The 113843-nt window shown below is 70.3% G+C and carries 110 protein-coding genes and 1 pseudogene (2 of these 111 running past the window's edge); 72 read left to right on the top strand and 39 right to left on the bottom strand.

What is annotated here, in order from left to right; all coding sequences use genetic code 11:
- Positions 1-1097: the 5' portion of a DUF1588 domain-containing protein gene (locus IPH07_36105; protein MBK6922868.1), read on the bottom strand. 580 nt of this gene lie to the left of the window's left edge; only the first 1097 of its 1677 coding nucleotides appear in the window; it begins with the start codon at positions 1095-1097; its stop codon lies off the left edge, out of view.
- Positions 1098-1470: 373 nt separating this feature from the next.
- On the opposite strand from IPH07_36105, the gene IPH07_36110 reads away from it, so the two are divergent.
- The 5 genes from IPH07_36110 (at position 1471) to IPH07_36130 (ending at position 5062) form a co-directional block, all read left to right on the top strand.
- Positions 1471-2610, top strand: coding sequence for a DUF4215 domain-containing protein (locus IPH07_36110; GenBank protein MBK6922869.1), 1140 nt, complete (start codon positions 1471-1473; stop codon positions 2608-2610).
- Positions 2611-3089: 479 nt separating this feature from the next.
- Positions 3090-3542, top strand: coding sequence for a hypothetical protein (locus tag IPH07_36115; protein MBK6922870.1), 453 nt, complete (start codon positions 3090-3092; stop codon positions 3540-3542).
- A gap of 118 nt (positions 3543-3660) precedes the next feature.
- Complete coding sequence (locus IPH07_36120) at positions 3661-4158, top strand: hypothetical protein (GenBank protein MBK6922871.1); 498 nt, start codon at positions 3661-3663, stop codon at positions 4156-4158.
- Positions 4159-4163: 5 nt separating this feature from the next.
- Complete coding sequence (locus IPH07_36125; protein ID MBK6922872.1) at positions 4164-4595, top strand: hypothetical protein; 432 nt, start codon at positions 4164-4166, stop codon at positions 4593-4595.
- Positions 4596-4840: 245 nt separating this feature from the next.
- A complete protein-coding gene (locus IPH07_36130) occupies positions 4841-5062 on the top strand; it encodes an antitoxin family protein (GenBank protein ID MBK6922873.1) in 222 nt (73 codons plus the stop codon).
- Positions 5063-5194: 132 nt separating this feature from the next.
- Here the strand turns inward: IPH07_36130 and IPH07_36135 are convergent, their stop codons facing one another.
- Positions 5195-5341, bottom strand: coding sequence for a transposase (locus IPH07_36135; GenBank protein ID MBK6922874.1), 147 nt, complete (start codon positions 5339-5341; stop codon positions 5195-5197).
- Positions 5326-6072, bottom strand: coding sequence for a helix-turn-helix domain containing protein (locus IPH07_36140; protein ID MBK6922875.1), 747 nt, complete (start codon positions 6070-6072; stop codon positions 5326-5328). Before IPH07_36140 ends, IPH07_36135 begins: the two co-directional genes overlap by 16 nt.
- Positions 6073-6350: 278 nt before the next feature.
- Here IPH07_36140 and IPH07_36145 point away from each other — a divergent pair, with 278 nt between their 5' ends.
- From IPH07_36145 to IPH07_36190, 10 genes and pseudogenes are all read left to right on the top strand, one after another.
- Positions 6351-8423, top strand: coding sequence for a S9 family peptidase (locus tag IPH07_36145; GenBank protein MBK6922876.1), 2073 nt, complete (start codon positions 6351-6353; stop codon positions 8421-8423).
- A gap of 113 nt (positions 8424-8536) precedes the next feature.
- Positions 8537-9640, top strand: coding sequence for a DUF3626 domain-containing protein (locus IPH07_36150; GenBank protein MBK6922877.1), 1104 nt, complete (start codon positions 8537-8539; stop codon positions 9638-9640).
- A 118-nt stretch (positions 9641-9758) separates the two neighbouring features.
- A pseudogene (locus IPH07_36155) lies at positions 9759-10039 on the top strand (BrnT family toxin).
- Between the two features lie 112 nt (positions 10040-10151).
- Positions 10152-10436 carry a helix-turn-helix domain-containing protein gene (locus IPH07_36160; protein ID MBK6922878.1) on the top strand — a complete coding sequence of 95 codons (285 nt, stop codon included), beginning with the start codon at positions 10152-10154 and terminating at the stop codon, positions 10434-10436.
- A gap of 30 nt (positions 10437-10466) precedes the next feature.
- On the top strand, positions 10467-11042 hold the full coding sequence (locus IPH07_36165) for a hypothetical protein (protein ID MBK6922879.1): 576 nt from the start codon (positions 10467-10469) through the stop codon (positions 11040-11042).
- A 96-nt stretch (positions 11043-11138) separates the two neighbouring features.
- The gene (locus tag IPH07_36170; GenBank protein ID MBK6922880.1) at positions 11139-11603 is read left to right on the top strand and encodes a DUF4262 domain-containing protein; all 465 of its coding nucleotides are present in this window, start codon (positions 11139-11141) and stop codon (positions 11601-11603) included.
- A 530-nt stretch (positions 11604-12133) separates the two neighbouring features.
- The gene (locus IPH07_36175; GenBank protein MBK6922881.1) at positions 12134-12370 is read left to right on the top strand and encodes a BrnT family toxin; all 237 of its coding nucleotides are present in this window, start codon (positions 12134-12136) and stop codon (positions 12368-12370) included.
- Positions 12367-12657, top strand: coding sequence for a helix-turn-helix domain-containing protein (locus tag IPH07_36180; protein ID MBK6922882.1), 291 nt, complete (start codon positions 12367-12369; stop codon positions 12655-12657). Before IPH07_36175 ends, IPH07_36180 begins: the two co-directional genes overlap by 4 nt.
- A 112-nt stretch (positions 12658-12769) precedes the next feature.
- Positions 12770-13615, top strand: coding sequence for a hypothetical protein (locus IPH07_36185; protein ID MBK6922883.1), 846 nt, complete (start codon positions 12770-12772; stop codon positions 13613-13615).
- A gap of 498 nt (positions 13616-14113) precedes the next feature.
- Positions 14114-14683 carry a hypothetical protein gene (locus IPH07_36190; GenBank protein ID MBK6922884.1) on the top strand — a complete coding sequence of 190 codons (570 nt, stop codon included), beginning with the start codon at positions 14114-14116 and terminating at the stop codon, positions 14681-14683.
- 82 nt (positions 14684-14765) lie between these two features.
- Here the strand turns inward: IPH07_36190 and IPH07_36195 are convergent, their stop codons facing one another.
- Positions 14766-16208: a hypothetical protein gene (locus tag IPH07_36195; protein MBK6922885.1), complete on the bottom strand. Its 1443-nt coding sequence runs from the start codon at positions 16206-16208 to the stop codon at positions 14766-14768.
- A gap of 149 nt (positions 16209-16357) precedes the next feature.
- On the opposite strand from IPH07_36195, the gene IPH07_36200 reads away from it, so the two are divergent.
- The 4 genes from IPH07_36200 (at position 16358) to IPH07_36215 (ending at position 20195) form a co-directional block, all read left to right on the top strand.
- Entirely contained in the window at positions 16358-17059 is a 702-nt protein-coding gene (locus IPH07_36200) for an AraC family transcriptional regulator (protein ID MBK6922886.1), read from the top strand.
- Positions 17060-17099: 40 nt separating this feature from the next.
- Positions 17100-17510 carry a VOC family protein gene (locus IPH07_36205; protein MBK6922887.1) on the top strand — a complete coding sequence of 137 codons (411 nt, stop codon included), beginning with the start codon at positions 17100-17102 and terminating at the stop codon, positions 17508-17510.
- 209 nt (positions 17511-17719) lie between these two features.
- The gene (locus tag IPH07_36210) at positions 17720-19036 is read left to right on the top strand and encodes a cytochrome P450 (protein ID MBK6922888.1); all 1317 of its coding nucleotides are present in this window, start codon (positions 17720-17722) and stop codon (positions 19034-19036) included.
- 13 nt (positions 19037-19049) lie between these two features.
- A complete protein-coding gene (locus tag IPH07_36215) occupies positions 19050-20195 on the top strand; it encodes a sterol desaturase family protein (protein MBK6922889.1) in 1146 nt (381 codons plus the stop codon).
- Positions 20196-20497: 302 nt separating this feature from the next.
- On the opposite strand, the gene IPH07_36220 is transcribed toward IPH07_36215, so the two are convergent.
- Positions 20498-22018, bottom strand: a complete 1521-nt coding sequence (locus tag IPH07_36220; GenBank protein ID MBK6922890.1) for a hypothetical protein — start codon at positions 22016-22018, stop codon at positions 20498-20500.
- A 182-nt stretch (positions 22019-22200) separates the two neighbouring features.
- On the opposite strand from IPH07_36220, the gene pgm reads away from it, so the two are divergent.
- The 3 genes from pgm (at position 22201) to IPH07_36235 (ending at position 28304) form a co-directional block, all read left to right on the top strand.
- Positions 22201-23868, top strand: coding sequence for a phosphoglucomutase (alpha-D-glucose-1,6-bisphosphate-dependent) (gene pgm / locus IPH07_36225; protein ID MBK6922891.1), 1668 nt, complete (start codon positions 22201-22203; stop codon positions 23866-23868).
- Positions 23869-24009: 141 nt separating this feature from the next.
- Positions 24010-25467 (top strand): OmpA family protein, encoded by a 1458-nt coding sequence (locus tag IPH07_36230; protein MBK6922892.1) that lies wholly within the window; start codon positions 24010-24012, stop codon positions 25465-25467.
- A 74-nt stretch (positions 25468-25541) separates the two neighbouring features.
- Positions 25542-28304 (top strand): serine/threonine protein kinase, encoded by a 2763-nt coding sequence (locus IPH07_36235; protein MBK6922893.1) that lies wholly within the window; start codon positions 25542-25544, stop codon positions 28302-28304.
- Between the two features lie 69 nt (positions 28305-28373).
- Here the strand turns inward: IPH07_36235 and IPH07_36240 are convergent, their stop codons facing one another.
- From IPH07_36240 to IPH07_36265, 6 genes are all read right to left on the bottom strand, one after another.
- On the bottom strand, positions 28374-28994 hold the full coding sequence (locus tag IPH07_36240) for a TetR/AcrR family transcriptional regulator (protein ID MBK6922894.1): 621 nt from the start codon (positions 28992-28994) through the stop codon (positions 28374-28376).
- The gene (locus IPH07_36245) at positions 28994-30121 is read right to left on the bottom strand and encodes an ABC transporter permease (protein MBK6922895.1); all 1128 of its coding nucleotides are present in this window, start codon (positions 30119-30121) and stop codon (positions 28994-28996) included. Before IPH07_36245 ends, IPH07_36240 begins: the two co-directional genes overlap by 1 nt.
- On the bottom strand, positions 30118-31050 hold the full coding sequence (locus tag IPH07_36250; GenBank protein MBK6922896.1) for an ABC transporter ATP-binding protein: 933 nt from the start codon (positions 31048-31050) through the stop codon (positions 30118-30120). Before IPH07_36250 ends, IPH07_36245 begins: the two co-directional genes overlap by 4 nt.
- A complete protein-coding gene (locus IPH07_36255; GenBank protein MBK6922897.1) occupies positions 31047-32024 on the bottom strand; it encodes an HlyD family efflux transporter periplasmic adaptor subunit in 978 nt (325 codons plus the stop codon). Before IPH07_36255 ends, IPH07_36250 begins: the two co-directional genes overlap by 4 nt.
- A 99-nt stretch (positions 32025-32123) precedes the next feature.
- Entirely contained in the window at positions 32124-33407 is a 1284-nt protein-coding gene (locus tag IPH07_36260; GenBank protein ID MBK6922898.1) for an MFS transporter, read from the bottom strand.
- A 102-nt stretch (positions 33408-33509) separates the two neighbouring features.
- On the bottom strand, positions 33510-34382 hold the full coding sequence (locus IPH07_36265) for a hypothetical protein (protein MBK6922899.1): 873 nt from the start codon (positions 34380-34382) through the stop codon (positions 33510-33512).
- 103 nt (positions 34383-34485) lie between these two features.
- Here IPH07_36265 and IPH07_36270 point away from each other — a divergent pair, with 103 nt between their 5' ends.
- Together IPH07_36270 and IPH07_36275 are read left to right on the top strand one after the other, a co-directional pair.
- Positions 34486-35904: an alpha/beta hydrolase gene (locus IPH07_36270; GenBank protein MBK6922900.1), complete on the top strand. Its 1419-nt coding sequence runs from the start codon at positions 34486-34488 to the stop codon at positions 35902-35904.
- A gap of 116 nt (positions 35905-36020) precedes the next feature.
- On the top strand, positions 36021-36284 hold the full coding sequence (locus IPH07_36275; protein MBK6922901.1) for a hypothetical protein: 264 nt from the start codon (positions 36021-36023) through the stop codon (positions 36282-36284).
- Positions 36285-36396: 112 nt separating this feature from the next.
- Here the strand turns inward: IPH07_36275 and IPH07_36280 are convergent, their stop codons facing one another.
- Together IPH07_36280 and IPH07_36285 are read right to left on the bottom strand one after the other, a co-directional pair.
- Entirely contained in the window at positions 36397-37965 is a 1569-nt protein-coding gene (locus IPH07_36280) for a VWA domain-containing protein (GenBank protein ID MBK6922902.1), read from the bottom strand.
- Positions 37966-37994: 29 nt separating this feature from the next.
- Entirely contained in the window at positions 37995-39596 is a 1602-nt protein-coding gene (locus IPH07_36285) for a hypothetical protein (protein MBK6922903.1), read from the bottom strand.
- A 146-nt stretch (positions 39597-39742) separates the two neighbouring features.
- Between IPH07_36285 and IPH07_36290 the strand changes: the two genes are divergently transcribed.
- From IPH07_36290 to IPH07_36300, 3 genes are read left to right on the top strand one after another with little or no spacing between them, the layout of a single operon-like run.
- Positions 39743-40141: a hypothetical protein gene (locus IPH07_36290; protein ID MBK6922904.1), complete on the top strand. Its 399-nt coding sequence runs from the start codon at positions 39743-39745 to the stop codon at positions 40139-40141.
- Between the two features lie 57 nt (positions 40142-40198).
- On the top strand, positions 40199-40588 hold the full coding sequence (locus tag IPH07_36295) for a hypothetical protein (protein ID MBK6922905.1): 390 nt from the start codon (positions 40199-40201) through the stop codon (positions 40586-40588).
- On the top strand, positions 40585-41073 hold the full coding sequence (locus tag IPH07_36300) for a hypothetical protein (protein ID MBK6922906.1): 489 nt from the start codon (positions 40585-40587) through the stop codon (positions 41071-41073). Before IPH07_36295 ends, IPH07_36300 begins: the two co-directional genes overlap by 4 nt.
- Here IPH07_36300 and IPH07_36305 read toward each other — a convergent pair.
- Positions 41070-43862, bottom strand: coding sequence for a serine/threonine protein kinase (locus IPH07_36305; GenBank protein MBK6922907.1), 2793 nt, complete (start codon positions 43860-43862; stop codon positions 41070-41072). The two genes, IPH07_36300 and IPH07_36305, sit on opposite strands and share 4 nt — an antisense overlap.
- Positions 43863-43968: 106 nt before the next feature.
- On the opposite strand from IPH07_36305, the gene IPH07_36310 reads away from it, so the two are divergent.
- Together IPH07_36310 and IPH07_36315 are read left to right on the top strand one after the other, a co-directional pair.
- Positions 43969-44598, top strand: coding sequence for an RNA polymerase sigma factor (locus IPH07_36310; GenBank protein ID MBK6922908.1), 630 nt, complete (start codon positions 43969-43971; stop codon positions 44596-44598).
- Positions 44599-44694: 96 nt separating this feature from the next.
- Positions 44695-44898, top strand: coding sequence for a hypothetical protein (locus IPH07_36315; GenBank protein ID MBK6922909.1), 204 nt, complete (start codon positions 44695-44697; stop codon positions 44896-44898).
- 46 nt (positions 44899-44944) lie between these two features.
- Here the strand turns inward: IPH07_36315 and IPH07_36320 are convergent, their stop codons facing one another.
- Entirely contained in the window at positions 44945-45517 is a 573-nt protein-coding gene (locus tag IPH07_36320) for a TetR/AcrR family transcriptional regulator (GenBank protein MBK6922910.1), read from the bottom strand.
- Positions 45518-45780: 263 nt separating this feature from the next.
- On the opposite strand from IPH07_36320, the gene IPH07_36325 reads away from it, so the two are divergent.
- From IPH07_36325 to IPH07_36335, 3 genes are read left to right on the top strand one after another with little or no spacing between them, the layout of a single operon-like run.
- The gene (locus IPH07_36325) at positions 45781-46242 is read left to right on the top strand and encodes a YeeE/YedE family protein (GenBank protein ID MBK6922911.1); all 462 of its coding nucleotides are present in this window, start codon (positions 45781-45783) and stop codon (positions 46240-46242) included.
- Entirely contained in the window at positions 46239-46673 is a 435-nt protein-coding gene (locus IPH07_36330; protein ID MBK6922912.1) for a YeeE/YedE family protein, read from the top strand. Before IPH07_36325 ends, IPH07_36330 begins: the two co-directional genes overlap by 4 nt.
- A gap of 15 nt (positions 46674-46688) precedes the next feature.
- Complete coding sequence (locus tag IPH07_36335; protein ID MBK6922913.1) at positions 46689-47726, top strand: UDP-N-acetylmuramate dehydrogenase; 1038 nt, start codon at positions 46689-46691, stop codon at positions 47724-47726.
- 28 nt (positions 47727-47754) lie between these two features.
- Here IPH07_36335 and IPH07_36340 read toward each other — a convergent pair whose 3' ends face one another.
- The 7 genes from IPH07_36340 to IPH07_36370 form a co-directional block, all read right to left on the bottom strand.
- A complete protein-coding gene (locus tag IPH07_36340) occupies positions 47755-48969 on the bottom strand; it encodes an aminotransferase class I/II-fold pyridoxal phosphate-dependent enzyme (GenBank protein MBK6922914.1) in 1215 nt (404 codons plus the stop codon).
- A gap of 1 nt (position 48970) precedes the next feature.
- Complete coding sequence (locus tag IPH07_36345) at positions 48971-50128, bottom strand: serine/threonine protein kinase (protein MBK6922915.1); 1158 nt, start codon at positions 50126-50128, stop codon at positions 48971-48973.
- 40 nt (positions 50129-50168) lie between these two features.
- Positions 50169-50882: a single-stranded DNA-binding protein gene (locus tag IPH07_36350; GenBank protein ID MBK6922916.1), complete on the bottom strand. Its 714-nt coding sequence runs from the start codon at positions 50880-50882 to the stop codon at positions 50169-50171.
- Between the two features lie 98 nt (positions 50883-50980).
- On the bottom strand, positions 50981-52171 hold the full coding sequence (locus tag IPH07_36355; protein MBK6922917.1) for a VWA domain-containing protein: 1191 nt from the start codon (positions 52169-52171) through the stop codon (positions 50981-50983).
- A gap of 189 nt (positions 52172-52360) precedes the next feature.
- Positions 52361-53095: a 1-acyl-sn-glycerol-3-phosphate acyltransferase gene (locus tag IPH07_36360; protein ID MBK6922918.1), complete on the bottom strand. Its 735-nt coding sequence runs from the start codon at positions 53093-53095 to the stop codon at positions 52361-52363.
- A 64-nt stretch (positions 53096-53159) separates the two neighbouring features.
- Positions 53160-56324 (bottom strand): tetratricopeptide repeat protein, encoded by a 3165-nt coding sequence (locus IPH07_36365; protein MBK6922919.1) that lies wholly within the window; start codon positions 56322-56324, stop codon positions 53160-53162.
- An 8-nt stretch (positions 56325-56332) separates the two neighbouring features.
- Positions 56333-57175, bottom strand: a complete 843-nt coding sequence (locus IPH07_36370) for a hypothetical protein (GenBank protein ID MBK6922920.1) — start codon at positions 57173-57175, stop codon at positions 56333-56335.
- A gap of 79 nt (positions 57176-57254) precedes the next feature.
- On the opposite strand from IPH07_36370, the gene IPH07_36375 reads away from it, so the two are divergent.
- Entirely contained in the window at positions 57255-57908 is a 654-nt protein-coding gene (locus IPH07_36375; GenBank protein MBK6922921.1) for a sigma-70 family RNA polymerase sigma factor, read from the top strand.
- A gap of 51 nt (positions 57909-57959) precedes the next feature.
- On the opposite strand, the gene IPH07_36380 is transcribed toward IPH07_36375, so the two are convergent.
- Positions 57960-58904 (bottom strand): dienelactone hydrolase family protein, encoded by a 945-nt coding sequence (locus IPH07_36380; protein ID MBK6922922.1) that lies wholly within the window; start codon positions 58902-58904, stop codon positions 57960-57962.
- 310 nt (positions 58905-59214) lie between these two features.
- On the opposite strand from IPH07_36380, the gene IPH07_36385 reads away from it, so the two are divergent.
- Positions 59215-60483, top strand: a complete 1269-nt coding sequence (locus tag IPH07_36385) for a hypothetical protein (protein ID MBK6922923.1) — start codon at positions 59215-59217, stop codon at positions 60481-60483.
- A gap of 18 nt (positions 60484-60501) precedes the next feature.
- On the opposite strand, the gene IPH07_36390 is transcribed toward IPH07_36385, so the two are convergent.
- On the bottom strand, positions 60502-60909 hold the full coding sequence (locus IPH07_36390; GenBank protein MBK6922924.1) for a hypothetical protein: 408 nt from the start codon (positions 60907-60909) through the stop codon (positions 60502-60504).
- A 35-nt stretch (positions 60910-60944) separates the two neighbouring features.
- On the opposite strand from IPH07_36390, the gene IPH07_36395 reads away from it, so the two are divergent.
- On the top strand, positions 60945-61841 hold the full coding sequence (locus tag IPH07_36395) for a hypothetical protein (GenBank protein ID MBK6922925.1): 897 nt from the start codon (positions 60945-60947) through the stop codon (positions 61839-61841).
- A 10-nt stretch (positions 61842-61851) separates the two neighbouring features.
- On the opposite strand, the gene IPH07_36400 is transcribed toward IPH07_36395, so the two are convergent.
- Positions 61852-62403: an ATP-binding protein gene (locus tag IPH07_36400; GenBank protein MBK6922926.1), complete on the bottom strand. Its 552-nt coding sequence runs from the start codon at positions 62401-62403 to the stop codon at positions 61852-61854.
- Positions 62404-62534: 131 nt separating this feature from the next.
- Here IPH07_36400 and IPH07_36405 point away from each other — a divergent pair, with 131 nt between their 5' ends.
- Complete coding sequence (locus tag IPH07_36405; protein ID MBK6922927.1) at positions 62535-63353, top strand: 1-acyl-sn-glycerol-3-phosphate acyltransferase; 819 nt, start codon at positions 62535-62537, stop codon at positions 63351-63353.
- On the opposite strand, the gene IPH07_36410 is transcribed toward IPH07_36405, so the two are convergent.
- Positions 63322-64299, bottom strand: a complete 978-nt coding sequence (locus tag IPH07_36410; GenBank protein MBK6922928.1) for a ketoacyl-ACP synthase III — start codon at positions 64297-64299, stop codon at positions 63322-63324. The genes IPH07_36405 and IPH07_36410 overlap by 32 nt on opposite strands.
- A gap of 121 nt (positions 64300-64420) precedes the next feature.
- Here IPH07_36410 and IPH07_36415 point away from each other — a divergent pair, with 121 nt between their 5' ends.
- The 5 genes from IPH07_36415 (at position 64421) to IPH07_36435 (ending at position 68410) form a co-directional block, all read left to right on the top strand.
- Entirely contained in the window at positions 64421-64942 is a 522-nt protein-coding gene (locus tag IPH07_36415) for a hypothetical protein (GenBank protein MBK6922929.1), read from the top strand.
- Positions 64939-66459 (top strand): hypothetical protein, encoded by a 1521-nt coding sequence (locus tag IPH07_36420; GenBank protein ID MBK6922930.1) that lies wholly within the window; start codon positions 64939-64941, stop codon positions 66457-66459. The genes IPH07_36415 and IPH07_36420 overlap by 4 nt, the downstream gene beginning before the upstream one ends.
- A 71-nt stretch (positions 66460-66530) precedes the next feature.
- Positions 66531-66782: a hypothetical protein gene (locus IPH07_36425; GenBank protein ID MBK6922931.1), complete on the top strand. Its 252-nt coding sequence runs from the start codon at positions 66531-66533 to the stop codon at positions 66780-66782.
- Between the two features lie 54 nt (positions 66783-66836).
- Positions 66837-67304 (top strand): HAD hydrolase family protein, encoded by a 468-nt coding sequence (locus IPH07_36430; protein MBK6922932.1) that lies wholly within the window; start codon positions 66837-66839, stop codon positions 67302-67304.
- Positions 67301-68410, top strand: a complete 1110-nt coding sequence (locus IPH07_36435) for an anhydro-N-acetylmuramic acid kinase (GenBank protein ID MBK6922933.1) — start codon at positions 67301-67303, stop codon at positions 68408-68410. Before IPH07_36430 ends, IPH07_36435 begins: the two co-directional genes overlap by 4 nt.
- A 79-nt stretch (positions 68411-68489) precedes the next feature.
- Here the strand turns inward: IPH07_36435 and IPH07_36440 are convergent, their stop codons facing one another.
- The 3 genes from IPH07_36440 to IPH07_36450 are packed head-to-tail and all read right to left on the bottom strand — an operon-like array spanning position 68490 to position 69495.
- Positions 68490-68753, bottom strand: coding sequence for a zf-HC2 domain-containing protein (locus tag IPH07_36440; GenBank protein ID MBK6922934.1), 264 nt, complete (start codon positions 68751-68753; stop codon positions 68490-68492).
- A complete protein-coding gene (locus IPH07_36445; protein ID MBK6922935.1) occupies positions 68750-69319 on the bottom strand; it encodes a sigma-70 family RNA polymerase sigma factor in 570 nt (189 codons plus the stop codon). Before IPH07_36445 ends, IPH07_36440 begins: the two co-directional genes overlap by 4 nt.
- Complete coding sequence (locus tag IPH07_36450; protein MBK6922936.1) at positions 69286-69495, bottom strand: DUF2892 domain-containing protein; 210 nt, start codon at positions 69493-69495, stop codon at positions 69286-69288. The genes IPH07_36445 and IPH07_36450 overlap by 34 nt, the downstream gene beginning before the upstream one ends.
- Before the next feature lie 158 nt (positions 69496-69653).
- On the opposite strand from IPH07_36450, the gene IPH07_36455 reads away from it, so the two are divergent.
- The gene (locus tag IPH07_36455; GenBank protein MBK6922937.1) at positions 69654-69992 is read left to right on the top strand and encodes a winged helix-turn-helix transcriptional regulator; all 339 of its coding nucleotides are present in this window, start codon (positions 69654-69656) and stop codon (positions 69990-69992) included.
- On the top strand, positions 69989-70435 hold the full coding sequence (locus IPH07_36460) for an SRPBCC domain-containing protein (protein ID MBK6922938.1): 447 nt from the start codon (positions 69989-69991) through the stop codon (positions 70433-70435). The genes IPH07_36455 and IPH07_36460 overlap by 4 nt, the downstream gene beginning before the upstream one ends.
- A gap of 34 nt (positions 70436-70469) precedes the next feature.
- On the opposite strand, the gene IPH07_36465 is transcribed toward IPH07_36460, so the two are convergent.
- The 3 genes from IPH07_36465 to solA form a co-directional block, all read right to left on the bottom strand.
- Positions 70470-71711: a hypothetical protein gene (locus IPH07_36465; protein MBK6922939.1), complete on the bottom strand. Its 1242-nt coding sequence runs from the start codon at positions 71709-71711 to the stop codon at positions 70470-70472.
- Positions 71712-71819: 108 nt separating this feature from the next.
- Complete coding sequence (locus IPH07_36470) at positions 71820-72563, bottom strand: PilZ domain-containing protein (GenBank protein ID MBK6922940.1); 744 nt, start codon at positions 72561-72563, stop codon at positions 71820-71822.
- Between the two features lie 174 nt (positions 72564-72737).
- Positions 72738-73895 (bottom strand): N-methyl-L-tryptophan oxidase, encoded by a 1158-nt coding sequence (gene solA / locus IPH07_36475; protein MBK6922941.1) that lies wholly within the window; start codon positions 73893-73895, stop codon positions 72738-72740.
- Positions 73896-74045: 150 nt separating this feature from the next.
- Between solA and IPH07_36480 the strand changes: the two genes are divergently transcribed.
- The 6 genes from IPH07_36480 to IPH07_36505 all read left to right on the top strand — a co-directional run bounded on the left by IPH07_36480 (position 74046) and on the right by IPH07_36505 (position 77124).
- Positions 74046-74504: a phage holin family protein gene (locus IPH07_36480; protein MBK6922942.1), complete on the top strand. Its 459-nt coding sequence runs from the start codon at positions 74046-74048 to the stop codon at positions 74502-74504.
- Positions 74465-74725: a hypothetical protein gene (locus IPH07_36485; GenBank protein MBK6922943.1), complete on the top strand. Its 261-nt coding sequence runs from the start codon at positions 74465-74467 to the stop codon at positions 74723-74725. The genes IPH07_36480 and IPH07_36485 overlap by 40 nt, the downstream gene beginning before the upstream one ends.
- A gap of 149 nt (positions 74726-74874) precedes the next feature.
- Positions 74875-75177, top strand: coding sequence for a YtxH domain-containing protein (locus IPH07_36490; GenBank protein ID MBK6922944.1), 303 nt, complete (start codon positions 74875-74877; stop codon positions 75175-75177).
- Between the two features lie 11 nt (positions 75178-75188).
- Positions 75189-75392, top strand: coding sequence for a hypothetical protein (locus IPH07_36495; protein MBK6922945.1), 204 nt, complete (start codon positions 75189-75191; stop codon positions 75390-75392).
- A 13-nt stretch (positions 75393-75405) separates the two neighbouring features.
- Positions 75406-75747, top strand: coding sequence for a hypothetical protein (locus IPH07_36500; GenBank protein ID MBK6922946.1), 342 nt, complete (start codon positions 75406-75408; stop codon positions 75745-75747).
- 204 nt (positions 75748-75951) lie between these two features.
- Positions 75952-77124: a hypothetical protein gene (locus IPH07_36505; GenBank protein ID MBK6922947.1), complete on the top strand. Its 1173-nt coding sequence runs from the start codon at positions 75952-75954 to the stop codon at positions 77122-77124.
- Here IPH07_36505 and IPH07_36510 read toward each other — a convergent pair.
- Positions 77118-78674, bottom strand: coding sequence for a hypothetical protein (locus tag IPH07_36510; GenBank protein MBK6922948.1), 1557 nt, complete (start codon positions 78672-78674; stop codon positions 77118-77120). The genes IPH07_36505 and IPH07_36510 overlap by 7 nt on opposite strands.
- 190 nt (positions 78675-78864) lie before the next feature.
- On the opposite strand from IPH07_36510, the gene IPH07_36515 reads away from it, so the two are divergent.
- Positions 78865-80049 (top strand): hypothetical protein, encoded by a 1185-nt coding sequence (locus IPH07_36515; protein ID MBK6922949.1) that lies wholly within the window; start codon positions 78865-78867, stop codon positions 80047-80049.
- Between the two features lie 77 nt (positions 80050-80126).
- Here IPH07_36515 and IPH07_36520 read toward each other — a convergent pair whose 3' ends face one another.
- Positions 80127-80708, bottom strand: coding sequence for a Uma2 family endonuclease (locus IPH07_36520; protein ID MBK6922950.1), 582 nt, complete (start codon positions 80706-80708; stop codon positions 80127-80129).
- A 169-nt stretch (positions 80709-80877) separates the two neighbouring features.
- Here IPH07_36520 and IPH07_36525 point away from each other — a divergent pair, with 169 nt between their 5' ends.
- Positions 80878-83058 carry a tetratricopeptide repeat protein gene (locus tag IPH07_36525; GenBank protein ID MBK6922951.1) on the top strand — a complete coding sequence of 727 codons (2181 nt, stop codon included), beginning with the start codon at positions 80878-80880 and terminating at the stop codon, positions 83056-83058.
- A gap of 9 nt (positions 83059-83067) precedes the next feature.
- Here IPH07_36525 and IPH07_36530 read toward each other — a convergent pair whose 3' ends face one another.
- A complete protein-coding gene (locus IPH07_36530; protein MBK6922952.1) occupies positions 83068-83850 on the bottom strand; it encodes a DUF695 domain-containing protein in 783 nt (260 codons plus the stop codon).
- A gap of 118 nt (positions 83851-83968) precedes the next feature.
- Here IPH07_36530 and IPH07_36535 point away from each other — a divergent pair, with 118 nt between their 5' ends.
- The 5 genes from IPH07_36535 (at position 83969) to IPH07_36555 (ending at position 93034) form a co-directional block, all read left to right on the top strand.
- Positions 83969-84634, top strand: a complete 666-nt coding sequence (locus tag IPH07_36535) for an outer membrane lipoprotein carrier protein LolA (protein ID MBK6922953.1) — start codon at positions 83969-83971, stop codon at positions 84632-84634.
- A 103-nt stretch (positions 84635-84737) separates the two neighbouring features.
- Positions 84738-85511 (top strand): hypothetical protein, encoded by a 774-nt coding sequence (locus IPH07_36540; GenBank protein MBK6922954.1) that lies wholly within the window; start codon positions 84738-84740, stop codon positions 85509-85511.
- Between the two features lie 247 nt (positions 85512-85758).
- Entirely contained in the window at positions 85759-86826 is a 1068-nt protein-coding gene (locus IPH07_36545; GenBank protein ID MBK6922955.1) for an efflux RND transporter periplasmic adaptor subunit, read from the top strand.
- A gap of 5 nt (positions 86827-86831) precedes the next feature.
- Positions 86832-89975: an efflux RND transporter permease subunit gene (locus IPH07_36550; protein ID MBK6922956.1), complete on the top strand. Its 3144-nt coding sequence runs from the start codon at positions 86832-86834 to the stop codon at positions 89973-89975.
- The gene (locus tag IPH07_36555; GenBank protein ID MBK6922957.1) at positions 89972-93034 is read left to right on the top strand and encodes an efflux RND transporter permease subunit; all 3063 of its coding nucleotides are present in this window, start codon (positions 89972-89974) and stop codon (positions 93032-93034) included. The genes IPH07_36550 and IPH07_36555 overlap by 4 nt, the downstream gene beginning before the upstream one ends.
- A 46-nt stretch (positions 93035-93080) precedes the next feature.
- Here the strand turns inward: IPH07_36555 and IPH07_36560 are convergent, their stop codons facing one another.
- On the bottom strand, positions 93081-94274 hold the full coding sequence (locus IPH07_36560) for a hypothetical protein (protein ID MBK6922958.1): 1194 nt from the start codon (positions 94272-94274) through the stop codon (positions 93081-93083).
- 90 nt (positions 94275-94364) lie between these two features.
- Between IPH07_36560 and IPH07_36565 the strand changes: the two genes are divergently transcribed.
- The 3 genes from IPH07_36565 (at position 94365) to IPH07_36575 (ending at position 96300) form a co-directional block, all read left to right on the top strand.
- Entirely contained in the window at positions 94365-95591 is a 1227-nt protein-coding gene (locus IPH07_36565; protein MBK6922959.1) for a glycosyltransferase family 4 protein, read from the top strand.
- A gap of 41 nt (positions 95592-95632) precedes the next feature.
- A complete protein-coding gene (locus tag IPH07_36570; GenBank protein MBK6922960.1) occupies positions 95633-96028 on the top strand; it encodes a hypothetical protein in 396 nt (131 codons plus the stop codon).
- A 119-nt stretch (positions 96029-96147) separates the two neighbouring features.
- Positions 96148-96300, top strand: coding sequence for a hypothetical protein (locus IPH07_36575; protein ID MBK6922961.1), 153 nt, complete (start codon positions 96148-96150; stop codon positions 96298-96300).
- 438 nt (positions 96301-96738) lie between these two features.
- On the opposite strand, the gene IPH07_36580 is transcribed toward IPH07_36575, so the two are convergent.
- Complete coding sequence (locus tag IPH07_36580; protein ID MBK6922962.1) at positions 96739-97815, bottom strand: hypothetical protein; 1077 nt, start codon at positions 97813-97815, stop codon at positions 96739-96741.
- Between the two features lie 130 nt (positions 97816-97945).
- Between IPH07_36580 and IPH07_36585 the strand changes: the two genes are divergently transcribed.
- From IPH07_36585 to IPH07_36600, 4 genes are all read left to right on the top strand, one after another.
- Positions 97946-98980, top strand: a complete 1035-nt coding sequence (locus IPH07_36585; GenBank protein MBK6922963.1) for a hypothetical protein — start codon at positions 97946-97948, stop codon at positions 98978-98980.
- Positions 98981-99131: 151 nt separating this feature from the next.
- Positions 99132-101558 (top strand): phosphodiester glycosidase family protein, encoded by a 2427-nt coding sequence (locus IPH07_36590; protein MBK6922964.1) that lies wholly within the window; start codon positions 99132-99134, stop codon positions 101556-101558.
- An 84-nt stretch (positions 101559-101642) separates the two neighbouring features.
- Positions 101643-102524, top strand: coding sequence for a glycosyltransferase (locus tag IPH07_36595; protein ID MBK6922965.1), 882 nt, complete (start codon positions 101643-101645; stop codon positions 102522-102524).
- A gap of 14 nt (positions 102525-102538) precedes the next feature.
- Positions 102539-103303, top strand: a complete 765-nt coding sequence (locus tag IPH07_36600) for a WecB/TagA/CpsF family glycosyltransferase (GenBank protein ID MBK6922966.1) — start codon at positions 102539-102541, stop codon at positions 103301-103303.
- A 20-nt stretch (positions 103304-103323) separates the two neighbouring features.
- Here IPH07_36600 and IPH07_36605 read toward each other — a convergent pair whose 3' ends face one another.
- A complete protein-coding gene (locus IPH07_36605) occupies positions 103324-104259 on the bottom strand; it encodes a hypothetical protein (GenBank protein ID MBK6922967.1) in 936 nt (311 codons plus the stop codon).
- A gap of 80 nt (positions 104260-104339) precedes the next feature.
- Here IPH07_36605 and IPH07_36610 point away from each other — a divergent pair, with 80 nt between their 5' ends.
- Both IPH07_36610 and sthA read left to right on the top strand, forming a co-directional pair.
- Positions 104340-105149, top strand: coding sequence for an HDOD domain-containing protein (locus tag IPH07_36610; protein MBK6922968.1), 810 nt, complete (start codon positions 104340-104342; stop codon positions 105147-105149).
- Complete coding sequence (gene sthA / locus IPH07_36615) at positions 105146-106555, top strand: Si-specific NAD(P)(+) transhydrogenase (protein MBK6922969.1); 1410 nt, start codon at positions 105146-105148, stop codon at positions 106553-106555. The genes IPH07_36610 and sthA overlap by 4 nt, the downstream gene beginning before the upstream one ends.
- 16 nt (positions 106556-106571) lie before the next feature.
- Here the strand turns inward: sthA and IPH07_36620 are convergent, their stop codons facing one another.
- Complete coding sequence (locus IPH07_36620) at positions 106572-107018, bottom strand: hypothetical protein (GenBank protein ID MBK6922970.1); 447 nt, start codon at positions 107016-107018, stop codon at positions 106572-106574.
- Between the two features lie 197 nt (positions 107019-107215).
- Here IPH07_36620 and IPH07_36625 point away from each other — a divergent pair, with 197 nt between their 5' ends.
- The 7 genes from IPH07_36625 to IPH07_36655 all read left to right on the top strand — a co-directional run.
- On the top strand, positions 107216-108178 hold the full coding sequence (locus tag IPH07_36625) for a 50S ribosomal protein L11 methyltransferase (protein MBK6922971.1): 963 nt from the start codon (positions 107216-107218) through the stop codon (positions 108176-108178).
- Positions 108179-108310: 132 nt separating this feature from the next.
- On the top strand, positions 108311-108916 hold the full coding sequence (locus tag IPH07_36630) for a hypothetical protein (GenBank protein MBK6922972.1): 606 nt from the start codon (positions 108311-108313) through the stop codon (positions 108914-108916).
- Between the two features lie 95 nt (positions 108917-109011).
- Positions 109012-110688: a DUF1588 domain-containing protein gene (locus IPH07_36635; GenBank protein ID MBK6922973.1), complete on the top strand. Its 1677-nt coding sequence runs from the start codon at positions 109012-109014 to the stop codon at positions 110686-110688.
- A 40-nt stretch (positions 110689-110728) separates the two neighbouring features.
- Positions 110729-112129 carry a DUF1552 domain-containing protein gene (locus IPH07_36640; GenBank protein MBK6922974.1) on the top strand — a complete coding sequence of 467 codons (1401 nt, stop codon included), beginning with the start codon at positions 110729-110731 and terminating at the stop codon, positions 112127-112129.
- Between the two features lie 10 nt (positions 112130-112139).
- Complete coding sequence (locus IPH07_36645) at positions 112140-112679, top strand: hypothetical protein (GenBank protein MBK6922975.1); 540 nt, start codon at positions 112140-112142, stop codon at positions 112677-112679.
- A gap of 79 nt (positions 112680-112758) precedes the next feature.
- Entirely contained in the window at positions 112759-113397 is a 639-nt protein-coding gene (locus IPH07_36650; protein ID MBK6922976.1) for an RNA polymerase sigma factor, read from the top strand.
- Positions 113394-113843 carry the start of a hypothetical protein gene (locus tag IPH07_36655; GenBank protein ID MBK6922977.1) on the top strand. 537 nt of this gene lie beyond the right edge of the window, so 450 of the gene's 987 nt are visible here — the first part of the coding sequence; it begins with the start codon at positions 113394-113396; the stop codon falls past the right edge of the window. Before IPH07_36650 ends, IPH07_36655 begins: the two co-directional genes overlap by 4 nt.

Raw genomic sequence — 113843 nt, forward strand, 5'->3', positions numbered from 1 at the left:
ATGCGACCCGAGTCGCCGTAGGCCACCCAGCCCTCGCCACCTTGCGGGTGCGGCAGGCCGTAGTGATCGGCGAGTAGGTCGTTGATGAAGGTCTCCTGCGACGCGAAGAGGTCGAGCCAGGAGCTCTGCTCCTCGAAGATCACGCGCTCGACCAGCGCGGCGCTCTCGCGGCGCATCGCGTTGGTGAGATCCTGCGGGTGGGGCAGCTCGGCGTAGCCCATCCACAGCGAGTGGAAGCGATCGACGTGGGCGTGGGCGCGGGGGTCGTCGAGCAGCGCCAGCGCGCGGTCGCGGATGCCGTCGGCGCTGTCGAGCTCGCCGCCCGCGGCGGCGTCGAGCAGCGCATCGTCGGGCGTGGTGCCCATCAGGAAGAACGACATGCGCGCGGCGAGCTGGAACCGATCGAGCGCGAACGTGCCGGGTTGATCGGGCGCCTCGGTGCCGACCTCGACGCGATAGACGAACTCGGTGTCCTGCAGCAGCGCGCGCACGACCACCTCGACGCCGACGTAGAAGTCGCTGCCCTGGCTGGCGAAGTCGAGCCCGAGTGCGGTGAAGTCATCGATCTCGTCGGTCGCCAGCGGGCGCCGCAGCGCGAGCCGGCCGAAGTGCCCCACGAACTCGCGCATGCAGGTCTCGTCGGTGTCGCCGCTGGGCGTGCAGCCGACCACCGCGTCGCGCTTGCTGGTGTCGGCGATGAGCCGCTCGGCGGCCTCCTTGGCGAGCACCTCGATGCCGTTGACCAACGGCTGCGAGACCACCTGCGTGGTGTAGTCGTTGTCGAACGGCGTGCGCGGATCCTCGGGCAGCAGCTGCGAGGCCGGCCGCGAGGTGTCGAGCAGGATGTCGCGCACGACGTTGTCGAACTCGTAGCGCGTCAGTCGACGCAGGCCGACCCGCGCGATGCCGTCTTCGGGCGGCGGCGGCATCGTGCCGGTGTCGGCACCCGTGCTCGAGTCGGCGCCGGTCGCCGAGGTGCCGCCGGTGGTGGCCGCGTCGCTCGTCGAGCCATCGGCCACCGCCGCATCGCCGCCGCGGTGGCATGCCACCAGGCCCAGCGCCATCGCGATCGCGACCTGCGATCGAGTGGTTGTCATCCGCATCGGAACCCTCCGCATCGAGGCAATTGGTAACACGTCGACGCGCCGCAGATCAGTGCGTGGGCGTGGCACACCGATGTCACGTGCGGGTTTGCATCGCGTGGTTCACGGCGCCCGCGGAATTCGTCCGCCCGCAACGGGACGGGTCTGCGCAGGCGGAGATCGCGTCTCGTGAGCCCGAATCCACAAACACGGGGTTTGGGGCCGGGGCTCACCGACGCCGAACTCGCGAATGCGTCTTGGAGGGCTCGCGCGCAGGGTCGTGCGCAGCCCGTCCTGGCTCGCGTCGGCCGTGTGGACGCGAGCGATGGCGCGCCCGCGTCGTGCGGCCCTCGACGCGTGCCGGGGCGATGCCCGAGACTCGGAGCCGATGATCCTGCGCAGTGTCTTCGCGGTCGGACTCGGCTCGGCGTTCTTGCTCACGGGCTGCCCGCGCCCGCCCGAGGCGGTGGTGAGCGGCACGGACTCCGATTCGGGCACCAGCGGCGACACCCAAGGCAGCGCCAGCGCCACGATGACCGCCGGCAGCGACGGCACCGACAGCATGGGCTCGGCGAGCAACTCGAACTCGGGCGCGACGCAGACTGCGAGCGACTCCGCCGACGTGACCTCGGCCTCGGCCAGCGACTCCGACACCGTCGATCCGAACTGCGGCAACGGCATGCTCGACCCCGGCGAGGACTGCGACGACGGCAACGACGACGACACCGACGCGTGCGCGCAGTGCCACGACGCGGCGTGCGGCGACGGCTTCGTGCAGGCCGGCGTCGAGGGCTGCGACGACGGCAACGGCGTCGACGAGGACAGCTGCAAGGCCGACTGCACGCCCAACGTCTGCGGCGACGGCATCGAAGGTGGCGCCGGCGAGGACTGCGACGACGCCAACGACGTCGACACCGACGCCTGCACCAACGCGTGCACCACCGCGACCTGTGGCGACGGCGTGGCATGGGCCGGGCACGAGGCCTGCGACGACGGCAACGCCGTGGCCACCGACGCGTGCACCAACGACTGCACGGTCGCGGCCTGTGGCGACGGCGTGGTGTGGGCTGGCCACGAGGCCTGCGACGACGGCAACCAGAGCAACGAAGATCTCTGCACCGCCTCATGCGAGGACGCGGCCTGCGGCGACACGTTCATCCAGACCGGCGAGGACTGCGATGACGGCAACGACATCGCCAACGACGGCTGCAGCAGCGCCTGCGCCGACGAGCCCTACTGCTACACGTTCAATCCCCAGGTCGATTGCCCGAGCGGCTTGGACTTCTGGTGCAGCGAGGTGCCTGCCGATTGTGAGGACGGCAATCACGCCCTGACTGCGTGCGACGTCTGCATGGGCGGTGGCTGTGTGGTCGGCGAGGGTGCGTGCGACGACAGCACCGCGGCCGCGGTACCGGCCGCCATGTGCCCTGATGACTATTCGTTCGTGTACGGCACCGGCACCTGCGCCGCGGGGAATGTGGTCTACGAGTGCAACGGGGGTGGGATCTTCGGGTCTTGGTGTTTGTGATGCATGGATGAGCGTCGCGGCGCGCGGGCGGAGGCGAAGAAGGGGGGCATGTGGGTCACGTGGCGGTCGACGAAACGATGCCGTCCTTGGCGTCGTCGGCGTCGATGGGGGCTCGACGGGGTCGACGGTGACGGTCACGGTGCTGCGGCACGTGATGCTCGACGGGCTCGAGGGGCTTGGGGGCTTGGCGGGCTTGGGGGTTTAGGGGCGCAGCGGGGAGGAGCGCGAAGCGGAGCGGCGCGAGCGGTCCGACCCGCGCGGAGGAGCGGGGAGAGCTGAGCGGCTTGCTGGATAACGCGGATTCGCGAGGCGCTGCGGCATGGGGGAATCGCGTTTCGCGACAGGAGCTTGGCGGGAGGCCGTGCGGGGCGTCACGTGGTCATGCAGACCGGGATAGCTCGGCGGCGGGCGACAAACGCAGGTCTGCCGAATTAGAGTTGGGCGGACGTGGCGAAGGCTGCAGGGAACCGAGAGCGAGCATGTGCGCGCGCCACCACCTAAGCATCCTTCTCGCAGCCTGCGCCTGTCGGCCGGAAGCGGCGGAGGAGCCCGTCTTCGATCGCACCTTCGCCCCGCTCGACGTGGTGAAGCGCTGCAAGAACCGAACAGACCATAGCAGCTCAACAGAGGACCGTGAGATCGACGCACTCACGATCGCTTTGACCGACGGTGTCCACTATGTGAACCCGCCGACCATCGGCTGCGAGCTCAGAGCACAAGTTGAGGGCACGCGGCTGCGGTTCCGACCACAATCGTGCGCAAAGGGAGCCGGTGAACAAAGCGAGATCGAAGGTACTGCGCAGTTTGACGCAGAGGGTCTTCTTGAGATCCACCTCACTAGCGTCGAGTTCTGGCCGCCGTCGCCGGACCTCTGGCCGGATGGCCTCTGGTGGGACTGCGGGCATGACTACCTGCTCGAACCACTCGAGTAGTCGGCCACCGATGCGCCGGTGGGATCCGCCGTCCAACAAGCCGTTGCAGCTGACGCCTCACTCGAGCTACGCTCGAGCGGGGCGCAGCTGAACGCCTATTCGTTGGACGGACAAGTCCGTGAACCAGATAAAGACGCAAGCGGAGACCTGGCGGCGTCGACTTCGGGCTGACCTCGCGACCCCCGCAGAAGTGAAGACGTGGGCCGACGGCGTGATCGCTTCAATCGAGAATCCGGAGGTTTGGCTGATCGACGTCTCGATGGCGGCGAGCAAACCGGAACTCAACGAGGCTCTGCTCCGCGCTCCCGGCGAAGCGGATGCTCGTGAGGTCTTCTGCGGAATCATCGCGTCGCTCACGGACCTGCTCGCGTGCCGGCCCGACCTCGATTCCGAAATCGCCAGAGCCCTGTTCCAGATGTACATGGACGGGGATGTTCCGGCGAACGAGAAGCTCGGGGAAATGGCGAGCTTCTGGGATGACATCGATCTCGCGCGGGATGGGACCTACGGAGACGTCGACGAGCAGCGAGAGCGGATGCGAGCGTTCCTTGAGCGGTGGAGTCGACCGGGCTACGCGACGGAGCAGAGCGGCCGAGGCGACGGTCGCCAGGGTTAGCGGCGTTGCGCGGCGTCGCGGTTCCGGCAGCGTTCTGCGCCGGAGCGGTCCTTGCGATTTCATCCGCCGTGGTGGCAGAGCCGATTCCCAACCTCGATCCCGAAGCCGACTTCACCGGCGTGATCAGCGGGGAGAAGATGCACGCGAACTTCGCGAAGATCGAGGATCGCCTCACAGCGGCGGAACAGTCGAGGGCGGGGGAACCCGTGCTCGGCACCGCGGTGGCGTCGTGGATCAGCTACGCCACCGCGAGCACCGATCCCGAGGCCGTGGTCGACGAACTCGAGGTCGAGCTGGATACGACGGATCGGTCGGTCCGCGTCGCGCTGGCTGGAAGCGGCGGCAGCCCTTCCTCGACGGCGCGGCGAGCGGGACGGCTGTGGAGTTCACGTTCCGCCTTGAGCGCCGAACTGCTGGCGTGGACGTGGACTGGGTGACCGTCGAGGAGTTCTACTGGCGCTCGGACAGCTCGATCCTTCGCGTGCCACCAAGCACGGTCATGGCGTTCGACACACCGCCTGCGGGGACGACGACGTACCGCGTGCTCGGTTGGCCAGAGCCAAACGGGGGGAGCCCCGCCGTGTCGGTTGCTCGCGTGCGCCTCGTTGCGCAGGAACTCGCGGCCACTACAACTCCGTGACCCACCCGGCCACCGCTCTCGGCCTATGCTAGCCTTGCTCGGATGCCTCCGATCGAAGCGCACTACGAAAACGGCGTGCTTCGCCCGTCCGCGCCTCTCGCCTTGCGGCCAGGGGAGCGTGTGGCGGTCGTCGTGATGAGGCACCCCGACCCGAGCCGTTGGGATATGGCGCGCCTCGCCGCGGACGACGACGATGATGAGGCGCTCGCCAGCGCCGGGCTCGCGGACTGGGCCGACGCGCTCGACCGCGAGGACCGAGGGTGAAGCGCGGCGAGCTCTGGTGACCTGGCCGGACCCGAGGCGGAAGCACCCTGCGTTCGAGACTCGCCGGACCTCGCAGTGACCAGGATATTCGGGCGGCGCGATGCGCTTCGGGAACGGCCTCGTCGACGGCACTCAGATCGAGCCGGGCGTCGCGTCGCCGAGGGCCTCGTGCGGACGCTCGTCGTTGAAGCGACGTCGGAACGCGTCGAAGCGACGCTGCTGCGCGGCGTGGTTCGACGAGGGCGGACGCGCCGTCTCGCGCTTCAGCGTGCGGTGCATGCGTTCGTGCGCGCCGTTTTGTTGCGGACTCCCTGGTTGGATGCGCTGATGCGAGATGCCCATCCGCATCCACCACGTGTTGAGCTCGCACAAGCCGTGGATTCCGGTCGAGGCGAACGGCGGGCCGTTGTCCGAGCGAATCGCAGACGGCAGGCCGACCTGTCGAAAAGCCGCTCGAAGACCGGCTTCGCGCCCTCTGTGCGCACGTTCGGAACTCCGGTGACGCGCAGCAAGTACCGGCTGTGCAGGTCGACGATCGTCAGCGGGTTGCAGTACACGCCGTCGCACGTGCGGAACTGGCCCTTGAAGTCCGTCGTCCGCACCTCGTTGGGTTCGCTCGCGCGCGCCGGGCCGCTGCCCGGATGGTCCCACCGCGTGCGACGACGCCGAGGCTCCACGAGTCCGTTGCGCAGCAGAACCCCGTCGACAGTGCTGCGCGCCGGCCATACGATGCTCGGGTGCCGATCGGACAGCACACGCAAGAGCTTCCGCGCGCCCCAGCGCCTCGCCTTGCGCTCCGCCACGATCATCGCCTCGAGCTCGTCGGGCGTGCGGTGCGGACAGCTCTTCGGTGCCCGACTCCGCTCTTCGATCGCGGACTCCCCCTCCAAAGCAAAGCGGCGCACGAGCGCGTACCCAGTCTTCCGACTGATGCCGTAGCGCTTGCACAGCTCGACCATCGTCCCGTGGCCCGACGCGTGGTCGGCCAGGAATCGCCGGCGCTCGTTCATGGGGTTAGTCTCCGTCCATGCCATCGCGCTCGCCTTCGAGAACGATTCTGCACACGTGTCACCCATGTACCCGGACATCTGCTACCGATGTACCCGGGTTGTACCGATCCGCCGTCCAACAAGCCCTTGCAACGGACGGGTCCACGAGCTAGCGCTCGTGGCTCCCGCCGCTGAACGCCTTGTGTGTTGGACGGACACGCGTGACCACCCACGTCGATTCTCGTGGGCTGCTATCGTTGGCGCGCATGCGAGCTGTGGCGTGGAAGGGACTCTTCACGATGTTCGTCGCCGTCGGCTGCGTCGCCGAACACGAGCGCTCGCCTGAGTCGACCGCCCCCGCGGGAGCGGACGGAGCCGAGTCGCCGGCATCCGTCACCGTGGGTAACCCGCGCAGCGACCTCATCCCCCGAGCGGTGCTGTTCGGCAATCCCGAGCGCAGCGCGGCGCAGCTGAGCCCGGACGGCAAGTGGGTCTCCTGGCTCGCGCCGCGCGAGGGCGTGCTCAACGTGTGGGTCGCACCTGCCGGCGACCTCACGAAGGCGAAGCCGGTCACCGCCGCGAAGAAACAACCGGTCCTCGAATCGGAGTGGGCGTTCGACGGCAAGCACCTGCTGTACTGGCAAGACGAGGCCGGCGACGAGAACTTCCACGTCTACCGCGTCGCGGTAGAGACCGGTGAAGTCGTGGACCTGACTCCGATCGACGAGGTGAGCGCCGGGCAACTATGGCTCTCGCACCGCAAGCCGAACATGATCTTGGTCGAGCTCAACGACCGGGACAAGTCGATGTTCGACGTCCATGCGATCGACCTCGCGACGGGCGAAAGGCGGCTCGTAGCACGCAACGACCAGGAGTTCTCCCACTGGGTCTTCGACCACGACCTGAAGCTACGCTTCGGCCAGAAGATGACGCACGACGGCGCGCTGGTGTGGATGGTGAAACACGGCAGCGGCTGGCGGCACTATGACGAGACCCCGTTCGGAGACAGCAGCAGCTTCCTCGGCTTCGACGCCAGGGGTAGCGCCTTCTACACGTTGGACGACCGTGGGCGGGACACCGCGGCGCTGTTCGTGGTCGACGCCAAGACCAGGAAAAAGCGGCTCGTCCACGCGGACGCCCGAGCCGACCTCGGCGGCTGGCACCAAAACTGGATCGGCCCGAGCGTGCTGGTGCACCCCACCGAGATGAGGGTTCAGGCGATTGTGGTCGACTACGACAAGCCGCGGTGGGTCGTCCTCGACCCGCGCGTGGCGAAAGACTTCGATGCGCTCGCCGAGCTCGACGACGGCGTGCCCCGCATCACCTCGCGCACGCTCGACGACGAGACCTGGATCGTCGCCTTCGACGGCGACGTGCGGTCTCGGAGGTACTACCGCTGGGATCGGCGGACGCAAAAGGGCGAGCTGTTGTTCGTCGAACGACCCGAGCTCGACCGGCAGCCGCTCGTGCCGATGCACCCGGTGACGATCGAGTCGCGCGACGGGCTCCGGCTCGTGAGCTACTTGACCCTGCCGAAGCACGCGGACCGCGACGGCGATGGAACCGCCGAACTGCGCGTGCCGATGGTGCTGCTACCCCACGGCGGCCCGTGGTACCGCGATCGCTGGGGCTTCGACCGCCTCCACCAGCTCTTCGCCAACCGCGGGTACGCGGTGCTCTCGGTCAACTTCCGCGGCTCCAACGGCTTCGGCAAGGCGTTCACCAACGCGGGCGACAAGCAGTGGGGCAAGAAGATGCACGACGATCTGCTCGACGCTGTGAAGTGGGCGGTCGATCAAGGCGTCGCCGAGAAGGACAAGGTCTGCATCTCTGGCTACAGCTACGGCGGGTACGCGACGCTCATCGGTCTGACGCTCACCCCCGACGTGTTCGCCTGCGGTGTCGACATCGTCGGGCCTTCGAACCTCGTGACCGAGTTCGAGAGCCTCCCGCCGTACTGGCGGGAGGCCGCGATCACCTTCCTCAACAGGGTCGGGGACTGGAGCACGCCCGAGGGCACGCAGGCGCTCCTCGACGTCTCGCCGCTCACGCACGTCGCAACGATCACCAAGCCGCTCCTCATCGGCCACGGCGCCAACGACACGCGAGCGAAGAGATCCGAATCCGATCAGATCGTCGCCGCGATGAAAGCCAAGCACATCCCGGTCGGGTACATTGTGTTTACCGACGAGGGCCACTTCTTCAACCGCCCCGAGAACAACCGGGCGTTCTTTGCGCTGGCCGAGGCCTTCCTATCCGTCCATATCGGCGGCTGGTACCAGCCGATCGATGCCGCCGAGATCGCCGCATCGTCGATGGTGGTCGAGGCCGGAAGAGAGTGGCTACCAGGGTTGCCGGACCAGAGCAAGTGATGCCGCCCAACAAACCGTTGCAGCTGACGGTCCACCCGGGCTACGCTCGCGCGCACCGCAGCTGAACGCCTATTCGGTGGATGGCCGAACGACCCCGATAGGCGCGAACGCGAATGCCTCTGTCACCAGCCCTGCGAAGCGCCATCGAGCACGTCGCAGCGCAAGGCGGAGCACGCCGAGCCGAAGCCGTGGCGCAGCAGGATCACATCCGGCGCATGTGCGACATCTCGGCCGATGACCTCCGCGACGCGCTGCTCAGCATCACGCAGAACGCGCGGGTTGCTCTTCACTTCCATCCCGACCGTCCCGACGCCACAGGGCGAACGGTCGCCCAAGCGTTGCTGCGGGATGGCGTCTATCGCAGTCAGTTCGAAACGGGTCTATCGAACGGCGGGCTATCCGCCCACCCCGGCGGATCGCGGGATCGGTGCGAGCAGAGCCTCTTCGGTCGCGCCTACCATGCATCCGACACGACCAATGCCGAGCGACCGAAGTACGGCGCGCTCAGTCTCTTGCACCACGCGGATGGCCCGTCACCCCGGTTCGGCTCCTGCTACTTCGTGCTCGCTGCTGCTGTAGGACGGCGCTGCACGTTCACCTATCTGGATTCTCACGAAGGTGCAGTCGAGAGGGGGACCCTCGAGGAATTCGACGATGTATTTGCAGCGGTGCTGCGCAGTGCATTCTACCACGGCATTGGTCTGGGCGAGTCTGACCTGACTGTGCCGGGCCTGGTCCATCGCCTGCGATGCGACCTGTCGGCGCCTCTTTGCGATCTTGCGCATCTCCCCATCGCCAGGAACCTGAATCACTACGTCGAGGCTCAGGTCCACGGCGATGTGGTGCTGCATCAAGACGTCGACGCCCTCGTTGCCGACCCTTCGTTTCGAGAATCGGAAACAGGTCGCAACCTCACCGACCTCTGCAGGCGCAATGATGTGGCACTTCACTGGGACCCGGGATTCCTGCTAACCTCCGACAAGGTTCTTCGTGACTTTCGAGGCCCAACAATGCCTTCCCTCGCAGAACGAATCGCGCGAGCCGGCACCATCGACGCGAGTACGATCGGTGCTGCGGTCACCGACCTTCGAGCCAACCCCGGCAAGTGGAGTGATCGCGGGAGCCCCGACGACGTGTTGCAGGAACTGGAGCTACTCTGGCACGTGCTGCTGAAGTACGGCACGCAGCCCGCGGAGGAGCTTCACCAGAAGAAGTAGGACCCTGACACGGGGTCCTGTCGTCGAGGAAGTCCGGGCCGTTCGCGGCGAGCTCGCGAGGCTTCGCTGATCACCCGCAGAACCGCCGCTGCGGGCTACTCTGGCCGAGTTCTTGACCATGTATGGGCTACGGCCCATACTCCAGCATGGCGTGCCGACAGTCATCGAAGGAGACTTCGAGTGGGACTCCGGCAAGGCGGCGTCGAACCTCGAGAAGCACGGCGTCTCGTTCTTCGAGGCCGCGACCGTGTTCGCTGACCCGGTGGCCGTTTATCTCGACGACGGCTCCGGCACAGGGATCGTTTGCTGTACGTCGTTCACGTCGAGCGCGGCGATCGAGATCGAATCATCAGCGCGCGGCCGGCGACAGGCGGCGAGCGCGAAGTCTATGAAAGCGGGGAACATCGTGGCGCAAGCATCAAGAAAGCGGGTCGAGCCGGAGCCGGCAGAGGTGCGCGTCCTCGGCCGGGGACTCCGGGCGCGCCGAGGCGTACACCTCACGCTGCGAACGGTGCGCGAGGCGGTGGGGAAGACACAAGCCGATGTCGGGGAGGCCTCACGGATCGACCAAGGCGACATCTCTCGGCTCGAGACACGCGGCACCCTAGACGAGTGCCAGGTCGAAACGCTACGCAGGTACGTGGTCGCACTCGGAGGCGAGCTCGAGCTCGTCGCGGTGTTCGGCGACAAGAAGATCATTCTCACTGGCTCCTCCGCGCGCGACGTTGATCCGCCGTCCAACAAGCCCTTGCAACGGACGGGTCCACGAGCTAGCGCTCGTGGCTCCCGCCGCTGAACGCCTTGTGTGTTGGACGGACGACTAGGCATGGCACTGGTTCTCATCTTCGGACCCCCTGCTGTCGGTAAGATGGCGGTCGGCCTCGAGCTGGAGCGCCTAACTGGACTGCGACTGTTCCACAATCACATGGCCGTTGACCCGGTGCTGCAGCTCTTCCCTTTCGGCTCAGCGCCGTTCCAGCGCCTGGTTGGCGAGTTTCGGCATAGAGTCTTCGAGGAGGTCGCATCGAGCGACCTTCCGGGCCTCATCTTCACGTACGTGTGGGCGCTCGACGATCCAAAGGAGCGCGACGCCATCGATCGTCTCACCGGGATCTTTGGTGCGCGCGGCTCGCCCATCCATTACGTCGAGCTCGAGGCCGAACAGTCCGTACGTCTGCACCGAAACGAGACGCCTCTCAGGCTGCAGGAGAAGAAGTCGAAGCGTGATCTAGCACGCTCTCGGGCCCGGCTGCTCGCCGGAGACGCCAAGCATCAGCTCAACACGGCGGGGAACTTCTTCTACCCCGACGATCATCTGAAGATCGACAACACACTGCTTGAGCCGCCCGCGGTTGCCGAGCTGATCGTGCGGCACTTCAAAGTGAGCCGCTTGCGCGGATAGGCGCCGTCCAACGAGGCGTTGCAACGGACGAGTTCGAGCGCTACGCTCTCGAACTCGCCACTGAACGCCTAATCCGTTAGCCGGACAGACCACTTCATGGATGCCGCGGAGAAGAAGGCGCTCGAGGATATTGAACGCTTCGGTTGTCACGTGATCCACGTGCTACCGGAGGGCGACTTGCCGGGGTTCTCGTACTCGGTCGGCGTCCAGAAATCCGTGGGAGCGCCGGAAGTGATCGTCCTGGGGCTGGGCCGCGAGATAGCCCACTCCATCGTCAACGAGTACAACACCCGGGTCAGGGGAGGTGAGCGCTTCTTGCCGGGTCGGTTCTACGACGGATTTCTCGAGGGCTTTGAGGTGACCTTCGAGCGCGTCCATCGTGGGCACTACCGCGAGCACTTGGGCTGGGACCTGTGGTTGCACAAAGGGGACGCGTTCGATGCACTTCAGCTGGTCTACCCGACGACATCGGGAGTCTGGCCATGGGATCCGGTTGAGCCGAACTTGTTCCGCGCCAGGCAACCACTCCTAACCGCGAGCGGCGGTCGAGAGGCCGGCTAACAAGCCGATGCCGCTGACGGCTCACTCGAGATACGCTCGAGCGGGCCGCAGCTGAACGCCTATTCGTTGGGCAGCAGCGCGGAGGATCGTGGACGGCATGGACAGAGCAGGCGGCGTCGAAGCCCCGACACGAGCCGCGGCGCGCCGACGGGGCGGCGCTGCGGCGGTCGTCCTCCGAGTGCCTCCGAGCACGGTGCGTGCCATTCACGTCCCGCCCGCGGGGGCGACGACCTGCCGGGTGCTCGCTTGGGTCGAGGCCGGTCCCGGGGCTGCTGGAACGGATCTCGCGCGCGTCCGACTCGTGGCCCAAGAGCTAGCCGCGACGCCCGCCCGCTGACCGCCGCCGAACCGCGCCGATCGCCTGTCCTCCGGTCGGCGCCGGCCCGCGCTGTTGCCCTCTCCACGCTCCATCCGCCCGCCGTCCTGATTTCCTATCCGCCACTGACTTAGTCACTTAGTCAGCCAACGGCGTAGACTCGAGGCTCACCTGGGATGACGCCAAGAACCTCGCCAACCAGAAGAAGCACGGGATCTCGTTCGAGGAGGCCGCCAGGCTGTTCACGTCAGGCGTCGACGACCTCGAGATCTTCGACGACGGCCACTCCGACGAGGAGGAGCGGTTCATCGCGATCGGCCCGATCAAGCGCGGGGTTGTGCTCGTCATCTCCACGGATGTCGGCGATGACTTCCTCCGCATCATCAGCGCGCGCTTGGCGACCAAACGCGAGCGCGCGGCGTACGAGTCCTTCGCCAAGGAGACGCGATGACCGAGATCCCAGAACTAACCGACGAACAGCTCGCCCGCGCCATGCCGGCACGGGTGCGGCGGCGCCTGATCGCTGGAAAGTTCGAGACCGGAGAGGACATCGCCGCTCTGCGGCGCTTCGTCGGGCTGACGCAGACGCGGTTCGCTGCTGCCGTCGGCATCAGCGTGCACACGCTCCGCAATTGGGAACAGGGGCGCCGGCAGCCGGAGGGTCCTGCGATTGCACTCCTACGCATCGCCGCGCGGAACCCACGAATCATCCGCGAGAATCTCAACTCTGCGGCGTAGACCCGATGTCTGCTGCCCAACCTGCCGTTGCAACGCACGAGTTCCCGCGGCTTCGCCACCGGAACTCGCAGGTGAACGGTTATTCGTTAGACGGACCGGAGAAAATTCGTCCATGCACATGGTGCAGCAACCGTATCGCGACTTGTACCACAAGCTCCTCAGCTACGACGGGGGAGCGCTCTTCTCCGACGTCGTCGCGCCGTGGCTCGCGTCGGTGAAGGCTGAGAAGACCTGGCCAAGAGACGTCGCACGGCGGGCGTCGCCGGGGAACGAGCTCGCTCAGGAGGACAGTTGGCGGCTGTACGCCCTGTCGCGAATTATCGACCTGCTCTCGATCGGAGCGACCCGCCCTGAAAGCGGAAGTTGGCGGATCGCACCGTTGACGCGCGGGCAGTTCACGGAGGCGATGGAAGAGTTGGGCCTCGCGGCAGTCAGCGCGCCTTCATTTCACCCCTTCTTCCACGAGATAGATACGGTCGACGAGGCGCAGGATTCGAACGCACCAGCCGAGATCCGCGAAGAAGTCCTGCCCGGATATCGCATCGGGAAGCTCCTCGCCTGTCGCGCACGCTGTCGGATCGTCGTCGGCCGCGAGCAGATGAAGAAGGAGGTTGCAGACGCTAGTGTGCTGTACTGGGCGTTTGCGCGAAACAACCGACCCACTGCAGATCTCAGCGTCGGCTGGGGGAGCAACTCGCAGTGGCGCACCTCGTTCAGGCTCGATTACGAGGTCGACGGAACGTACTACTTCAACCATGGCGGGGAGCGAGCGCCGACCAACGGCGACGAGACGCTTGAGACGGACGAAATCCTCGAGCTGCTGCGGCACAGGTGCTTCGTCCGCTGCGCCAAGGACGGATCCGACTTGTGGCCGTACGCCTGGTGTGCGATCGAGCGGCCCAACAAGCCGTTGCAGCTGACGCCTCACTCGAGCTACGCTCGAGCAGGCCGCAGCTGAACGCCTACTCCGCTGGGCAGCAATGCGACGACGGCGGTTGGTCGGGGAGGGACGCGGGTGGGGGACCTTCGGTGATGCCGGCTAACCGCGCGCTCCGGCGGACGGCGCTTGCGCGCCGTCGCTGAGCGCGTGATCGTTGTACGGACGCCCGTGACCATTGAGCGCCGACGAAGCTGACGGCCGAGTGCGAGGCCTGCGAGCGCCCGCGAACTCGTCACGACATGGCAGCTTGACGCGGCCGCAGCTCAGCGCGAGGGTCGTCGTGGAGACGGTCGGACGCTCGGGACCGCCAAGGGTATGCCGAACGGGACCGCACTCATGTACGCAGTCGTCGCGGTCTTCGGTACCGCACTCGGGGGTCTGCTCGTTGCGGGCCTGATGCGGTCCCGGCTCGTCCCGGTCCTGCGAGCGCGGAAGGCTCGGAGGTTCGACTCGAGGGTTCGGGGTGCGCTTCGATCGCAGACCCCTGACGCCCTCGCCAAGGTGTTTCGCGCTGCGTTGGAGGACGCAGTCGATCCTATTCTTCATGCTCGGCATTGGACGGTGTTTGGCCGACTCTCGCGCAGATTCAGGGACGAAGCCGACCGGGTCGAACGCGGACTTCCGGAAGCGCGAGCTGCAGGCGAGGCGCTTGCTTCGGCACTCTACGGCGTCTTCCACCATGCCGAGAAGATGCTCGAGTCCGGACCCGCAGCACCAGGGCACCAGACTCTGGTCCGGCTCGAGCTCGACTTTCTCCTGCACCTCCTGCGGGACGGCGACGCAGCGGGAGCGGCGACGTGCGCTCATCAGGGGATATCCGCGACCAAGTCACCGACGCTCGCGCTGTGGACGCCAGTATGGCAGGCACACCTTCTGGCAGCGGAGGTCGCTGAAGGTCGACACACCTTCGACGAGATTGATGAGTGGATGCGCCGCGCCGACGACGCCATCTCCATCCTGCTCTTGTCGTGGTCCGCAAGTGCGCACGCGGCCGAGACTGGCGACGAAGAGCGCGGGCTCGCCTATCTCGCGACGTACAGAGGAGTCGGTCCCCATTGCCCTCCACCTCGCGTGCGGCCGCTGTGATGACGTTCCGCCACGCGGCTCCGAATGTTGCCGGCCGATCGCGTGGGCACAACTGGCAACCCTGGCCAGCCCTGGCCAGCCCTCACGGGCGCTCGATGTACTTCCAGATCCCGCTGCCGTAGGTCCCCGAGACGATCACGTACGCGAGCAGCGACGGATCGTAGGACACCGCCATGCCGAAGGGCGCACCGCCCTCGTGCATCTCGGCCGGGGTTTCGCAGTAGGCGACGTCCCAGGCCTCGGCGCCGATCGGTGCGTCGATCGGCGCGCGTGCGAGATCGGGATACGAGAGATAGCTGGTGTAGAGATAGCGCTCGGTCGCGGCGATGTTCGTCATGTTCGAGCCCTCGAACTGGTGCTCGCCGGCCCAGGAGCCCATCGTGAAGTGCTCCCAGGTCGCTCCGTCGTCGAGGCTGCGGGCGCCGTTGTTGTTGCCGGTGGCGAAGATCGTGCCGTCGGCGGTGATGACATTCTGGTGGCTGCCGTGGGCGTGCTCGAGGTCGTCGACCTTGGTCCACGCGGCGGTGCTGATCTCGCCATCGACGCGGCCGGCGGTGGTGGTGCGCCAGATGCCGTTGGTGCCGCCGTTGTCCTGGGCGATGACGGCCCAGGTGGTCGCGCTGATCGGGATCACGTAGTGCGACGTGCCGATGCCGGCCGGTGGCATGTGCACCACCCAGCTCGCGCCGCCATCGGTGGTCTCGCCGAAGCCACCGTCGGGTAGATCTTTGAGTCCGTAGTGGTAGGTCGCGAGCACGTGATGGGGTGGATCATCGGGCAGGATCTGGACGTGATAGAGGTCGGTGAGCGCGGGCCCGAAGGGATTCTGGTTCGCGAAGGCGGTGTCGGCTGCGGTCGAGCGCTCCCACGTGACGCCGCCATCGGTCGACTTCCACGCACCGACCGCGCCGTAGCCCGAGGGTGACCACATCGTCGGCGGTGTGTCGGGATCGCGATTCGGATTGGGGTCGATCGACGCGCCCCACGGGTTGCCGGTGATCTCCGCGGTGGTGTTGCGATTCTCCCAGGTGTCGCCGAAGTCGGTCGATCGGTAGACCTTGATCGTCGGTCCACCGTTGCTGCCGACGAACGCATAGAAGTCGCTCGGTCGCGCCGGATCCACCAGCACGGTCTGCACGGTGTCGGGCGCGGTGAAGCCGGGCAGCTCGCGGGCGATCCACGCGTCGTAGGGGCAGTTGCCGGCCTCGACGCATGGGTCGAGCGGCGGCGGATCGCCGGTCGAACCGCCGCTGTCGCTCGCGGACGCGTGGCCCGTCGAGTCGCCGTCGTCGAGGGTCGTCGTGCCAGCGGTGCCGTCGCTCGCGGGGCTCGTGTTCGCCGTCGTCACGCCGTCGTCGGCCGATGATGCGGAGGTGCCGTCGTCGTCGGCCGACGCCGCGTCGCCAGCGGTGCCCGACTCGGCGCCCCCGCAGGCCGCGAGCGCAACCAGCGACGCGAGCGCGGTGACCCGCGCGAGCGCGGGACCGCGGAGGGGGTCGATGCGACGGGTACGGCCTGACGTCATGCGAATGTGGATGCAGACCGCCGGGCCGATCTTTGAGGCAATCGACCGCGTCGGGTGTTCACCGAGCGCTACGGCGGATCGCCCGTCATCCGCGTCGCGCGCGAGCACAGTGCCTCGTGTTTCGCTCGCGGTGGGGGATACTGACCGCCGTGACCGACGCGGCGCCGGAGTTCCACGAGCGGGTGGGCCGCCACCCGGCGGTGGCGGCTGCGTGGCAGTTCGATGCGACCACCGCGAGATCGTCGATCGTCGCGGCCGATGGCTGCTTCGACTTCATCGTGGTGCACGACGACACGCGCGGGCGCTGCTCGGGCTACGTCTACACGCCCGTCACGGCCGCGCACGTGGTCGCGTCGGCGGCCCGGACGCGATTGGTCGGCGTCCGCCTGCAGCCGGGCTACGGTGCAGCGCTGCGCGAGTGCGGGCCCGAGCTCGTGCGACGCGTCGCCGCCGATGGGCCGAGCTCGGTCGACGCGCTCGAGGCCTTGGTGGTCGACACGCTCGATGCGGTCACGCCACCCGAGCTCGTCCACGACTTCGTCGCGCTCGCACGGGCATCACGGGGCGAGCATCGTCTGACCGCTTGCGGCACCGGGAGCGCCGCGCGCGAGCTGCAGCGCGCCTGCCAGCGGTGGCTCGGCTTGCCGCCGAAGGTGTTCCTGCGGATCGAGCGGGTGTGGGCCGCGCGTCGCAAGATCCGCGAGGGCCATCCGCTCGCGGCGGTCGCAGCCGAGCTCGGCTACGCCGATCAGGCCCACCTGTCGCGCGAGGTGAAGCAGCTGCTCGGCGTCACCCCACGCGCGCTGCGGCCTGTCGGAATTCTTCAAGCTCGAAGCGTCGGGCGCGAGTAGCTTGGCCGCACCGCTGCGGGCGGTGGAGGCTGATCCAGACATGGCGAAGACCAAGAGCAGCGCGCCGAAGCTCGGCTACGTGATCGTGTATGTGCCCGATGTCGGGGCGACGCTCGAGTTCTACGAGCGCGCCTTCGGCGTCGAGCGCCGATTCCTGCACGAGTCCGGCCAGTACGGCGAGCTCGCGACCGGTAGCACCGCGCTCGCGTTCGCCGATGAGGACCTCACGACGACCGGTCACGTGTTCGAGCGCAATCGACCCGCAGCCAAGGCCGCAGGGGCGGAAGTCGCGTTCGTCGTGGACGATGTCGCGGCCGCGTTCGCCCGCGCGGTCGCGGCCGGGGCCAGCGCAATGGCCCAGCCGAGCGAGAAGCCGTGGGGCCAGACCCTCGCGTACGTCCGCGATCTCAACGGCTTCCTCGTCGAGCTGTGCACCGAAGTGACCGCATGACGGTGGCGACGCGGCCGCGTCGATTTCGTTGAACCGAAGGCGGCGCTGGCGACACGGCCGGTAGCGAAGGGAGCGCGCCGCTTCGATCGGCCGCCTCGTCGCCCATGCCCTGCGCCCACGTCGTCCCCCGCGAAGCCTCCGCGCCCGTCCCTGCTCGCGCGTGTCCGCACCTGCTGCCTGCGCTGCCGCGGGCCACCACTGCGCCCCACGTGCGCGGTCTGCCACTGCTCGGCTCGGCGCTGCAGATCCTCCGCGATCCCTACGGCTGGTGGCCGCGCCAGCACCGTCGCTTGGGGCCGGTGTTCCGACTCACGCTGCCGATCGCCGGTCGCACGTGGATCGCGATCGCCGGCCGCGATGCCAACGAGCTGCTCGCCCGCGACGGCGCGCGCGTGTTTTCGCAGGTGATGACCTACCCGCGCGCGCCGCAGGTGCTCGGCACCACCGCGCACCCGAGCTTCACCGAGGGGCCGCTGCAGCTGCACCTGCGCCGACAGGTCGCGCCCGGCTTCACACGCCAGGCGCTCGCGCCCCACCTCGAGGCCATCGCTCAGCACCTGCACGCGCACGTCGAGCGCTGGCGGCCGGGACAACGCCTCGACGTCACCGCCGAGACCTCGCAGATGGGTCTCGATGCAATCTCGCTGTTCGCGAGCGGCCAGCCGCTGGGCTTCGATGCCGCGATCGTGCGCCGCTACGCGACCGTGTTCACTGGCGTGATTGCGATGAGCTGGCCGATGGCGCTGCTGCGCTGGCCCGCGGTGCGCCGCGCGAGCACGGCGCTCGACACGATGATCGAGCGTCGCCTCGCCGAGCACCGCGATCGCGAACCCGGCGCGCACCCGCCCGACTACTTCGACCACTTGCTGCGGGGCTCGCTACCCGACGGTGAGGCGCTTCCCGAGCGCGTGCGCGTGGTGTTCGGGCAGATGCCGTTCAAGAACATGGGCGTCTACGCCGGCCGTGTGATCAACCACCTGCTCTATCAGATCGTGCATCGCCCCGAGGTGCTCGCGCGGGTGCAGCCCGAGATCGATCGCACCTTCGACGGCAGCCCCATCACACTCGAGGCGCTCGACGCGATGGCGGCCCTGCGCGCCACGCTGGCCGAGACCCTGCGGATCCTACCCGTCGCGGTCGCGCTGCAGCGAACCGTGTGCGAGCCGTTCGCGTTCGGCGGCCACCGCTTCGAGCCCGGCGATCGCGTGTTCACGCCGCTGTCGGCGACTCACTTCCTCGAGCAGCACTTCCCCGAGCCGCAGCGCTTCGACATCGATCGTTTCATCGATCGACCGAGCCCAGCGCCGTACACGTACAACCCCTTCGGCGTCGGCCACCACGCGTGCGTCGCGAAGTCGGTGTTCGAGCCCCTGGCGCTGATGGTGGTGGGCACCGCGCTGCGCCGCTGGCAGCTCGCGGCGCCGTATCGCCTGCGCACCATCGTCGATGCGCTGCCGGGACCGTGGCCCTGGCATCGCATGCACGTCGTGGCCTCGCGTGAACCTCGAGCCAGCCTCAGCGCCTGACGGACCTCGACCCATGCTCGTACGAATCCTCGGAATCCAAGACGACCCCACGGCGATCTTCCTCGCGCTGGTGTGCGGGGGATTGTTCACCTACTTCGCGTGTTCGGGCCTGGCGTACCTGGTGTTCTTCCGCTGGGGCGCGGCGCGATTCCATCCGAACGAGGTCGGCGACCCCGCGCAGGATCGTCGCGCGCGTCGCTGGGGCACCGCGTCGATCGTCGGCAACGCCGCGCTCGCGGTACCCTTCCACTGGCTGCTCTCCCACGGTGCAGGGCAGCTGTACTGGGACGTCGACGAGCACGGCTGGGGGTGGCTGTTCGCCAGCATCGCGCTCTATCTCGTCGTCACCGAGACGCTGGTCTACTGGGTGCATCGCGCCCTCCACGGCGACCTGCTGTATCGCACGCTGCACCGTCATCATCACGGCTTCCGCGTGAGTAACCCGTGGGTGAGCACCGCGTTTCATCCGCTGGATTCGTTTGCACAGGCGCTGCCTCATCACCTGTGCGCCTTCTTGTTCCCGCTGCACGCGCTGGTCTACCTCACGATGCTCGCGTTCGTGACGATGTGGGCAGTGTCGATCCACGATCGCATCTCGTGGGCGCGCTGCAAGCTCATCAACTACACCGGACATCACACGCTGCATCATTGGTACTACCACTGCAACTTCGGCCAGTTCACCACCATCTGGGATCGCCTCGCGGGCACGTACCGCGACCCCGAGCGGTACGATGCGACGATTCCCGCGGGGGTGTTGGTGCGTGGCCAGGATTGTCGCGAGCGTCACGGCCGTACGGGCGCCAGCAATGCACCGCCGAACGACAGCAGCCGCCGCTCGGCGGTCTTGGCCACCGCCGCGTCCTCGAACTCGGCGATCAACGCCACGCGACCGTCGGCCAGCAGCGGATCGACCTCTGCGAGATCGCGACGGGGATCGGTCGTGCCGATGAGCATGCCGGCGAGGCCGCCGAACAGGCCACCGAATGCCACGCCGACGAGCGCGCCGATCCAAGGCGACACTCCGGACTCCCGGATGAACGCGAACGGCAACATCGTGAGCAGGCCGCCGAGCACGGCCATGCCCAGGCCGCCCCATAGCGCACCGTCCCGCGCGCGCGTCTGCGACACCGGCAGCTTGCCGTCGATCAGCCGCCGATAGTGAACCTCAATCGAGTCCGCGTTCTCGGCGTAGCCAGACGCGAGCAGAGACTGATAGGCATCGCGGGCAGCGCGAAGACCGTCGAACACGACGCAGATCGAGTGGCTCATGGGGACGATCTCCTGACCACACTGGATAGCAATCGCAGTGCCACCGTCGTCGCTCACGATTTGCGCGGGCGCGGTGGGCCCGAGCGCGCAGGTGCGCGCGTGGTCACGGTCGCGGTCGACTGGATCTCGGCGCTCGGGGCATGCGCGTCCGAGCTCCGGTCGCGACCCGCCGAGCGCGGACGCGGCCGCGCGTCACATCAATGCGACGACCGCGGCGACCGTCGCGAGCACACCCGTGGCACCGAGCACGATCATCACCATCGTCGGGCTCGGCAGCGCGCCGGCGAGCGCACGGCCGGCGATCTGCGAGCGGGCCGCCACCATGCTCGAGGCCGCGGGCGCGGCGTCGTCGTCGCTGGTGGGATCGAGCTTCGCCGACGCGGAGGCGGCGGGGCTGGGCACGGGGGCGTGCGAGGGATCGACGATCTCGGTCGAGTCGGGCGCGGTCGAGTCGGGCTCGAGCGGGATCGCAGCCGCGGCCAAGGGCGGGTTCACGATGACGGAGCGTGGCGGCGCCGGCGGTGGGCCGCTGGTCACGGGCGTGCGCGGCCTCGCCGTGCGTGCGGTCGCTGCCGGGAGCTCGAGGTCGATCGCGGGGACCACCGGGGTCGCGCGATGCCGCGGCGGCTCCGGCTCGCGGACGCGCTTGCGGGGCGCCTTGAGCACCATCGAGTAGCTGGTGCCCTCGTCCTCGTGCAGGGGCTCGAGCGGCTGCGCGGCGTGCAGTGGCACGACCTGACCGGAGCACTCGTTGCGGACCGGCTCGGTGTCCTGCGGTTGGTCCACCAGCACGATGTGGCGTGCGTGCGCCAGGGTCCGCAGGGCCAGCAGCGCCCGGAACTCCCCGAACATGGCGGCCTCGACCAGCTCGCGCACGGTCGTGGCGCCGTCGCAGAGCTTGAACATGTCGAGGGCATCGCGCCACTCGGCGAGCGCCGCGGGGTCGGGATCCGAGAAGAAGTCCCACTCGCCGCCGCCACCGTTGCTCGCGGCCTCGCCGACGGGTTGCTGACCCGGCTCGGACAGCGGCACCGCCACACGATCGAGCGAGCCGAGCGCCGACAGCACCTTGGGTCGCTCGTCGATGCGGCGGGCGTTCTCCAGCAACACGTGGCCGAGCGTCGGACCCACGCCGGCGGGCAGCTGTGTGCCGACCCACTCGACGTCGCCGCGCACGAGCGTCAGGCGTGCGCCGGGCGTGCGGCACAGCTGCAGCTGATCGAGCACGCGCTCCTCCACGAAGGTGCGCGCGACCTTCATCCACATGGGCGCGTCGGCCCCGAACTCGTCGTCTCGGCCGAAGCGCTCGGGATGCCGACGATGGACCTCCGCGACGAACGGCTCGAGCTGATCGAGACGACCCACGCCACGTGCACCGGTGAGGCGTCCCTGCGTGACCTCGAAGGCGAATGCGTCGTCGACGGTCTCGACCACGAGTACGCCGCTGGGGTCCTGGGATGCCAGCGCTGCGAGCACGTCGACCGCGGGGTGATGCGCCGCCGACACGGCACACACCGCGGTCACACAGCTCGGGTCGGCGCCCAGGGTCGCGACGACGTGGTCACGCATCACCAAGGCGCGACGCTTGCGTCCGATCACCCGCGCGGGCCCTACGGCGAGCTGTTCGGCCAGCAGTTCCGAGGGCGTGACCGCACCGTCGACGTCGACGATCGGGGTCTGTCGCGGGGGGCGACGCAGCGAAGGAGGAGACATGGGAGGGCGAGACGATCCCTGGGTGCCTGTCCGATCTATGCGGTGGCGCGACGACGCGCGCCATGGGCCGCGGGCGAATCTCACGAACGATCGCATGGCCCAATCCGACACCGCCCCGGATCGTTTCGCGATCACGCATCCGAAGCGTGTGGCGCGCTCACGCGGGCTGGTATCGTGGGCCCATGGCCGAAGAGGTTCCAGGCATCCACCCCGGCGCCGGCAAGCAGGCGCCACGCTCGGCGTTGGTCGATGTGCCGCGCCTGGTGAGCACGTACTACACCGACGTGCCCGACCTCGACGACGCCGCGCAGCGCGTGGCATTCGGGACCTCGGGCCATCGAGGCAGCTCGCTCCACCAGGCCTTCAACGAGCCTCACATCTTGGCGATCGCGCAGGCGATCTGCGAGTGGCGGGCGCAGCACGGCATCGACGGCCCGGTGTTCGTCGGGCGCGACACCCACGGCCTCAGCGAGCCCGCGCACACCACCGTGCTCGAGGTGCTGGTCGCCAATGGCGTCGCGGTGCGCGTGGCCCAGGACGACGCACCCACACCCACGCCCGCAGTGTCGTTCGCGATCCTCGAGTACAACCGGGGCCGCAGCGGCGGGCTCGCCGACGGCATCGTGCTGACGCCCAGCCACAATCCCCCCGAGGACGGCGGCATCAAGTACAACCCGCCCCACGGCGGACCGGCCGACGGCGACGTCACCGCGCTGATCGAGCGCCGCGCCAACGAGCTGCTGCGCGAGGGCTGCAAGGGCGTGCAGCGGGTCGGCAAGGCCACGGCGCGGGCCTCGGCGCTCGTGACCGCCCACGACTACGTCGGCCCCTACGTCGAGGCGCTCGCCGAGATCGTCGATCTTTCGGCCATCGCGGGCGCAGGTCTACGCATCGGCGTCGACCCGCTGGGCGGCTCGGGCATCGGCTTCTGGGCACCGATCGCCGATCGCTACCGGCTCGACATCGAGGTCGTGAACCCGGTCGTCGACGCCAGCTTCTTCTTCATGCCGCTCGATCGCGACGGTCGCATCCGCATGGACTGCTCGTCGCCGTGGGCGATGGCGAACCTCATCGCGCTGCAGGACCGCTTCGACATCGCGTTCGGCAACGACACCGACTACGACCGCCACGGCATCGTGGCGCCCTCGTGCGGCCTGCTGAACCCCAACCACTACCTCGCGGTCGCGATCGACTATCTGTTTCGCACCCGCGAGCAGTGGCCCGCGACCGCCGCGGTCGGCAAGACGCTGGTCAGCAGCAGCATGATCGATCGCGTCGCCGCCTCGCTGGGTCGACGGCTGTGCGAGGTGCCGGTCGGCTTCAAGTGGTTCGTCGATGGCCTGCGCGACGGGAGCTTCGGCTTCGGTGGCGAAGAGAGTGCGGGCGCCACGTTCCTGCGCCGCGACGGGCGCGTGTGGACCACCGACAAGGACGGCATCATCCTCGACCTGCTCGCGGCCGAGATCACCGCCAAGACCGGGCGCGATCCCGGGCTGGCGTACCGCGAGCTGGTCGCCCGTTTCGGTGAGCCGGTGTACGAGCGCATCGATGCCCCGGCGAACGCGCGTCGCAAGGCCGTGCTCAAGCAGCTCTCGCCGCAGCAGATCACCGCGCGCGAGCTCGCGGGTGATGCCATCACCGCCACGCTCACGACCGCACCGGGCAACGGGGCCAGCATCGGTGGTCTCAAGGTCGTCACCGAGCAGGGCTGGTTCGCCGCGCGACCGTCCGGCACCGAGGATGTCTACAAGATCTACGCGGAGAGCTTCCGCGGGACGGAGCATCTGAAGCGCATCCAGGGCGAGGCGCAGGCGATCGTGAACGCTGCTTTTGCCACCGCGGGTGTGTGAGGCCATAGTCCGCGGTGTGGCGATGCGCCGCGGTGGTGCGCCGGTGGTCGGCGCCGAAGACCCGTGTTCGGGCGCGCAGGGCCTGACGATTGCACTCCCAAGCCGGCGCGCGAGCAGGCATGCTTCGCGACGGTGACTTCCATGAGCCTTCGCCTTTCGTCGAGCCTGGTTGCGTTGAGCCTCTCCTTGCCCTTGACCGCCTCGGCGGCGCCGGCTGCCGAGGGCAGCGCGTCGGTCGGCACCGACGGGGTCGCCACGACCAGCGAGGTCGCGCCGCCCGACACCGGCAAGCGCAAGCCCAAGAACAAGCGCAAGGACGTGCCTTGGATCAAGCGCTGGGCGCCCGAGCGCAACATGGCCGAGCTCGGCATCTACGGCGGCATCTTCGTGCCGTCGCGATCGCTCGAGCTGTTCCAGGCCGACCTCGACCTGCCCAACCAAGGCTTCAAGCAGTTCAAGCGCATTGCGCCGGACGTCGGCGCACGCATCGGCTACTACCCGATCCGTTTCTTCGGGCTCGAGCTCGAGGGCGGCGCGATGCCGACCCGCACCACCGCCGATCAGGCCGCGACGCTGTGGGCCGTGCGCGGCCACCTCGTGGCCCAGCTGGGCCTGTCGAGCATCACCCCGTTCCTGCTCATCGGGCCGACGGCGCTCGGTGTCAGCAGTGCCCGGCTGGCGGTCGGCAAGGAGGTCGACGCAGGCATCCACTTCGGCGGCGGCTTCAAGGTGTTCCTCTCGCGTCACGCGATGATCCGACTCGACGTCCGCGACACCGTGACCGCCAAGCGTGGGGTGAAGGACGGCGTGACCAGCAACCTCGAGGTGCTGCTCGGCCTCTCGCTGACGCTCGGTCGCAAGGACAAGCCCAAGCCGCCGCCAAAGGACACCGACGGTGACGGCTTCTACGACAACGTCGACAAGTGCGTGACCGAGCCCGGCGTGGCGCCGGATGGCTGCCCGATCCGCGACAAGGACGGCGATGGCTTCCTCGACAACGTCGACAAGTGCATCGACGAGCCCGGCGTGGCGCCGGACGGCTGCCCGATCCGCGACAAGGATGGCGACGGCTTCCTCGACGACGTCGACCAGTGCATCGACGAGCCGGGCGTGGCGCCGGACGGCTGCCCGATCCGCGACACCGACGGCGACGGGATCCTCGACGACGTCGATCAGTGCAAGGAAGAGCCGGAGACCAAGAACGGCTACGAGGACGGCGACGGCTGTCCGGACGAGGTGCCCAAGGAGGTCGAGAAGTTCACCGGTGTCATCGAGGGCATCTTCTTCGACGTCGACAAGGACACCATCCGCGCCAAGTCGAAGCCCAAGCTCGACGAGGCGGTCGGCGTGCTCAAGAAGTTCGAGAGCGTGCGGGTCGAGATCTCCGGCCACACCGACAGCAGCGGCAAGCGCGAGCACAACGTCGACCTGTCGCAGCGACGCGCCGAGGCGGTGAAGAAGTACCTCGTCGACGCGGGCATCGACGCCGGTCGCATCACGACCCGTGGCGCCGGGCCCGACGAGCCGCGGGCCGACAACAAGACCAAGGCCGGCAAGGCGCAGAACCGCCGCATCGAGTTCAAGCTCGTCACGCAGTGAGCCGGTGATCGGCCGCCGCCGGCCGGACTTGCACCACCGGCTCGGTCGGTGGTGCACTCGCATCGGCACCTGGCGTGGACGACGACACCGTCAGCAAGCAGGGCGGCGGCTCGACCGATCCCGTCGCGCGAATGTTCGCCGACGAGGATCTCGGCGGTGCCTCCGAGGTACGCGCTGCGGCGCGTCTGCGCCAGGCGCTGCTCGGCACCATCGACCCTTCGTCGAAGCTGGCGCGCTACCGGCTGATCGATGTGCTCGGCCGTGGCGCGATGGGCGAGGTGTGGATCGCCGAAGATCCCGAGCTCGCGCGGCGGGTCGCGATCAAGCTGGTGCGCCCGGGGATGGGTGGGGACGCGCGCTACGGCGAGCGACTCGCCCGTGAGGCGCGCGCACTGGCGGCGCTCTCGCACCCCAACGTGGTGCAGGTGTTCGACGCCGGCGTGCACGACGACGAGCGCACGCGGACGCGCTCGGTCTTCATCGTGATGGAGCTCGTCGATGGTGAGACGCTGGCGCAGTGGTTGTCACGCCGGCCCGAGGTGCCCGACATCGTCGCGGTGTTCGTGCAGGCGGCTGCGGGCCTCGCGGCCGCACACGCGGTCGGCCTCGTCCATCGGGACTTCAAGCCCGCCAACGTGTTCATCGGTCGCGACGGACGCGCGCGCGTCGGCGACTTCGGGCTGGCACGCGAGGCAACCACGCGCGCGCCCGAGCAGGTCGACGTCCGCGAGGCCCTCGAGCTGATCGCGACCGACGCCGCCCCGCTGACGCGCTCGGGGGCCGTGGTCGGCACGCCGCTCTACATGGCGCCCGAGCAGCACCGCGGTGACGCCACCGACGCCCGCAGCGATCAGTACGCGTTCTGCGTTGCGCTGTACGAGGCGCTGTTTCGGGTGCGGCCCTTCGCGGGCAACCTCGTCGACGTGGTGGCGGCGAAGACTGCCCAACAGCTGGTCGACAACCCGCGCGCAGCCGTGTCCGACGCGCTCACCGCGGTCGTGATGCGCGGACTCTCGCCCGATCCGGGCGCGCGCTGGCCGACGATGGACCAACTCGCGCACGCGTTGGTTCGCGCGCTGCGGCCACGCTGGCGTCGACCCGTGCTCGTCGGTGGCGTCGTGCTCGGCCTCGCTGCCGCTTACGCCGGCGCGTCCGCGACCGGCGAGTCATGCCCGGGCCTGCAGCGCGCTGCGGTGTCGTGGAGCCCGGCGGTGCGCAGTGAGCTGGAGCGCGTGCTGGTCGAGACCGACGGCATCGTCCGCCACGATCTGTTGCTGCACGCCATCGACGTGCAGGCCGAGCGGCTGCACCGGGCGCAGGGCCAGCTGTGCCAGCTCGCAACGCCCGATCCCGGCGTCGTGGCGTGTGTCGCGGGCGCGCAAGCGGAGTTCGAGGCGCTGCTCGAGGTGTTCTCGCACGGCACGCCCTCGCTGATGGTGCGGGCGACGTTGCAGGTGTCGGAGCTGCCCGATCCGCTCGACTGCGCCACCGCGGCGGAGCCCGGGCGCGTGCAGCCGGAGCAGGCGGCGGCGCTGACCGATGCTCGCGAGGCGCTCGCGCGGGCGCGCGTCCGCATGGGCGCGGGCCTCGACGCGGAGGCTGCGATGCTCGCCACCGATGCGATCGCGCGGGCCGAAGCGGTGGGCATCGGCTACGACAGCACCCTCGGCGAGCTACGGCTGCTCGCTGCGATGGCGCAGGACGAGCTCGGCATGGGTGCGCTCGTGGCCGCGACGCTCGAGCGTGCGTACTTCGATGCCGTCGCCGCCGACGACACCAGCGTGGCCCTGCGAGCGGCTGCACGCATCACCATCAACGCCGCCGAGGCCAACGATGTCGTCGGAGCCCAGCGATGGTTGCGGCACACCGAGGCCGAGCACGCCAAGGCCGGCGCCACCGCCTACGACGAAGGCACCTACTGGCAGTCGCTCGGCGTGGTGCGCGGCTACGCGGGCGATCTCGCGGCCGCCAGCGACGCCTTCCGGCGCACGGCGGCGGTCTGTGACGACGGCGCGTGTCCGTCGCTGCACGCGGCTGCGGTCGACAACCTCGCCGAGTCCGCGCTCGCGCTCGGGGATGCCGACGCTGCCGTCGCGCTGCGCGAGAAGGTCGTGGCCGAGGTCGCCGAGCGCAACGGCGACGACGCGGTGCTCACCTCGTTCGCTCGACTCTCGCTGGCCGAGGCGCTGTGGCTCGCGGGGCGCAGCGACGAGGCCCGCGCGGCGATCGATCGCGCCCGCGCCGTCATCGAGCGCTACGAGGGACCGAACCATCCCTCGCTCGCCAACGCGGCGCTCGTCACCGCCGGTATCGCGATCGACGCTGGCGACTACGCCGTCGCGGTGGTGGCCGCGCGCGATGCGGTCGCACGTATCGAAGCCATCACCAGCCCGGACAGCCCCCGACGCGCGGCATACCACGGCACGCTCGCATCGGCGCTCGAGGGCGCAGGCGATCACGCCGAGGCGCTGCGGATCTACGACGGCGCGATGGTGGGTGCCGATCAAGCCAGCGTGATCGAGCGCGGGCCGCTGCTGGTCGGTCGCGCCCGCGCCCGGCTCTCGGCTGGCGACCCGACGGGCGCAATCGCGGACGCCCGCAGCCTCCGCGCGCTCGAGCTCGGCACGCCCTACGAGGTCGCCGATCAGGTCGTCGCGACCTTCGTGACCGAGGCGCGCGCGAGGTTGCAGCAGGACGGCAAAGCGGCGGCGCTGGAGCTGATCGACGAGGGTTTGGCGTGGGCCGACGGCGGCGCCCACGACGAGGCCGCCGCGACGCTGCGGTCGTTGCGGGCCGAGCTCGTCGGTGAGCCGCGCCCGGACGGCGACCCGCGGTGACACCGGTGTGTCGACACCCGCGCGCGTTCTGCCCCGATGCCCAGGCCACGCCCTGACGCGCGCACGGCATCAGGGCTCGGTGCGCGGCGTCGCGCCGCGCATCACGACCTCGAAGATCGCCTCCGCGAGCTGCTCGGGCTGTGGCAAGAGACCCGCGACCATGGGTAGCTCCGAGGACAAGCGCCGCAGCACCACCTGGGGCATCACCGCGGTCGCAACCAGTGTCGCGATCAGGGCTGGCATCGGGTGGCCGGTATCGAACTCACCCTCGCGGTAGCCGTTCGACATCGCCGCCAGCAGCAGCGGCAGGTGACCGCTCTGGAAGCGCGCGAAGATCTGCTTCAGCCGGGTCGACGAGATCAGCGCCTCGCGCATCACGATTCGGATCACGTCGAACTCGACCGGGGTGATCGCGGCGAGCCGGCGGTAGAGCAGCCGGAAGCGCTCGATGGTCGGCACCTCCTCGCGCAGCGCTGCCTCGAGGTGCTCCAGCACCTTGCCGTAGGCGTCCTCGACCACCGCGAGGAAGAGGTCGTCCTTGGTGGGGAAGTAGTAGTAGATCATCCCGACGTTGGTGCCGGCGTCCTGCGCGATGCTGCGCAACGAGGCCCCGTCGACGCCATCGCTCAGGAAGCGCGCGCGCGCAGCCTCGACGATGCGCGCATCGATGTCGCTCTTGGGTCGCGCCATCAGGTCACCAGCTTCTTCTTGAAGCGTGCCGCGGCGATCGCCACGACCACCACGAGGATCACGCCGAGCCACATCAGCTCCTCGGCGACATCGGGGAAGCCCGCGCCCTGCAGCGTGATGCGCCGGACGATACGCATGAAGTGGGTCAACGGTAGCGCCGACGACAGCCACTGCGCAGGGCGGGGCATGCCCTCGAACGGGAACATGAAGCCCGACAGCAGTATGTTGGGTAGCAGGAAGAAGAAGGACATCTGCATCGCCTGCTGCTGGGTCTTGGCCACGGTCGAGAAGACCAGCCCGACCGCCAGCGAGGCCGCGATGAAGACCATCGAGCACGCATACAGCAGGCCCAGCGAGCCCTGGAGTGGCACGCGGAACACGGCGTTGCCCACCATCAGCACCAGCGTCATCTGCACGTAGCCGATGATGATGTACGGAATGATCTTGCCGACGATGATCTCGATCGGCCGCGCCGGCGAGACGATCAACGCCTCGAGCGTGCCGCGCTCACGCTCGCGGGCGATCGCCATCGCGGTCAGCATCACCATCGTCATCGTGAGGATGACCCCGATCAGGCCCGGTACCACGTGCACGGCGGTGCGTTGCTCGGGGTTGTACCAGACGGTCGCCTCGACCCGCAGGCCGGCGCCCACGCCACCCACGCCGGCCTGACGCATGCGCGTCTGCAGCATCTCGGTCGAGCGCTCGGCGAGGATGCTCGCGGCCGTGGAGGTTGCGCTGCCCACGGTCTGCGGATCGGAGCCGTCGACCACCAGCTGCACGGTCGCACCGCGCCCCAGCGTCGCGCCCGAGCCATAGCCGGGTGGCACCACCAAGGCGACCTTCGCCCGGCCACTGCGCAGCGCACGGGCGATCTCGTCGTAGCCATCGACCTCGGCCACATGCTCGTAGTAGCCGGTCGCGATCATGCGCTGCGCGAGGTCTCGCGACGCCGCGGTGTGGTCTTGATCGAACACCACCGTGGGGATGTGGCGCACGTCGTTGTTGATCGCGTAGCCGAACAACAACATCTGCACCAGTGGCAGCATCACCATCATCGCGAGCGTCATGCGATCGCGCTTGAGCTGCAGCAACTCCTTGCGTCCGATGGCCAGCAGGCGGTTCATGTCCGATCCTCCCGCACCATCGAGACGAACGCGTCCTCGACCGTGGCGCGACCCGGCGTCAACGCCTTGATCTCGACCGCGGCCGCGGCCAGCACGCGCCGTACTGCCGCCTCCGGATCGACACCGCGGGTGGCGACCCGGAGCACGCGACCGAAGTGGCCGCACTCTTCGATCTCGCCGTCGTGCTCGAGCGCGAGGGTGGCGGCCACCGGATCCGCGGCCTCGAGCTCGACCACCCTCAGCCCGCGGCGCGCGACGATCTCGTCGGGCGAGCCGATGTCGAGCACGGTACCGCGGAAGATGAAGGCCAAGCGGTGGCAGCGCTCGGCCTCGTCCATGTAGTGCGTGGTCACGACGATCGTGGTGCCTTCGTGGGCGATGGCGTGGATGCGCTCCCAGAACGCGCGCCGGCTCACCGGATCGACGCCGGCGGTGGGCTCGTCGAGGAACAACAGCGGTGGCTCGTGGATCGTCGAGCACGCGAGCGCCAAGCGCTGCTTCCAGCCGCCCGATAGCGTGCCGGCGAGCTGCTTGCGACGGTCGCCGAGCCCGGTGAGCTCGACCACCGTGTCGACCCGCGCACGCCGACGCCGACGCCCGACGCCGTAGATCGCGGCGTAGAACTCGAGGTTCTCCACCACCGAGAGGTCTTCGTAGAGGCTGAAGCGTTGGGTCATGTAGCCGATGCTGGCCTTCACCGCCTCGGGCTCGCGGGCGACGTCGTGGCCGACCACGCGCGCGCTGCCGGAGCTCGGGTCGAGCAGACCGCACAGCATGCGGATGGTGGTCGACTTGCCGGCGCCATTGGGTCCGAGCACGCCGAAGACCTCGCCACGCTCGATGCGCAGCGACACGTCCCGCACGGCGACCAGCGCTCCGAAGTGCCGCGCGAGCGACTCGGCGAGCACCACCGGCTCAGGCGAGTTCACGAGGCGCCTCCGAGCGTGACGAACGCGGGCAGGCCGGCCTGGAGGTTGCCCTCGGGTGCGTCGACGCGGACGCGCACGCGGATCACGAGGTTGGGTCGCTCGGTCTCGCTGAAGAGGAACTTCGGCGTGAACTCGGTGGTGCGCGCGATGTGCTCGACGTGGCCCACCAACGGATCGGGGTTGGCGTCGGTGCGGACCTCGAGCACGGTGCCGAGCTCGAGCTCACCGACCCGCGCCTGCGGCACGAACACGTCGACGTAGGGATGGTGCACGTCGCCGAGCGTGACGATCGCGAGGCCGACCTGCGCGAACTCGTCGGGCTCGACGTGGACATCGAGCACCGTGCCGGAACCGTCGGTGTGCAGCACGTGGCGTGCGATGCGTTCCTCGGCGAGACGCACGGCGGTGTCGGCCGCGTCGGCGCGGGCGGTGGCGGCGTCGATCTCCTGGCTGCGCGCGCCGTGCTTCGCCCGCGACAGGCGTGCCTCGAGGTCGCGGCGATTGGCGGTCGCCGTCGCGATCGCGCTCTCGGCCGCGTCGAGGTCTGCGGCGGTGCCGATGCCGCCCTTGCTGAGCTGACGTTGGCGACCCACGTTCTGCTTCGCCAAGGTCTCGGCCGACTTCGCCGCGCTGAGCTCGGCCTGCAGCGACCGCACGTCCTCTGGGCGCGAGCCGGCCTGGATCAGCTCGAGCTCGGCTCGCACCGCGCGGGCCTCGGCGGCGCGGGCATCTCGACCGAGTCGTTCGAGGGTGTCGTCGAGCCGCGCGAGCTCGGCACCGGCCGGCAGCTCGTCGCCCTCGTCGACCGCGATGCGCAGCAATCGACCGGGGATCTCGAAGGCGAGCACGCGCTCGTCGAACTCGACGATGCCTTGGAACGGCTCGACGCCGACCTCCCGAGCCTGGCAGCCCGCGAGCATCACCAGCCCGCCGAGCCCCGCGAGGGCCACGATCGCCGCTGCATTCTTTATCATTCGTCTGATAATGCTACGATCCAGTCCGGTTTCAACCGCAAACTTCGCGCGGGGCCGCCGAGGGCACCAGGACCCCCACTGCCCGCGTGCGGCAGCCGATCACGCCAGCGCGTCGTCGCGGGTCTCTTCGCCGACGCCGAACGCCAGCAGCACCAACCCGACCAGCGGTGCCGCGGCGACCCAGGTCAGCACGGAGAGCGGGTTCGCACCGCTGCGTACGATCACGCCCACCGCAAAGGGGAACACCGCCGTGATCACGCGGCCGGCGTTGTAGCAGAAGCCGGCTCCGGTGCCGCGCAGTCGCATGGGGAACAGCTCGGGCAGGTAGAAGCTGAACGCGCCGAAGATGCCGAACACCGTCAGCCCCACCGCACCGAGCATGAGCAGGCGATCGATCGCAGCCATGGGCAACCCGAAGGTGGCGAACAGTGCCACCGTGGCGCCGCTGAAGTAGATCGCGAACATCGGGCGTCGACCCCAGCGCAGCGCGATCGGGACGGTGATGAGGGTGCCGATCAGCCCACCGACGTTGAACATGGTGGTGCCGAGGGTGATGAACTCGGTCTTGCGCGCCGCCAGCGTCGCCGCGTCGGTCGAGGTGTCGGCGGCGAGGAAGCTCGCGATGATGGGGATGAACACCGAGCAGCTCCACCACGTGACCAGGGCGATGACCGCCATCGCGAGCCCGCCGAGCGTGCGACGACGCAGCGCCGGTGTGAACAGCTCGCGCAGCTGCGTGCGCCCCGACGGGGTCCAGTGCTCGGGCTCCTTCACGCCCAGGCGGATCAGCATCGCGACGGCGGCGGGGATGAGCCCGGTCAGGAACACCGCGCGCCACGACAGGCCCGGGTCGGCCGCGATCGAGTCGAGCTGGCGGGTGAAGACGTCGTTGACGAAGGTCGCCAAGAACAGCCCGATGGGCGCCGAGGTGTAGAGCAGCGCACCGCCGAGGATGCGCTTGTCCTTCGGCATGGTCTCGGCGACCAGCGATGCGCCGGCAGCCCACTCACCACCGATGCCGAGGCTGGCGACCAGGCGGAAGATCGCCAGCACCCACAGGTTCGGCGCGAAGGCACAGGCCGCGGTGCCGAGCGCGTAGGTCAGCATCGTCAGCAGCAGCGTGCGGGTGCGGCCGAGGCGATCGGTGAGCTTGCCGAACAACACGCCGCCGAGCGCCCAGCCGAGCAGCAGCAGGCTCGACAACGCGGCGGTCCAGAACATCGTGTCGGCCTTGGCCGCGGGATCGGCGGGGTCGTAGCCCAGCAAGTTGGGCACGCAGATCGGCGCGACGTAGTTGAACAGCAGGCCGTCGAAGACATCGAAGCCCCAGCCCAGCCACGCCGCTGCGAGCACGAGCCATTGATAGCGGGTGAGACCGAGCACGCCGAGGCGTCGACGCTAACAGTCTGCGCCTCGGCTGGGCAACACGTCCGCGGTCGTCGCTCGCGAGCGGGGCCGCGGGCGGGCGCTCGGCGAGCGCCCGCGTCAGCCGCTGCAGCCGTCGCCGCTGCAGGTCTTCTTGCACGTGGCGCCGCTGCAGTCGCGCTTGCAGTTGCCGCCCGAGCAGCCGAGATCACAGCTCGAGCCGGCCTTGCAGGCCTGCGTGCAGTTGCCACCCGAGCACTCGAACTGACAGCTGGCCTTGGCGCCGCAGGACTGCTTGCAGTTGCCGCCCGAGCACGTGAACTTGCACGAGCCGGAGTCGGCGCAGTTCTGTGCGCAGCCACCACTCGAGCAGCCGCCCGACTTGGCGCTACCGGCCGAGCCACCGGCCGAGCCACCGGCCGAGCCACCGGGAACCTTCACGCCGGGCACCTCGATGCCGCCCGGTCCGACCTTGACCCCGCCGACCTCGACGCCCTTGTCGGTGACCTTCGCGTCGCCGGCCACCACCTCGCCCTTGGCGCCGTCGACCTTCACGGTGCCACCGGCACCGCTGACCTCGACCTTGTCCTTGCCCGCTTCGATCTCGGCGCCACCGGCTGCGACCTTCGCGTTGCCTGCGGCATCGACCGACGCCACGCCGTTGACCTTCACGTTGCCGTTGGCGTCGACGTCGACGCCGACCTCACCGGCCTTGACGCCGTCCTTGGAGACCTCGACACCCGGCGCCACGACGCCGTCCTTGGAGACCTCGACACCCGGCGCCTTGACGCCGTCCTTGGAGACCTCGACGCCCGGCGCCTTGACGCCGTCCTTGGAGACCTCGACGCCTCCAGCCTTGATCTCACCCTTCTGGGTGTTGTCACAGGCGGCAAAGACGATGGTCGCAGCGATGAGGGAGGCAAGCGTGGTTCGAAGCATGGTGAAGACCTCTCGGGTGATGGCGCCGCCGATGGTACCGTCGGCGCCGTTCATGGGATACACGATGACGCGTGCGAATCATGCGGGGGCGGGTGCAGGCCTGCGCGCGGGGTCACAGCCAGACGCCGGTGCGCAGCGAATCGTGCACGGACTCGGCGTGCTCGCGGCAAGCCTCGCGCTGGGCTGCGCGACCCCGAGCGAGGCTGGCGAGGGCTCGTCGAGCGAGGGCTCGACCACCCGCGACACCGTCACGACGGTGACGCCGACCACCTCGGGCTCGGGCGCGACCGCGACCGGCAGCGACGACAGTGCTGGTAGCACGGTGTCCGGCCCCGCCGAGTCCGGCGACGGCAGCAGCACCGGCGACGCGCCGGCGGCCGATGCCTGTGCGGCGTACGACGAGTTCGCCCAGGCCCTCGCGGGCGACCCCGACGACGCCGCGCGGGACGATCGCCAAGACGAGTTCCTGCGCACGATGTGGCGCTCGGACGAGGGCCTGCCGATCCGCTGCGACGGTCGCATGATCGTGCTGTTCGCCGACGACGGGGCCGGTGCGTGGTCGGTGACCGGCGACTTCGCCGATTGGGATCCACGCGCGCACCCGCTGCAGCCGCTGGTCGAAGGCTACGGACTGCTCGTGGCCGAGCTCGCGATCGAGGAGCCGCTGGCCCCGTCGCTCTACAAGCTCGTGCGCGACGGCACCGAGTACGTCGCCGATCCGTGGGCGCGTCGCTTCGGCTGGGACGAGTTCGGTGAGTACTCGCTCACGTCGGCGCGCGCCGACGCCTCGCACCTCGAGCGCTACCCTGCGTTCGACGACGCGCTCGCCTCGCTGCAGCCCCGCCGGGTGGTGGTGTACGTGCCCGCCGGCGCGTCGTCGCGCTCGGCGTTGCCGGTGCTGTACATGCACGACGGCCAGAACCTCTTCGCCCCCGACGCGCCCTACGGCGGCTGGCAGGTGGGCGCAGCGATCGACGCGGCGATCGAGGGCGGCGTCATGCCGCCGGCGTTGGTGGTCGCGATCGACAACACCAGCGATCGCTTCGACGAGTACGGTCCGAGCGTCGACGACCTCGGCCAAGGGCCGGTCGGTGGGCGTGCCGACGAGTACGCCGACTTCCTCGTCGACGGTGTGATCCCGTTCGTCGACGCCCGCTACCCCACCGCCGCCGATCGAGCCTCACGGGCGGTGCTCGGCTCGAGCATGGGCGGGCTCGTGAGCCTGTACATCGCGTGGCGACACCCGGAGGTCTTCGGGGCCGCGGGCTCGATGTCGGGCACGCTCGAGTGGGGGCAGATCGGTGCCGACAACGATCGCGTGCTCGATCTCTACGAGGCCACGCCGCCCGACGACGTGTGGATCTACCTCGACAGCGGCGGCAACCCGCCGTGCCCCGGTGGCAGCGACAACTACTGCGTCACGGTGGAGATGCGCGACGCGCTGGTGGGGCTGGGATGGACCGAGGGCGAGCGCCTGGCGTGGCTGCACGCCCCCGGTGCGACCCACGACGAGGCCGCCTGGGCGGCACGGATGCCGGGCTTCTTGGCCTTGCTGGGCCCACAGTGGGCCAACTGATGCGCCCGTGCGCACGCGGGCGGTCAACCGCATGCGTGCCGGCGACTGGACAGAACCAACGCTCTACGCCAAGCTCGGGTCAGCCCAACGGTTCGGGCGACGAGGAAGAGACACGCATGGCAAATCTCAAGCACATCGCAGCGACGCTCGCCATCCTGGGTTCCGGCGCGCTGGTGTTCACCGGTTGCGAGAAGAAGGGCGAGGCCACGGAGACCCCCGGCGGTGCCGGCGGTGACGATGCTGCGGCTGGCGGCGATGCTGCGGGTGGTGGCGATGCTGCCGACGCAGGTGGCGACGCCGCTGGCGGCGATGCGGCCGAGGCCAAGTGCGGCGAAGGCCACACCGAAGAAGGTCACTGCGGCGCCGACGGCGAGGGCTGAAGTCCCTTTGCCTCGAGCTGCGGCCCCCTTGGGCCCGCACGACGAAGCCCTCGCGGTCATCGACCCCGAGGGCTTCGGCATTTCTTGGGTCGCGACGGCTCGTGCGGCGGCGTCAGTCCTGCGGCCACGGGTCGGGCGGGTTCTTGGTCGGCGCCGGATCGGCAGCACCGCGGGCGCGTAGGTTGTCGATGAACTTCTGCACGTAGCGCAGATCGTCTTCGATGTCGTCGTCGTCGTTGCGCGCGAGCCAGCCCTGCACCGACTCCGCCAGCGGCAGCAGCACCGCGAGCGCCCCGGCGTCGTCGCCCCACGCGGCGCGCTCGCTCGCCAGCTGGAACCCCGCGAACACGTTGAGCATGACGAAGGCCTTCTCGACCGCGCTGCCGTCGAAGCGACCGCCCTCCGGCGTCTCGCCCGGCGCCAGCGTGCTGGTGATGGGGAACTCCTGCGCACGTGTCTCGCCGGACACGGGCTCGACGTAGCTGAGCGCGAGCCGGCCGACCGTGCCGACGTTGCTGCTCGCGCTTGCCAGGTGCGGCACCAGCTCGGCGATGATGGCCCCGCCGCCGCCGCGACGGCCGTTCTCGTGATCCGCAGTGGTGGTGCGGTGGGCGATCTGCACGTTCGGGATCGAGATCGCCGCGCTATTGCCGTCGAGCTCGAAGCGCTTGGTGCCGTACATCGCCCGCAGCGTGTAGCCGGGCTCGATGTCGACGTCGATGCGAAGGTCGCGGGCCAACGGCACGAGGAACGTGTTGACCTCCTCCTCGAAGACCTCTCGCACGGCGGCGGGATCCTCGAGGTAGTAGAACGCGCCGCCGCCGGACTCCGACAACCGCCGCATCAACACCGGGTCGAAGTCCTCGCCGATGCCGACCGTGGTCAGCGAGTGGCCGAGCTCGTTGTAGCCCGCGCTCATGGCGACGATCTTCGACGTGCTCGTGATCCCCGCGGTGGCCTCGCCGTCGGACAGCAGCACCACGCGGCTCTGGCGGCCCTCAGCGGTGGCCGCGGCCACGCGCTCGTAGCCCACGCGCAAGCCGTCGTAGATGTTGGTCTTGCCGTCGGCGGCGAGCGCCTCGATCGCGAGCTGGAGATCGGCGGTCGCATCGCCCGCGGCGCCGTCGAGCAGCACCTCGGCGCCGTTGTCGAACGCCACCAGCCACACGCGATCCTCGGGCGCGAGATCGTCGAGCATGCGCAGCAGGCCCTCGCGAACGTACTCGATGGGCTCGCCGATCATCGAGCCGCTGGTGTCGATCACGAACGCGATGTCGAGCGGTGGCCGCTCGAAGGTCGAGGGGTCGACGTCGGTGTTCATGCCCAACATCACGGTCGTGCAGTTGCTGCCGTTGATCATGTTGCCCATCACGCCGAGCTGGCCGTGCAGGCACACGTCGTTGCCGCAGGTCGCCGCCGGCAGCTCGATCTTGTGTTCGTTGAAGAAGCCGACGTCGTCGAGGGTCTGCGGGCCGGGAATCCCGCCGGCGTCGAGGATCGAGCGGAACTGTCCGAAGTCCTGCGCGCCGCCCTGACCGACGCCGGGCCCGTTCTCACCGCCGCCGTCGCCGGCGAGCGATGCGTCCTCCGAAGATGCGCTGCATCCGACCAGCGCGGTGAGGCCGGCGACGAGCGAGAGTCCGAGCAAGGTCGAAGCGCGATGGGTGTGTCGTGCAAGCATGATGGTCTCCATTCCGTGCGCGAGCGGGTTCACTGCGCGGCACCTTCGAGCAAGACGGCGAGTTCGAGATCGGTGCCGAGCAGGTCGGGCCCCGCGGCGCAGCTGGTCGCGAGCGCCACCCGATCCTGGGCGTGGGCCAGCACGAGCGTCGCGCGCGTCCCGTCGCTGCCGGTGAGCGTCGTGGGAGCGTCGCCGAGCGGCACCTGCGACGCGGGATAGACACCGCCGCCGGCCCAGAGGCTGACCGTGCGGCCCACCGCACCGCAGGCATCGACCGAGAGCTCGCAGCCGTACACCGGCACCGCCGACAGCTGCAGCGCGCCGAGCTCGGGCAGGCTGCGGCCGCGGCTGACCCACAGCGCGCGGCTCGGCGCGGCCGGGGTGAGATCTTCGCCGAGCAGCTCGATGACCAACGAGGTGTTGTCCAAGCCGTAGTCGCTGCGGATCGCGATGCGCTCGTCGGCCGCGAAGGGGAACGCCAGCGCAGTCGGCATGCACAGGTACATGCGGTGGTCCTGCTCGCTGGCGAGCTCCTCGAGGTCGATCGCGGTGCAACCGTCGACGCCGGGCGTGACCGCGGCGACGCGGAAGCTGCCGGCGACGTGCTCGTCGCCCCAGTCGACGCGATCGGCATCGTCGGGCGCCGCACACTCGCCGGTTGGTTCCTCGACCTCGTTCGAGCGCAGGAACAACACCTCGTCGCGGGCGTCGTAGTGACCGCGGTCGTCGCCGTCGAGGGACAGCGACACCCAGCCGGGGCTCAGCTCGTCGAGTCCGAGACCCTCGATCTGGTGCTGCGAGATCTCGCCGTCGCGCCAGAACAGCACCGCGGGGGCGAAGCCGTCGGCGTCGATCCGCGCGGCATAGCAGGTCTGCTCGCCCTCGAAGTGGTCGATGACCGTGAGGTTGGCGTCGACCGGCACCGTCCACGACTGCACGTCGCCGAACAGCGCGTCGCTCAGCAGTCGCGCCGGGTCCTCGGCGACTTGGTCGCAGTCGACGAGTACGTCGTCGGCGAGGCGTCGGATGTGAACGACCATCTCCTCGCCGGTCGCGTTGTGCAGCCACACGTCGCCCTCGATGCTCGGCAGCCACTCGGGGAATGGCTCGGTCTCGGGCCCCGGCTGCGAGGTCGCCACCGAGCACAGCAGGCCGACGGCGGCGGCACCGGCCTCTGCGCTGCGGCGCGCCAGCCGAGCGGGCGCGGTGGTCGTCGCGGCACCGAGCACGCGAAGCGAGAGCCACAGTACGGGCAGCGCCACGAGGTCGGTGGGATCGGAGGTGATCCGCCAGGGGAATCCGAAGCCGGCCATCAGCGACGACCACAGCTCGGCGAACGGCAACGACAGCTGGATCGCGGTGAAGACCACGCCGACGGCGACGTGTGCCGCAAACCAGCCCCGGCGCGAGCGCACCGTCAGCGCGGTCGCCAGCAGCGCGGGCGCAATCGCCAGACCGGCGAAGTCGCTGAGCTTGCCGGTGACCGCATCGGGCAGCAGGCCAGCGAACTTCAGCCACTGATCATTGACGGCCAGCAGCACCAAGGAGGCGAGCCACAGCGGGTGCAGCAACGCGCGTTGCGGCGCCAGGGAGTGGGCCGAGGCTTCGGACGAGGCGGGGTGGACGGGCATGGCGGGTCTCTTCCGGAGGGGGTAGTGCCCGCCGTGGGTCCGACGATCGCGGGGCCATGCACTCCGTTCGTGATCCGCGACAAACCGCCCACAGCGACCTTCGCAAGCACGGGCGCACCGGGCGAGCGGGCGCTATGCTGAGGGCCATGGCCTGCTTGCGGATGCGTGGAGTGGCGGTGGTGCTGGCGATCGGCTCGGCCGCCGCTTGCTCCTATGCCGCGGACTCCGGGGGTGGCGACGACTACCGCGATCCCTACATGGACGAGCCGTTGCCGCCGAACTGCCGCGACACCGACGCGACCACCGGCAGCGGCAGCACCGGCGTCTGCGGCGACACCGAGGCTGCGCAGGACGAGTGCGAGCGCAGCAGCGACTGTGCCGATGGGCTCGCGTGTCTCAGCGACTTCGACGGCGATCGCTCGCCGTTCCAGTGTGTCCCGCAGTGCGTGGCCACGGCGGATGAAGATCGCTGGTGCACCGACGACCTCTCGTGCTGCGATCCCGCGGCGCACTGCTCACCGCGCGGCTACTGCTTGCTCGATTGACGCTGCACCATCTTGGAGACCAAAGACGCGATGACGACTCATCTGAAACGAGCGACGATGCTCTGCGCTGCACTCGTGCTCGGCGGCTGTGGTGCCTCGAGCGACGAGCTCTCGGCGGGCGAGGGCTACATGCCCGAGGACCTCCCGCCGTGGACCTGCGACACCGACGCGAGCTCGGGTGGCGGGAGCGAGAGCGGCTGTGGCGATGGCACCGGCGACGTCGACCAGTGCCAGGGCGCGGGGGGCTGCGAGGTGGGCTACTGCGTCGCATCCTTCGATGGCGACATCGGCGTGTTCGAGTGTCGGCCATCGTGCATCGAGTCGATGGACGAGACGCAGTGGTGTGCCGACGCGTCGGCGTGTTGCGACCCGGCCGCCACGTGCGAGCGCGGCTACTGCATCAGCGACGCTGCCGGCGCGAGCTCGAGCACGGGGGACGCACCATGACGCGGGTCCAGGCCCTCATGTCGTTCGTGTTCGCGGCGTCGCTGGGCTGCGAGCCCGACGAGCCGCCAGGCCCCGGCACCACCGGTGGGCCCACGAGTTCCGCGACCACCGAGGCCGACTCGAGTACGACCGGCGCCCACGCCACCAGTGACGGCGGCGACGCGACCACGGGTGTCGACGTGTGTCACGGCACCAGCTTCTGCGGCGCGGGCTTCTGCGTGGCGCCCTACGCCGACAACGATCGCGGGAGCTTCGATTGCGTCGATGCATGCGTCGGCCCCGACGACGAGTCCCATTGGTGCTACGACGACGCGGCGTGCTGCGATCCGACCGCCGTGTGCACCATCCGCGGCTACTGCGTGGTGCCGGGTGATTCGTCCAGCAGCGACGGCAGCAGCGGGAGCGACGGCAGCGGCAGCGGCAGCGGCAGCGGCAGCGGCAGCGGCAGCGGCGGCGGCAGCGGCAGCAGCAGCGGCGGGGTCTAGCCCGCCGGCAGGTGTTCGAGCGCCGCGAGCGAGTCGACCAACATCGCGAGCACCTGGATGTCGCGCCCGAGCTGGCGATCGGTGGCGGTGGCGTCCTCTTTCGCGACGCGATCGGCGATCACCGGGCGCGCCTGCTCGAGCAGCTCCCGCGCGCGCGCACGATCGCTACCGACCAACGCCCGCGCGAGGTTGATCCTGGCGGCGGCGACCAGCGCAGGATCGCTGTCGGCGGCGAGCTCGATGTCGAGGCGCCGCGTGAACATCTCGGCCGCCAGCTTGGCCTCGCCGTTGCGAACCGCGGCGTTGCCCAGCGCGCTGTAGTAGTCGACCACCTCGATGGCTTGATGGGGCGCAGCGAGGCGGCGCTCCAGTGCGAGCGCGTACTGAGCCTGGGCCTGGCCGTACTCGCGGGCGTCGTAGAGCGCGCGGCCGAGGTTGAAGTGCGCCTGCGCGAGCGAAGGCTGATTGGGATCGTTGTGCTCGCGGATCGACACCGAGCGACGCAGCAGCGCGATCGCCTCCGTGGTGTGTCCGCGCTGGGCGACCACGATCGCGAGGTTCGACAGCGTCACCGCGACGACGGGGTGCTCGTCGCCGAGCACGCGCTCGAGGCCCGCCACCGCGCGACGATGCATGGTCTCGGCCTCTGCGAGCGCGGCATCACCAGCATCGGGCAGGGCGCCGAGCGTGGTGGCGAGATTCGACATCGCGCGCAGCGTCGCCGGGTGTTCGTCGCCGAGCAGCCGCGCAGTGGCGTCGAGCGCAGCGCGTTGGTGCTCGAGCGCGAGCTCGAAGCGCTTGGCCTTGCGCGCCGAGGTGCCGAGCGCGGCGTCGAGCTGCGCGCGCATCAGTGCGTCGGCACCGATGATCTTGAGCGCGGAGCCGGCACCCTCGCCCAGCGCTTGGGCCTCGGCGAAGCGAGTGCCATCGAGGCCGACCACGAACACGAGGTGGGTCAGCGCCTGGGCACGCGTGGCGTGATCGTCGGCGAGCTCGGCCCGTGCGACCGCGCTGCGAAGGGTTCGCTCGGCCTCACGCCACTTGGACTCCGCGGCCTCGTTCTGGCCGCGCACCAGCAGCGCCGCGGCCTCCAACGCCGGGTCGTCGAGCTCGGTGGCGATGTCGACGACGCCCTGCGCGGTGGCGATCGCCTCGCGGTAGTGGCCGACCGCGCCGCTGGCGGTCGCGCGCGCGAGCTCGGCGCGCGCGGTCGCGGCCCGCGTGCGGGAGCCGGGATCGCTGGGCTCCCGATAGGCCGCGAGCCGCCGCGGGTCGCCGCACACCGTCGGGCTCGGCAGCCGCGCGACCGCGTCGACCGCCTGCAGCGCGATGCCGGCGTCGGCGCGCGCGAGCAGCTCCACCATTGCGCCCAGCTCGGCGGCGCGGTCGTCGAGGCAGCGGCCGCGTCGACCGTCATCGGCCGCGTTCGCGACCGCGGCGGCTGCACACGCGGCGGTCGCTTGCTCGGTCCAGGCCTGCGCGTCGGCGTCGAGCAGCCGCTCCACGCTGGTCCACGCGTGCTCCGCGAAGGGGGTGCCGGTGGCGGTCAGGGCCGCGTGCACCCGCTTGCGCGCCGCCGCGTCCCACTGCGCCTCGATGCGCTGTCCGTCCTGCGCGCAGCGATCCCCCACCGAAGGATCGTCGGTCGCGAGCATCGTCGCCACGCTGGCCGCGCCCGCGATCGCGAGCACCCCCAGCCCACGCCGCCAGTGGCGAGCGGGGTCGCGGCGCAGCGCCGCCAGGAGGTCGTCCATGTGCGCGAAGCGGGCCGCGGGATCGCGGGCGAGTGCGCGGCGCAGCGCCAACTCGATGAAGCGCGGCACACCGCGGGGATCGTCGGGCGCAGTCATGCGACCCTCGAGCACCGCCCCCGCGAGCGCCTGCACCGTGCTGGCGACGAACGGGCGGCGACCGTAGAGCGCCTCGAACAGGGCCACCGCGAACGAGAACTGATCCGAGCGCTCGTCGGCGGCGCGGCCCAGCCACTGCTCGGGACTCATGTATGCCGGCGTGCCCATCAGCGCGCCCGTCCGCGTCAGCGGGGTCTGGATCGTCTCGGGGAGCTCGCCCTCGGGGATCGACGGCGCGGGCTCGACGAGCGTCTCGCCCGAGGCCCGCGCCAACCCGAAGTCCACCACCCGCACGCGTCCATCGCGGCCGACCAGGACGTTGTCGGGCTTGAAGTCGCGGTGCACGACCCCCGCATGGTGGGCCGCCGCGATGCCGTCACCCGCCGCGAGGAAGGCGGCCAGCACCTCTCGCCACCCGCGGGACTGTTCACCCAGCCAGGTACCGAGCGTCGCGCCCTCCACGAACTCCATCGCCACGAAGACCTGGTCGTCGAAGCTGCCGACCTCGTGGACCGCAATCACGTTCGGGTGGTTGATGCGGGCGATGGCCTGGGCCTCGCGCTGCAGTCGGGCCTGACCGACGGTGCCGCTGCGACCCAGGAGGTCGGGCCGCAGCAGCTTGATCGCGACCCGACGCTCGAGCTCGGGGTCCCACGCCGCCAGTACGACCCCCATGCCGCCACCCCCGAGGCGGTCGAGCACGCGGAAGCGGCCGATCGCGCTCGGCGTGTCCCGCTCGGCCTGGGCGCGCGCGCCGGGGCCGTCCGGCACCGCGGTGGGCTCGTCGCCGAAGATCCGCGCGAACGCCCGCGCCCGGATCTCGTCGCGGCCCTCCACCTGCGGCGCGGGCCCGAGGCCGGGATCGTCGACGGGATCGCCGCGCTCGTCGGGGACCGCCGCGTCGCCGTGCGCCGCGCCGTCAGGGGGTGTGGCGCCCATCGGCGGAGCCGATCATGGCCCGGCGGTCCGGCCCTGCGCAAATCGACGCCCGACCGCCGGCGCGCGGGCCTGATAGGCTCGTCGGGGAAACGGGCGAGGACGGAGCGTGGGGTCGGACATCGAGCTGCTCGAGGCCTGGCGTGCGGGCGACCGCAGCGCCGGCAGCACGCTCTTCGAGCGCCACTTCGACAGCATCTGCCGCTTCTTCGCCAACAAGGTCGATCGCGACGTCGACGACCTGGTCCAGAAGACCTTCATCGCGTGCGTCGAGGGCAAGGAGCGCTTCCGAGGGCACTCGAGCTTCCGCACCTACCTCTTCGGCGTCGCCCACAACGTGCTGCGCTCGACCCTGCGCACGCGCAAGCGTGAGTCCGATCGCCTCGACTTCGGTGTGACCTCGGTGTTCGACCTGGGTTTGTCGCCCACGCGCTTGCTGGCGACGGGCGGTGAGCAGATGCTCATGCTGCAGGCCCTGCGGCGCATCCCCGTGGAGCACCAGCTCGTGCTCGAGCTGTACTACTGGGAGGATCTCGAGGCCAGCGAGCTGGCCGAGGTGCTCGAGCTGCCCGAGGGCACGGTGCGCAGCCGCATCCGCCGCGCCAAGCAGTTGCTCGAAGAACAGCTGCGCGCGCTGTCCAGCGGTGACGCGGTGCTCGAGAGCACGCTGTCGGACCTCGACAGCTGGGCGCGCTCGCTTCGCGCCAAGGTGCTCGCCACCCCCGCGCCGACGAAGTGATGCCGACGAAGGCCTTCGCTCGCGCGCGTCGGAGTACGCGAGCAACTTGTCGAGTCACGCGCGTTCGTGCATAAGGATTGAACACGGCGTCGCACGATGTTCGCGGTCTTCAAGTTCGTGATGTACACCGGCGTGGTCATGGGCCTCGCCGGTTTTGCGATGTCGAACCTGCACGACGTGCAGGCGATCGCCGGGCTGCCGCCGATCACCAAGCAGGTGCTGTCGTTCGGCGGGCTCGGCCTGATCGTCATCGGCCTCATCGGCCGGACGGCGACGCGGCCCAACGACGGCGGCTTCTAGCCGGTTGGCGCGTGACGGCGCGTGACGGCGCGACCGGTCGCGCTGCTCAGCGAACTTCGAAGCCGCGGATGAAGCCGACCGCGAACGCCTGCACGAAGGCATCGCGATCCGCGACCGGGAACACCGGGTGGTGCTCGCTGATGCGGCCACCGAGGATCAAGGTCGAGAGACCGTGGTTGGCGGCCCACATCATGAACGGGGCGGTCTGCACGTCGACGTCGGCGCGCAGACGTCCCGCGGCGATCGCCTCTTGGAACGCGCGCACCGTGCGGAGGTTGCTCGAGAGCAGGCGGTCGCGCTCGGCGTCCGTGAACGTGCGCCAGTCGATCTCGTCGCCTTGGAACATCAGGCGGTACAGCCACGGGTTCTCGCACGCCCACCGCACGTAGCGCACCGACTCGTCGACCAGGCGCGCGACCGGATCGACGAGGTCGTGCGCGGGCGCGAGGTGGAGCGCGAGTCGATCGGCACCCCACAGGTTGAGGCCGCGCAGGATCGACGGCTTGCCGTCGTAGTGCTGGTACAGCGCCGTGACGCTCAGGCCCAGTCGCGATGCGATCGCCCGCATCGTGAGGCCGTCTTCGCCGAACTCGGTGCCGATCTCGAGGCTGGCCCGCAAGATGGCGTCCCGCAGGTCTGGCCGCGACCGCTCTTCGTTTGGCTTGCCCGTACCGTCCATGGATATCGATCGACGGTAGCACCCTCACGCGGTGCGGCTGGACGGAATTTCATCGGGCTGCGCGGTCCAGCCGCACCCGCGCCACCGCGCTGGGGATCGTTGCCCCGTGCGCGGATCGTCAGTTCGCTTCCGCCCGGCGTGGGCATCGCCGCGCACGCGATGCTATACCGCTGGCGAAGCCCCACCACATGCTGCTCGCGACATTGACCTCGAGATGGCCGTTCTGGGCCGGCGGAATTGCGATCGGGCTGTTCGTGCTCGCGTTGCTCTTCGCGACGCACAACTTGCTCGGAGTCTCGTCGGGTTTTGCGGACGCCTGTTCGGCGCCCTTCGATGCCCGCGTGCGTCGCTCGTGGCGGTTGCCGTTCCTGCTCGGGATCGTGCTGGGCGGTTTCGTGGTGTCGCTGCTGAGCGGGACGTTCTCGCTCACCACGTCGATGGGGATGTTCGATGCGCGCGTGACCGATGCCTTCGGACCCAAGGTGCTGTGGTTCGTCGGCGGCGGCGTGTTGCTCGGTTTCGGCTCGCGCCTCGCGAACGGCTGTACCTCGGGGCACGGCATCGTCGGCACGGCACTGCTGGCGAAGTCGTCCTGGCTGGCGACCGCCACCTTCATGGCCGCCGGCTTCCTGGTGACGCACTGGCTGCTCGGAGGTGCCGCATGAGCGGCGGTCGGTTCGAGTGGCGCGTGCTCGGGTTCGGCACCGTGTTCGGGGCGCTGCTCCACCAGGTCGGTGTGACGGACTACGATGCAATCGCGAAGATGTTCCTCTTCGAGGACTTCCACCTCATGGGCGTCATGGCGGTCGCGATGGTCGTCGCGGGGCTCGGCCTCGGCATCGTCCGGCGCGCGCGGACGGGGCCGCTGGCGGCCTACGCCGCAGCGGTGCAGCCCAAGCCGATGAAGCCGGGCCTCTTGATCGGCGCGGCCTTGTTCGGCGCCGGCTGGGCCATCACCGGCACGTGCCCGGGCACCGGGCTGGCGCAGATCGGCGAGGGCAAGATCATGGCGCTGTTCACCGTGCTGGGGATGCTCGTCGGCGCAGGCTTGTACCTGCGCTTCGGTGCCACGCTCGAGCGACACCTGCGACGCTAGGGGTGCTTCGCAACGATGGGCCTGTGCATCGAGACCAACGTCGAGCTGGCGTCGCGCACGACGCTCGAGCTCGGCGGTCCTGCATCGCACTTCGCGAGCGTGCGTGACGAGTCGGCGCTGGTCGAAGCGCTGGCGTGGGCACGCTCGCGCGGCCTCGGCGTGTTCGTGCTGGGCGGCGGCTCCAACGTGCTGGTGCCCGACGGAGGTGTCGACGGCTTGGTGATCGACCTGCAGCTGCGCGGCGTCTCGCTCTCCGACCGCGGCGCGCAGGTCATCGTGCGTGCGGCCGCGGGCGAGCCATGGGACGAGCTGGTCGCACGCAGCTGCGACGCTGGCCTGGTCGGCATCGAGTGCCTCTCGGGCATCCCGGGCCGGGTCGGAGCCACACCGATCCAGAACGTCGGCGCATACGGGCAAGAAGTCGCCGATGTGATCACGCAGGTACGCACGCTCGATCGCGACAGCGGTGCCATCGCCTGGTGGCCGGCGTCGGAGTGTGGCTTCGGCTACCGCGACAGTCGCTTCAAGCGGGCGCCCGCGGCCGCGATCGTGCTCGAGGTCGAGTACGCGCTGCGCCGCGACGTCGCCGTGGTGCCGCGCTACGCCGAGCTGGCGGCCGCGCTGGCCGAGGGCGGTGGGAGCGGCCCCACCGACGCGCGCCGGGTCGTGCTCGCGCTGCGCCGCGCCAAGTCGATGGTCATCGATGCAAGCGACGAGAACCGCCGCAGCGCGGGCTCGTTCTTCACCAACCCCGTGGTCGCGGTCGAGGTCGCCGACGCGGTGTTCGAACGTGCCGGCGAGCCGGGCCCGCGGTGGCCGCAGGCCGACGGCCGCGTGAAGCTGGCGGCGGGCTGGCTCATCGAGCGCGCCGGCTTCACCCGCGGCCTGCGACGCGGCCACGTCGGCATCTCGAGCAAGCACGCGCTCGCGCTCGTGCACCACGGCGGCGGCACCACGGCCGAGCTGCTGGCGCTCGCCGAGGAGATCGTCGGTGCGGTGCGGCAGCGCTTCGGTGTCACGCTCGAGCGCGAACCGGTGCTGCTCGGGGGCTAGAAGCTGCTCGACGGCGGCGCGATCGGGGTCAACCGGTCTTGCTCGTGCGCGCGTCGCCCCGCAGCACGCGGCCGAGGATCGCCGCGCCGCCCTCGACCATCGCGGTGTCGCACGAGTACGCGAAGCGCATCGAGTTCAGCGCGGCGGTGCCAAACGCGTCGCCGGGCGTGTTGCCGACGCCCTCGGCGCACAGCAGCTCGGAGATCGCGTCGGTGTCGGATACGCCCAGGCGCTCGAACAGCGACGGCGCGAGCTCGACCCACAGGAAGAAGGTGCCGCGGGGCTCGAAGACCCGCACGCCGTCGATGCCGACCAGCGCAGCCATGAGCACGTCGCGGCGCTTCTGGTACTCGGCGAGCATGGTCGCGTGATGGCTGCGATCGCCCTGCAGGGCCGCGAGCGCGCCCCACTGCGCGAGGCTGTTGACGCCGTTGATCGTGCAGCGCAGGACCTTCTGCAGCCGCTCCATCAGCTTGGGATCGTGCACCACGAGGGCGCCGACCCGCAGGCCCGCCATCGCGTGGCTCTTCGAGAAGCTGAACACCGTCATCACGCGGTGGGCCCAGTCACCCGCGAGGCTCGCGATCGAGTGGTGCTGGTGCGGCGCGTAGAGCACGTGCTCGTAGGCCTCGTCGGACACGATCCACAGGTCGTGGCGGCGGGCGATGTCGACCAGCGCCAACAACGTCTCGCGCGAGAGCACGGCGCCGGTGGGGTTGTGGGGCGTGTTGACGAAGATCGCCTTGGTGCGCGGCGTGATGCGGCGCTCGACCTCGTCGGGTGCGTACTCGTAGCCCTGCTCGTAGCGCAGTGGCACCGCGACCGCGCGACCGCGGGCGAGGCGGATGTTCTCCACCACCTCGGTCCACATCGGGTCGGGCACGATGACCTCGTCATCGGTGTCGAGCAACGCATGGAACGCGCAGAACAACGCATGCATCGCGCCGTGCGTGACGAACACGTGCTCGGGGCTCGGCACCGCGATGTGGTTCTCCTGCGAGGCCTTGTGTGCCAGCGCAGCGCGCAGCTCGGGGATGCCGGCGTTGGGGATGTAGTGGGTCTTGCCCGCGCGCGCGGCCGCGACCATCGCGTCGATCACGTGGGGTGGCGGCGTGAAGCTCGGGTCGCCGGACTCGAGCCGGTACACGGGCTTGCCCTCCGCCGCGACTCGAAAGAGCCGCTCACGAATCTGCACGATCTTACCCAGCGACAACCCATCGATGACGTGGATGTGTTCGTTCATGTCAGCCAAAGGCGAAGTAGACGATCAAGCCGCCGACCAGGGCCAGGCCCAGGGCTCCCAGCGCCAGCGCGGCCGGCGAGATGCCGTGCTGGGGCTCGTTGTCGATGACCGGCGCGCGGCTGTTGCTCTTGGCGGCTGCGTCGGCCTTCTGTGAGGACGGACCGCGCAGCGCGGCGGCGAACTCCGCCATGCTCTGGTAGCGCTGCTCGGGCTCCTTGGCCATCGCTCGCTTGATCACGCCGTCGACCCAGTCGGGCAGGTCGCGCGCGATGCTGCTGGGCGGACGCGGGGTCTCGTTGAGGTGCTTGTAGATGACGTCGTACTCGTTCTTGCCCGAGAACGGCGGACCTGCGGTGAGCAGCGCGTAGGCGGTCGCGCCCAACGAGTAGATGTCGGCGCGGTGATCGACGTGGCGGCCCTGCGCCTGCTCCGGCGCCATGTAGTCGGGCGTGCCCATCACCACGCCGGTCTGCGTGACGATGCTGTCGGTCGGGTTGGCCAGGCGCGCGATGCCGAAGTCGAGCACCTTGATGAAGTCGTGATCGCCCGCCATGTCGACGCGATAGAAGTTCGCCGGCTTGACGTCGCGGTGGATGATGCCGGTGTCGTGTGCGGCCTGCAGCGCGTCGCACAGCTGGATCATGATGTGCTGCACCCGCGGCCACGGCAGCTTGCCCTGCTTCTTGAGCAGCGTGCCGAGGTCCTCGCCGCCCTCGAGGTACTCCATCACGAAGAACACCGCGCCGTTGGGCGTGGTGCCGAAGTCGGTGACGTCGACGATGTGCTTGCTGCCGACCTGCGTGGCCGCACGGGCCTCGCGACGGAAGCGGCGCACCGCCTCGGGCAGGCGGCACAGCGACGGACGCATGACCTTGACCGCGAGCTTCTTGCCGATCTCGGTGTGTTCGGCGAGGAACACCCAGCCCATCGCGCCTTCGCCGAGCTTGGTCAGCAGCTTGTAGCGATCGGCGAGCACGGTGCCGAGCAGCAGATCGGCCATCGAGCCGATCGGTGGGCGCGTGCGCGGCGGCTCGGTCGCGGGCGGACGTCCGAGGCCCCGCGCCGGCGTGGCCGACGGCCGCAGGTCCATCGTGCGCGGGGCGGTCTGATCGGTCCCGGAGGTCACCGGATCAGGGCTCGGATCGCGCGTGTCGACCATCGCGTAGGGGCAGTCGTACCACGCTTCGTGCGCGGTTGCATCACGCGACGGACACGCCGAGCGCAGCGAGCTGCGCCTCGGCCTTGGCCGCCCAGCCCGAGTTGGCGAGCGGGCTCGCGGGCGAGGGATGCAGGATGGTGCCGCACGGGATCTCGAGCGCGGCCGCGTGGGGCTCGGCGCGCTTGCACGCGAAACCACCGACGCCCACGACCAGGCGCGGACGCAGCACCTCGAGCGCCGCGGCGAGTGCACGGTCGCAGGCGGCGAACAGCGCCGCGCGCTCGTCGGCGGCGAGCTTGTCGGGCGTGCGGTTGCGACCCGAGGCCTCGAGGAACGCGAGCGGGCAGTAGTTCATCACGAAGAATCGCGCGAAGAAGCGCTCGGGCGTGCCGAAGCGATCGCGCGCCCAGCCCCACACGCGCGCGCCCGAGACCTCGGAGCGTGTGCATCCGAAGCCCTCGACCGGTCGGCTCGGATGTTCGCGCGGCGGTCGACCCACCGTGCCCTCGATGCCCATCCACGATCGTACGAGTTCGACCTCGCCGAACGGCACGCCGGTCTGTGCCATGCCGAACGGCCCGGGGTTCATGCCCAGCAGCACCACGCGTCCGGTGCCTTCGCCGAAGCGTCGCAGGTAGGCCTCGTGGGGGGCCTGTGCGTAGCGCAGGGGGTTGTAGACGTGCGTCACCGGCTCGCCGAACTGCAGGCGATCGACGTCCTTGGTGAGCTTGCGTGTGATCGTGACGAGGTCCAACGCGGGCGCGAAGGTACCACGGCGCGCATGCGCTCCAGGGGTCCGCACGATGTCGGTGGCGCGGCCGACCCAGGGCGGGTCGGCCGCGTGGCAGCGCGCTACTTCTCCGGCACGCAGTCGAATGCGGCGTGCATCTCACCGCCGGCGAGGAAGCTGTCGCAGGTGTTGCCGCACAGCTCGACGGAGCCGGCTTCGCCGTAGCGCCAGCCGGTGCCGCCCTCGCAGGTCGCAGAGTACGCCAGCGCGGCGTCGCCGAGCGCGAGGTGGACGCGATCGGGATCGCTGGGCAGGTCGTCGAGCGCGACGCTGCACTGCAGGCCGTCGGCGATCGAGCGCAGCGCGTCGTAGAGCTCGAGCTCGTCGCGGGTGTTGTAGAACGGCTCGTCGCCCGCGGCCGGCACGCCGCCGGCGAGCGCGACCTCGCCGAGTCGCTGCCACGGGTTGGCGACCGGCACGTCGACGGTCTGGTTCACGATGTCGATGCCGACGACGTAGGTGGGGATGCCGTCGGTCTCGTAGATCGAGCGCACCAGCGGCGCGAGCGTCTCGTCGTAGCGGGTGAAGATCTGCGCGTCGGGCACGCCCTGCATGCAGTTGGCGGCGCCGTCGGTGATGAGCACGATGGCGCGCGGCATGCTGGGGTCGAGCATGCGGAGCTCGTCGGCGGCGACCTGGATCGCGGCGGCGGTCGGCGTGCCGCCCCAGATCTGCGTCGAGTCGGCCGCGGGCATCGCCGCGAGGATGTCGTCGGCGTTGCCGCCGGCGACCGCGACGTCGGGCTCGCTCGGCACCAGGCACGCGGTGGCGGCGTCGTTGCTGGTGAGCGTGACGCTCGGGAACATGAGCGCGCCGATTTCCATCGGCGAGTCGTCGAAGTCGGTCACGAGATCACCGACCACGTCGTAGAGGCTGTGCCAGCGGGTGATCTCGGCGGTGGCGGCGACGCCGTCGTGATCCCAGGTGTTGCTCACCATGGAGTTCGACTTGTCGAGCACCAATACGATCTGCGGGCTGGTGGGCGCGACGGCGAGGTCGGTCTCGCCGCACCAGAGCACGCCGTCGTCCCCGCTGTCGCTGTCGCTGTCGCCGCCGCTGTCGCTGTCGCTGCCGCTGTCGCTGTCGTTGCCGTCGCTCGAGTCGCCGCCGACCGAGGTGATGCCGGGGCCAGGGTCGTCCCAGCGTCCATCCGAGCCCTGCGGGTCGTCGCACGCGGCCACCAGCACCGCCGCAGCGACGAGCGCGACGCGGGTGCCGACAGGAGCGTACGTGAACCGTTCGTGGATTCGCATCGTGGGTGCCTTGGTGTGGCCGAGGAGTCGCACGGCCACGTCGGCTTGAGACGCGCGCGAGCGCGGGATGGTTCGTGCGCGATTGAAAGCGGATCGTACGTGTGGAGCCTGCGCGCACGTCGTCGCCGGTGACGGCGCGCTGCGACCCGCGGCGAGATGCCCCGGACCTCGCGGGCGAGTGCCAGTCTGCTACGTCCGCTGCGCGAGCGCCTTGGCGATGGCACCGTGCGCGAGCGCGCGGAGGTCGTCGGCGTCGCGACCGGCGGCGTCGATGGCATCGAGCACCTGCACGCGCAGCCGCGCGCGACCGATCGCGAAGCCGTGCTTGGGCAGCGCAGTGAAGGTGCCCGACAACGCGATCGGGAGCACCGGCAGCCCGGCCTCGACCGCGAGCTCGAACGCGCCGGGCTTGAAGTCCTTCAACGTGCCGCTCTTCGAACGCGTGCCCTCGGGGAACATCATGATCGAGCTACCCGCAGCGAGGTGCTCGCGGCAGCGCGCCAACATCTCGAGCACGCTCTCTCGATCGCCGCGTCGCAGCGGCACGTAGCGGTTGAGGTGCATGTTCCAGCCGATGAACGGCAGTCGGAAGTTCTCGATCTTCGAGACCCACTTGAAGTGGGCGAACAAGCGGTAGAGCACGAAGATGTCGACCAACGAGAGGTGGTTGCTGATCATCACGTAGGTGCGCGCGTCGTCGAGCTTCTCGCGCCCGACCACCTCCACGCTCCACCACGGGTTACACCAGGTGTACAGGCCCGCCCACAGCGTCGTGAAGCGGTGTAGCAGCCACAGGCGACGGTCGAACGGCGCGCTGACGAGGCGGATGAGCGCAGCGATTGGGAACGCCACGATCGCGACGGCGAGCACGAACAGCCAGTAGAGCGTGGAGACGATCGCGGTCACGGCGACGCGCCCGAGCATGCCACGGACCCCACCGCCACTGCGGCGGTCGGGGCCCCTTGGTGCGGGTTCGCGTGGCCGCGATCTACGGGTGCTCGCGGAGCCACTGCTCGATGATGACGAGTTGCTCCGGCCGATCGCCGGGCGCCGCGCGGTGGCCCGCCAGCGCGGCTTGGGCGAGCCCGCGGGCACGCGCCGGATCGCGCGCCACGATCGCGCGGGCGAGCGCGAAGTCGGCGTCGAACTCGTCTTGGCCGAGGCCGAGCGCGTCGGCGAAGATTGCGACGGCGCGTTCGAGCCGTGCGGCGGCTTCGGAGAGGTTGCCGTCGTCGAGATCGAGCTCGCCGAGCAGCAGCAGACTCTGCCCGACCAACGCATCGTCGGAGCCGGCCGCCTGCTCACGGATCGTGAGCGCGGCGCGCTGGTGCTCGCGTGCGCCGGCGCGATCGCCCTGACGCCGCAGGAACTCGCCCAGCAACGTGTGGGCCCGCGCGGTCCCGAACGTGTCTTCGGTGCGTATCGTGATCGCGAGCATCCGCTCGAGCTGCGCGCGTGCGTCGGCCGTAGCGCCCGCGGCCTCACGGGTGCTGGCGACGGCCGGTAGGTAGGTGGTGAGGTCGGGGTGGTCGCTGCCACGCTGCTTCTCGATCACCGCGAGCGCTCGCATGGCGTGGGTCTGTGCCGCCGCCATCTCGCCGAGCGCGAGCTCGAGCTCGGCGAGGTAGCGCAGCGTGGTGGCGACGCGCGCATGATCGGGACCGAGGACCTTCTCGCGCAGCGCCAGCACTCGCAGGTAGTTCGAGCGCGCCTCCTCGGGGTGGCCGAGCCCCTTCGCGACGATTCCGAGGTTCATGATGGCGTTGGCGGTCTCGAGATGCTCGGGGCCGTACTCGCTCTCGTAGACCGATGCCGCGCCCTGGTAGAGCTCGAGCGCCGGAGCGTAGTCGCCGGTCTCGTGATAGGCGACTGCGAGGTTCAGCGCATGACCGGCGGTGCTGGGGTGTCGCTCGCCGAGTGTCCGGCGGGCGATCTCGTGGGCGTGGCCGCACAGCTCGCGCATCTTTCGGTAGTTCGCGGTGGTTCGATAGGTGATGCCGAGGCGACACGATGGGTCCGCGACCGCGGGGTGATCGGAACCGTAGGCGCGTTCGGTCAGCGCGATCGCCTGCTCGAGGTCATGTTGGGCTGCCTTGGGCTGTGCGTTGGCCTCGTGGATTCGCCCTCGCATCGACAGTCGTCGTGCGTCGCGCACATCGTCACGCCCTGGTGCGAGTGCGAGCGCGGTCTCGGCGAGGCGACTCCAGCGCAGGCCTTCGGCATGGAGACTTCGCGAAGCGCCGACCGCAACCGAGAGGTCGATCGCCGCGTCCGCGGCGAGGCCCCACGCGCCGAAGCGCGCGGCCTCGTGGAAGGCGTCCTCGGCGAGTCGCTCGCCCTGCGCCAGTTGGTTGCGCTGGCGGAGCACCCGCGAGGTCGCGAGCCATGCAGCGGCGCGCAGCGGTGGCCACTGCAGTGCGTCCGCGCGCGCCGACACGTCTGCCAGGACTTCGCCGCGAGTTGCCAGCGACCCGCTTCGGGACTCGCGGGCGCGCGCGAGATCGGTGGCGACCGCGAGCACCTCGTCGCGACGGTCGGCATCGGGGGTCGGCATGCGCTCGAGCATCGCGCGGTCGCGACAGGGCTCGTTCGGAGGGAGGGTCGCGGCCGATGGCACCGCTGCGATGACCGCGGCGCCGTCGGCATCGACCAACCCGTCGACCAATGTCGCGAGCTCCGCACGGCGCTCCGCCAGGCACCAGCGCGCGGCCTCGAGCAGCGACGCCGGCAGCTCGTGCTCGACTTCGGCGGCGACGCAGACCTCGCGACCGGCCTGCGACCACGCGTCGACGTAGGCATCGAGCAGTGGTTCGAGCTTGGGTGCGGTCGCCCGCGACAGCGGCGTGCCGAGCTCGTCGAAGCGCGTGCGGATCGTGGCACGTGCGTCGTCGTTCCACACCTGGGCGATCGCAGCGCCTTCACGGTCGCAGGCGTCGATGCGGCGCTCACGGTCGATCGCCGAGGCCCCGTACGCGACCCCGGCGACGGCGAGGACACCGACGGTCGCCGTCATGACCCAGCGACGTCGCGCCCGCGTTCGCCCGCGCTCGAGCACCGACAGCAACGCGTCCATCGATGGCCAGCGCATCGCCTGCTGGCGCGAGAGGCCGCGCAGCAGCGACTGCACCAGCCATCGCGGGGCGTCGATGCCGGCCGGCGGTCGAGCGGGTGCCCCGCGCAGGACCTGGTTCGCCAGCGTGAGCAGCGAGTCGCCGGCGAACGGGCGCACCCCGAACAGAGCCTCCCAGGTCGTGACGCAGAAGGCGAACTGATCGGTGCTCGGATCGATGCCGTGCCCGGCGAACTGCTCGGGCGCCATGTAGGCCGGCGTGCCGAGCAGTGCACCGGTCGCGGTGACGTCGAGGTCGAGCGGGCGAGGCTCATGCGTCTCGTCGCCGGCATTGAGCCCGGCACGATGCTCGGTACTCCGCGCGAGACCGAAGTCGGTGACGCACACGAGGTCTGCGCGATCACGGCGGTCGTCGCCACGCAGCATCACGTTCTCGGGCTTGAAGTCGCGGTGCAAGATGCCGGCAGCGTGGGCGGCCGCGAGCCCGCGGCCCGCCAGCAGCATGATCCGCAGCACCTCCGGCCACCGATGCCGGGTCTGCATCCAACCCCGCAGCGTGGGGCCTTCGACGCGCTCCATCGCGACGAAGATCGCGTCGCCGCTCGTGCCGACGTCGTGCACGGTCACGACATTGGGATGATTGAGCTTCGCGAGCGCTTGGCCCTCGCGCATCAGTCGTGCCGACCCGTCGTCGTCCGATCGCGTCGGCGAGGGCGCGCGTGGCCGCAGCAGCTTGACCGCGACGTTGCGATCGAGCTCGGGATCGTAGGCAGCGTACACGGTTGCCATCGCACCGCGACCGAGCACCTCGAGGATGACGTAGCGACCGAGTCGCGATCCGCGACCGAGCGGTGGGGCGGGTGGCGTCTGCGTCGCCGTGTCGGGGGCCGGTGGGTGTCCGAACAGGCGCTGGTGGACATCGCCGCGCAATCTCGTGAAGTCGAGCGCACCCAGCGGATCGATGCGCATGGACTCGGTCGAATCGAGACCACGTGCTTCGCTGCTCGAAACGTCCGCCACCGAGATGCCGCCAGGATACGCGAGATCGGGTGCGCACGATTGCGGCCGATGGGTGCTGCTCATGGGTCTGCTCATGGGTCTGCGCAGGGAACTTCGGCGCCGACGATCTCGAAGGCCAACTGCACGGGGGCCTCGCCCGGATAGCAGTCTTCGAACGGCATGAACTCGGGGCAGTCCATCAGGTCGAGCTGTTGGGCGTGCGGCGTATCGACGCCATCGAGCGATGTGCGCCAGCCCATCCGCTCCCCGTCCTGCACGACCTCGACGACCGACATCCACGTGCGGCCCGCCGGGGTCAAGACCGGCTCGGCGAGCGTGATGTCGTAGCGATTCTCGTCGCCCTGGAACGGACTCTGGGTGACGGCAGTGGTGGTCTCGCTGAATCGGCGTCGCCCCGGTCCCTCGTCGATGTCATCGTAGAAGTTGACCACCAGCTCGGGCTGCTTCGGCTCGTCGTGCCCCGGGTAGATCCAAGCCAACGCGACCGCGCTGACGCACCAACACGTGCCCTCGGGCACCACGAAGTCGTCCGCCGATTCGTCGTAGTCACCCGTTGCGGGGTCCCACCACGAGAGCAGCGCCAGGTTGAACGACCCGGCGGGCGTGCCGACGTTCTCGAGCGTGGTGAACAACGTCGTCGGGGTGATGCCTTCGCACGATGCCGGGAGCGTACCGGTCGATGTCCCGGTGTCCGTGGCGTCGCCGCTGGTGCTGCCCGACGCGTCGCCCGTGCCGGCGGTGTCGTCGGAGCTGGAGGTGGAGGAGGAGGAACTCGAGGCGCCCGAGCTCTCGGTCTGTGTGGTCGAGCTCTCCTCGGGCGGCGCACCGTCAGGGGCGGTACCCGCGCAGGCGGACGCCAGGCACAGGAAGAGCGAGGTCGTGCGTCGGAGCAACGATGCAATGGAGGTCATCATCGCTTCGAGTGTCCGCGGACGGCCGAGCTGATCACGGGCGCACGTGGGGCGTGCGGGTGAGGCATGCTGGGTGCCGACGATGGAGTCGCAGCCGTCCGACGAGGAGCTCTACCGCCGCTGGGCGGCCGGTGACGCCGCCGCTGGCAGTCGTCTCGTCGATCGACATCTCGGCCGGCTCGCGCGCTTCTTCGTCAACAAGGTGAGCCGGCCCAGCGATGCCGAGGAACTCGTCGGCACGACCTTCGAGATCATCGCCCGCAAGCTCGGCGATTTCGCCGAAGCCAGCAGCTTCCGCGCGTATCTGTACGGCGTTGCCCACAACGTGCTGCGCAATCATCTGCGGGGCCGGCGTCGCAATGACCGCGAGATCGATCCCGAAGTCGATTCGGTGGCGATGCTGGGTCCCTCCCCCGTGACGCTGGCGCACGAGCGTCGCGAGCATCGCTTGCTGCTCGAGGGCCTGCGGCAGCTGCCCCTCGAGCTGCAGGTGGTGCTCGAGATGAGCTACTTCGAGGCCATGTCCCGCAGCGAGATCGCAGCGGCGCTCGAGCTACCCGAGGGTACGGTCGCGAGCCGCATGCGTCGCGCCGTCGCTCGGCTGCAGGAGACGCTCGCCCGTCTGGCCGAGACCCCCGAGCTGTTGCAGTCGACCCTGCATGGCATCGCAGACTGGGCCGCGGCGCTGCGCGAGCGCATCGATGCCGGGCACGACGCCGCGAAGGATCCTGGCTGATCGCGTCGTCGCGGGCGGGTGCCGGGCGCGGCGTCGTTCCGGGCGGCAGCTTCAGGTCTTGCTGGACAGCATCGCGAGCAGCCGTGACCACGCGCGCTCGGCCTGGGTCTCGTCGTAGACGGGCGAGTCGGTGACGCACCAACCGTGCTGTGCGGGGTAGACCTCGATCTCCGCGAAGAGGCCGGCCGCGTCGGCGCTCTCGCGCAGCGTGGTCTTGCTCTCCGGCTCGCGCTCGTCGTCGTTCTGCGCGATGCAGATGAGGGCGGCGGCCTTGGTGCTGGCGAGCAAGCGATGGGGGCTGTCCGCGTCCGCTGTGACGAGGCCGCCGCCGTGGAACGAGCCGATCACGCCGACGCGCGCCGGCACTGCGGCAGCCGTGCGCAGCGTGAAGGGGCCGCCCATGCAGTAGCCGGTGGTCCCGACCTTGCGCGCGGTGTCGACCTGCGGCTGTCGATCGAGCCACGCGACGAATGCCGCAGCATCGCGCGTGATGGCCTCGTTGGTCAGCGCCTCGCGTGCCGGGGTGATCTTCGCCTTGCCCTCGGGGGTGCGCCACTGCTCGAAGGACTCCAGCACCGGCATCTTCGCGTTGCGGTAGTAGTGATTCACCGCGAGCACCGCGTAGCCCTGCGCGGCCAGCCGGGTCGCCATCGCCGTAAACGACGGGCGCAGGCCCGCGATGTCGGGCCAGATCAGCACCGCGGGATGCCGACCGCTCGTTGGTGCCACGAAGAACGCCTCGGCGACGCCGTCGCTGGTTTCGATCGTGACCATCTCTGCATGCGGCGTGGTGGTGGGCGGCACCGCGTCCGGCGAGGTCGGTGTCGGCTCGGTCGGCGGCGGTGCGTCGGTCGATGCCGTCGCGGTCGCGCCGGGCTTGCAGCCTGACAACAGGCTCGCGACCGTCGCGGCGGTGCCGAGTCCGAGCTCACGGCGGGTGAGTCCGGCCTTGCGCAAATAGATCGCGTTCTCGATCTCGGTGTCGTCGTCGCACATGACCGTCCCGATCTAGCACGCATCCATCGCACTGGTCTCGACGATCCCGCCGCGTTCGACGCGAAGCGGCCCAGCCAGGGACACGCGCCGATTCGCCGTGCGTTCGCTGCACGTCGCGCGCGACTCGAAGCTCGTGTGCACGGCGTCCTTGTCCTGTAGACCTCGCGACGACGCAAGGACGGACGACGTGTCGCGCAAGATCCCAGCCATCGATGTGCAATGGTCGACCTCGCAGGTCGACGAGGTCGCGAACACTGTGCGAGGAGGTCGCGCGCTCGCGATGGCAAGCGCCGTCGCTCGGGAGCGTGCCGTGACGTGGTTGGTCGAGCAGCAGCTCGATCGGCGGCGCGCCGCCGATGGGCGCTGCGTGGGGATCCAGGCCGCGCTCGCGACCGGGCCCGAGGGTGAGCAGCCGATCGACCTCTACGATCTGCTGGACGGACACCTCGCGGCCTCAGATCCGCGCAACGAAGCCGACCCGTGGCTGGCGATCGTCGATCAGATCCGCGACAAGCTCGGATTCCCGTTGGAGCCGGAGCTCTTCTCCAACATGGTGTTCGCCGCGTACCTCGGCGATGCCGAGCACCCTGCGCTCCAGCGGATCGCGCGCGCCTTGCTGGCGACGTTCTGCCACGGCGACGCGGCCGGGCTCTATCACTTCTTCACTTCGCTGCGCTTTGCGTGCGACACCGACTGCACGGGCATGGCGCTGCGCGCCCGGCTCGCCTGTGGCGAGCTCGATCCGAGCGATGCGCGCGGCGCCGCGGCGCTGCGTCGATCGACGGCGGCGATCCTCCGCAGCGCGGCCATCGACGAGCTCGCGGCGGCCGACAACCGCAGCTACGGCAAGCTCAACGGCGCGCTGCGGCGCCACGTCATCAAGGTCTACCTCGATGATCACGAGGTCCAGGGGCGGATCACCGACCGCGGCCGCAAGAACAACCCCGCGGTGGTCGCCAACGCGCTGTACCCCGTGCTCTGCGAGCTCGAGTGCGGACGACGGCGGCCCGACGAGCGCATCGCGCTGCGCGAGTTCGTCGAGACCTCCGAGGCCCCGATCGTCGCCGAGGCAACCGTCGCGTCGATCGTGCGGGCCAGCCTCGCCTACGTCGCGGACTTCGTCCACGCCGGCCAGTGGCGCGAGGGGTGTCGCTACTACGCACTGCCGGACGCGCCGCTGTGCTTCATCGCGGAGCTCGCCGCGCGTCATCCCGTGATCGACGATGCCCACGGCTTGCGGCCGGCGCTGCGAGCCGCGGTGATCGAGCGTCGCACGCACGCGCGGGGGCCGTTCGGGCCTGAGCGTCCGTTGTCGGCTGCGTTGCGGGCGATCACGGCGGCCAACGTCGGCCTCGATCCGCAGCCCGAGCTCGAGCAGCTGCTCGCCACTCAGGATGCCAGCGGCGCATGGCTCGGGTTCGACTGCCTCTACACGCTGGGGACCACGTCGTCGCGCTTGCCGGTGCACTTCGGCAGCGCCGCGCTCACGACCGCGCTGGCCGTGCGCGCGCTCGGCCGCCGGCCACCGACCGCGAGCGATGCCCGTTGGTGGCGCGCGCTCGTCGAGGCCCAGGGCTGAGCGATGGGCGCGCTTCGATCAACGATGGGGCGGCTCGGGGAAGGCCTCCGAGAGCTCGCGCACCGCTCGCATCTTGATGCCGGCGTACAGGCACACCGCGGCGCTGGCCATGCGTGCCAGCGGCGTGCCACCGACGATGGTCAGCGTACGGATCGCTCGCGGAGTTCCGAGCAGACATCGCTGCCACTCTTCGCGGGCATCGCGGGTGAAGCCGGTGATGTTCGTGAGGTCGACGACCAGATCGATCTGCTCGTGTGCAGCGATGTTGGCCTCGACCACCACCGCGCAACGAGCGGCGTCCTGCGCCGTGTGCATCTCGGACACGACGACGACGACCTTGCCCTGGCGCGTGAGGACTTCGCCCGCCACACGCACGATCATAGTGCGGTTCGCGGGCGGGGCCGTGCGATGATGGGCCGCGTGCATGTCGGTGCGTCCGCGCTCCGGCGAGGAGCAACGGCATGAACACCCGCGGCGAAGAAATTGCGGGTAGCGCCCTGTCGGCCGGGCGGCTTGCGCTCGTCGAGCACGTCCGAGCATGGGCCATGCGACACGGGCTCGACGCCGGCGCACGGCCGCGACAAGCGCTCGCGATCGCCACGTACGTCGAGCTGTGTGCGCCGCCCGGCGCCGCCCACCACCACCTCGAGGTGCTCGCCGAGCTCACCGCGTTGTTCTTCCACCTCGACGACATCGGGGCCTCGGGGATCCACGCGCTCGCGCAGCTGCAGCAGCTGCCGGGGGTGGCGGCGTTCTTCGCCGGCTTCGACGCGCGCGTACATGGCTCGGCGCGCCATCGCGAGCGCCTGGTCGCGTCGTTCGAGATCTGGCTGGCCGCGATCGTCGAGGAGCTGCAGGTCGACTTCGCGACCGTCTCGGTGGCGCGACACTGGGATCTCCGCCGTCGCAACGCCTTCATCGATCCCTACGTCGATGGATGGTTGGCGGTGCTCGAGCTCGAGCCGCCCCCGGCGCTCGCAGCCGAGCTCGCGCGCGCTCGGTTCGCGGCCCGCGACCTGATCATCTTGGCCAATGATCTGGGCTCGTGGGAACGCGATCGCGTGCGCGACGGCGAGCTCGCCGATCCCAACCTCATCGCGACCCGGGCCCGCGAGGCCGCCAGCAGCGACGCCGAAGCCCTGGCGTGGATCGTCGCGCAGCACGACCGCATCGCCGGCGCCTGCACCGACGACCTGCTCGTGCTCGCCGGGTGTGGCGGCCCGGCGCGTCGTGTCGCCGCGCTGCTGTCGTCGATCGTGCGCGGCAACGTCGAGGCCATGCGACAGCTCGCCGATCGCTACGAAGGCGCCCGCGGGGTGCTCGATCGACTGCGGCTGCCGCCGCCTGTCGATGCGTAGTGTGCGGCCGCTACAGCAGCGGCAGCTGCGGCGGTGCGAGCCGTCGCATCGCCTCGGCCTCGACCTGCTCGAGCCAACGCTCGCGTTCGTGTGGCGCGAGTCGCAGCGCCGGCAGGCCGCGGCGATCGAGCTCGCGCTCGACGCGGTCGGCGACGGCGCGCTGGAATTCCGGGTCGGTCGCACGCAGGCCATCGGGGCTGGGCGCGTCGATCACCGGCACCATCACGAGCAGATCGTAGGTCGCCATCCACGCGTCGACGAGGGTCTCGAGGGGTGGTTGGCGGCCGGCGGCGAGCAGCAGGTAGACATAGTTGTCGAGCACGCTGCGATCGCACAGCACCACGGGGTAGCGCGCGGACGCGACGAGCTCCTCGGCGAGCTGGGTGTGGAGGATCCACGATTGCGAGGCGAGGCCGGTCTCGCGGTTGATCGGCAGCGGGCACCGACGCGCGACCTCGTGGACGATCTCCAGCACGACGTCGCGGGCCTTGAGCCGCGCGGCGAGCCCGTAGCACAGGGTGGTCTTGCCGACCCCGTGCGTGCCGATGAACGCCACCTTCAGCCGGGTCGAGTCGGTCACCGCCGGGGATTGTAGGGCTTTGCTCCGCCGACGTGGCGGCCGCGCTGCCGCGCAGGGCGCTCCGGTGCCCAGCGGTGGACCGCGGCCGGGCGGTGCCCGTATAACTCGGCCGCGTGTCGGCGCTCCGAAGAGCCGGACTGATCCTGTTCTCGCTGTGGGCGTGGTCGGGCGGCTTTGCCTGGATGCTCGTCGGCGCCACCATCACGCTGCTGATGCTGGTGGTGGGCCTGCCGTACCAGCGCGTGCACCTGTGGGTCACCGCGCCGATGTTCGTGCACGTGGTGCGCGTGTTCTCGGCCGCGCGCGTGCGCGTCCACTACCACCCGGGCTTCGATCCCGAGCAGCGCAGCGTGTTCCTGCAGAACCACGTCAACCTGCTCGACGGTCACCTCGCGTCAGCGGCGATTCCCCACGCGTTCTCGGGCCTGATGAACGCGTGGCAGTTCCACATCCCGATCTACGGCTGGCTGATGCGGCTTTCCAAGGGCATCGGTGTGCGCCGCACCGGTCGCGAGCGCATCATCATCGAGCTCAGTGAGGCGGCGCGGGAGCGCAAGCGCATCGGCATGTCGGTGCTGACCTTTCCCGAGGGCCATCGCACCATCGACGGCAAGGTCCACGCATTCCGCCGCGGCGTCTTCTTGATGGCACGCAACGCCGACATGCCGGTGGTGCCGGTCGCCGCCCACGGCTTCTTCGAGGTCAACCGCAAGGGATCGTTCTTGATCCACCCCTGGCGGCGCGTCGACGTGCTCGTGGGGCCGCAGTTCCCGACCACGGGCTTGAGCGATGCGGAGGTCGGCGAGCTCGCCTCGCGCATGCAGGAGCTGGTGGCCTACGCGGTCGAGCACGGGCGCTGGCCCGAGTCGCTGCCCAGCGAAGTCTCGACCGTGCCCGCGGTCACCAGCGAAGCACGCTCGCGGCCCACGTGAAGCCGGTGCCGAACGCGGTGGTGACGATGATGTCACCGTCGTGGATGCGGCCCTCGGTACGGGCTTCGTGCAGCGCGACCGGGATCGTCGCGGCCGACATGTTGCCGTACTTGTGCAGCACCGAGTACATCTTCTCGCGTGGGATGCCGCAGCGCTCGCGTGCGGCCTCCATGATGCGCATGTTGGCCTGGTGCGGCACCATCAGCGTGACGTCGTCGGCGGTCACGTCGGCGTCCTTCATCGCCTGCACCGCGGCCGAGCTCATTGCCACCACCGCGTGCTTGAACACGGTGTTGCCCTCCATGTGCACCGTGTGCGCCGAGGCTTCGACGGTCTCGTGGGTCGCCGGCATGCGCGAGCCACCCGCCGGCTGGTAGAGGATCGGTGCGAGGTTGCCATCGGCGCCCCAGTTCGACGCGATGACGCCCGAGCGGCCGTCACCCGGCGTCACGATCGCCGCGCCGGCGCCGTCGCCGAACAGCACACACGTGCCGCGGTCGCGCCAGTTCACGACCTTGCTCATGACCTCGCCGCCGACCACGGCGATGCGGCGCATGCCGCCGGCCACCAGCGCGGTCGCGAGCTCGAGGCCGTAGAGGAAGCCGCTGCAGCCCGCACTCACGTCGAGCGCCGGCATGCCCTTGATGCCGAGCTTGTGTTGCACCCAGCACGCGGTCGAGGGGAACAGCGTATCGGTGGTGGAGGTGGCGACGATGAGGCCGTCGAGTGCCGACGGATCGAGATCCGCGTTCTCGCAGGCCGCACGCACCGCCTCGGCGCAGAGGTCCGAGGTGGCGACCGAGGGATCTGCGATGCGTCGCTCGGCGATGCCGGTGCGCTCTCGGATCCACTCGTCCGAGGTGTCGACCGTGGTCTCCAGCTCGGCGTTGGTGACCACGCGACTCGGCAACGCGATGCCGGTTCCAACGAGCTTGATTGCCTTCAAAACCGCCCCATACGCCCCGAATTGCAGGGCGCTCCGATCCGCGTCCCCAGTACCGCACCGTCGCGGCGACGGTCAACCCAAAGGACCCCATCGTCGTCGGTGTGCACGCGTCTTCGCAGGTGTGAACGCGAGCGAGCACCTCTCGAAATTTACGGCGGACGCGTGGGAACTTTCGACCGCAGGCTGGCGTCACGGTCAGGCTGTGGAGCTGCCCCCCGACGGTTTCCCCCCCTCGGCGTCCCCGCGTGTGACCGCGCCATCGAGCTGCGATCCGGCCTCGTCGGAGGCGAGCGCCGCGACCGACGACACGGCCATGGCGCAGCGGTTCACGGCCGATCCGTTCCACGTGCTGACGGCCCCGTTGTCCGCGAGCGCGCACGATCTGGTGCGTCGCGCCGCGGCGCTGCTCGAGGCGATTGCGCGCGGCGAGCCGGGCAGCGCCCGCTACCCGACGCCGCTGGGCGAACGGACCCGCGACGCGGAGGTGGTGCGCGCCGCGATCGACGAGCTGCGCGATCGCGAGGAGCGGATCGTGCACGAAGTGTGGGCGAGACTGCCGGTTCGATCACAGCCCGTGAGGCCCCCGGTGGCCCCCGGACCCTGGGCTGCGTGCGAGCGTGCCTTCGGGTGGAGGGGCCGATGACCGAGACGTTGGTGGTGTTGCTCTCGGTGGCGGTGTGCGTCGGGATCGGGATCTCGCCGCTGGCGTCGATCGCGACCGTCGATCCGCAGGGGCCGACCGCCCGCGCGATGCGTCGCGCGGAGCAGCAGTTCGCGGCCGCCGTGATGCTGGCCGCGACCTGCTCGCTGGTGACGCTGTGGGTGTTCGGCAAATCCGGCGAGGCCTTCTGGCCGCTGCTGCTGTTGCTCGCGGGCGCGGTGCCGTTGGTCCATCCGTGGCTGCTCGCGCGCTACCTCTTCGTGCCGCTCGGCGCGGTGCGCAGCGCCTACGTGGCCGGGCGACTCGCCGGGCATCCGTGGTTTCGCGATCCGGTCGGCGGTGCCGTGCTCACCGGGGTGCTCGCGTCGATGCGGCGTCGTCGCCACGATCCCAGGCGTGCGCAGTGGCTTCGACATCACCTCGACGGCGCGCGTGTCGGCGGTGCAGGGGTGGTCGCGCTCGGGCTGCTCGCCGCCGATGCCGGCGATCGCGAGACCGCGCGGGTGATCCTCGGCAGCCTCGACGAGATCGAGCCCGAGATCTGCCCGCCGCTCGCCCGCACGATCGCGCTCGACTGGTTGGTGGCCGACGCGGCCCGGCGCGGTGCCTGGCACGAGCTGGTCGAGCGCGTGAGCGACGACCCGTTCCCGACCCGCACCACGCGCTTCATCGGTGCGTGCGCGCGCCGCATGCTCGGCGAGTCGATCTCGCGACGCTCGATCTTCTGGTCGTGGCTCGGCGTGCCGCGGCGCCTGCGAACCGTGCCGCTGCTGTGGTCGGCGCTGCGACGCCCGCGAACACCGGCGCCGGCGATCCTCGACGCCGAGCTGTCGCAGCAGGCCGCCAACGGTGGCACCGAGCCGACCCTCACCGCGCTGGCGCTGCACGCCGAGGTGGCCGCGATCCCCACCACGCAGCCGGTCGCGGTCGCGGTGGTCGAGCGGCTCGCCGACGCCTGGGACCTCGCGCTCGGCGACTTCGAGCTGCGCGGGCAGGTGCGACGCCGCGGCGAGGCCCTGCTGCTCGACACCCCCGGCGAGCTGCTCGTGGCCCGGCTGCAGCGCGCGGTCGCCCGCGATCTCGCGCACCTCATGGCCCAGTGCGGGCGCGAGTCGACCCGACTCATGCGCTCGACCGGCATCCTCCGTCGCGCGCGCGACATCCACTTCGAGGAGACCATCGAGCACCTCACGCATGCGTGTGCCGAGCTGGGCCGCCGACGCGATGCCGCGTGGCTGCCGAGCGAGGCGTGGGTGCGATGGGTCCGCATGCGGCGGGCCTACCTGGTTGCAGTCGTGCCGCTCGACCTCGAGCAGCGCGCGGTGGTCTACGCCGCGGTCGAGCAGGAGGTGCGGCAGACCGCCGCCTGGCTGTGGAACGATCGCCGCGAGCGCGGCCTCGCCCATGCCATGTGCCTGTTCCTGCTGGCCGAGGCCGAGCACGTGAAGGACGCCGAGGCTGCGGCCTACTACCGCCACAACGTCGTCGTCGGCCTGTGATGTCGACGATCATCGTCGGTGCCAGATCGACCTGGAAATTCTTCGCTGCCCGGCGTCCAAGCTCCAGGCCGATGCAGGTGCACACCCTGGGCGCCCCCGAGCGGCGCATGTTGCTCGAGATGCTCGCCGGCGAACGTGCGGGCGAAGACATGATGCGCGTGGGCGACCGCTTCGGCCGCAGCGACATCGCCCGACGACTGTGCGAGCTCGACATGTCGGTGTGGGCCGACGACGACCACCTCGAGCTGACGTGGGAGGGGCGTTGGGTCGCCGAGATCCTCGCGAGCCACCTGGTGCGCTCCCAGCACCGTGACGCGGCGTAGCTCGCAAAACTCGACCGCCCGGATCCGCTCGGCTAGGCTCCGAGGCCGACCCCCGTGGACGGCATCGCACTCATCGCGTTCGACATCGACGGCACGCTGACCGACGCCACGACGTGGTGGGGCGGCGAGTCGACCGGGTGGCTGCAGCGCTACAGCGTGCGCGACGGCGAGGCGATCCTGCGAATGTCCAAGCGGCTGCACGTGCTGCCGCTGTCCCGCAACCAGACCGCCAGCGCGCGCGAGCGCATGGCGGGGCTGAAGCTCGACGGTCGCTGGCTCGGGGTCCGCAGCAAGCTCGAGTCGCTGACCGAGATCTGTCGCGAGTACGCGATCGAGCGCCGGCAGGTCTGCTTCGTGGGCGATGGCCCCGAGGACGCCGACGTGTTCGCGCAGGTCGGGCTCGGTTGCGCGGTCGCAGACGCGCATCCCAAGGCGCTCGCGGCCGCGCACCGGGTGCTGCGCGCCAGGGGTGGCGAGCGCGTGATGGAGGAGCTCGAGGCGTTGTTGGAGGTGAGCCCGTGAGTGCCGTCCGAGCGATCGGCCTGATGAGCGGGACCTCGTGCGATGGCGTCGACGCGCTGCTCGTCGAGCTCGCCCACGTCGACGAGCGCCACGAGCCGCGCGTGCTCGGCCACAGTCACGTGCCCTTTCCAGCCCAGCTCCGTGCCGAGCTGCGTGATCCGACCGAGCTCACGCTGCGTCGCGTCGCCGAGCTGCACTTCGAGCTGCCGCAGCTGTACCACGCTGCGGTGCAGGGGCTGCCGCAGTGGCGCAGTGCGGCCGTGTGCGGCATGCATGGCCAGACCGTGTGGCACGCCCCGCCGTCGCATGGCGTGCCGGTGTCGAACACGCTGCAGCTGGGCTCGAGCGGCACGCTCGCGCACCTGCTGGGCATGCCGGTGGTGGGTGACATGCGCGGCGCCGACCTGGCGCGCGGTGGCGAGGGTGCCCCGATCGCGCCGTTCTCCCACTGGTTCTTCACGCCGCCGTCGTCGCGCACGCGGCTGGTCGTCAACGTCGGCGGCATCGCGAACTACACCTGCGTCACGCCCGAGGTCGAGCACGTGACCGCGGCCGACGTCGGGCCCGGCATGATGATCACCGACGCGCTCGCGCGGCACGTCTCGCGCGGCGCCCTCGACTGCGACCACGACGGCGAGCTGTCGGAGGGCGGCGACATCGATCGCGCGGTGGTCGACTTCATCCTCGGTCACCCGTTCTTTCGGCGCGCCGCACCGCGCTCGACCGGGCGTGAAGACTTCGGCGGTGGCTTCGTGGCCGCGCTGCTGGTGCGCTTCGGCGGCCTCGAAGGCGCGACGCTGCTGCGCTCGAGCCTGTGGGCGACCGCGACCGCGATCGTGCAGGCCGCTCGCGAGCAGGCCCGCCCGATCGACGAGATCCTGCTCACCGGCGGCGGCGCGCGGCATCCGGGCCTGCGCGAGATGGTCGCCGAGCAGGCCGCGCCGATCCCCGTGCTCGTACACGACGCCGGCGTGTTCGCGCCCGAGCACCACGAGCCGGCCGCGATGGCGTTGATCGCCGCACGCACACTGGCGCGTTTGCCGAGCTCGCTGCCGCGGGTGACGGGTGCGCGCGAGGCCGCGATCCTCGGCCACGTGCACTGGTGACGTCCGTCGGCGGCACGGCGCCTTGCGGAGTCGCGGCCATGACGGCGGTCTGACCCACCACAATCCCTGTGTCGAGGTACTAGCGGGACAGTTGCGCCGCAAGGCGCACGAGCGCGTCTTCGTCGAGCGTCTCGGCGTCGTCGCTCGCGAGCCCGCGCACGGCTCGAACCATCGCGGCGAAACGGCCGCCGAAGCGCTCGCAGACATCGCACCCAGCCACGTGGGCCTCGACCGCACGGCGACGGGGTTCGTCGAGCTCGCCGTCGATGAACTCGCCGAGCAGCTCGAGCACCTGCGAGCAGCGCAGGCCCGCGACCTCGCGGTCGGTGGCGATCGTCGTCATGGCTGTCCTCCGGCTTTGGTCAGCGCCGCCAGCAGCTGCAGGCGTGCGCGGTGGAGTCGACTCTTCATCGCGCCGACCGAGATCCCCAGCGCGTCCGCGACCTGCTCGCTCGATTGCCCCTCGAGGTCGCGCAGCACGACGAGCTCGCGCATGTCGGGCTCGAGGGTGTCGAGTGCGGCCCACACCGCGGCGCGATCGATCTCGCTGCCGAGCTCGTCCTCGGGCGTGCGACCCCAGCCGGCCGCGACCCCGAGCTCGAGCAGCGACGGCAGCTCGCGTGCGTGGCTGTCGTTGCGCGCGCGTCGGCGGGCCGCGTTGCGCGTGATGCTCGAGAGCCACGCGCGTAGCTCGGCGTCGGTCTGCCCGCGGAAGCCTGCGAGCGCGCGATGGGCCGCGAGGAAGGCCTCTTGCCACGCGTCGTCGGCCGCGGCGTCGTTGCCCGCGATCGCCCGCGCGATGCGGCGCATCGCGGGGCCGTGCCGACGCACGAGCTGCTCGAACGCCGCGCCATCGCCGGCCTTCGCGGCGACGATCAGCTCGGCTTCGGATGACGCGTGACCGGACACGTGCTCAGACCGAACGCAGTGTAGAGCGGGCAGCTCCCGATGAGGCCGGTCGCGAGCAGCACCAGGCCCAACCAGCCCCAGGGCGTCTGTGGACCGACGAACACGAGGGCCAGCAGTGTCGCACCGCCGACGATGCGCACGACTCGTTCGATGGGATGCTCGTTGTTGGGCAGCAGCTTGTTCATGGTGTCCTCCGGACCGTCACCGGTTCCGACCCCAGGAGTCCGCGCGGTCGAGCCACGGTTCGCGCAACGAAGGCCGCTCGGGTCGCGGCCTCGGGCGCAGCTCCTGCGCACGCACCGATGCGGCTTGACATATCAATAAGTCACGGCTAATGATAACGCCTGTGAACGCCGCAGTGGCCGAACAGAGGGTCTTCACGGCCCTCGCCGATCCCAGTCGGCGGGCCATCTTCGAGTCGCTCACCCGCGGTGAGGCCGCGGTGAAGGACCTGACCGCGCGCTTCGACATCTCGCAGCCCGCGGTCTCGCAACACCTCGCTGCGCTCAAGGACGCCGGCCTCGTGCACGGTCGTCGCGAGGGGCGCTGCGTGTTCTACCGCGTCGATCCGCGCGGCATGAAGCCGCTCATCGATTGGATCGCGCACTACCGTGCCTTCTGGACCGAGCATGTCGATCGGCTCGAGGCACTGCTGGACAGGATGGACGAATGAAGCCCGCCGACAAGACCCCGCCCTCGCAGACCGACTCGATCGTGTTCGAGTTCGACCTCGCGCACGCGCCCAACAAGGTGTGGCGTGCGCTCACCGACCCCGAGCTGCTGACGCAGTGGTTGTTGCCGGTGATCGGCTTCGAGCTGAAGACCGGCGCCGCCTTCACCTTCAAGACCCAGCCCTATCCCGGCTGGGATGGCACCGTGCACTGCCGCATGCTCGAGGTCGAAGACCAACGCCGCCTGCGCTACGCGTGGGTGGTCGGCAACATGGAGCTCGACACGATCGTGACCTTCACGCTCGAGCCGAGCGGCTCGGGCACGTTGCTGACGCTGGTGCAGTCGGGCTTCAAGCCGGAGCAGAAGCAGAACTGGGGCGGCGCACGCTACGGCTGGAACATGATGGGCGGCAAGCTCATCGACGTCCTCGCGGGGCTCGCATGAGCGCGGCGCCGCGACACGCCCGCGCCCGCGCGCGCTAGCGCGAGCGGGCCGCCGGCTCGGCCTCGGCCTCACGGGTGCTCACCGCATCCGAAGGCTCGATCGCCAGCGAGTCGAGCGCATCCTGCAGCGTGATGTACCACTTGGTCGCGACGTCTTCGGACTCGGCCGAGACCGCGTCGACGATGCGACCGCGTCGCACGATGCGGAAGCCGCGGGGCTCGTCCTTCGAGAACGGCGCGATGGCGCCGGCAAACTGATCGGCGTCCTCTTCGCGGTCCCACACGCTGCGCCAGATGATGACCTGCTCGCCACTGGGCATGCGCCACAGCGCGAGCCGGTCGCCGTCCCAGCCGATCGCGGCGCGCGTGGCCTTGGCGTCGTCGTAGCCGCGCTCGCGCAGCAGTCGTTCGATGGCGAGCTCGCCGACGACGTCGTCGTGGATCTGCTCGGCCTCGCCGGCGTCGTCGGGCCACGGCGGCAGCTCGACGTGCACCGGGAAGTCGCGGTCGAACTTGCCGGCGTGGAGCACCTGCTCGGTCGAGTTCGAGGGCTGCGCGAATGCGGTGAGCACCGCTTGCCAACCGCCGGCGGCGTGCAGGCGCGCGACATGCTCGGTGCCCGGGGCACACGGCACGTTGGCGTGGGTGCCGAGCAGCGCAGCGGGCACGTCGGTGGGCACCGCCTCCTTGCGGCGATGCGCGGCGTGCAGCGTGTTGGCGACGAGGGTCGCGAAGCCCTCGGCGAGGCACTGCCGCACCAATGCGGTGTCGGAGGTCGACTGCGCGTCGAGCACGCTGGTGCCGAGGCCGCCGAGGGCCTGGTCCATGTACGCGAACACCAGCGCCCGCGTGAGCGCGTGATCGAGGCGGGCATCCTGCGCGAGCACGTCGTCGCGGAACACGATGGTGTCGCGATCGTGCAGGTAGCCCACCTCGGTCGCCGAGGTCAGCATCTGCAGCACGCCTTCGCGCAGGCCAGCGCCGTTGGTGACCGGCGGGATCTCGAGCGCGCGACGCAGCTGGGCGAACGATTCGTGCGAGCTGCGCTTGCGCACGATCGTCAGCCACGCGTCGGCGATCGCCCGCATGTCCTTGCCCTCACGGGTCTCCATGAGCAGCGACTCGAGCTCGATGGGGAAGCCCAGGCGCGCGATCTCGGCCGAGAGCGCGACGATGCGCTGCTGCGGCGTGCCACCCTTGGCCGGCACGCCATCACCGGGCGGCGGGTTCGAGCTGCCAGTGTCGGGGCGACAGGCCGCGAGCGCCGACAGTGCCATCGCACAGAGCGCTCGGCGCAACGATGCATGCATCGCCGCTAGACTATCGCACGCCCGTGATGGGTGCGAGTGGCAAGGCGTGCGAGCGCACGCCTCGCACCCGCTGCACTACTCGGCCGATTCTTCCTCGTAGCCGGGGTCGAGCTGGAAGTCGAACTCGACCACCACTGGCGGTCCGTCGTAGCTGGGATAGTCGGCGGTCGCGACCGCGGCGCGCAGGCACTCGCGCAGCGTGCGGTTGCTGGTCATGCCCTTGGGCAGGTTGGTGTTCACACCCAGCGGCGTCGCGCCCTGCGGATTGAGCAGCACCGCGACGTGCGTCGCGCCATCCAGCGTGCGCGCGTGTGCGCCCTTGGTCTCGGTGACGCAGGCATCGATCGCGTCGTAGCGCTGTGAGAAGGCCTCGAGCACGCGCTGCTGATCGGGCCGCTCGCCGCCGGCGCCCATGTCCATCACCGTGTCGGCGTTGGGATCGAAGGTCGGCACGGTGGTGGTCGCGGCGGCGCTGGCGTTCGCCGCGGTGCCACCCAGCACACCGGCCACGAGCGCGGCGATGAGGCGCTGATGGCCCTTGCGGAACATGACACCGCACAGCGAGCGCTTGCCGGGCTTGGCCCATCGCACCTGCGCCTCCACGTCGATGCTCTTGCCGCCGGGCATCGCGAACTTGACCGTGATCGCGCTGCCGACCGCGGGCGTCAGACCCTCGAGCTCGAGGCACGCGCCGCCCTCCGAGAGGTTCGCGCTGCTGCCCTTCGCCTGGAGCTCGCCGTCACAGGCGTGGACGGGCAACACGAGGTCGAAGCGTTCGCTGGTACGGCGATTGGAGTCGAGCTGCAGTGCGGCTTGCATGGCGGGGTTCCTAGAGGCTTGCGTTTGGCGGGCAGGTTTGGGGCCAGCGTGCCGGGGGCGGGCACGTTCCGGCGTCGCGAGTGTCATCGACGGCACACGCGAGACCTTGAGGGGATCGATGCGGACGCGATCGGGCCGGCTTGATCCCGCGCTGCGTTCGGAGCGCGGACGCAGTCAGCCCATGTGACGCGCGCGACAGAACTGCTGTGGCGGTGCGGAACCGTCGTCCTGCACCAGACGCGCGACGAGCTCACCCACCGCGGGGGCGAACTTGAAGCCGTGGCCCGAGCACCCGCCCGCCACGATCACGCGTGCGTCCTCGGGATCGCGATCGATCACGAAGTCCCAGCTCGGCGTGGCGGTATAGAGGCAGACCCGATGATCGACCAGTTCGCCGCCGGCGCACGGGAAGTGCTCGTCGATGAACTGCCGCAGCGGCGCGAGGTCGTGCTCGTGCAGCGCGCGATCGACATGATCGGGATCGACGCCTGGCTCGGCCGCGCGATGATCGTCGCCGCGTGCGACGTGGCAGGCGATCTTCACGCCGGCGATGCCGGCGTCGGCGTAGGGGAAGCCATAGAAGAAGCCCCGAGGATCGAACGCGCCCCACACCGGCAGGCGCGTGAGTGCGTCGCGATGCTCGGGCGCGGGACGCCACCAGGTCAGCACGCGACGCAGCGGCGTGAGGCGCTCGGGCAACAGCTGCGGCAGGAGCTGGGGTAGCCAGGCGCCGGCGGTGACGACCACGCGATCGGCGTGCACTCGTCGCCCGTCGTCGAGCACGACGCCGCAACGATCGCCCCGCGAGATCTCGCGCACGACGGCGTCGTAGTGCAGCGCTGCGCCGGCGGTCATCGCCTCGTCGCGCAACGCGTCGAGGCACGCCTGCACGTGCAGCTGACCGCCCGAGGGCGTGAAGCAGCCGTGCCAGTGGGCGGGCACGACGAACGGCCAGCGTCGCATGAGCAGGTCGGCATCGAAGCGCTGGTGATCCACGCCGTGTCGTTCGCACGCGTCGATCGATGCCAGCAGCTCGTGATCGCCCGGCGGGCCGAACTCGAGCATGCCGGTGCGATCGAGCAGGGCGCGACCGCTGCGCGCCGCGAGCTCGCACCACAGCGCGTCGGCACGCTGCACCAGCGGCACGTAGTTCTCACCCTCGTGGTAGGCCTGTCGGATGATGCGGGTGAAGCCGCCGTGGCTGCCGCGCTCGTGCACGTGACCGAAGCGCTCGAGCACCGTCACCTGCACACCGGCGCGGGCGAGTGCCCACGCGCTGGCCAGCCCCATGGTGCCGCCCCCCACGACGATCGCGGTCTTCGTCGGTCCCAATCCCCGGCACGATAGCACCGCCGGATCGCGATGCTCTTGGTCGCCGCCTCGAGCTTGGGGCGCGCGGACGCGTTCACGGTGCGCCCACGACCCAAGCTGCGGTCCGTCGGGCCACCTTTCGCGTTCGCGCGCTATCATCGGCTGCACGTCATGGCCATGCTCGTTGCGCCCGATCGACCGACCGCGCTGGCGACCCGCAAGGGTGGCGCCGCGGCCGATGGCGCGGCGAGCACGGCGAGCTTGGTGAAGGACGCGCTCGGTGACGCGGTCGAGGTGCTGCAGGCCCACGTCGAGCTGGCGGTGCTCGAGGTCCGCGAGGACGTCAAGGTTGCCGCGCGGGCCGGTGCGATGCTCGCGGTCGGTGGCGCGCTGGCGTTCTTGGCCCTGGCGTTGCTGCTGGCCGCGGCCGCGTTCGCGCTGGCGCTCGTGATGCCGGCCTGGGGCGCGTGTCTGATCGTCGGTACGCTGGTCGGGATCATCGCCGCGATCGTGCTGGTGCGCGCGCGCAACGGCCTGGTCAGCCACGGCTTCGGCGAGCAGACCACGCTCGCCCTTGCGGAGTCCAAGCAATGGATCGGGGAAAAATCCAGCGAGAAAAAGCCGAGCTAGTCGCGAGGATCCGCGATCGTCGGGCGCAGCTCGACGTCACCCTCGGACGTCTGCAGGGCACCGTCGAGCAGGTCCGCGAGCTGCCGGCGAAGGTGCGCGCCAACGTGCAGCGCGTGCGGAGCCTGACCGCACTGGCGGTGGCGGTCACGGCGGTCGGGCTCGCGTCGGTGCTGATCGTGCGCGCGCTGGTCGGTTCCCCACGCCCGCGTCGGCGGCGGTGAGACGCGATCGGGCGGCCGCCGGCTTCGCTCGTGTCGCCCACGGCCCGGTTGCACGGGCCTTCGGGTGCGATCCGCGTCCGGGATTGCCTCGTCCAACGGGCCGCACTACCGTGACGCTCCGCCGAACGCGACGCGGGCGAGGAGACATCATGTTCGATCGTGCGAAGGACTACGGCGAGTCGGCACTGGCAGCCATCGGACTGCAACCCCGGCGCTCCACCTCCGACTACCTCTTGCCGGCCCTCGGGCTGTTCGGCGTCGGTGTGCTCGTGGGCGCTGGGCTGGGTTTGATGTTCGCGCCCAAGCGCGGCGCCGAGCTGCGCGGCGACATCAGCCGCGGCGTGCGTACCGTGGGCGAGAAGATCCGCCGCCGTCGCGAGTCGATCGATGCGTCCGACGCCGACGCCAGCGAGGCCGGCGACGACGTGCTCACCGCGGTGCCCACCCGCTAGAGGATTCTCCGATGTCGAAGACCACCAGTGCAGCCGCCGATCCCATCGAGGTCGAGGTCCACGAGCGCGAAGACGACGAGCCGGCGCAGCCGCTGCTCGATCGGCTCGAGAATCTCGGCGAGCAGGTCACCCAGTTCGTCACCGAGCGCCCGCTCACCGCCGTCGGCATCGCGCTGGCGGTTGGCTTCCTGGTCGGTCGCATCGCGCGGCGCTAGAGCCGAAGGGCCCATGAGCAGCGCCGAGTCCGACGACCCTCCCGCGGCGGGCATCGATCCCGCCAAGCTCCTCGACGCCGCGGCCCAGGAGATCGCGGCCGAGGCCCGCCGTCATCCGCTGCGCACGCTCGGTGTCGCGTTCGCGGCCGGCTACGTGCTCGGCGGCGGCGTGCCGCAGTTCGCCGTGCGCATGGCCGCCACCGCGGTGCTGCGCAGCCTCGGGCGCGCAGTGATCACGAGCGGCCTCGCCGTCGATCTCGCCCGCGGCGCGATGGGAGGTTCACGGCGTGGGCGTGCGCCCAACGGCAAGCCCAAGCCCCGGCGCCGCAAAGCCGGCGACCACCTGCCATCGTAGCGCTCGTGCATCCGAGTTCGCTGGATTCGTGCGACGCGGTGGCCGGACGTCGCGGCCGAACCGAACGCGGCCCGGCGTTACGAAGCGAGCATGCGTTGGTGGGTGGGGCAACATCGGTTGGACACGACGGCATGGAATCTGGCGCGGGCCGCGGTTTTCGTCGCGGGCTGCGGCGCTCGTGGTGGGGCCGCCCACGATGGCGGAATGGACGGGGACGGCACCGGTGTCGCCGACTCGACGGGGTCGATCTGCGTCACCGGCGGTTGTAGCGAGACCAACACCGATGTGTACCCCTACTACGACCCCGACTGCCTCGCCGACGCCGACTGCGACCCCGGGTGGGGCTGTGTCGAAGAGCGGTGCGTCGCGCTGCCCAGCCTCGCTCGGTGCGCTGCGGACTCGCTCGCCGCCGAGATCCCCTGGGGCGTGACTCAGGCGCCGGTGATGTCGCTCGCATTCGTGGCGAACGAAACCCCGGCCGTGCTGTGCCTCGGCGGTGGCTCGCCCGAGTTACTCACCGAGGGCGCAGCGTCGCAGGTTCTCGCCGGCGAGGTTGCAGTGATCGACGCGGTGGTCGCCGATCTCGACGGCGACGCGAACCTCGAATTCGTCGCCACCGATGGCGCCCAGATCTTCCGCCAAGGCCAAGTCGCCGAGTCGCAGCCGACCTTACTGGTCGACGCGAGCGTCGACCGCGTGTTCGTCGGAGACGCCACCGGCGATACGCTGCTCGACGTGTTCGGACGCAGCACCGATCACCTCTCGGTCGTGCTTGCGCCGGCGATCGGCGCGGGAGACTACGGCGTGCCGATCGATGTCCCGCTGCCAGCAGCGGCCGACGCGGTCGCCGTAGGTGACATCGATGGCGATGGGGTGCTCGAGCTCGTCGTCGCGATGTCGATGGACGGCACAATGCGGATCGCCACGGTCGACCTCGCGGCCGAGCCTGCGGTTCACCTGCTGACCGGTGAGCACGAGGCGGTCTCGGCGTTGGCCGTCGGGCGCTTGAATGACGACGCTCGCGACGACATCGCCGTGATTGGCCCGCGAGGCGCATCGGGCCCGACATTCCTGACGACCCTGCTGTGGGTCTCGGATGACGTCGTCGCGTCGAATCCGGTGTCGCTCAGCGGCAGCTATGCGACGGCGCTCATCGGTGCGTTCGGTCGTGGCGGCGCCGAGTCCGTGATCCTCGGCGGCGCGAGCGAGCTGCGCGTCGTCGAGTACGACTTCGGCGAGCCCAGCTGCTACAGCGTCTACCCCAGCGGGCCCGGCGGGCCCGCAACGGCGCTCGCGGCTGGCGATCGCGACGGCGATGGCAAGCCCGAGCTGCTGCGCGGCGGCGGAACCTCGGTGGGTAGCTTCGCGTCCTACTGAACCAGCGCACACGTGGCGGGGTCGAGATGCGCCGCGGCGCTCACCGGCAGCTCGGTGCGCGGGAGCTGCTCCGGATGCTCGATGAGCGACGTGGTGGTGCGCAGCAGCTCCCGGCTGAGCTGGGTCACTCGCAGCACGTCGTCGACGAACGCTCGATCGTCGCGGGCGTCGCACGCGGCGGCGAACGCTGCGACGCGGGTGCGATGCGAGCCGCTGTCGTCGGTGTCGCCGAGGTTGGCGAGGAGCTCGGCAGCGGGTGTTCCCGCGGCCGGGGCAGCCGCCTGCAGCGCGGTGACGAATCCCTCGCGCAGGCGTGTCGGCGTGGCGTCGCCGGACGTTGGTGCGAACGCGAGCAGGCCGCAACGGGCGTCCGAGAACAGCGGACGCGTGAAGTCGACCGCCAGTACGTCGAGCGCGAACGCTTCGTCGATGATGCCCCGGTCGATCAACGCTCGAACGTACGCGACATCGAATCCTGCGCGCTCGGGGAAGGCGAACTTGAACTCGGTGTCGACGCGCCCGCTGACTCCGGGGACGACCTGGCCGGCCGCCTTCACCGCGGCATCGTAGGCCGTGGACTCGATCGTCACGCCGGTGGTCATCCCCCACAGTGGGTCGAGCAGCGCGTCGGCCGGGATCGCCGACACCGGCCCATCGATCGTCGTGCCCGCCGCATCGAGATTGATCTGCTCGCTGCAGAACAGCGGACGTAGCAGCGTCGCGAGCTTGCCCGTCGGCTTGGTCTGCGCATCGATCCGCGCGGCGATGATCGCATCATTGCCGACGCGCACCAGCGCCTCCAGCTCGCGTCCATCTCCGCGTTGACCGAGCATCGCACCGTGCGCGGCGAACAAGGCATCGACGCCGGGCAGCGGCTTGCCGCTGGATTCCCAGTGCAGCCACGGATCGTCGAGCTCCTTCATCAGGACGCCGCCGTCGCGATGGCATCGACCGCAGTTGGAGGTGCCCGCGGCGGCAGCGAGCGAATCGCCCTTGAACTCGAACCGGCCGCTGCTGAAGACCCAGTAGTCGTAGAGTCCGGTGCGGCGGTCCAGGGCCTGCATCTCGATGAACGTGCGACGACCGAGGTCCTCGCTGGGCTTCACCGCCAACAACGTGAAGAGTAGCGCGTGCGGCGGCCGCGACCCGCACGCCCGCGAGGTCACCGTGCGGTAGTTGTCGGGGTTCGGATCGATCCGTGCGTCGTCGGAGACGAACCTCGTGATGAGCTCGCGCCCCGGCTCGCAGCCCTCGGGGTCGACGGCGGCGAGCATGGCGACCATGTCGCGGTAGTCGGCCGCGCAGCCGCGTGCACCTTTGATGAGGAACGCCGCGATCGGATCGTCGACGTCGACGAGCGCCTCGAGGGCGATGCCCTCGACCGCCTGACAGCCGAAGTCCGCAGGGTCGAGCGCGTCGGCCTTGCCGCCGGACGGATCGTCGTCGCCGGCGTCGTCGTCGCTGGCCGGCGCACACGCCAGGGCAGCGGCGAGCGCGGCCGCGGCCGCGACGCGTCGTGGCCGCCTCGGAAGTTGCGCAGGGATCGACACTTGCGGTGGTGAAGTGACACCGCGGGCGAGATGGTTCAGGAGATGGCCCAGCGGCCCGGGGCACCCACGCCGCGGCTGCGGGTGGCCCGGGCCGAACCCTCCGCCCCCGGCCGGCCGGCCGGGCGGACGAGTGGCGCAAGCGTGGGCGGCACGCTCTGGCGCGCCCGCGCCCGCGTATGCTGGCGGGCGATTGGTCCGAAGATGGCGTCTCCCCGTCGCGTTCGCGTCGCTGCTCGCGTGCGTGACCGCCTGCCCCACCGCAGCGCCGCCGCCGACGGTCACGCGACCGCCGACGAGCACGCCACCCACGACCAAGCCGCCGACCCGGGCGGCCGACGTGTTCACGCAGGTGGCCTCGCGAGGCGAGCACACCTGTGCGGTGCGCGAGGGCGGCGAGGTGTTGTGTTGGGGCAAGAACACGTACGGCCAGCTCGGCGACGGCAGCCGTGAGGATCGCGCGAACGCGGTGCGCGTCGCCGGGCTCACGCGGGTGCGCGAGGTTGCCGTGGGGCTCGACTTCAGCTGCGCGCTGCTGCAGGCGGGCACGGTCTCGTGTTGGGGCAACGATCAAGATGGTCAGCTCGGCGGTGGCAAGGGTGGTCGACCCGGTGCGATGAACTCCGCGCCGCAGGCGGTGTTCGGCCTGCGCGACGTGCAGCAGCTGTCGGCGGGTGACTACTTCGCCTGCGCGCGCATCCGCGACGGCGGCGTGCGCTGTTGGGGCAACGCGGAGAACGGCCAGCTCGGCAGCGACAGCCAGCGGGTGTTTCCTTCGCCGCGCACGATTCCCGAGGTGAACGGCGTCGTCGATGTCGCCTGCGGTGGCGCGCACGTGTGCGCTGCGACGGTCGGTGGCAAGGTGCTGTGCTGGGGTCGCAACACCGAGGGTCAGCTCGGCGATGGCAAGAGCGGCTCGCGCGTACGCGCGGTCGAGGTCAAGGGATTGCTCGATGCCGTCGACGTCGCCTCGGGTGCAAACCACACCTGCGCGCTGCGACGCGGCGGTCCGGTCGCGTGCTGGGGCGACAACGTCGCCAGTCAGCTCGGCGCCGGCGCCCGCAACGAACGCAAGCGCGACGAGCCGGTCGCCGTCGCGGGTCTCGTGCAGATCGCCGCACTCGCGGGCGGCAGCAACTTCACCTGCGCCCTCGCCCGCAACGGCCGGCTGTCGTGCTGGGGCGGCAACGAGTCGGGCCAGCTCGGCCTCGCACCCTCGAGCGCAGTGCACCCCTCACCGAACGTCGTGCGCAACCTCGCCGACGTCACCGCAATCGGGCTCGGGGCCCGCCACGCCTGCGCCGCCCGCAAGAGCGGCGACGTGGTGTGCTGGGGCAGCAACGAGCACGGCGCGCTGGGGCCTCGACCGCTGCGGTGACGCGCGGCGGCCGGGCTCCGCGGTGAAGCGCAGCGTTGGCTCCGCGGGGCTCCGCGTCGAGCACCGCGGGAGCACGATCACAGCTCGTCGAAGAGCGATGCCACCGCCAGGGCGACGTCTTCGAAGGGCTCCGCGCGGACCACGGACTCGTCACCCACGTCCAGGACGACCTGGTAGCCCGGTTCGGTGAAGCGGTGGACGCGGAGCGTCCGACGATCGGGATCGAGCACCCAATAGTCCGGGATTCCGACCGCATGATAGAGGCGCAACTTCTCCCAGAGATCGCGCGCTGCGTTGCCGCGGCTCAGGATCTCACAGATCCAGTCGGGACGGACTTCGACAGGGCCGCTCTCGGGGAAGCTGGCGAGATGCTCGCGTCGCCATCCCACGACGTCGGGACGGACGATCGTGTCCGCGGCGAGGCGCACCTCGACTTCGCTGGCGAAGCGCCATCCGCCGGGTCGGTTGGGGTCGTCCGGGCGGCCATCGAAGGGGCCGAGCGAGCGCCCGAGTCGAAGCTGCGCCGCGCCGTGGCGTCCGCTCGGCGCTGCCTTGCGCACGAGCTCGCCAGCAAGTAGCTCATGAAACCGATCAGGCTCGGGAATCGCGAAGAACTCGGCCTGGGTCGCACGGGCCAGCTGGGTCGCAGGCGGTGTCATGACACCTGGAAGCCTATCACCGCGCAGCGTTGGTGCAGGCGGCAGCGACGGCGGTGGGTCGTCGCTCCGCCCCGCGGCTGCCGTGCCCGGCGTGGATGCGCGCGCTCACGACGTTCGGGGCGCCTGCCGGTGACAGCGCGCGCGCGCATCGAGTACACCCGAGACGACGATGTCCGTTCGACGCGCACGCGTGCTGCTCGGGTCGGCGCTGGCGCTGGCGCTCGCGTGTGGCGGGGGCGACGTCGAGCCGACACCGCAGGGGGTCGAGGCCGCGGTGCCGGCGGGGCCGCCGACGTTCAATCGCGATGTCGCGCCGATCGTGTTCCGGCACTGCGCGCCGTGCCACTACGACGGGGGGCCGGGGCCGTTCCCGTTGATCACGTACGACGACGTCCACGATCACGCATCGCAGATCGTCGAGCTCACGGGCAAGCGCATCATGCCGCCGTGGTTGCCCGCGCCGGAGCTGGCGCGGTACGCCGGTGAGCGTCGGCTCGCGCAGGCGGAGATCGACACGCTGGCGGCATGGGTCGAGGCCGGGCGACTCGAGGGCGAGGCCGCCGATCGTCCGTCGGATCTGCCACCTGCCCCGCCGGCGGTGGGCACCTGGCGCGGTGGGCCGCCCGATGTGGTGCTCGAGATGGCCGAGGCGTTCGAGCTGCCCGCGGATGGCCGCGACATCTATCGCAACTTCGTGATCCGCGTGCCCGCGGCGGCCGATGGCTGGGTGAAGTCGGTCGAGCTCGCGCCGGGCAACCCGAAGGTCGTGCACCACATGGTGATGCGCGTCGACAAGACCGGCACCGCGGCGCGCCGCGACGCGGAGGATTCCGCACCCGGTTTCGACGGCATGGACTTCGCCGGCGCGCTGATGCCCGATGGTCGCTTCGTCGGCTGGACACCCGGCAAGGCGATCGATCCCGGCTCGGCCGCGCGTGGGTTTCGCCTGCAGGCCGACACCGATCTCGTGCTGCAGGTGCACCTGCGCCCGAGCGGCAAGCCCGAGCGCGTGCAGGTGAAGGTCGGCCTGCACATGAGCGAGCGACCCGCGACGCGACACGCGTTGGCGATGGAGCTGGCCTCGACCGACATCGACCTGCCCGCGGGCGCGAAGGACGTGCACGTCACCGATCGCTACACGCTCCCGGTCGACACCTACGTCGTCAGCGTCTACCCGCACGCGCACTACCTCGGCAAGCAGCTGCAAGGCTGGGCCGAGCTGCCGGACGGCACCAAGAAGTGGCTGGTGCGGATCGACGACTGGAACTTCGACTGGCAGGACCAATACCGCTTCGCCGAGCCGATGGCGCTACCGGCCGGCACCGTGCTGCGGATGGACTTCAGCTTCGACAACTCCGCCGAGAACCCGCACAACCCCAACCATCCGCCCAAGCGCGTCACCTTCGGGCAGCAATCGACCGACGAGATGGCCGAGCTGATCCTCGAGATCGAGCCGGCCGATCCCGCGAAGCTCGTCGAGCTCGATCAGAACTTCATGAACGGGTGGCTCGATCGCCAGATTGCCCACTTCCGACGCGTGCTGGCGAAGACCCCGGATGATGGCACCTCGCTCATTGCGATGGCTTCGCTGGAGGCGCGGCGCGGTCGACCCGAGGCGGCGATCGAGCACTACCAGGCCGGCATCGCCGCGCTGCCGGCCCGCGCCGATGCCCGCATCGACCTGGCGATCGTCTTGATGTCGCAGGCAAAGCTCGACGAGGCCCGCGCCCAGCTCGAGGCGTCGATCGCGGCCGCACCCGACGACGCGCGCGCCCACCTCACGCTGGGCAACGTGCTGCGCAAGCAACGTGCGTACGACGCCGCGATCGTCGAGCTGCGTCGTGCGGTCGAGCTCGATCCCGCCGGCAGCGAGAGCTGGAACAACCTCGGCATCACCTACGAGCTCGCGCGCAACCTCGCCGAGGCCGAGACCGCGCTGGCGCGTGCGGTCGAGCTGGCGCCCAAGCGCGCGCTGTTCCGCGAGAACCTCGCGCGCATCCACGCCGCGCAGGGCAGAGACGCCGACGCGCTGGCGGGATTTCGTGCCGTGCTCGAGCAGGACGAGCGCTCGATCCCGGCGTTGCAGGGGCTCGCGATGGTGCTCGTGCGCACCTCGGAGCCGGGCTCCTCGGGCGCGTACAAGGCGGTCGAGGCGGCGCAGCGCGCCGTGCAGCTCACACAGGGTCGCGAGCCCGCGCCGCTCGAGGTGTTGGCCGCCGCCTTCGCGGCCTCGGGTCAGCGCGACAAGGCGATCAAGGCCGCCTCGCAGGCGCTCGCACTCGCCAAGGAGCGCGGCGATGCCACGCTCATCGATCGCCTGCAGACGCGGCTCGCCGAGCTCGCGGGATAGCGCTCAGCTTCAGTTGAGCGCGACGACTTCGCAGCCCCAGCCGTCGTACACGCCGTCGTCCTCGCCGATGACGCCGAGGATCTCGGTGGTGACCTCGTCGATGCGGCCCTCGGCGAGCGCGTCGGTGCGGTGGAACTGCAGCGACCACGAGCCGTCGTCGCGCTCGGTCGGCGGGTCGACGTCGAAGCCGAGCCCACGCAGACCGTCGGCGATGCGCGCACAGGTCTTGGCGTCCTCGAAGAACGCGAAGTGATCGATGACTCGCTCACGCGAGGGGTCGTCGCCGGCCTCGCTCAGCTGGTGCATCACTCGGCGGTTGCCCATCGATTGCATCGCGGCACGATCGGGCCACAGGAAGTCGAAGTAGAACGCCCACTGCTCGTCGTCGTCGACCTGCCGCGAGATCTCGTACTCGCCGCGGATGCCCTCGATGGTCGACTCGATCGCGGCATCGACCCGCTCGTCGTCGTCGCTGTCGTCGTCGTCGGGCAGGTAGAAGAACAGATCGGTATTGCCGCGGAAGACCACGCGCCCGACCATCCACGCGTCGACTGCGTAGGCCAGCGACTCGGCGAGACGGTCCTCGATCGCCGACAGCGCCTCGAACTCTTCCTGGCTGCGCAGGCCGTCGGGGCGCGCGTGCTTCATGGGCACACGCAGGGTCAAACGCCGCGTGTGCGACGGCACCGGCGCAGCTTCGGCGGCGCCGAGATCGAGTGCGATGACGGCCGGGGCCCCGTGCATCTGCACGAAGTAGAAGTCGAAGCTCGGCGTCCAGGGCGGCTGGCTCATCGCGGTCGTCATGCTAGTCCCCTGGAACCGTGATGTCCTGCAAAATAACTGCGCCCTTGGCCCCGACGAGCGGGCGCGTGCGCGACCGTGCGATCTTCGCTAGGCTCGTGCTCGAACGATGCGAGTGATGTCCCTCGTGATGGCGGCCGCACTGCTGCCGGGTGCGACCGGGGCGGCCTCCGCCGATGGTCCCGCGGCCGTCGAGGCCGTCTCGGTGATCACCCGCGACGAGCTGCTCGCACAGCTGCGCGCGGTGCCGGGTGTGCGCGCGAAGTACCGCGAGGAACAGCACATGGCCCTGCTCGCGGTGCCGCTGGTGTCGACCGGCACCATGCACTTCGCGCCCACTGACCGGCTCGCGAAGCACCAGCTCGAGCCGGCCCGCGCGCGTACCGTGGTTGCCGACGGCCGCCTGCGCTTCGCCGACGCCTACGGGCGCGACGAGGTCGACCTCGCCAGCAACCCCGTCGTCGCGCTGTTCGTCGAGAGCTTCTTGCACGTGCTCGCGGGCGACGTCGCCACCATCGAGCGGACGTGGGCGATCGGCTTCAGTGGTGGCGCCGACGGAGAGCCGCAGGCGTGGGTGCTCGCGCTGCGACCCCGCACCGAGCCGGCGACAAAGCTGGTGGAGTCGATCATCTTGAAGGGCCGCGGCGCGAAGGTCGAGCGCATCGAGGTGCGCGAGCTCGGCGGCGATCGGACCATCACGACGTTGAGCGACGTCGACGTCGCCCATGCGTACGGCGAGGCCGAGGCGTCGAAGGTCTTCGCGGTCGCGCCGTAGCGCGCTCGCGAGGGCGTTGCCTGCGTTGCCGAGCGTCGCGCGTGGCCTGGGGTTGCCCCGTCCCGATGCCGAACGCCACCGGTGTGGAGTACGCTACCGCTCGATGCGTCGCGCCTTGGTCCTGCTCTCCTTCGCGGTTACGGCGTGCTTCGACCCCACGAAGTCGGGCGACGGCAACGACGGCGGCAGCGACACCGGCAACACCTCGGCGAGCGAGTCCGGCACGGGCGCGTCGGCGAGCGCGACGGCGAGCGCGAGCGGGAGCGCGAGCGCGAGTACGACCGCGATGACCGGCGACGACACCACCGCGACCACGAGCGTCGACACCACCGGCACCGGCACCGACGCCACCACCGACGACACCGCCACCACCACGGGTGGCGTGGTGGTACCGGCGATCTGCGACCACGCGCCGACCACCCTGGGCGCCTGTGCCGCTGCGGTCGATGGCGCACCGACCTACGGCACGCTGGCGTGCGATGCCGCGGTGGCCGACTATTCGATCTTCTACGAGGACATCTACACGGTCGACCTCGCGGTCGGGCAGTGCCTCTACGTGCGCGCGGACAACATCGGCGAGGCCGGCATGCAGGGCGGCATCTGGGCCGACGTCGCGCTGCAGGTGCGCTCGCCCAGCGGCGCGCTCGCCTGGCAGGACGACGATCTCGCGTGCACCGACACGACGTGGACCGGCGGCGCGTGCCCGCAGGCGCTCTTCACCGCCGATGTCGACGGCACCTACGAGATCTCGATCGTGCAGGCTTCGGGCTCGGGCTGTACCAACGGCGCACCGTATTCGGTGTACCTGGCGATCGACGGCGTCCCGGCGGGCCCGTCGCTTTCGGTCGACGACATGCTCAGCGACTGCACACCCTGATCCGCCGGCCCCGCGGCACGTCGAGCCGCCCCCGCCGGTACCGGGGCTCACCCCCTCGTGCGCGAACGATCAGTGACGGGCAGCCCGGTCCGTGACAATCGAGTGGGATGGTTGCGCAGCCAACCCAACCCGCGGGTCTGTGGATACCTGCACGCGCACGGGACGAATCCGGGGCTCGCCTCGGTACGGGGCGACCTTGGAACTTCGATCCAACCGGCTGGGTCTACGACTACCTCGAATGATGGCCATGCGACGCGCGCCGTGGGGGGTCGTCGGGGCGAGCGCGCTGTGGCTCGCCCTGCACGCGGGATGCGTCGGCCAGGAGACCGCCAGTGCAGCCTCGTCGCGCCACGACGAGCCCGCCCTGGTCGACGCGTTCGCGGCCCAGGTGGGCCCGATCGCGAGCTCGATCGAGGCCACCGCCAACCTCGTGGCCGAGCGGCAGGTCACGGTGGTCGCCGAGCTCGATGGTCGGTTGCTCGAGCTCGAGGTCGACGAGGGTGACGATGTCGAGGCCGGGCAGCTGGTCGGGGTGCTCGATGGTCGCAACGCCAAGCAGGCGATCGCCGCCGCGAAGATCAAGGTCGGCGGCGCGAAGGCGACCCACGACCGCGCCGACAAGCTCGCGCGTCAGCAGCTGCTCGCGGCCGAGGAGCTCGAGAAGCTCGACAATGCCCGGCAGAGCGCGAGCCAGGAGCTGTCGAGCGCGCAGTGGCAGCTCTCGCGCACGCGCGTGCGGGCGCCGATCCCCGGCCGCGTGACCAAGCGCCACGTCGTGGCCGGACGCTGGGTTCGCACCGGCGAGGCGATCGTCGATCTGACCGACTTCGCGGTCCTGGTCGCGCGCATCCAGATCCCCGAGCGCGACGCGCTGCAGCTCGCGCCCGGTCGCATCGCCGAGCTCACGCTGCAAGCCGACGCCGCGGTGCAGCTGCAGGGCGTGGTTCGACGCGTCGCCGAGGTGGTCGACGTCCGCAGCGGCACCGTCGAGGTCGTCATCGAGGTGACGCAGCCGCCACCGCAGGTCCGCTCGGGCAGCTTCGTCGGCATCCGCATCGAGCGCGAGCGCGACGATGCGGCCACGTGGATCCCCCGCGAGGCGATCGTGCGCGAGGCCAGCGGCGCGGTCGTCTATGTGGTCGAGGATGGCGTCGCGCATCGCCGCGAGCTGAAGCTCGGCACCGAGCAACGATCGCGCGTCGCAGTGCTCGAGGGGCTCGCACCAGGGGAGCTGGTCGTGCTCGCCGGCCAGGGCGCGCTGCGCGACGGCGAGGACGTGCAGGTGCGGCCGTTCGGTCGCGGGGACGCCGAGTAGTTCCGATGGGGCTGGTCGAGCTCGCACTGCGTCGTCGCGTGACCGTGGCGATGATCACCGTCGCGCTGGTGTTGTTCGGCCTGGTCGCGTTCACGCGGCTGCGCGTCGGCCTGCTGCCCGAGGTGAGCTACCCGAGCATCACCATCGAGACCAAGCTCGCGGGTGCGGCGCCCGGCGAGATCGAAGACCTGCTCAGTCGTCCGATCGAGGAGCGCGTCGGTGTCGTCGCCGGGGTCCGGCGGGTGCGCTCGACCAGCAGCGCGGGGCTCTCGCAGGTCACGCTCGAGCTCGCGTGGGATCGCGACATGGATTTCGCCGCGATCGACGTGCGCGAGAAGCTCGAGCGACTGCGACTCCCGACCGGCACCGAGCCGCCCACGCTGCTGCGCTTCGATCCGGCCGCCGAGCCGATCATGCGGCTGTTCGTGCACGGCGGCGAGCTGTACGGCCTGCGACGGCTGGCGGAGGATGTGGTCGAGAAAGACCTCGAGTCCACCGAGGGTGTGGCGGCCATCGAGGTGCGGGGCGGCTACGAGCCCGAGGTCGAGATCGAGCTCGACGAAGGTCGACTGGCGCTGGTCGGGCTCGGCATCGACGAGGTCATCAACCAGCTCGCCAAGGCCAACGTCGATCAGGCCGGTGGCAGCCTGTACGAGCGGGAGGCTCGCTACCTCGTGCGTGCGCGCAACCGGCTCGCCGATGTCGAGGAAGTTCGTGCGACCGTGTTGGTCGAGCGCGATCGCCATCGTGTGACCGTCGGCGACGTCGCCGACGTGCGACGCACCCATCGCGAGCGCGAGACCATCACGCGCATCGGCACCGCCGAGGGCATCGAGCTCGCGATCTACAAGGAAGGCGACGCCAACACCCCCCAGGTCGCGCAGGCGCTGCACCAGCGGCTCGAGCAGGTGCGCGCGCGGCTGCCCGAGGGCACCACGCTCACGATCGCCGCCGACCAGTCGACCTTCATCCGCGCTGCGGTCGACGAGGTGCTCGGCAGCGCGGTGTGGGGCGGCGCGCTGGCGGTGCTGGTGCTGCTGGTCTTCCTCCGCGACCTGCGCAGCACGCTGGTGATCGCGACCGCGATCCCGATCTCGGCGGTCGGCACGTTCTTCCTGATGTACGAGACCGGCACCACCCTCAACGTGATGTCACTGGGCGGCCTCGCGCTGGGCGTGGGCATGTTGGTCGACAACGCCATCGTCGTGCTCGAGGCGATCCACCGCCACCGCGAGCGTGGCACGCCGGCGATCGAGGCCGCGCGGGTCGGCGCAGGTGAGGTCGGTGGTGCCGTGATCGCGTCGACGCTCACGACGGTCGCCGTGTTCGTGCCGGTGGTGTTCCTCGATGGCATTGCCGCGCAGCTGTTCCGCGACATGGCGGTGACGGTGTGCTTCTCGCTGCTGGTGTCGCTCGGGGTGTCGCTGACGCTGATCCCCATGATGGTCGCGCTGGAGGGCGCGCCGAGCGAGCCGATCGGCCGCGTCGCGCGGGTCATCGCAGCGCCGTTGTGGCTGCTGCGCCGTGCGCTGGCACTGGTGGTCGGCGCGGTGAGCTGGCTGCTGCGTCCGATCGCGCACGCCTCCGATCGCGTGCTGCGGGGCGTCGACGACGGCTACCCTCGGCTGCTGCGCAGCGCGCTGCGCCGACCCGCCACCGTGCTCGGCGCGGCCACGCTGGCGTTCGTCGCCGCGCTCGGCGGCCTCGATCGACTCGGCGTCGATCTGGTGCCGCCGTTGTCCCAGGGCGAGCTCTCGTTCGTGGTCGAGATGCCCGCGGGCACGCCGCTGGCCGCCACCGATCGCACGCTGCAGGCCGCGGCCGCCGACTTGGTCGAGGACCCGCGCATCGAGCAGCTCGCCACCATCGCGGGCCGCGGAGCCAACGGCACCGGGGGCACCGGGGCGCAGGGTGAGCATGTCGGTGCGATCCAGATCCGCATGGCCGCGGGCAGCGACGCCGCCGACGAGGCCGCGATCGCCGAGGCCGTGCGGGCGCGCCTGCAGACGCTGGGCGTGGCTCGTCACCGTGCGGTGCGGCCGGCGGTGTTCAGCCTGCATCGGCCGGTCGAGGTCGAGATCACCGGCGACGATCTCACCGCGCTGTCCGACGCTGCGGCGGCGGTGCAGCGCGTGCTGCTCGGGATCGACGGCCTGGTCGAGGTGCGCTCGTCGGCCGAGTCCGGCGTGCCCGAGGTGCAGGTGCGCTTCGATCGCGAGCGCATTCTGGCGCGCGGGCTCACCGTCGAGGGCGTGGCAGCGACCGTGCGGCGCAAGCTGCAGGGGGAGGTCTCGACCAAGCTGCGCGAGCGCGACCGCGACATCGATGTGCGCGTGCGGGCGCTCTCCCGCGAGCATGCCGAGCTGGCGGACCTGCCGGCGCTGATCGTCGGTAGCGTCGGTGCGGCACCGGTGCGGCTGTCGGAGGTCGCCGAGGTCACGCTCGCGCGCGGGCCGACCAGCATCGAGCGCGTGGCGCAGTCCCGGGCGGCGATCGTCGACGCCGAGCTCGATGGCCGCGACATGGGGGCGGTCGCGCGTGAGATCGAGGCCGAGCTCGCCGAGTTGCCGCCGATCCCCGGGGTGCGGGTGCGGCTGGCGGGCCAAGACGAGGAGATCGGCCGCGCGATCCAGGCGCTCTTGCTCGCGCTCGCGCTGGCCGCGTTCCTCGTCTACGTGGTGATGGCCTCGCAGTTCGAGTCGCTGCTGCAGCCGCTCATCGTGATGTTCACGCTGCCCCTGGGTGCGGTCGGGGTCGTCGCGGCGCTGTGGGCCACCGGCAGCAGCATCAGCGTGATCTCGCTGATCGGCTGCGTGATGCTGGCCGGCATCGTGGTCAACAACGCGATCGTGCTGGTCGACGCGATCAATCGACGGCGGGTCGGCTCGACCACCCACGCCGCCGTGATCGCGGCCGGCCACGAGCGTCTGCGGCCGATCCTCATGACCTCGATCACCACGATCCTCGGCCTCGCTCCGATGGCGCTGGGGCTGGGAGCCGGCGCCGAGCTGCGTCGCGCACTCGCGATCGCGGTGATCGGCGGCCTCACCATCGCGACCGCGTTGACGCTGGTCGTGATCCCGACGATCTATCTGCTGGTCTACCGCGGCCGCTCGGACGACCGCGATCGCGGCGGCGGAGCCCCATGAACCTCGTGCGGCTCGCGGTGCAGCGGCCGGTGACGGTGCTGATGGCGCTGGCCAGCGTGCTGCTCATCGGCAGCATTGCGCTGTCGCGGCTGCCGTTGGCGTTCCTGCCGGAGATCGACGTGCCGTTCATCGCGGTCGAGATCCGCCAGCCCGAGTCGAGCCCGGCACAGATCGCCAAGCAGATCGCCGAACCGGTCGAGGAGGCGCTCGCGACCCTGCCGGGCATCAAGCGCCTGCGCTCGACCTCGACCGCCGACGACGCGACCGTGGTGCTCGAGCTGCAGTGGGGACAGTCGCTCGACGTCGTGCGCATGCAGGTCGACGAGAAGCTCGATCTCGTGCGACCGAAGCTGCCCAAGGGCGTTCAGGAGATCGCGGTGTTCTCGTTCAACACTGCCGACATCCCGGTGGTCGAGGCGCGGATCTCGGCGCCGGGTGTCGATCTGTCGGCGAGCTATCCGCTCCTCGAGGCCCACGTGCTCGATCCACTGCGGCGGCTGCCGGGGGTCGCGCGGGTCGAGCTCGATGGCGTGCTGCCGCGGGTGGTCTACGTCGACCTGGTGCGCGAGCGCATCCGCGAGCACTCCGTCGACGTCTCGGCGCTGCTGCAGCGGCTGCAGCAGGCGCGCGCGGAGGTGGTGCTGGGGCCGGTGCACGACGGCGGTCAGCGGTGGATCGCCCGCGGGCTCGGTGACTTCGAGAGCCTCGAAGAATTGGCGCAGATGCCGATCGGCATCGGCGCGCTGCGCCTGCGCGATGTCGCCGAGGTTCGCTACGAGGAGCCGCCGATCGCCTACGGCCGTCACCTCGACCGCGAGTATGCGGTGGGCCTGCGCGTGTTCAAGGAGTCGACGGCCAACACCGTCGAGGTGGTCGACGGCGTCATCTCGACCATCGAGCAGGACCTCGGCGCCGACCCCCAGCTCGACGGCATCGAGCTGTTCGTGTGGGAGAACCAGGCCGACCACATCCGCGCGGGCATCGACGGGCTGCGCAGCTCCGGCACCATCGGAGCCTTCTTCGCGGTGTTGTGTCTCTACGTGTTCCTGCGACGGCTCGATTCCACCGCCATCGTCGCGCTGTCGATTCCGTTCTCGGTCATCGCCACGTGCGGCGTGCTGTGGTTCATGGGTAAGAGCCTCAACCTGCTGTCCATGATGGGCTTGATGCTCGCGGTCGGCATGCTCGTCGACAATGCGATCGTCGTGCTCGAGGCGATCGACCGCCGGCGCGAGCACGAGCTCGATCCGCGCAGCGCGGCCGAACACGGCGCGCGCTCCGTGACGATGGCGGTCGTGGCCTCGACGCTGACGACGCTGATCGTGTTCCTGCCGCTCGTGCTCGGCAGCACCACCGAGCTGACGGTGTGGCTGCGCGAGGTCGGCGTCACGATCTCGCTGGCGCTCGCGTGCTCGCTGCTGTCGTCGCTCACGTTGATCCCGCTGGTGGCGGCGCGCACCGGCCGTACGCGACGACGACCCGCCCGCGAGGGCGGCGGCTGGGTCGAGTCGCGCTACGCCCGGCTGCTGGCCTGGACGCTGCGGCACCGCGTGATCGCAGCGGTGCTGATCTTGTTGGGCCTGGCCGCGGGCGCGTTGCCGCTGGTCACCCAGCGCGTGCGCGCCGAGCCGTTCTCCGCCACCGTCAACGAGCGGTTGTTCCTGCGCTATCGCTTCGACGACTTCCACTACAAGTACCAGGCCGAACAGGTCGTCGAGCAGGTCGAGGCCTACCTCGACGCCAACGCCGAGGACTTTGCTGTCGGCGAGATCTACAGCTGGTATGCCGAGAACGAGGCCGCCACCGTGATCGTGCTCGCGCGCCGCGATCTCGGCGACGAAGCGATCAAGCAGCTGCGCGGCCGCATCCGTGAGCAGCTGCCGCGGGTACCGGGGGTCGACATCGCGTTCGAGCAGGAGTCCGAGGCGAGCGACGACGGCACACGCTTCTCGATCCAGCTGTTCGGCCGCGACTCCGAGGTGCTCGATCGCAATGGCGCGCAGGTCGAAGCGTTGCTGCGCGCCGAGCCCGGGGTCGCCGATGTGCGCAGCAGCTCGCAGCAGCGCCGCGACGAGGTCGAGGTTCGCATCGATCGTGAGCGTGCGCAGCGGCTGGGCATCAGCGCCAAGGATGCCGCGGATGCGTTCGGGTTCACCTTGGGTGGCATGCCGCTACCGCGCTTCCGCGAGGGCGGACGCGAGGTCGACAGCTGGCTCGCGCTGCGCATCGAGGACCGCGCGGGCATCCGCGACCTCCGCAAGATCGCCTTCACGGGCCGCGATGCCGATGGCGGCGCGACGGTGCCGGTGCGCCTGGCCGACGTCGCCGAGCTGACCACGGTCCGCAGCGAGCGGCAGATCGTCCGCGAGAACCGCCAGGGCAACCTCGAGCTCACCGCCAACTACGACGGCGAAGACTGGGAGGCCGCGCGCGCGCGCATCGAGGCGCGCATGAACCAGCTGCCGCTGCCGCTGGGCTACGGCTGGTCGTGGGACGCGCGGACGCTCGAGCGCGACGACCAGAACCAGGAGATGGGCGTCAACTTCCTGCTCGCGCTGGTGTTGGTGTACCTGGTGCTCGCGTCGCTGTTCGAGTCGCTGTCGCAGCCGGTCGCGATCCTCACGTCGATCATCTTCGCGCTGCCCGGCGCGGCGTGGATGCTCGCTGCGACCGACACGCCGCTGAACCTGATGGCGCAGATCGGCCTGCTGATCCTCATGGGTGTGGTCGTCAACAACGGCGTCGTGCTGCTCGATCGGGTCAACGCGCTGCGTGCCGAGGGTGTCATGGGCGACGCGGCGTTCGTCACTGCCGGTCGCGAGCGCCTGCGTCCGATTCTCATGACCGCGACGACGACCGTGCTGGGGCTGGTGCCGATGGCGATGGGCGGATCGGCGGTCGGCGGCCTGTTCTACTTCCCGCTCGCGCGGTGCGTCATCGGCGGGCTGCTGTCCTCTGCGATCTTCACGCTGTTCGGCCTGCCGCTGGTGACGCTCGGCGTCGAGGCGTGCGCACGCGGGCTCACGCAGCTGTGGCGCGCGTCGGGCCCCCGGCGCTGACGCGACGCCAGGCGGCGCACGCCGGCGCTCGATGAACCGCGTGCGGCTACTTCACCGCGAAGACGCCGCTCATGTCCCAGCACGCGAGCATGCCGGTCTTGGCGGGCAGCAGTGCGGCCTTGTGGCCACCGGTCATGGCGTCGCCGACGATGAGCTGGCGTGGACACTCGATCTCGTCGAACACGAACTCGTCGACGAGCGCCTGCTCGCACGGCATGCCGAGTCGCTCTGCACACAGCGTCGGCGCGATGTTGTGCTGGCGGCGATCACAGACCTCGCGGCCGGCGGCCGGGGTCGCCCGCGCCAGCACCATCACCACGCCGCCGGTCACGGGGATGCCGTCGTGGCTGCCGGTCACGCTGCGCTCCGAGGTGCGGAGGATCTCCTGCTCACAGCGCAGGCCCTCCTTGTCGGTGAGGATCACGCGGCCATCCTTCACGGCGATCGTGACCTGGCCGTTGTCGAACGTGCCGGTCGGCAGGTGCTTGGCGTCGACCGTCCAGAGCACGCCGGTGCCGTGCGGACACTCGGCCGTGCCGGGGTCGCCGCTGGGCGTGAGGTCGAGGCGCAGCTTCTCGGCGTCCTTGACGATGCGACCGGTGCAGGCGGCGTCGCCACGCTTCGAGCTACGCACGATCAGCGTGTCGGGTGTCGCGGCTGGCTGCACGATCGAGCTCACGATCACGCGGTCGTCGCTGTCGGTGAAGCCGATGCCGTCGGCGGCGACCCGCAGGCCGATGTCGGCGTCGGCGGAGCGAGCATCACCACCGAAGGTGCCGCGATGCGACTCGGGGATCTCGGTGAGCACGTTCCACGCGTTCCAGTCGCCGTCGAGCACCGGCTCGCAGCGCTCCTCGGTGCCCTGCTTGTAGAGCTTCACCATCAACGTGTTGCCCTGCCGCGAGAGCGTGCCCTTGCACGGCTTGGGCGCCTTGCCGGCCTTGGTCCACGATGCCTCGGCTTCGTCGACCTGGTAGTCGTCGACGCCCATCGCCTTGCCGGCCTTGATGGTCAGCGTGAGCTCACCGAGCTTCAGGCTGGTCGCGTCGAGCTCGAGCCCGATGGTCTCGAGGTGTACCTGGGCATCGTTCTGGCCCCACGATCCGCGCAGTCGCTCCGGCAGCTCGGCGGCGCCTTCGGGCTGCTTGTCGCAGGCGCCGAGGCCGAGGGTGAGCAACCACGCCTGCGCGAAGCAGGAGGCCTCGCGCAGCGGTTGGGGTCGACGCGCGCTCTCGATCATCGCAACACCTCGCCGCCTCGATGGATACCACACTTCCCAAGCGCCCATGTCGGCGAGCATCATCTGTGCTCCACGCCGGAGTCGACGACCTTGCGCATCGCGTACCTCACGACCACGTACCCCTCGGTCAGCCACACGTTCATCCGTCGCGAGCTGGTGGAGCTCGAGCGACAGGTCGGAGAGATTGCCCGCTTCGCGATCCGTCACACGCCCTATGACATCGTCGATCCCGACGACGCGCGCGAGGACGGCAAGACCTTTCGTCTGCTGTCGCAGGGCAAGGCGACGTTCCTCAAGGTCATGGCCAAGCGCGCGTTGATGCATCCGCGCGAGACCCTCGCGGGCGTGCGCAAGGCCATCGAGCTCGGACGCAAGAGTCAGCGCGGCCTGCCGGTGCACGCCGCCTACCTGGTCGAGGCGATGATGCTGGTCGACGAGCTGCAGCGGCGCGGCATCGAGCACGTGCACGTGCACTTCGGCACCAACCCCGCCGCGGTCGCGCAGATCACCCGCGCGATGGGGGGGCCGCCGTACTCCTTCACCGTGCACGGCCCCGACGAGCTCGACGCGCCGCTCGGGCTCAAGCTCGGGCCGAAGATCGAGGACGCCGCCTTCGTGGTCGCGATCACCAACTACTGCGCCGCACAGCTGCGGCGATGGGTCTCGCACGAGCACTGGGACAAGATCCGCGTGGTCCACTGCACGGTCGGCGATGAGTTCTTCCGCGAGGCCAGGCCCATCGATCCCACCAGCAAGACGCTGGTGTGCGTGGGGCGGCTGTCGCCGCAGAAGGGCCAGATCCTGCTGGTCGAAGCCTTCGCCGACGCAATCGATCGGGGCCTCGACGCCAAGCTCGTGCTCGCCGGCGACGGCGAGATGCGCGGCGAGATCGAGCGCATCGCGAGCGAGCGTGGTCTGGGCGATCGCTTGCGGATCACCGGCTGGATCAGCGGTGAGCAGGTCCGCCAGGAGATCCTGGCCTCGCGTGCGCTGGTGCTGCCGAGCTTCGCCGAGGGCCTGCCGATGGTGATCATGGAGGCGTTCGCGCTGGGGCGCCCGGTGCTGACGACGTACATCGCGGGCATCCCCGAGCTGGTGGTGCAGCGCGAGAACGGGTGGTTGATTCCGGCCGGCTCGAAGGCGGCGATCACCGACGCGATCGCCGAGGTGTTGGCGGCCTCGCCGGCGCAGCTCGAGGCGATGGCGGCGCATGGTCGCGAGGCGGTGCGTCGGCAGCACTACACGCCGACCGAGACCGCGCGTCTGGCCGACGCGGTTCGCGAGTCGATCGACGCCGAGCACGCGCGCGGGCGCTAGTACCTCGCGTGCCGGTGCTCGCGAGCTATGCTCGTGCGGACGTGGACGCGCTCGCCGATCGCATGCTCGCCCGGGAACGTCGCGCGGCCGCGCGGTGGGTGGGCATCGCCGTCGCCGCGGCGCCCGCGCTCGAGCAGCTCGAGGACGGTGGCTGGCTGGCGTGGCTCGGCGAGCTCGCGCACGGCCGCGGCGAGCTGCCGGTCGGCGCATGGGCCAGCGTGCCGACCCTGCTGTACTTCGTCGCGCTCGGGCTCGCCGCCGCATGGCTGTCGCCGCGACTGCGACCGCGCGATCGATGGTTGTTCCTGCTGGCGTGCGTGGTCGTCGAGGGCTGGCACGTGCTGGCGCGGGGCCTGCTGCTGCCGGGTTGCGTGGCGGTGCTCGCGTTCGCGGCCGCGGCGTCGCGCGGTGCGTTCACCCGCGAAGCGCAGTCGTAGGGCGCCGCACCCCGGGCCCGCCGGCTTCGACGGACCCGAGGGCGCGCTCGGGTCACCCGCGATGTCGCGAGTTCGGCAGCCGTCGGGCGTGCGCCGACGGATGCGCGTGCTGGTGCCGCTTGGGCGAGGTGTTGCGCGGCGGTGCAGCGTGCGTCGTCGCGGGCGTGCTCGCCGGCTGTGGTGTCGTCGGTCGGGTGGGCTCGGTGGCGGTAAGAATGGACGGCGTGGTGACGATCGAAATGGACTTGCTCGGCATGGAATCCTCCGGATGAAAGCAGCCCCCAAGGCAGCGCCGCGCCGTCGTGGTCGAGCTCGCGCACGCGTGCACGAGCTCGACCCGAACCGACGCGACGCGCCAGCGGGGGGCGAGGTGTGAACATTCGGATCGCGATCCCCGAGCACCGCGCCAAAGGTGTGCGACGCCGAGCGACTCATCGCCGCCGGTGCGACGTCACGCGTGCGAGAGCGCGATGCACCACCGTGCGGTGATGCAGTCGAGCAGCAGGCGTGTCGACGACCCCGGAGGCTGCGAAATCACCCGAAATCACGCACCAACGGCCGAAATGGCGTCGGGCACGATCCCCAGCGAAATGCCCTCTCGAGAGGGTGTCGATTCAATCACGCATCGTCGACCCCGTCGTCGGGGGTCGACGCTCAAGCTACGTGGCGACGCCTTCGATGTCAAGGCGAGTGCCGCCGGAAATCAAGCGTCACCAGTGCTCGGGCCCGAGCGCGTCGACGCCCACGAGATCGCTGCGCGAGGTGTGGACGAGCTCGAAGCTCAGGCCGGCATCCTCGGTGAGCGCGACGATTCCGGCGTCGCCGACGGCGGCGCCGTGGCCCTGCCAGTCGAGGTGGATGTCGCGCAGGTCGTCGGTCGCCAGCTCGACGTGGGTGACGATCGGCGCGTCGGCATCGAGGTCGACGCGCACGATCGTGCCCGCGGCACCGACTGCGATCGCGCCGCGGCCGTCGCGGGCGATCTGCACCGCGTGTAGATCGTGCTGGGTGCCGCTGTCGAGGGCGCGCCACTGCACGCCGTCGGCGGACCACCACAGCGCACCGTCGCGTCCGACCGCGACCCCACGCGCGACGTCGTGGGCGAGGTCGATCGCCTGCGGTGTGCCGTCGAGCGTCGCGATGGCGACGGCGAGGCCCGCGGTGGGCTCGGCCGACCACACGGTGCCGTCATCGGCGATCGCGAGCAGACCCGCGGCCCCCATCGCGACGCCGGCGAGCGAGCCCGTCGCGCCGTCGATCGAACGCATGCCTGCGTCGTCGATGACCAGCCACACGCCGTCGGTCCCCACTGCGCTGACCATGACGCCGTGGTCGGCCTCGACGTCGTGCAGATCGGCGTGCACGCCGGTCGCGACGGTGGACCAATGCGCGCCGCCATCGCTCGTGCGCGCGACATAGCCGGCCGCGCCGACCACCCACGCCTCGGCCTCGCCGTTGCATTCGATCGCGAACAGACCCGGCGCGAGCGGCTCGTGGGACTCGCTGCTGCCATCGCCGCCGACGCGCAGCACTGCGCCGTCGCCCCCGACGACCCACGAGGCATCGACGCACGCACCACCCGAGCACATCTGGCCGGTGCCGCAGTCACTGTCCTTGCTGCACTGCGGGTTGCCGCCGCTGGTCATGCCCTGCGAGGTCGCGGTCGAGGTCGAGCCGTCGTCGTCGTCGCAGGCGATCGAGGCGCCGCACAGCAAGCCGAGCAGAACACCCGCGCAGGCGTGCAAGTGACGTCCACGAAGGGCGCGATGGGAGCGATGCAAGTCCATGATTTCAAGCCTCCAGCCATCGGCCAGGATACCGGTGGGTGCACGAACGTCGCAATCAGGGCGGGACCGGCTCTCGGCCGCTCGGGCGTTGGTGTTTGCGAGCCCCACGGGGGTTCGGTACACCCGAATCATGCCGCTCGATGTCTCGCCGTGGTGCACCGCGGTGCTCGTGTCGTCGCTGGCGGCAGTGGGTTCGGTGGTCGGATGCGGCAGCGACGGTGCCGAGGGGGCCGGGGACGGCAGCACCACCGACACGTCGGTGGGTAGCGCGAGCGCGGCTGCGACCTCGGCGAGCGCGACCGCGACGAAGGACACGGACCCAGGCGGCGATGCGTCGTCGGGCAGCACCGGTGCGGGCGCGAGCCCGCGGATCTACGGCGTCACGCTCGACGCGATCGAGCCGCTCGACCAGATCGTCGACGCGCTCGCGCAGCTCCACCACCGCCCGACCACACGGATCGTGTTCGACGAGTTCGTGCCAGCGGGCGACTACGTCGACGCGGTGGTCGAGATTGCGACCGTCAGCGACGTGATGGGCGAGATCCTCGACTCGTACTACGTCGCCCAGTACAGCCCCGCGCAGTACCGCATGCGCGCGCAGGAGTACGTCGACGCGATGGCCGACACCGTCACGATCTGGGAGGTCGGCAACGAGATCAACGGCGAGTGGCTGTGCGCTCCCGATGCCGAGTCGTGCACGGCGGCGCAGACCGCCGATGTCGTCGAGAAGATGCAGGCCGCGTTCGACGTGGTGCGGGCCGCCGGCGGCCAGACTGCGCTCACGCTCTACTACAACGAGGATTGCTGGTCGCAGCCGGAGCACGAGATGTTCACCTGGCAGGCGGACAACGTGCCCGCCGCCATGCGCGACGGGCTCGACTATGTCTTCGTCAGCTACTACGAGGACGACTGCAACGGTCTGCAACCCGACTGGCCGGCGGTGTTCGAGCGACTGGCGACCGCGTTCCCGAACGCGCGGCTGGGGATCGGCGAGTGCGGGACGCTCGATCCGATCGCGAAGGCCGCGTTCGTACAGCGGTACTACGGCATGGAGATCGAGCAGCCGGCGTTCGTGGGCGGGTGGTTCTGGTGGTACTTCCTCGAGGACATGGTGCCGCGCGATCGGCCGCTGTGGGGGGTGCTGGATCAGGCGCTCGCGCCGTGATCGCGGCGACGCTCGGTGCGACGGCGAGCTGCTCGCGTAGGTCGACGCCGCGCCCTGTGAGGCCGGCAGATCTGCATTCGCGTAGCGGCCGCGAACTTACGCAATTCGCTGGATCGCGACCGCGCTCGCGTGTGCCGTAGCGTGCGAGGTGGTGGGCACACGAGCAATCATCGTGGTGGGGAGTCTGTGGTTGGCGGCGTCGAACGCGAGCGCCGCGGACACGTGGACGACGCCGAAGCCGGGGATCCGCTACCTCGAGCGGACGGTCAACACGCCCAATCGCATCTTCGCGATGGAGATCGATCTGTGCCACGACGGCGTGTCGATCCGCGCGACCAAGAGCGCGGAACGCCAGCGCACGGTGTCGTCGTTTGCCGGGCTGGTCGGCGCCGACGCGGCGGTGAACGGCGACTTCTTCTCCTACGAGGACTACCACACCAGCGGCATGGCCATCGGTGCGGGCGAGCGCTGGGCCGACACCGCCGACACCAGCGGCAGCGGCTTCGTGGCGTTCGGCCGCGGACGCGTCGAGGTGTGGCCGCCCGCGCCGGTGCTGGCGGCTCCCGAGCCATGGATGCGCGAGCTGGTGTCGGGGCGCCGGCCGTTGGTCGAGGACGGCGTGCCCTACGAGGGTGACGATCTCGAGCTGTGCATCAATCGCCACCCACGGACCGCCGCCGGCGTCACGGCCGACGGTCGCACGCTGCTGCTCGTCGTGGTCGACGGGCGCAGCGGCATCAGCGTGGGCATGACCTGTGCCGAGCTCGGCGAGCTGATGGTCGACCTCGGTGCGTACCAGGCCAGCATGCTCGACGGCGGTGGCTCGAGCACGATGTGGATCGAGGGCATGGGCGTGCAGAACTCGCCCTCGGATGGCTCGCAGCGGGTGGTCGGGAATCATCTCGGTGTGTTCGCGACCGGCAGCGGCGAGCCCGGGTCGTGCGACCGCAGCTGGGAGGAGTCGAACCTCCACGCCGAGTTCAGCGACGCCAGCACCACCAGCGATGTCGATGGCGATGGTCGCGACGATGTGTGCGCGCGCGCGGCCGCGGGCGTGCGGTGCGTGCTCTCGGCGGCCGACGCTGCGGCGCCCGACGACGGCCTCGGTACCGAGCTCATCGGGCCTGCGCTGACCGACGACGACGGTTGGGACGATCCGACCCGCTACGGCAGCCTGCGGATGGGCGACATCGACGGCAACGGCCGCGCCGATCTGTGCGCGCGCGATGCCACCGGCGTGCGCTGCTTCCTCTCGCAGGGGGTCGGGCTCGACACCGAGATCGCCGGTCCGGCCCTCGGCGACGAGCAGGGCTGGTCGAAGCCCGAGTACGGCTCGACCCTGCGCCTGGCCGACATCGACGGTGACGGTCGCGACGATCTGTGCGCGCGCGCCAAGGCGGGTCTGATGTGTTGGCGCTCCCGCGGCGATGGCTTCGCCGACGAGGCCATCGTGCTGCCGGAGCTCGGCGACGACGCGGGCTTCGATGCCGAGAGCCTCTACGGGACCATCCGCACCGCCGACATCGACGCGGATGCCCGCGTCGACGTCTGTGCGCGCACCACTGCGGGCATGCGCTGCTGGCCGTCGACCGGCGATGGCTTCGGCGCCGCGATCGACGGCCCGGCGTGGTCTGACGACGCGGGTTGGTCGCGGGTCGAGTACTGGAGCACGATTCGTCTCGTCGATCTCGACGGCGATCGACGGGCCGATCTGTGCGCGCGCGCGGCCGACGGCATCCACTGCAACCTCTCGTCGGGCACCGACTTCGCCACCGAGATCCTCGGGCCCGTGTGGGCCGATGACTCCGGCTGGTGGGACTACTCGAACTACTCGACGATCCGTTTCGCCGACATCGACGGCGACGGCGATCTCGACCTGTGCGCGCGCGCCAACGCGGGCCTGCGCTGTGCCGCCTTCGAGGGCGACGGCTTCGCCGAGGCCTTTGCGGGCCCGGCGTTGTCCGACGACACCGGCTGGAGCTCGATCCGCTTCTTCTCGACGCTTCGCTTCGCCGACATCGATGGCGACGGCATGGCCGATCTGTGCGCTCGCGCGGCAGCGGGCCTGCGCTGCTGGACCTCGCGCGGTGACGGCTTCGCCGACACCGCGATCGTGGGCCCGGCGTGGAGCGACGACAGCGGCTGGAAGGCACAGACCTACTACGAGAGCGTGCGTGCCGTGGACACGCGGGCGCGCTGCATCGTCGAGGAGGTCTGCGGCAACGACCGCGACGACGATTGCGACGGTGCGACCGACGAGGACTGCAGCGCGGAGGACACCGGCGGCGCCGCGACCGGCGACGGCACGGGCGACGACGGCGGCGAGGCCAGCAGCGGCGGCGGGGGCACGACCGGCGGCAGCAGTGACGACGGCTTGCCCGACGGCTTCGGCGAGTCCGAGGGCGGGGGCGGCTGCGCTTGCGACAGCGGCCGCGCAGAGCGGTCGTCGTTCGGGCTCATCGGGCTCGTCGGGCTCGTGGTGCTCGCGTTGCACCGTCGCGCCAAGCTGGTCGTGGCACGACGCGCGCGCGCGCGGGCGTCGTGGATGGGCGCGGCTTCGCCCGCCACGCGTGCGTGAGGCCACCGCTGCTCGCCACGCCCGGGGCGCGTCGCCGCCCGCGGGCTTCCCATGCGACGTGCCGCCAGGGCATCATCCCCGCCGGTGTCCGCGGCCCCATCGAGCAGTCCGATCGCGATCGTGATCCCCGCGTACAACGAGGGCGAGGTCATCGAGCGCTGCTTGAAGGCGCTGTTGGCCGACGCCCGCGAGGGTGAGTTCGAGATCGTCGTGGTCTGCAACGGCTGCAAGGACGACACCGCCGCGAGGGCGCGTCGCTTCGAGCCGCGGGTGAAGGTGGTCGAGACCCCGGTGGGCTCGAAGATCGGCGCGCTCAACCTCGGCGACGAGCACGTCACCGGCTTTCCGCGCTTCTACGTCGACGCCGACGTGCAGCTCACCGCCCAGGCGATCCGCGAGGTCGCGGCGCTGCTCGGGGACGACTCCAAGTTCGTCGTCGCTGCCCCGCAGGCGGTGGTCGCCTACGAGGATCGTTCGCCGCTGGTGCGCTCGTTCTACAAGGTGTGGACCAGCCTGCCGTACTTTCGCGAGAACATGATCGGCTCGGGGGTCTACGCCTTTTCGAAGAAGGGTCGCGCGCGTTTCGATCGCTTCCCCGACATCATCGCCGACGACGAGTTCGCGCGGCTGGTGGCGTCGCCGAACGAGCGCCGGACGACCAAGGCCGCGACCTTCACCATCCACCCGCCGCGGACGATCTCGGGCGTGTTGCTCATCAACACGCGCGCCCGCGCGGGGCAGTACGAGCTGCGCGACAAGTTCCCCGAGATGCTGCGACACGGCAACACCAGCGCCGGCCGGACGCTGCGGATCCTCGCGACCACGCCGCGGCTGTGGCCGCACGCGCCGGTCTATCTCGGCGTGATGTTCCTGGCCAAGCTGCGCGCGCAGGAGAAGCTGCGCAAGCGACAAGAGAAGATCTGGGAGCGCGACACCAGCTCGCGCACGGGCGGTCGGTCGACGTGAGGATGGGGGGCACCGTGGACTTGATGGGCATGGCGATCGACGTGTTCGACTACGATGCGTTGCTCGACGAGATGTTCGGCGGGCTCGACAGCGGTCGCGGCGGCTGGATCGTGACGGCCAACCTCGACATCCTGCGCCGCTTCGCGCTCGATCCCGAGATGCGGGCGCTGTATGGCGCCGCCGACCTCACCGTCGCCGACGGCATGCCGCTGGTGTGGGCCAGCAAGCTGCAGGGCCAGCCGCTGCCGGTGCGCATCGCCGGCTCGACGCTGTCGTGGCGCATCGCCGAGCGTGCGGCGCAGGAGGGCCGATCGCTCTACCTGCTGGGCGGCGACCCGGGCGCGGCCGAGGGCGCCAAGCAGGTGCTCGAGCAGCGCTACCCGGGCACCAACGTGTGCGGCTGGTCGAGCCCGCGGGTCTCGTTGCCCGCAACCGATGACGAGCTCGAGACCATCGCCACGCAGCTCGAGGCGTGCCAACCCGACATCGTGTACGTCGCGTTCGGCTCGCCGAAGCAGGAGTACGTCGCCCGCGGCCTGCGCGAGCGCTTCGATCGCACGTGGTTCATCGGCGTCGGCATCAGCCTCGGCTTCATCTCCGGCCAGGTCCAGCGCGCGCCCGAGTGGGTGCAGGAGCTCGGTCTCGAGTGGGTGCATCGCCTCGGCCAAGAGCCCAAGCGGCTCGCCAAGCGCTACCTCGTGCATGACCTGCCGTTCGCGGCGCGCCTGTTCGCCCACGCGGCGCGCCATCGCGTCGGCTCGCTGGTGCGGCGCCAGTAGCTCGACGCTGTGTCGAGGTACTAGTTCGCGCTGCCGTCCGTCAGCGCGAAGCTGGTCCGCGATCGACCGCTGCGGATCGTGACGTCGTGCTTGCCCACGCGCAGCGCGTTGCAGTCGAGCACGAACTCGCGGGCTTCGCCGCCGAACTCGCCGTAGGGCTCGGGCAGTGTCCGGGACCACAGCAGCGTGCGGCGATCCATCGACCACGCGCTCACGGCCGTGCCCGCCGCGATCACCACCACGTCGTCGCGACACCCGACGGCGATCGGCACGTTCGAGACCTCGTAAGCGGAGGCCGGCGCGGTGGTGTCGTCGGTCGGGAGGCGCCACGGCGTGGGCTCGCCGCGATCGAGCGCGAAGTCGAGGTTGCGCCGGATCGTCATGCCGCCGCCGGTGATCATCGTGGTCGTGCCAGCGGCGTGGGCGAACAGGGTCACCGGCGGTGAGCCCTTGCAGCCGCAGCCCTGCAGGCGCTGGTACGACGACAGCGGAAGCGGCGTGTCGACGCTCGGTGGTTCGTCGGCGGTCGCGGGGGTCGGAGTCGGTGGCGGGGCCGCTGCGACGGTCGGCCGCGTCTTGGGTGCCTCGCGGAGCGACGGGAGGGGGGTGACGACCGGCGCCGGGGCGGGCACGTTGCGGGACTCCGTTCGAGCCTCGTGGATGCTCGGCGTCACGCGATCCGTGCGCGGACGAAGTGCCGCAGTCACGCCGCACACCGCGGCGAGCGTGGTCACACCGACGGCGATGGCGAGCACGCGATGTCGCGAAGCCGCGGCCGCGGTCGCCGCGGACGCTGGCGCCGAGATCGGTGGGCCTGCCTGTGTGGCGGCGGGCTGTGGTGCGTAGAGGAACGCACTGCCGCAGTGTCGGCACGTGAACTGCCCGGCGGCGCGCGGGCTCACGTCGGTCGAGGCGCAGGCGGGGCAGCGGATGGTGACGAACGGCGAACGGTCCACGAAGGATCGCCAGTGTAGCGTGTCCTCGATGGACCGTACTGGTACTCGGAATCTCCCTACGTGCGGACGATGACGGCGACGTGAAGAATGCCGCAGCGTCCGCGGTTGGAACCGTCTGCACGCCGAGCGCGGCGACCGTGGTTGCGGCCGCGCTCCGCGACGGCGCCATCGAGCTGCCGGTGCTGCCACGCGTCGCGCAGGAGGTGATGGTCGTTGCGCGCGACAGCTCGCGCGGCGCGGCCGAGGTCGCGCGCTTGGTCGAGCGCGACCCGGCGCTGTGTGCCACGGTGCTACGCGCGGCCAACTCGGCGATCTATGGCGGTAGCGTCGAGATCGTTTCGGCCCGGCAGGCGGTGTTGCGACTCGGTCTCGTCGAGGTCGCCACGCTCGCGACCACCGCCGCCATGCGCAGCGCATTGGTCGATCACGGCCCGTTTGCCGCGGCGCTGACGTGCTGGTGGCGGCGGGCGCTGACGACTGGCCTGTACGCCAAGGAGATCGCGCGGCTGCGTCGCCAAGCGGTCGACTCGGCGTTCCTATGCGGGCTGCTGCGCGACGTCGGTGAACCCGTGGTGCTGCGCGTGCTGGCGCGTGCGCACGTCGAGGTCGGCGACGGCGTCGATGCGGTCATCGCCGAGTTTCGACGTGCGGCCGGGACCCTGCTGTGCGATGCCTGGCAGCTCGGCGGCGCCGTGCGTGCGGTCGTCACCGAGGATGTCGAGCCACCGTGGGGCGATCACGTCGCGACCGCGCGCCTGGCCGACGCGTTCGCGCGGCTGGCCACGCCCAGTCCGACCGATGCCGCTGCACTCAACCTCTATCCCGAGGATCTCGAGGTCATCGCGGCCAAGACCCCGACCATCGTCGCGAGCGTGGAGTCGATGTCATGAGCGATAGCTTCGATTGGATCATGATCGGTGCTGGACCCGGTGGGCAGAAGGCGGCGCTGTGTGCCGCCGAAGCCGGAGCCAGGGTCGCACTGGTCGAGCGAGACCCCCGCCCGGGCGGCGCGTGTGTGCACCGCGGTACGATCCCCAGCAAGACCCTGCGCGAGGCTGCGGTGCAGCTGCAGCGCTTCTTCCGGCAGGCCGATCGCTTCGGCGTCGTGCTGCCGTCGGAGCTCAAGTTCTCCCACGTGCGAGGGCACCTCGACGCGGTGGTCGATCGCCACGCGAGCTGCCTCGACGACGAGCTCACGGCCGCAGGCGTGGTGAGGATCCACGGCAACGCGCGCTTCGTCGGGCCCCACGAGCTCGAGATCCGCAGCCCCCGCGGTGCCACCCGGCACCTGACCGCCGAGCGCTTCGTGATCGCGACCGGCTCGCGACCGCGGCAACCACCCGAGCTCGTGATCGATCACGATCTCGTGCTCGACAGTGACTCGGTGCTGGGCCTGGAGTACCTACCGCACTCGATGGTGATCCTCGGCGGGGGCATCATCGCGTGCGAGTACGCGTCGATCTTCGCGAGCCTTGGTTCGCTGGTGACGATCGTCGACCGTGCGCCGCGGCCCATGGCGTTCCTCGATGCCGATCTCTCGGCGGGCTTCTTGCGTGCGTTCGAGTCGATGGGCGGACGCTACCTCGGCGATCGCAAGGTCCGCGACCTCGAGTCGGATGGCAGCACCGCGGTGGTGACCTCGACCGACGGTGGCGAGGTCCTCACCAGCGAGCGTGTGATGGTGGCGCTGGGGCGCGTGCCCAACACCGCGACGCTCGGGCTGGCGGCGGTCGGCGTCGAGCTCGACAACGGCGGCCGCATCCCGGTCGACGGCTTCGGGCGCACCGCGGTGCCGCACATCTACGCAGTGGGCGACGTGGTCGGGCCGCCCGCGCTCGCGTCGTACTCCATGGATCAGGGCCGTCGCGCGGTGACGCATGCGCTCGGGCAGGAGCTGCGCGAGGGCTCGCCGCTGGTGCCGATGGGCATCTTCACGATCCCCGAGCTCGCCGCCGTCGGCGAGACCGAGTCGGCCGCGCGAGAGCGTCTGGGTGAGATCACGGTCGGGCGCGCCTCGTTCGACACGATCGCCCGCGGACACATCGCGGGCGAGCCCGATGGCTTCCTCAAGCTGGTCGCGGATGGCAGTGGCGAGCGCTTGCTGGGCGTCGGCATCGTCGGCGAGGGCGCGACCGAGCTGGTGCACCTGGGACTGTTGGTGTTGCGTGGAAGCGGCCGCGTGCGCGAGTTCGTCGAGGGCGTCTTCAACTTCCCGACCATGGCCGAGGCCTATCGAGTCGCGGCACTCGACGTGCTGGCGAGCGCGCGCGCGCCGACGCGGCGCGCCGCCGCGTGAGCACGCCGCGGCCTGCTCAGGTCTCTTCGAACTCCGCCAGGAACGCGGCCGCACGCACGCGCTCCTCGGGCGACAGTGCGACCGCGAGGTGGCGCAGGCCGCCGTCGTTGTCCTGGAACACCTGGCGGGCCTCGTAGTCGGCTTCACGCACGATGCGTCGCAGCTGCATGTAGAGCGTCGCCTTGTGGAAGCCGGTGATGATCGCGACCCGCTCGAGTCGCTCGTTCATGTACTGGAACGACTCGACCAGGCGATCGGTCACCACCTGGGTGTACAGCTCGGCCGGGCGATGATCGGCACACAACACGCCGGTGGTGCCGCTCGGTAGCTTCGCGACCGCGTCGGCCAGCCGGCGGATGTACGTGTCGACCTCGTCGGCGCTCGCGAGCCGGAAGACCCGCGCCTCGACCAGGTGACCCACGCGGGTCTCGACCGTGTACGGCGTGCGTGGGCTCGCGTCCACGGCGGGATTGTCCATCGAGTCGGTACGCCAGTGCCAGGGGGGAGGCGAGCGGCGCCGGCGCTGGTGGGTGTTCGTGCCAGAACGCCCCCATGCGTATCCTCCGCGCGCAATCACATCGGGAGCGCGCGTGCGCGCACAACCCTGGCATGATGCGCCCGCGCGAGCCCACCAAGAGGTTCGGCAGGAATCATACGACGATGACGGACGGATATGCGCGACTCTCGATCCATCGCTGGATGCTCGCCGACGAGGTGCGCAACGAAGCCTATCGCGAAGCCCTCGAGAAGGTGGTCCGCGAGGGCGACGCAGTGCTCGACATGGGCGCGGGCACCGGCTTCTTGAGCCTGCTGTCGGCGAAGGCGGGTGCGCGTCGCGTGTACGCGATCGAGCGCACCGACATCGCTGCGGTGGCCCGCAAGCTGATCGAGCGCAACGGCATGAGCGATCGCATCACCGTGATCCAGAACAGCCTCGAGGACATCGAGCTCGATGATCGCGTCGACGTGATCGTGTCGGAGTGGATGGGCGGCTTCGGCGTCGACGAGAACATGTTGGCCCCGCTGGTGATCGCGCGCGATCGCTTCCTGCGTCCCGGCGGTCGCATCGTGCCGGAGCGCGTCACTGCGCTGCTGGCCCCCATGTGGCTGCTCGAGCTCGACGACTCGCAGCAGCATTGGCGCGAGCACCCCCACGGCGTCGACCTCAGCCTCATCGCGGAGCTCGGCGCGAACGAGGCCGAGCTCATGCAGTGGGCGGTGACCGAAGACGACATGCTCGCGCCCGCGCAGCCGCTGTGGAGTCACGACGCCATGACGGTGACCCTCGAGGAGGCCGACAACCCCTTCGTCGCCAAGCTCTCGTTCACCACCACCAAGGCTGGCCAGTTGTCGGGCCTCGCCACGTGGTTCGATGCCGACATGGGCGAGGGCGTCAAGCTCACCAACGCGATCGGGGCCCCCGACACGCACTGGGGGCGGCTCATCTTCCCGCTCGACCACGCGATCCCGGTGCGAGAAGGCGCGACCATCGAGGTCGAGCTGCGCTGCGAGCCGAGCTCGCAGGGTGCCTGCGAGATGTACTGGTCGGTGCGGGTCGACGGCGGACCGCTCGAGCAGCACGACACTCGCCCGCGCCGCGCTGCGGCGTTCCCACGGGTGTAGTGGGGCTCCGCGAGAAAATCTCCGACGCGATGTAACGGGATTGGCGGCCCGGACCACGGACCGCCGAATCCAACTTGCTGCCCCGCGCGCTCGATGCTGCGGGTGGCCACAACATCGCGTCGGAGTCTCATCATGCGGAACATCGGACTGATCACGGGTTTTTCGTTTGCGCTCGTCATGGGTTGGCAGTCGCTGGCGCACGCCGGCGGCGGCATGACCACCACCGGAGCCGAGGGCGGCGGTGGAGGGGGTGACACGGGCGGTGGCGCGGGTGACACGGGCGGTGGCGCGGGTGACACGGGCGGCGGTGCGGGTGACACGGGCGGCGGCGCGGGTGACACGGGCGGCGGTGCGGGTGACACGGGCGGCGGTGCGGGTGACACGGGCGGCGGTGCGGGTGACACGGGCGGCGGAGCCGGCGATGCATCCGGGGGCGGTGGCGGTGAGACCGGCGGCGGAGCCGAGGGCGGCGGCGGAGCCGAGGGCGGCGCGGGCAGCAGCGGTGGTGACGACGGCTGGTGGGGCAGCAGCAGCGACGGCGGCGGTGAGGCCGGTGGCGGAGCCGAGGGTACCGGGTCCGCGGGCGGCGATGACGGTGCTGCGGGCAGCGACGACGGCAACGATCAGCCCGCCGACAACGGTGGCGGCCAGGGCTGCAACCTCGGCGGACAGGGTGTCACCGCGGCGTGGTTGTTGCCGGTGGTGTGGGTGACGACGCGCCGTCGTCGTCGCGCGTAGCGCCTGGATCTCGATCGTTGGTGTTGGTCCGAACTCGCAATCTCTGATGGACAACGACGCGCTCGCGGACGAGCGCGCGAGGGAGTCGTGCAACCATGATCGCGTCTCGAAGCAATGCCGTGCCCACGCGGCGATCGATGGCCGTCGCCGCGGCACTGCTACTGTCACTCTCGGCGTGCCGCGACGATGCGGCCGTCGGTGGTGACGACGGCGGTGCTGCCACCGATGGCGGCACCGCGGGCAGCGACGGTGGCGGCGGCGAGGCCACCGGCGCTGGCGAGTGGCACGAGGTCGGTGCGATCGGCCCCACCGGGCTTCGTCGCCTCAGTCGCGGGGAGCTGCAGCGATCGCTCGAGGCCATGTTCGGCGCGCTGCCCCCCGCGCTGTTCGACGGCATCCCCATCGAGGCCGAGACGCCGTTCGACAACGACTACACCACGCAGGCGCCGTCGTCGACGCTGGTCGACGGCCTCTACGCCCTCGCCGATGGCGTCGCGACGACGATCCTCGCCGACGACGAGCTGCGCGCGACCTACCTCGGGTGCACGCCGAGCGGGCCCGACGATGCCGGGTGTCTGCGGCAGCTCGCCGAGAGACTCGGTCGCAGCCTCCTGCGACGGCCGCTGTCGGCCAGCGAGCTCGATGGATACGCCGCGCTCATCGACCACGCCATCGAAGAGGACGATTTCGACGTCGCCGCGCGCAGTGTCATCACGGCGCTCGTGCTCGACGGCGAGTTCCTCTACCGCATCGAGCGCGGCACGCCGACGCCCGACGACCCCGAGCTCATCGCGCTCGACTCCTACTCGGTCGCGACGCGGTTGTCGCTGCTGTTGTGGGGGACCACGCCCGATGCGGCCCTGTTGGCCCGAGCGCAGGCGGAGGACCTCTCCGATCCCGCGGTCGTCCGCGAGGTCGCGACCGAGCTGCTGGCCGACCGCCGTGGCCTCGAGCAGCTGCAGCGACTGCACGCGATGTGGATCGACTACGACGATCTCGCGCTCGGCAGCACGCTCGAGCAGGCCATGCGCGCCGAGACCGACGCGCTGGTGGAGCGGGTGCTTCGCGATCGCGACTGGCGAGTGCTCTTCACCTCCGACGAGACGTACATGACGCCGGAGCTGGCCGACCACTACGATCTCGGCGTCGCCGTGACCGGCGAGGGCTGGATCGCGTACCCCGATCCGCGTCGCGGCGGGCTCCTGTCGCACGGCTCCTTCCTGTCGATCGGGGCCAAGTTCGGCGACTCGAGCCCGGTCGAGCGCGGCAAGCAGGTGTGGACGCGGCTGCTGTGCCGCGAGATCCCGCCGCCTCCGCCGAGCGTCGACACCGGGCTGCCACCCGATGGCGGGGGCGCCAACGCCTGCAAGAGCGAGCGCTACGACATGAGCCGTCGTAGCGAGTGTGCGGCCTGCCACGCCATCCTCGATCCGATCGGCTTCGGGCTCGAGAACTACGGCGCCAGCGGCGAGTGGCGCACGCACGAGATCGATCGCCCCGACTGTGCGATCGACGGCAAGGGCGCGGTCGAGGGCTTCGGCAGCTTCGCCGGCGCGGCTTCGCTGGGCGAGCTGCTGATCGACAGCGGCGAGGTCGAGGCCTGCCTCACGCGGCGCTTCGTGCAGTATGCGATCGGTCGCGAGCCCGAGACCGACGAGGAATCCCTGGTCGAGTCGTTGTCGACCCGCATGCTCGACGAGCACGACTTCGTGTCGCTGGTGCTGGACTTCGCCAGCAGCGAGGCCTTCACCCACCGTCGCGTCGGGCCCTGACGCGCGCAACCGCTGATCCGTCTTTCCGCAGGAGTTCGTCATGGCTCGCATCGAATCCGTCACCACTCGCAAGGGCCTCAGTCGTCGCGCACTGCTTCGCGGTGCCGGTGGCATCGCGCTGGCGCTGCCCTGCCTCGAGAGTCTGTTGCCGCGCCGGGCCCACGCCGCCGGCGGCTCGCCGCTGCGTTTCGTGATGATGGTCGCCGGCACCGAACAGGTGCTCGCGGTGCCGAACACGACCGGTGCCGGCTACACGATGCCAGCCTGCTTCGCGTCGCTCGAGGCGATCCGCGACGACATCGCGCTGGTCTCGGGGCTCAGCATCCCGCCGCCGCCCGACACCAGCTCGCCGATTCCGCCGGGCGGGCGGCCGTTCTCGCACCACGGCGACATCATGCCGCCGCTCATCACCGGCATGCGCACCGACTCCGACGCCGCGCGCTACCACGGACCGAGCGCGGACCAGGTCGTTGCCGCCCAGCTATCGGCCGGCGCCGCCTTCGAATCGCTGCAGTTCCGCGCCCAGCCCCACAGCTACAAGGGTGGCAACGGTGGCATCGGCGGCGTGATCTCGTGCCGCTCCGACGGCACGCAGATGACACCCCAGACCAGCCCGCACCTGGCGTGGGAGCAGCTCGCGCTCGGCATCACGCCCGACGATCCGAGCGTGGCCGCAGCGCAGATGCGTCGCATCGCGCGGCAGAAGTCGGTGCTCGACCTCGTGCTCGAGCGCGGTGAAAACGTCGCCGGCGGGCTCGCGAAGGCCGATGCGCTCAGGCTCGAGGCGCACTTCGATCGCATCCGCGAGCTCGAGACGCGCATCGAGACCCTCGGTGGTGGTGCCACCGGTGGCTCGTGCGCCTCGGTCGCAGACCCCGGCCCCGATCCCAGCCAGAGCGACTACCCGAGCATCGAGCACGGCGGCACCGTGGGCTACTCCGACGAAGCGCTGCGCAGCGAGATCTTCGTCGACCTGATCCACATGGCGCTGGCCTGCGATCTCACGCGCGTGGCGGCGTTCCAGAGCACGATGGAGCAGTGCTTCATGAGTGTCGCGCCGCTGTGGGGCTTCAACTACGAGGTCCACGATCTCACCCACGTCGACTTCGCCGAGCGCGCGCAGGTGTGGGCGGCGGTGCTGAACTGGCAGGCGGGCTTCTTCGCGCGGCTGGTCGAGAAGCTGCGCGATACCGACGATGGTGGCGTGCCCATGCTCGAGAACACGGTGGTGGTCTACACCAACACCGGCGGACAATCGGGGCATGGCTCGCACGACATGGTGATGGCGGTCGCGGGTCGTCCGTCGGTGCTCGCCCGTGGTGTGCACGTGCGCGACACCAACGCGAGACCATCTCAGGTGTTCCAGACGGCGATGCACGCGGTCGGCGTCGACCACGACTTCGGTGACGTGCCGGGACTCGTGGGCGGTCTGTTGGTATGATGGTTCCCAGGTGAGCGCAGCGATCGCAGCGCGAGTTCGAGCGGTCGTCGCGGGGGTGCTCGCGGCGTCGTCGCTCGCAGCATGTGTCCACGACGTCATCATCGACGATCGTCCCGCGGCCGAGACCGGCTCCGGCGACGACGGCTGTACCGAGACGGGATGCGCGGGTGATGGCATCGCGAGCAAGGGCGGTGGCGACGGCGACGGCAACGCGAGCGGCAGCGGTGGCGGCGATGGTAGTGATGGCAGCGGCGGCAGCACCACGACGATCGGCGACCCCGACACCACGGGTGCGAGCGGCGATGGTGGCAACTCGACGACCACCGGTGGGCCGGTCGGTGCCGGCCCCTGCACGCCTTGCACCGCCGACAGTGAGTGCGGCGGCGACTACGACAGCTGCGTCGAGTTGGTCGTCGGCGACCCGCGCTGCCTCGCGGTCTGCAAGGAGCCGCCGGCCCCGTGCGGCGACGGCAACACGTGCATGGCCACGGTCTCGGTCGACGGGGCGATGGTCATGCAGTGCGTGCCAGATGCTGGACAATGCTCGTGAAATTCCGCGTCGCGGGATTTTCGAGGGGGGCGATGTAACGCGTGGGCGCCCCCGGGCGACGCACCGCGAACGACCGCGCATGGCCGCCTCCAACGACCACACCGTGGTGCCCCTGCGTCCCACGCCGCCACCCACGACCCCGCTGGGGATCGACGAGCTGGTAGCGCGGGCGCGTGCGGGCAACATGACGGCGTGGAGCATGCTGTATCGCGCGACCTATCCCGGCGTGCTGCGGCACGTGTGCGCGCTGGTCGGCTCGCGCACGATGGCCGAGGACCTCGCACAGGAGGCCTACGCGCGCGCGCTGTCGTCGATCAAGAGCTTCAACGATCGCTCGTCCTTCACGACATGGTTGCACGGTGTCGCGCTCAACCTCGTGCGCGATCACTGGCGCTCCCACGAGCGTCGCGAGCGCGCGACCGCCCAGCTCGCGCTGGTCGAGGCCGCGCGGGAGCTGGGCAGCGGTGACCCCGATCGCGCGCGTCAGGGACAACTGCGCGTCGAGATGCTGTACGCGATCCTGGCCGAGCTCACCGACGGGCTGCGCGAGGTCTTCGTGCTGCGCTACATCGAGCAGGTCTCGGTCCACGAGGCTGCCGAGCAGCTCGGCCTCGAACCGGGTGCCGTGCGGGTGCGTGCCCATCGCGCACGCGCGCGCGTCGAGGCGCGCATGCGCGAGGTCGGCTGGGCCATGCCGCTGCCGGAGGAGCGCGCATGAGCCTCCACGACCATCCGCTGGGCCTGCTCGGCGAAGATCTCGACGCCAGTCTCGGGGCCTGGTCGGGCGATGCGATGCCGCCGGGCTTCGCCGACGTCGTCGCGCGTGCGATGCGTCAGGGCGCGGTGCTCGACGAGGACGCACTCGAGCGCGCGCGGGTGCTCGATCAGCTCGACGACGACGAGCTGGCGCACGCGGCGAAGGTCGGCGATGTCGACGATTTCATCGCCGACGCCCGGGACTTCGTGGCCGCGCAGGGCGTCGACGAGGCGCCGCCCATGCTGCCGCCGCGACGCGCGAGCCGGCGGCCGTGGGTGATCGGTGTGTCGCTCGCGGCCGCGGCCGCGATGGTATTGTTGGTGGGTGGCGTCGTGCAGCAGCTGCGCACGCACGCGGTCGAGGCGAGCGCGACCGACGGCAGCGAGTTCTCCCACGCGCCCGATCAC

Source organism: Deltaproteobacteria bacterium (genome assembly GCA_016709225.1).
Lineage (GTDB): Bacteria > Myxococcota_A > Polyangia > Nannocystales > Nannocystaceae > Xiheibacterium > Xiheibacterium phototrophicum.

What these genes read in the sequence shown, in the direction of transcription:
- IPH07_36110 (MBK6922869.1), top strand. Translation starts at nt 1,471, where the DNA reads ATGATCCTGCGCAGTGTCTTCGCGGTCGGACTCGGCTCGGCGTTCTTG.
- IPH07_36115 (MBK6922870.1), top strand. Translation starts at nt 3,090, where the DNA reads ATGTGCGCGCGCCACCACCTAAGCATCCTTCTCGCAGCCTGCGCCTGT.
- IPH07_36130 (MBK6922873.1), top strand. Translation starts at nt 4,841, where the DNA reads ATGCCTCCGATCGAAGCGCACTACGAAAACGGCGTGCTTCGCCCGTCC.
- IPH07_36135 (MBK6922874.1), bottom strand. Translation starts at nt 5,341, where the DNA reads ATGCACCGCACGCTGAAGCGCGAGACGGCGCGTCCGCCCTCGTCGAAC.
- IPH07_36140 (MBK6922875.1), bottom strand. Translation starts at nt 6,072, where the DNA reads ATGAACGAGCGCCGGCGATTCCTGGCCGACCACGCGTCGGGCCACGGG.
- IPH07_36145 (MBK6922876.1), top strand. Translation starts at nt 6,351, where the DNA reads ATGTTCGTCGCCGTCGGCTGCGTCGCCGAACACGAGCGCTCGCCTGAG.
- IPH07_36150 (MBK6922877.1), top strand. Translation starts at nt 8,537, where the DNA reads ATGCCTCTGTCACCAGCCCTGCGAAGCGCCATCGAGCACGTCGCAGCG.
- IPH07_36165 (MBK6922879.1), top strand. Translation starts at nt 10,467, where the DNA reads ATGGCACTGGTTCTCATCTTCGGACCCCCTGCTGTCGGTAAGATGGCG.
- IPH07_36170 (MBK6922880.1), top strand. Translation starts at nt 11,139, where the DNA reads ATGGATGCCGCGGAGAAGAAGGCGCTCGAGGATATTGAACGCTTCGGT.
- IPH07_36180 (MBK6922882.1), top strand. Translation starts at nt 12,367, where the DNA reads ATGACCGAGATCCCAGAACTAACCGACGAACAGCTCGCCCGCGCCATG.
- IPH07_36185 (MBK6922883.1), top strand. Translation starts at nt 12,770, where the DNA reads ATGCACATGGTGCAGCAACCGTATCGCGACTTGTACCACAAGCTCCTC.
- IPH07_36195 (MBK6922885.1), bottom strand. Translation starts at nt 16,208, where the DNA reads ATGACGTCAGGCCGTACCCGTCGCATCGACCCCCTCCGCGGTCCCGCG.
- IPH07_36205 (MBK6922887.1), top strand. Translation starts at nt 17,100, where the DNA reads ATGGCGAAGACCAAGAGCAGCGCGCCGAAGCTCGGCTACGTGATCGTG.
- IPH07_36215 (MBK6922889.1), top strand. Translation starts at nt 19,050, where the DNA reads ATGCTCGTACGAATCCTCGGAATCCAAGACGACCCCACGGCGATCTTC.
- IPH07_36220 (MBK6922890.1), bottom strand. Translation starts at nt 22,018, where the DNA reads ATGTCTCCTCCTTCGCTGCGTCGCCCCCCGCGACAGACCCCGATCGTC.
- pgm (MBK6922891.1), top strand. Translation starts at nt 22,201, where the DNA reads ATGGCCGAAGAGGTTCCAGGCATCCACCCCGGCGCCGGCAAGCAGGCG.
- IPH07_36230 (MBK6922892.1), top strand. Translation starts at nt 24,010, where the DNA reads ATGAGCCTTCGCCTTTCGTCGAGCCTGGTTGCGTTGAGCCTCTCCTTG.
- IPH07_36240 (MBK6922894.1), bottom strand. Translation starts at nt 28,994, where the DNA reads ATGGCGCGACCCAAGAGCGACATCGATGCGCGCATCGTCGAGGCTGCG.
- IPH07_36245 (MBK6922895.1), bottom strand. Translation starts at nt 30,121, where the DNA reads ATGAACCGCCTGCTGGCCATCGGACGCAAGGAGTTGCTGCAGCTCAAG.
- IPH07_36255 (MBK6922897.1), bottom strand. Translation starts at nt 32,024, where the DNA reads ATGATAAAGAATGCAGCGGCGATCGTGGCCCTCGCGGGGCTCGGCGGG.
- IPH07_36265 (MBK6922899.1), bottom strand. Translation starts at nt 34,382, where the DNA reads ATGAACGGCGCCGACGGTACCATCGGCGGCGCCATCACCCGAGAGGTC.
- IPH07_36275 (MBK6922901.1), top strand. Translation starts at nt 36,021, where the DNA reads ATGGCAAATCTCAAGCACATCGCAGCGACGCTCGCCATCCTGGGTTCC.
- IPH07_36280 (MBK6922902.1), bottom strand. Translation starts at nt 37,965, where the DNA reads ATGCTTGCACGACACACCCATCGCGCTTCGACCTTGCTCGGACTCTCG.
- IPH07_36285 (MBK6922903.1), bottom strand. Translation starts at nt 39,596, where the DNA reads ATGCCCGTCCACCCCGCCTCGTCCGAAGCCTCGGCCCACTCCCTGGCG.
- IPH07_36290 (MBK6922904.1), top strand. Translation starts at nt 39,743, where the DNA reads ATGGCCTGCTTGCGGATGCGTGGAGTGGCGGTGGTGCTGGCGATCGGC.
- IPH07_36295 (MBK6922905.1), top strand. Translation starts at nt 40,199, where the DNA reads ATGCTCTGCGCTGCACTCGTGCTCGGCGGCTGTGGTGCCTCGAGCGAC.
- IPH07_36300 (MBK6922906.1), top strand. Translation starts at nt 40,585, where the DNA reads ATGACGCGGGTCCAGGCCCTCATGTCGTTCGTGTTCGCGGCGTCGCTG.
- IPH07_36305 (MBK6922907.1), bottom strand. Translation starts at nt 43,862, where the DNA reads ATGGGCGCCACACCCCCTGACGGCGCGGCGCACGGCGACGCGGCGGTC.
- IPH07_36315 (MBK6922909.1), top strand. Translation starts at nt 44,695, where the DNA reads ATGTTCGCGGTCTTCAAGTTCGTGATGTACACCGGCGTGGTCATGGGC.
- IPH07_36330 (MBK6922912.1), top strand. Translation starts at nt 46,239, where the DNA reads ATGAGCGGCGGTCGGTTCGAGTGGCGCGTGCTCGGGTTCGGCACCGTG.
- IPH07_36335 (MBK6922913.1), top strand. Translation starts at nt 46,689, where the DNA reads ATGGGCCTGTGCATCGAGACCAACGTCGAGCTGGCGTCGCGCACGACG.
- IPH07_36340 (MBK6922914.1), bottom strand. Translation starts at nt 48,969, where the DNA reads ATGAACGAACACATCCACGTCATCGATGGGTTGTCGCTGGGTAAGATC.
- IPH07_36345 (MBK6922915.1), bottom strand. Translation starts at nt 50,128, where the DNA reads ATGGTCGACACGCGCGATCCGAGCCCTGATCCGGTGACCTCCGGGACC.
- IPH07_36355 (MBK6922917.1), bottom strand. Translation starts at nt 52,171, where the DNA reads ATGCGAATCCACGAACGGTTCACGTACGCTCCTGTCGGCACCCGCGTC.
- IPH07_36360 (MBK6922918.1), bottom strand. Translation starts at nt 53,095, where the DNA reads ATGCTCGGGCGCGTCGCCGTGACCGCGATCGTCTCCACGCTCTACTGG.
- IPH07_36365 (MBK6922919.1), bottom strand. Translation starts at nt 56,324, where the DNA reads ATGAGCAGCACCCATCGGCCGCAATCGTGCGCACCCGATCTCGCGTAT.
- IPH07_36370 (MBK6922920.1), bottom strand. Translation starts at nt 57,175, where the DNA reads ATGATGACCTCCATTGCATCGTTGCTCCGACGCACGACCTCGCTCTTC.
- IPH07_36375 (MBK6922921.1), top strand. Translation starts at nt 57,255, where the DNA reads ATGGAGTCGCAGCCGTCCGACGAGGAGCTCTACCGCCGCTGGGCGGCC.
- IPH07_36380 (MBK6922922.1), bottom strand. Translation starts at nt 58,904, where the DNA reads ATGTGCGACGACGACACCGAGATCGAGAACGCGATCTATTTGCGCAAG.
- IPH07_36390 (MBK6922924.1), bottom strand. Translation starts at nt 60,909, where the DNA reads ATGCACGCGGCCCATCATCGCACGGCCCCGCCCGCGAACCGCACTATG.
- IPH07_36395 (MBK6922925.1), top strand. Translation starts at nt 60,945, where the DNA reads ATGAACACCCGCGGCGAAGAAATTGCGGGTAGCGCCCTGTCGGCCGGG.
- IPH07_36420 (MBK6922930.1), top strand. Translation starts at nt 64,939, where the DNA reads ATGACCGAGACGTTGGTGGTGTTGCTCTCGGTGGCGGTGTGCGTCGGG.
- IPH07_36425 (MBK6922931.1), top strand. Translation starts at nt 66,531, where the DNA reads ATGCAGGTGCACACCCTGGGCGCCCCCGAGCGGCGCATGTTGCTCGAG.
- IPH07_36440 (MBK6922934.1), bottom strand. Translation starts at nt 68,753, where the DNA reads ATGACGACGATCGCCACCGACCGCGAGGTCGCGGGCCTGCGCTGCTCG.
- IPH07_36455 (MBK6922937.1), top strand. Translation starts at nt 69,654, where the DNA reads ATGATAACGCCTGTGAACGCCGCAGTGGCCGAACAGAGGGTCTTCACG.
- IPH07_36460 (MBK6922938.1), top strand. Translation starts at nt 69,989, where the DNA reads ATGAAGCCCGCCGACAAGACCCCGCCCTCGCAGACCGACTCGATCGTG.
- IPH07_36465 (MBK6922939.1), bottom strand. Translation starts at nt 71,711, where the DNA reads ATGGCACTGTCGGCGCTCGCGGCCTGTCGCCCCGACACTGGCAGCTCG.
- IPH07_36470 (MBK6922940.1), bottom strand. Translation starts at nt 72,563, where the DNA reads ATGCAAGCCGCACTGCAGCTCGACTCCAATCGCCGTACCAGCGAACGC.
- IPH07_36480 (MBK6922942.1), top strand. Translation starts at nt 74,046, where the DNA reads ATGGCCATGCTCGTTGCGCCCGATCGACCGACCGCGCTGGCGACCCGC.
- IPH07_36485 (MBK6922943.1), top strand. Translation starts at nt 74,465, where the DNA reads ATGGATCGGGGAAAAATCCAGCGAGAAAAAGCCGAGCTAGTCGCGAGG.
- IPH07_36490 (MBK6922944.1), top strand. Translation starts at nt 74,875, where the DNA reads ATGTTCGATCGTGCGAAGGACTACGGCGAGTCGGCACTGGCAGCCATC.
- IPH07_36495 (MBK6922945.1), top strand. Translation starts at nt 75,189, where the DNA reads ATGTCGAAGACCACCAGTGCAGCCGCCGATCCCATCGAGGTCGAGGTC.
- IPH07_36500 (MBK6922946.1), top strand. Translation starts at nt 75,406, where the DNA reads ATGAGCAGCGCCGAGTCCGACGACCCTCCCGCGGCGGGCATCGATCCC.
- IPH07_36505 (MBK6922947.1), top strand. Translation starts at nt 75,952, where the DNA reads ATGGACGGGGACGGCACCGGTGTCGCCGACTCGACGGGGTCGATCTGC.
- IPH07_36520 (MBK6922950.1), bottom strand. Translation starts at nt 80,708, where the DNA reads ATGACACCGCCTGCGACCCAGCTGGCCCGTGCGACCCAGGCCGAGTTC.
- IPH07_36525 (MBK6922951.1), top strand. Translation starts at nt 80,878, where the DNA reads ATGTCCGTTCGACGCGCACGCGTGCTGCTCGGGTCGGCGCTGGCGCTG.
- IPH07_36530 (MBK6922952.1), bottom strand. Translation starts at nt 83,850, where the DNA reads ATGAGCCAGCCGCCCTGGACGCCGAGCTTCGACTTCTACTTCGTGCAG.
- IPH07_36535 (MBK6922953.1), top strand. Translation starts at nt 83,969, where the DNA reads ATGCGAGTGATGTCCCTCGTGATGGCGGCCGCACTGCTGCCGGGTGCG.
- IPH07_36540 (MBK6922954.1), top strand. Translation starts at nt 84,738, where the DNA reads ATGCGTCGCGCCTTGGTCCTGCTCTCCTTCGCGGTTACGGCGTGCTTC.
- IPH07_36545 (MBK6922955.1), top strand. Translation starts at nt 85,759, where the DNA reads ATGCGACGCGCGCCGTGGGGGGTCGTCGGGGCGAGCGCGCTGTGGCTC.
- IPH07_36550 (MBK6922956.1), top strand. Translation starts at nt 86,832, where the DNA reads ATGGGGCTGGTCGAGCTCGCACTGCGTCGTCGCGTGACCGTGGCGATG.
- IPH07_36555 (MBK6922957.1), top strand. Translation starts at nt 89,972, where the DNA reads ATGAACCTCGTGCGGCTCGCGGTGCAGCGGCCGGTGACGGTGCTGATG.
- IPH07_36560 (MBK6922958.1), bottom strand. Translation starts at nt 94,274, where the DNA reads ATGATCGAGAGCGCGCGTCGACCCCAACCGCTGCGCGAGGCCTCCTGC.
- IPH07_36580 (MBK6922962.1), bottom strand. Translation starts at nt 97,815, where the DNA reads ATGGACTTGCATCGCTCCCATCGCGCCCTTCGTGGACGTCACTTGCAC.
- IPH07_36585 (MBK6922963.1), top strand. Translation starts at nt 97,946, where the DNA reads ATGCCGCTCGATGTCTCGCCGTGGTGCACCGCGGTGCTCGTGTCGTCG.
- sthA (MBK6922969.1), top strand. Translation starts at nt 105,146, where the DNA reads ATGAGCGATAGCTTCGATTGGATCATGATCGGTGCTGGACCCGGTGGG.
- IPH07_36625 (MBK6922971.1), top strand. Translation starts at nt 107,216, where the DNA reads ATGACGGACGGATATGCGCGACTCTCGATCCATCGCTGGATGCTCGCC.
- IPH07_36630 (MBK6922972.1), top strand. Translation starts at nt 108,311, where the DNA reads ATGCGGAACATCGGACTGATCACGGGTTTTTCGTTTGCGCTCGTCATG.
- IPH07_36635 (MBK6922973.1), top strand. Translation starts at nt 109,012, where the DNA reads ATGATCGCGTCTCGAAGCAATGCCGTGCCCACGCGGCGATCGATGGCC.
- IPH07_36640 (MBK6922974.1), top strand. Translation starts at nt 110,729, where the DNA reads ATGGCTCGCATCGAATCCGTCACCACTCGCAAGGGCCTCAGTCGTCGC.
- IPH07_36650 (MBK6922976.1), top strand. Translation starts at nt 112,759, where the DNA reads ATGGCCGCCTCCAACGACCACACCGTGGTGCCCCTGCGTCCCACGCCG.